The sequence below is a fragment of the Cupriavidus sp. genome (assembly GCF_057315035.1).
On sequence record NZ_DBHKYV010000002.1, the window covers coordinates 257,594 to 371,744 of the forward strand.

Here is a 114,151-nt window from a genome sequence, read left to right on the forward strand (position 1 = left end):
CTTTCAAGCGCGCGATCAGTCGGCCCCTCATTGGCGGCGGGGCGAAGCGCCACCTGCGCACGCAGTCCCAGTTCACTGGAGACGCTGGCCAGTTGCGCGGCCGACCACGCATCAGTGGCGGCATCGGGCCACCCGGCGGCAGCGCTAGCCACCACGCGCCAACGAGAGCTGGTGGGCACGGCCGGATCCGACGGGGTCGCCATCGGCCGGCCCTGAGGGTCCAGGAGCAGCAAGAAGTCCAAGCCGTGCCGGCGCTGTACCTCCTTGAGAATTCCAGCCACGGCGCTGCGATCTGACAGACTGCCCACCAGTACATGCGAGCGGGCCTCTTGGAGGACCTGGTCTTCCATTCCGTCCACCATATGTGCGAAGTACTCGTGCGCGACCAGCAGGTCGCTGTTCACCTTATACGCCAGGAGGGCTTGGAACGCGCGATCACCCCACACCGCCATAAGCACCAGCAACGCGATGAGCGCGACCAGCAGCGGCGCGACCACAATGGACACCAGCTTGGCGCGGAGCGAGGCACGGTAGTGATGCAGCAAGTCAGCCATATTTAAGGACGCAGCCCCCATTGCAGGCACTTGCGATCCAGCGTACGGCGTGAGATACCCAGCCGGCGCGCCGCCTCTGCACGATTGCCGCGTTCGGTCGCTAGTACTTGCAGGATGTGGCGCCGCTCGACGGTCTCCAGCAGGTTGGGGTCGTTGGCAGCAGATGGCAAGTTCGGGTCCATTTCCGGAACGCTCGCCGCCCCGGCCTGCCAGCTATCATCGGTAGCGGTCGCAGCGTCATCCCTGCTCCGACCACCCCCTAGGCCTGCGGTTTGCACCAATGATTCGACGGGATACTCGCCGAGAATCAACGCTCGCTCCACTAAGTTGCGCAGTTCCCTCGCATTCCCCGGCCAGTCATAGCTTTTGAGCAAACGCACGAGAGAAGAAGACAACGCCACCGCCGGCAGTCCGAGCTGCTCGGACAATTGCTCCGTAAAATGTTCGGCCAAGGCGACGATATCTTCCGGACGCTCGCGCAGTGGTGGAATGCCAATCGATACCACGTCGAGCCGGTAAAACAAATCTTGGCGAAATCGTCCGGCAGAGACCTCATTGGACAACTTGCGATTGCCGGCCGCAACGATGCGCACATCCACCGTAATCTCCCGCTCGGTACCGAGCGGGCGGATGCGTCGGTCCTCGATCACGCGCAGAAGCTTGGCCTGCATCGATAGCGGCAGCTCGGCAATTTCGTCCAGGAACAGGGTGCCACCGTCGGCATAGAGGAATAGCCCGTGGCGCGCTCCAGCAGCACCGGTGAAAGCCCCCTTGGCGTGACCGAACAATTCGCTCTCGACGATCTCGGGCGCCATCGCGCTGCAATTTAGCGGCACAAACTGTCCCTGCCGACCGCTTAGCCGGTGCAGTTCGCGCGCCACCACCTCCTTGCCCGTGCCGGACTCGCCAGTCACCAGAACAGTGGAGGGCATCGGTGCCACGCGGGCAACCATTGCCATCACCCTCTTTATGGCATCTGACTCGCCAATAAAGGACTTGTGGATGGTGTATTTTTCCAGCTCGCGGCGCAGGATGTAATTTTCGCGTGCCAGGCGGGTCCGGTCAAAACAGCGTCCTATCGCATTGAGCATCTGGTCAACACGGAACGGCTTGACGATAAAATCCGCCGCACCTGAGCGTAGCGCAGCAATTGCCGTATCCACATCGGCAAAGGCAGTCATCAGGATGACGTCTGCGGGGTTGCCCGCGCTACGCAATGTCTTGAGCCAGTCTAGACCGCTGCAACCAGGCAGTGCGACATCCAGCAGGATCAGGTCAAAACGCTGCTCCTCGAGCAGCGCCGAGCCGGCCTCGGCACTCTCAGCAGTTACCACTCTGGCGACGTTGCCCTCAAGCGCTCGCGAGAGGAACGAACGCATGCCGGCCTCGTCGTCCACCACCAGTATCGTGCGGCGCTGCCAGTGGTCATTGTGACCAACCGCGCGTTGTATATCGTTCATCACTTGGGCTCCCTTGACCGCCGTGGGCCGGCTTGAACCCGCCTCGCTGCCGGGGTGGCTTGGAAGTCTAACGACAGTGACCCTGCGCGATGTATTGGGAGTAAACCGAGCCAGCCGGCGTTCATTGACAGATTGTCGTGCCACGCTGGCCGCATCCGGACATTTTGTCTCCCGCGCGTGCGGCTGATCTGAGGCCGTTGCCTACAAGCCCTTGACGACAAAAGAAATCCTCGTTGGGCATGGCTTTTGCTGAAGGGCACGTTGCAGCCCGTCGCACCAGACGACAACCAAAGGGCACCATTTCCAGCCAGGAGACAACCCATGTCCTATACCACTCAAGCGCAAGATCCATCGCACACGTCGTCCAAGACGTCGGCAATCCCCTCCGTATTCTCCAAGGAGGCGATCATCGCAAAGCCGGATTTCAACCGCTGGATGGTACCGCCTGCCGCCCTCGCCGTTCACCTTTGCATTGGCCAAGCCTATGCGTTTTCAGTATTCAACGAACCGTTGACGAGAATTGTGGGCGTTTCGAGCCCTGCACCTGGCGACTGGCAGCTGACTACCCTCGGCTGGATTTTCTCGCTAGCGATCTTCTTCCTCGGCATCTCCGCCGCGTTCGCCGGAAAGTGGTTGGAAAAGGTCGGCCCTAGGCGCACCATGTTCACCTCCGCCTGCTGCTTCGGTGGTGGCTTCCTGGTATCGGCGCTAGGCATCTGGCTGCACCAGATCTGGTTGCTGTACCTGGGTTACGGCGTGCTGGGTGGCATCGGGCTGGGCCTGGGCTATGTTTCGCCGGTATCCACGCTGATCCGCTGGTTCCCCGACAGGCGCGGGATGGCCACCGGAATGGCAATCATGGGCTTCGGTGGTGGCGCGATGATCGGCGCACCGTTGTCGGTTGCGCTGATGAACCACTTCAAAAGCGCAACCAGTGCCGGCGTAGCCGAAACCTTCCTCGTGATGGGAGGGATGTACTTCCTCTCGATGTCTATTGGCGCGCTGGCCATCCGTATTCCGGCGCCAGGGTGGGCGCCTGCAGGCTACGTTCCCAAGGCCAAGGCAAGCAAGATGGTCACCCACGCCAATGTGCACATTGACCAGGCGCTCAAGACTCCCCAGTTCTATCTGCTATGGCTGATCCTCTTTCTGAACATCACCGCCGGTATCGGCGTGCTCGGCCAGGCGGCAGTAATGATTCAGGAAACCTTCAAGGGCAACATTACCGCCGCCGCGGCAGCCGGCTTTGTCGGGTTGCTTAGCATCGGCAACATGACGGGCCGCTTTCTGTGGAGCTCGGCCAGCGACTATTTCGGACGCAAGGCGACCTATGCAATCTTCTTCGCCTTTGGTGCCGCGCTCTACTTGGCCGTCCCAGCCGTCGGGGCCTCCGGAAATGTCGCCTTGTTCGTTGCTTGCTACTTCCTGATACTGACCATGTACGGCGGCGGCTTCAGCACCATTCCAGCCTATCTAGCCGACATGTTTGGAACCGCCTACGTTGGGGGCATCCACGGCCGCCTGCTCACGGCCTGGGCGGCCGCCGGCATCGCCGGCCCGGCACTAGTGAACTACATCCGCGAATACAAGCTGGCACTGGGCGTGCCCAGGTCTGAGGTCTACGTCGATACCTTGCACATCATGGCAGGGTTGCTCGTGGTCGGCTTCGTCTGCAACCTGATGATCCGGCCCGTCCATGCCCGACACCACCTGCGCGAAGCTACAAGCGCCGCGTAAGCGCCTTATCCAATTTCCAGCCTGTTGTCACCGAGAGGAACCCAATATGCAAAACGAGCGGAGAGTCACCAAGCTAATTATGCTCATCACCTTCTGGGCCTACGCGCTCATTCCACTAGGCGCAGGCATTTGGTCGACCTTGGGCAAGGCGATGAAGCTGTTCGCCTGATTGGCATTTCAAAGGCGAAGTGATTGAGAACAACCGCTAAGGACATCACTATGAATACGCTCCGATACTAGCGGTGTCTCAAGAACACGCCAGCTCAAGAGGTTGGCGCTCATATATCCAGTGAGAAGGCGCCTCATCACCGTACTGTCAAACGCGAACCATGTTTCGTCGCTGGTTTAGCTACTTGGCGTGGCACCGTTCGCTCCTCTGTGCCTCAATCTATCTGACGAGGCGCAGCGTCATTGTAAGGATGAAAATGAAGAACTTCGCTCACAGCGGCACTATCGAAGGGACGGTGCCGCTGCGAGCGGGCTACCGGCCCAGTTCATACAGATTCGACGCTAGACGTCCTAACGTCTGCACTGCAGCGTCGAGTTCCGGCGACCACTCCCAACTGTAGTTAAGCCGGATGCAGTGACTGTAAGTGAATCCCGGCGCGAACATGTGGCCTGGTGCGACGGTGATTCGCGATTCGAGCGCAGCATGGTACAGCTCCATGGCGTCGACACCCTCCGGCATCTGTACCCAGAGCGCGTAGCCACCCGCAGGCCGTGAGGTAGTGGTGCCTTCCGGGAAGAACCGCTGAACGCTGGCGGTCATGATCTTCGCCTGCTGAGCATAGGCCTTGCGGACGCGTCTTAGGTGGTAATCGTATCCATCGTTTTTCAGAAATTCAGCGATTGCAAGTTGCGGCAGCGACGGCGTGGTCAAGGTGTTCAGGAATTTCAGCCTTTCCACGCGATCGTGGTAGCGGCCTGCAAGCGTCCAGCCAATGCGCGATGCATTGGTGAGGGTCTTCGAAAATGAGGAGCAATGCAGAATGATTCCGGCCTTGTCATAAGTCTTCAAGGAACTGGGATGACCTCCCTCATAGTAAAGTTCGCCGTAAACGTCATTCTCAATGGCTGGAATGTCCTTCTCGGTAAGTAGTTCGACAAGCTTCCGCTTCTTTTCGTCCGACATCTGAAAACCCAGCGGATTCTGGAAGTTCGGCATCACCATGCAGGCAACGATCTGCTTCTCGTCAATCAGCTTTGCCAACGCATCCAAGTCGATACCCTCAGTGGGATTGGTCGCAACTTCCACCGCGCGCATGCCCAGCCTTTCGATGGCATGGAGCATAGCGTAGTAGGTGGGCGACTCGACCGCGATTGCATCACCCGGCTTGGCCACCGCCTGCAGACACAGGTTAATCGCTTCGGTTGCACCAATGGTGATGATCATCTCGTTGGGGTCAATGGCGTAGCCATTTTCAAGATAGCGACGAGAGATCTGTCGGATCAGTTGTGGGCTGCCAGGTGGCAGGTCATCGAGCACGTTCCACTTCGTATATCGCCTCGCGATGTTGTTCGAGTACTGGGTGATTCGCTGCCAGGGAAACAGTGATGAATCAGGATACGGCGAGCCCAGCGCTATCGCTTCGTCAGAGCGGATCGACCGGAGAGTGGAAAGCACTAGAGCACTCACGTCTACCGGAGACGGGTGCTCGCTTGGCCTCGAGGCACGAAGCTCCACAACCGGCTCTCCCGAGCGCTTACGCACAAAGTAACCCGACTGCGGCCGGCTTTCGATGACACCCCGACTCTCGAGCTGGGCAAAAGCCCGCATTACGGTCGTCAAACTTAGGCGATGATGCTGACTTGTCTGACGTACTGAAGGAATGCGCTCGCCGGGCAGAAGCACCCCTTGCTGGACCATGCTCTCAATCTGACCAGCAAGCATCTCGTACAGTTTCACTCACACCTCTCCTGCTCGTCTACTTTTAATATTAGGTATGCTCCTCCGATTTCCATCAAGATCGCCTTTGGACTACATATAGATAAACTGCTGGTATAGACCATTCAACTCACGACGAATCTTTTCTACGCGCACCTCGTCACCATCGTCAGAAAACTCGATGAGCTTTTGCTCCTTCGACGTAATCTGCTCGCACAGCTCCGATAAATTCTCACAGAATGCTGCGGAGTGAAAAGTTGGCATTGACGGTTGCATTTGTTCGGACGCGGTCTTTCTTACGGATGAAATTGGCAAAATTCCATTCTCTTCATTAAATTCAATTTGACGTTCCCTGCGCATCCGGGTCTCGTCAATCGCTTGCTCCATAGCGGGAGTTACTACATCCGCATACAAGATCGCTTTTCCATTTTCGTTTCGAGCGACTCGACCAATCATCTGAATGAGTGCAGGAGCCGAACGCAGGAAACCTGAGCGATCGGCGTCGAGGATGGCGACCAAGGAAGCCTCTGGAATATCGAGCCCCTCCCTCAAAAGGCTGATACCAATCAAAACATCAAACTCACCTGCACGAAGGCCATTGATGATTTCAACTCGATCTTCCGCTTTTATATCCGAATGCATGTATCGCACTCGAACTCCTTTATCGGCCAGGAAATCGTGAAGGTCCTCTGCACTAACCTTTGTAAGAGTGGTCACCAGAACACGCTGGTTGCCCTTAACACGCTTCGATATTTCGATGAGCAGATCACTTATGCACCCTTCTGCCTTTCTAACTTCAACCTCAGGATCAAGCAGTCCCGTCGGTCGAATGATTTGATCGACGATCCTGCCTTTTGATATTTTTAATTCATACTCACCAGGAGTTGCAGAAACAAATATAGTTTGAGGTTTTACATTTTCAAACTCGTGAAAGCTCAACGGTCGGTTGCTCTTCGAAGAAGGCAAACGGAATCCGTAATCTATCAATGTCTCTTTTCGACTCTGATCCCCTCGGAACATTGCAGAAATCTGAGGCACCATCACGTGAGATTCGTCAACAAACAGAAGTCCATCTTTTGGCAGGTAATCCAGAAGAGTGGTCGGCGGCAAGTCTGAATCCCGGCCGTTCAAATAGCAAGAATAGTTCTCCATCCCTGAGCAATATCCCTGCTCCCTCATCATCTCCACATCATTTGTAATCCGCTCATACAATCTGTTTGCCTCAACAATTCGACCAGAGCCGTTTAGCTCGCTAACGCGCTCTTCCATTTCAGCAAGTATTTGCTTAGTCGCGAGATCAATTTTGTTCTTCGGCGTCGCAAAAAGTGTTTTCGGTGAAACCAGATAACTATCTATTACACCAATATTCTTCCCGCTTACGGGATCTATCCAATTAAGAGATTCAACTTGGTCATCAAGTATCGTCACCCGAACCGCTCTAGCCTCCGAATCAGCAGGAAAGATATCAATCACGTCACCCTGCACCCGAAACGTTGCGCGTTTAAGTGCGCGCTCAGAGCGATCATATTGCAATAGCACCAAGCGACGAATGATCTCTCTTTGATTAATCTGAATCCCACCAGATAGAGAAATTTGAAGTGCTCGGTATCCATCTGGATCACCCAAACCGTAGATTGAGGATACCGAAGCAACAACAATCACATCGCGGCGCTCAATCAACGATTTAGTTGTAGATAGCCTCAACCGTTCAAGATGATCATTGATCGAAGAATCCTTTTGGATAAATCGATCACTTCCCGGCATATAAACTTCTGGCTGAAAATAATCATAATAGGACACAAAGTACTCGACAGCATTCTCGGGAAAAAAATGCTTCATCTCACCGTAAAGCTGTGCCGTCAATGTCTTATTTGGGGCGAGAATCAAAGTAGGACGCTTTAGTCTATGGATCACATTTGCCATGGTAAATGTCTTACCTGACCCAGTAATTCCTTTGAGCGTCTGATGCGTTGCCCCTTCTTCTATGCCAGATATCAGGCGAGCTACCGCCTCTGGTTGGTCCCCCGCCGGCGTATAGCCCGAATGCAGGATAAAAATACCACTTGACATTAGAGATCCTCCATATTTTCCGATTTCAAGTAGCACCGCTCCGGGCGTCTATAAAGACACTCGAATCAGCCGCCGGCTGACGTGCACATTCGGGCCCTTCAGCCATGCCTTAGGTGGGCATAGTCTTCAATATAGTGGCCTCATCACGCGATGGCGACACCGAACGTTTGCAATCGTGTTATTTTCTATGGGCCGTGATAGCCCAATCTCGTTACGATCAGCCTAGTTTCTCTCTCAAGTCGACCGAGCATCTCCGCCTGGTCAGCATCGCTGAGTGTTTCCCCGTGATTTCATGCAGCTTATCGATTCTTATACTAGTTCACGGAGAACTTGCATATTTCTACGTCTAGCGACGTGTTAGCGATTTTCGGCTCGATAAGGCTGGACGACTCATATTCCAACTTGCATGAGAACATGCAATCCGCAAAACCAGAATGCCCCTCACTATTGGTGTCCGAGACATTCTGATCCTCCGCTCACGAGAATGATTCAATGTTTGACTGAACCGTGTGGATCGATAACGTATTTATATGCAGATCCGGCATCGAATTCCTTGTATGCCTTAGGAGCATCTTCCAGCTTAATGAACTTTATGTTCATCATGGGCGTCAGGTATGGCATACGGTCATTCAATATCGCCCGCATCAATGCATGATTGTAATTTGCTGTGGGTGATTGGCCAGCTGACATTCGAGGTGATTTGATCCAGGCATTTGACCATTCCAAATCCATATGTCCTTTCTTGGCTTTTGGATCCTTGGAAATCGGATTCGCGCAATACACTCCCACAGTACTCGTCATTCCGCCGAAGCGAACATATTTCAACATCGCGTTTGTAACTGCACTCTCCACGATTTTGTCGGAATCTTCACCGAAGCCGCGACAGTCCACTCCAACGTAGTCGATTACGCGATCGACCTCCCGATGGCCGGTAATCCGTTCGAGATGATCCTCGATCGGTACACGGTCGGCGAGATTTATCGTCTCGATGCCATGCGGCTTAAGAAGATCCAATCTCTCCTGAATATAATCAGCAACAATAATAGCGCCAGCACCAAGAAGCTTCGCACAAGCAGCACCAGCCCGACCAACTGGCCCGGCTCCGAAGATCAGAATGTTTTCCCCGACAACGTAAGCCGGCGCCGCAGGCCAATCGGGACCAGCAAAGCCATGGAATGCCGTTGGCAAGACGTCCGAAAGAAGCGTCAGATCGCGGATCTTAGCCATTGCTGCGCTTTTGTCAGGGAAGCGCAGGAGATTGAAATCGGCATAAGGGACGAAGAGATAGTCGCCTTGTCCACCAGCCCAACCGCCAAGATTGAACCCATAAGCCCCACAGTCGATTTCGGGATTTGTGTTCTCACAAACATCCGAACGCATATGCTTGCAGTTATAGCAACGACCGCAACCCACATTAAAAGGGACGGAAACGATATCCCCCTTCCTTATGACCTCTACGTCTGTCCCGATATCGATCACTTCGCCAGTCATTTCGTGTCCCATAGTCATTCCCTTCGGGACAGCAAATGAGCCACGGTAAATATGAAGGTCGCTTCCGCAGATGTTCGTTGTAACTATTTTTAGAATAGCACCGTGCGGAGCACTCTTACCCTGGGGTGTTACGAGCTCTGGAAATTTGAAGGTGTTAACCTTCATTTCCATGGGTTTTTCAAAAGTCACAATTCGGTTGCCAGTAGGAGTCATGTCGTCACCTCTAGTGCGTTAATGCTTCCCTTTTCTGAGCGAAACGGGAGACGAGATTGTCACTGTCATGAAGAACGAGTTCTGCTCTTGCTTACCGCGTCCCCTTTTGCGGTCGTAGAAGGATCGGACCAAGCGATCGAGGGGTCAAACTGGAAAAATCTATGCTTTGATAGATTAAGTCTATCTACGTCAGACGTTAGATCCAATTCATCACATGTTCAGCCATATCTGACTGCGAATTGAATCATCGAATTGGTTGAATGCGGATTGAACTCGGACATGTTCGTGGGAGTCGCCCTCTCTCAGCGTCAAGTTCGCGTGCTCGAGTAACGTTGTACACGCGACGAAATCGGAGGCGCGACGCCCCTGTTCGCGCACAGTGCGCTGTGATGGCCCTGCGCTAGGCGAGATTTCTTGAAAGAAGCGCTTCGCGCGTTTCAGTCTGAGTAGCTTGACGTGGTTTTTTCGAGGACTTGATTGGCCTAGTTGCCGCCGGGCAATCCCCACTGCCTTAGTCAGAATGCTCCGCGTGGAAGATAGCTACATCGCGGGGAAGCGGCAGACGCAGCCTGCATGACCAGGTGCTCGGGATTTGCGAAACGCTGGGCCGTATGGATGATCAGTCTCGCGACGTCGCTCACTCTGACGAGCACAACGCCGTACGAAGATCGTTCCAGCGCGAGGAGTCGCTTTGGACGTTGGGGAGTGCGAATGCTGACGATCAGGCGTCAGCATCATTGGTGTATGGGGTGTGCGGCCGCGCTAGACAGCGGACGTTGACTGCGACGCAGTGCCTATTGCGCCGAGAATCCGCTTGAGGGCACCCGGCCAGCGACCTGCCAGCCGGGTATTCTGCGATCATGATTTATCTGCTGAAGACCGAACGTCAAGCTGCGCCACCCGGCGGGGCAGATACGCCCGTGCGGTCCATGCCGGCAGTCGTGAATGCACGGCTGCCAGCCGACCCATCGGTGAAGATACTGCGCTCGCCGCGGACATCACAGGCGCCATCGCTATTCACACTTCGGCGGTCCACTACGCAACGCGCGCCATCAGTATAGACGCTTCGCTTTTCTTGGACGCTACGAGCCCCATCGGAATAGACGCTTCGCGGCTCGGTGACGGTACGGGCATCAACGGTTTCTGCGTGCAGTGCTGCCAGCGCGCTGGTTGAGAGGATCAAGGCTTGCAGGGCGGTTGCCAAGGTACGGCGTTGCATGATGAACTTCCTATATAAGTCGATGAAGATATACGGAATGGTCAACGCGCCCTGTCAAGTATGTCGGTAGAGGACGTCTCTGAACCATGGCTGTGATAGTAGAAGAGGAATGTCAAGGCTTGCAGATACAGTTCTTCTTGAACCCCAACGTTACAGATCGGAGTATGCAGGCGTCATCACTACTCACGCATTCACGTCGATGGGTCAGCGAGACTTGAGCGCTAAAAGTACTAACGACTCCCCGATGTACGCGCTCGAAAAGTCTCTGTAGATTTAGCCTTCCAACCCACCTCTTCGATAGCGACTAGCAGTCTGTGGATCGACGTTAGCGTCTATGCTCACTTCCCACGGATCTCCACGATCGCAGGATATGCACTCTCTCAACGAGTTGCCGTAGCCCCCAAAAGACCTCATCCCCGTCGCCGGTTCGCAGCAGGATGCCCTGGACATTGCCGACAAGTAACAAGCTTGTCGCTCGGATCTCGCGTTGCAGCATCTATAAGCCGGGGAGTCATCGGCCGCTCTGCTGGCTCCGCCCCTGCGGAAAAGAGATATCGCCATCTGCGGGGGACCGCAGCGCCCCAGCATATCCGTGGCCGCATTCCAGTCTCAGCTGCGCAGCAGGATGTCCGCCCAGATCGCCCGCCACACCTCGCCGGCGGCCCAACCTTCCCTCGTATGTCACGCGTCGGGCCGGGTTCGAATCGCTAGCCGCGACTACATGGTCAACGCATTTGCCTGCACACCAAGTGCCGGCAGCCCCAAGATTGGCCGAGATCGTCCGTCAAGTTGAACTATGTTTGTGTAACGACGCTCGCTTAGGCCGAAAGAAGGGGAACAAATGATCGTAAGAAACTTTGAGTATCTGATTGCGCTCAACCGCGAGGGCCACTTCGGCAGAGCCGCCAAGAGCTGCAACGTCTCTCAACCCACCCTCTCGGCGGGCATCAAGCAGTTGGAGAAAGATCTGGACGCCCAGATTGTGCGCCACGGCAAGCGTTATGACGGACTCACGAAGGAAGGAATCCTGGTGCTGGAGTTGGCACAACAGATGGAAGAAGACTGCAAAAGTCTCAAGCGAGAGCTATCGACGCTTCAGCACGGTTTAGAGGGCCCGTACCGTCTTGGCTTGCTTCCTGGGATGTCAGCGGTTGCTCCGCTGATAAGCGTCGCGCTTGCTGAAAAGATGCCTCTACTAGAACAATCGATTGTTACTGATGACGCCCCAACCCTATTTACGGGCCTTCGGGAGCGAAGGCTTGATATAGCGCTCGCCTATTTTGAAGACCTTAGCGATGAGGACTTTGACACCCATCTTCTTTATCGTGAACGAATGTTTGTGTTTCAGGCCGGCGATGATCCGCAACCGAGAAATATCACGTGGGACGAAATCGCTAAATTTCCGTTGTGTCTGTTAAATTCAGCAATTCCCAGAATTGCTCAAACACAGCTTTCACAGTGCGAGCGCGCCATCTACACGGATTCATTGGATGTCCTCGTGGCGCATCTCGCATCAGGAAAATATTCGTCGGTTCTGCCGCAATCTCTGGCCTCCCGCCTCAAACAGATTTCACACCTTCAGGCCCTTGCGGTCACAGGTCCAGGTTCGCAAGCGAGCGTCGGCTTCGTCGCAACGAAACGTGGATTTGAATCGACCACCTCGAACGCGCTGCTTGAAATGATTCATGCGCCAGAGTTGGCCAGTTCAATCCAGTCGCTTCTAGCCGTTCATCGTGGCCTCCGTCCGAAGATAGCAGATTCAAATCAAGCAGACAAATAGGAAATCTCTCAAAGAAAAAAACTATCGATTCATAGAATTTTCCAGTTTGACCTCCTAGGTAGAAAGAGCGATTTTCATGGAAAGCTTGAGTCTCATCTGGTTAGTTTTGTGTTTGCGCTCTCGCGTCCAACAGAATCGTGGACTAGTCTTGCGAGACAACCCCAAAGCATGATCGGCTTCACTCATGTAGTTCGCAAATCACATCGCGAGAACTGGCAGTGATTTGTGCAGGCAAACGAGGAGTCCATGTGGCCAACACCCATCCCGATGGGACGGCCTATCGCCCCCTACGTTTCTTGTCGTCTAAGTCCAGGTCCAGAACAGATCGCACGATGGGCGCGCTAACAGAACTACGCAGGAGGCGAGGCAGCCCAAAAGCGACTCCTCGGAGTCGAACAAGGGTCAGCATTCAACCGGTTGCCCTGCTGTCCAGCATCCGCACTACATCCTTTACCTTTACTTTTACTATACTCCCCTATAGTATCAAAGCATGGCTGAACCGCACGCTTGAAAGCTACGTCGATCGCCAGTTCCATCCCGCCTGTTGCGATGCGTCGCTCGACCCGAGCATGCGGCTATCTGTCCTCGGATGTTTTGCTCAAGAGCTATGCCTTTAACCATCATCCTCCTCTCCACTCTGGCCGCGGGAATCGGTAGCGTCTGGGTGGCGAACTTTTTGATAGTAAGCACCAGCGCAGGCGACCAAAACGACAGCCAAGCGCAACAGCGATTGCTCAGCCTGGCAACTGGTGCGCTACTGTCGACAGCATTTACACACTTGCTGCCCGAGGCGTTTGAAAGCAAGGCGAGTCCGCAAGGGCTGTTCGCCACATTGCTGGTTGGTCTAGTGTTCTTCTTCCTACTGAGCAAAGTCGAGCTCTGCCATGACGAACAAAGCCACTCCTATCCTCACCTTCATCAGAGGTCCGGTTGGTCACTACTGATTGGCGACAGTGTTCACGGCTTTGGGGATGGCGTTTTGATTGCATCAACCCTGGCTGTGGACATTCGACTAGGCATCATGGCCGCACTTTCCGTCTTCGCACACGAGGTGCCGCATCATATGGGCGATCTGGTCGTTTTGCGCCAGGGAAGACATCCTAGGTCAGCGTTGCTGAAGGTATTCACGGCCGGCGCGATGACAACCCTGGGAGGCGTTGCCGGTTACGTTCTGGTCGACCAACTTCAGAACTGGCACCCGTTTTTTGTCACTGTTGCAGGCAGTAGCTTTATTTATGTGGCGCTTTCCAATTTGATTCCTCAGTTGCGTCAACGCAGGACATCCAAGGAAACGACTACACAGATGGTGTGGCTAGTGCTCGGGGTCATCGTCGTAGCACTCGTGGGAGGGATTGTTCATGAGTGAAGAACTCCTGGGCCGCCGCCTAAGCCTACTCGCCGGCCACCTTCCCCTATTGAACCAATGTTTGCGAGGCATCGAACGCGAGAGCCTGCGCGTTACCACGCTTGGAAGCTTGGCCCATACTCCGCATCCGCGAGCATTGGGTGCGGCTCTTACTCACAAACAGATCACCACCGACTATTCCGAATCGCTGCTTGAGTTCATTACCCCCGCGTTGACGGACCCCGCGGATACGCTCGAAAGCCTTGATGCCCTTCATCGTTTCGCCTATACAAGTCTTGGCGACGAACTCCTTTGGAGCGCATCGATGCCTTGCATGCTTCCGTCTGAAGAGGAGATTCCCATAGCCGAGTATGGATCCTCGCACGTCGGCAGGCTCAAGCATGTCTATCGTAGAGGTCTTGCCCTACGCTACGGCCGCTCCATGCAGTGCATCGCTGGCATCCACTACAACTTTTCCCTACCGCAGGAAATTTGGTCGCTGTGGCGTAAGTCAGAGAGCATCGAGGACGGCGAGCGCGAGCTTCAATCGTCAACCTATATGGGGTTGATTCGAAACTTTCGTCGTTACGGGTGGTTGCTCTTGTATCTGTTCGGCGCCTCTCCGGCATTGAACGCAAACTTTCTTCGCGGCCGTCCGCATCAGCTTGAGCAGTTCGACACCGAAACTCTCTACCTTCCCTCCGCCACCAGCCTCCGCATGAGCGATCTGGGCTACCAGAGCAATGCGCAGGCGGGAATAATGTCTTGCCACAACAGTCTGACGAGCTACGCCGATACTCTGCGTAGAGCCGTAGGCACCCCATATCGGCGGTACGAAGAGATTGGCACTCATCACGGCGAGGAGTGGGTGCAACTCAACACCAACATCCTCCAAATAGAGAACGAGTACTACTCGAGCATCCGACCCAAATGCGTAGCCCGCGCTGGAGAGAGACCCATCGAGGCTCTAATCGCGCGAGGAGTTCAATACGTCGAAGTGCGCGCTCTAGACATCAATCCGCTTTTTCCTTTGGGTATCGACTTGCCCCAGGCGCGTTTTCTCGACGCATTCCTCCTGTTCTGCGCGCTGAGCGAAAGCCCTCCCATGACTGAGGAAGAGCGCGCTGAATGCGACGAGAACCATCTGGCAGTGGCCAAGGAAGGTCGCGACCAGAGATTAAGGCTACGCCGCGGCGGACGATCCATATCCTTGCGCGATTGGTCCAACCGGCTGCTTATGAGCATCGCGCCGGTGGCAGACCTAATGGATCATGCACGGCGAGGCGACAAGCATAGACAGGCACTACAAGATCAATGCGACAAGGTCGATGACCCTTCGCTTACGCCGTCGGCCCAGGTATTGGCGACCATGCGCGAAAGCTCCATGAGCTTTGACCGCTTTGCTCTGCGTCAGAGCCAGCAACATGCTGAGTCTTTTCGTCAGCGGAAGCTTCCCATCGAGACTCTACGTGCCTTTGAATCTATGGCAGACGAGTCGATCCTCGCACAGAAACGACTGGAAGAGCAGGACACAGGCAGCTTCGATCAGTTCCTAAGTGCCTATCAGACTTCCATCCTGCCTTCCAGGGAGCAAAGTACTGAGGCTTTGACATGACACGAGGACGTCTCTCTCGAAGGAGCATTTTTTGGGTTCAAAGTTTCGCTGTTAAGTTGGTTGGTGACGAGCGCCCCCAGATGTCAACCACAAGTTGCTGTTTGAGCCGGCACCGCCCAAAGAAGGAAGTGGCTAGTACAGCGGAATGCTGTAAGCGCTCTTCGCTATTGGGGAGCGCATAGTCGTACGTACGTATCGTACGGGGCTGCGTCGATGCACCAGGGAGTTTTTGTAGAATCGTGAGTTGCGTACTAGGGAGTACTACTTTCTCTCTATCGCACCCCTTTCATACTATGGGGGAGTATAGTATAGTGCCAACAATCGATAGGAAGAACTCAGATGCCATACAGTCCCAAGGAGAAGAAGCAAGCGCTTACCCGCGTTAGACGTATTAGGGGACAAGCGTTAGCTCTTGAGCAGGCGCTTGAAGAAGATGCGGAATGTACCGCGATCCTTCAGCAACTCGCTGCAGTCCGTGGTGCGGTCAACGGTTTGATGGCGGCGGTCCTGGAAAGCTACCTGCGAGAAGAATTTCCCGAGACTGCAACCGCGACTGACTCGCAGAAAAAGTCGATCGAGGACGCTATCTCTATCGTTCGGTCCTATCTCCGCTAGCTGATGCCAAGGTGGCGTTGGCGAGGGAGATTTAACTTTGTTGAGGAATGGAAATCATGAAATCACGTGCAGCCGTCGCCTTCGGGCCTGGAAAGCCGCTGGAGATTGTCGAGATCGACGTCGAACCGCCTCGTAAGGGCGAAGTTCTTGTCAAGATCACGCACACTGGTGTTTGCCACACCGACGCATTTACGCTGTCCGGAGACGATCCGGAAGGTGTTTTCCCGGCCGTCCTTGGTCATGAAGGCGCAGGGATAGTCGTTGAAGTCGGCGAAGGCGTCACCAGTGTGAAACCAGGTGATCACGTCATCCCGCTCTACACGGCAGAGTGCGGTGAGTGTCTGTTCTGCAAGTCTGGAAAGACAAACCTTTGCGTAGCGGTGCGTGCGACGCAGGGCAAGGGACTCATGCCAGACGGCACAACTCGATTCTCTTACAACGGACAACCGCTGTTCCACTACATGGGTTGTTCGACGTTCAGCGAATACACCGTTGTGGCAGAAGTTTCGCTGGCGAAGATCAATCCCCAAGCCAATCCCGAGCACGTATGTCTGCTCGGCTGCGGCGTTACCACGGGCATCGGCGCGGTTCATAACACCGCTAAAGTGCAACCCGGTGACTCAGTGGCGATTTTTGGTCTCGGTGGTATTGGTCTCGCGGCACTTCAAGGTGCACGGCAGGCTAAGGCTGGACGCATCATCGCCATCGATACCAATCCGGACAAGTTCCCCTTGGCTCGCACGTTCGGTGCTACCGATTGCTTGAACCCGCGTGACTTTGACAAGCCGATTCAAGAAGTGCTCGTCGAAATGACCGGCTGGGGTGTCGACCACACCTTCGAGTGCATTGGCAACGTGAATGTCATGCGCTCGGCACTCGAAGCGGCTCATCGTGGTTGGGGCCAATCGATTGTGATCGGCGTCGCTGGTGCCGGAAAGGAAATCTCCACCCGACCGTTCCAGTTGGTCACCGGTCGCGTCTGGAAGGGTTCCGCATTCGGCGGCGTCAAGGGTCGCTCTCAGCTTCCGGGCATGGTCGAGGATGCAATGAAAGGCGAAATCGATCTCGCCCCCTTCGTCACGCACACCATGGGCCTCGACGATATCAACAAGGCGTTTGACCTGATGCACGAGGGCAAATCAATTCGCACGGTTATTCACTATTGAGATCCGTCTGACTGCGCGGCGCTACGCCGCGCAGTCTTGCCTAGCCCAAGGAGAGCTATCGTGCACGCAATCTCTATCCACCCGTCGGTGGACAACGGTGTTTCCCCCGAACAACCTGGCTTTGCCGGCGGCGTACTCCAATGCCTCTGTTCCAGCGATAAAGTAGAAGTAGGAGTCGCTGCCCAGACACTGCACAACCACACCTGCGGTTGTACCAAGTGCTGGAAACCTAAGGGTGCCACTTTTGCACTTATCGCGGTCGTCCCTCGCGACAAGGTCGACGTTCTGGCTCACCCTGAAAAGCTGTACATCGTTGACGAGAAGGCCGCCATCCAGCGACATGCTTGCCGTGAATGCGGAACCCATATGTTTGGGCGCATCGAGAATAAGCAGCACGCGTTCTATGGACTTGACTTCGTCCATACGGAACTATCGCCGCAGAAAGGTTGGTCTGAACCTCGATTTGCAGCATTCGTCTCATCGGTCATCGAAGGTGGCACTCCGCCATCGAGCATGACACAGATTCGCAACCGTCTTCGCGAGCTTAAGTTGGAACCGTATGACTGCCTGTCTCCGACCCTAATGGATGCGCTGGCGACTCACGCGGCTAAACAAAATGGTACTTACCGCGAAGCCTGATTCGCGAAAATGAATGGAGAAGTGAGGTCTTTATGAATGAGCCAATTCCAGCCAATACGGCCAGAACATCGTCCTCAACCGTATATGGCATGCCGGCTCATGAAGATCGGGCGGCAGCCGTTGCCGAGGTGCATGCTCGCCCGCATCTTCTTATCAAGGCGCCCAGAACACTTCTCCAATTCGCCTTCATGACTGAGGGAGACCTGAGCAGGGATCATGCTGTGATGACCGAGCTCTCGGATCGTTTCGGCATCTCCCTGCAGGATGGCGACAGCCCGCTTCACGGTCTTACTTGGAATGAGGGGGACCTACATTGTGAGAAACACACAGAGTTTTCAACATATCTCTGGAGCGCACCCCTCTCCCTGGAATCCATGATGCCAGTGGGGGAAAACCCGTTCAAGCACGGCTTTACCCCACCCGGGCCCATTATTTCTGGAGTACGTCTAGATCTCCTTCCCTGGACAACAGACACGGAGAAGGAGGTTGAGCGTTTTGATCCAATCAGCTTGTGCTATTCAATAGTCGAGGATGGGGCCGCCGCAATCATCACAGACTTTAAGCAAGATGAAAATGGTCTTACTCATGTCCTCATCCTCGATCGCGGATTGACGCAAGCAAGTGCGGGGGCGCTCGCTCAGCTTCTCATTGAAATCGATAACTACCGCACCTTGGCATTGCTTGCACTACCGCTGACACGTTCTCTCACGTCCGAACTACGGCGCATCGAGGACAGACTTGCCGAGATCACCAACATGATGCGATCCGGTGTGCGGCGTAACAATGAAGTTCTCCTCTCAGATTTGGCAGACCTAGCTGCAGAACTTGAGGCCGGTGCTGCGGCGAACCTATATCGATTTGGCGCCAGTCGCGCGTATTACGAGATTGTCGAGGAAAGGCTTGCTTCGCTGTCTGAAGACGCGGTTTCCGGTTATTACACTTGGCGAGATTTTTTGCATCGCCGCATTGCACCAGCGATGCGCACGTGTCGTTCCGTGAAGGCGCGTCAAGCCAAACTTTCTGACAAGCTGACACGATCTATTGCGCTACTTCGCTCGTGGATTGATGTCGAACTGGAACGCCAGAATAGAGATTTGCTGGCTTCGATGAACAACCGCGCAAAGCTGCAATTACGCCTTCAGCAGACTGTCGAAGGTTTATCGGTTGCCGCGATCTCCTACTACGTCGTGAGTTTGCTTGCCTACCTATTGAAAGGTGTACCCGGCATACATGACATCGTGGCGCCTGAACTCGCCATTGCCGTTCTAGTGCCCTTGGTGATATTCGCGATTTGGTGGACGGTGCGAAGGATAAGGAACGCACACAGTGACACGAAACATTAAGCAAGGCTGGTCTAGGCTCGCTCGCCTGGACGGGGCCATCGCTGCACCATCTGTCTAAGTAAAGAGAGGAATCTATGGAAATCGTCGAAAAACATGCCAGCTTCGACGGCTGGCAGGAAGTCTACCAGCACAAGTCCGACACACTAAACTGCACGATGAAGTTTGGTCTGTACCTGCCTCCGCAGGCAGCGCACGGAAAGGTTCCGGCGCTCTACTGGCTTTCCGGCCTCACATGTACAGAGCAGAACTTCATCACAAAGGCTGCAGCGCAACGCTACGCCGCCCAGCACGGAATTGCTATCGTTGCCCCGGATACGAGTCCTCGTGGCGAGGGTGTCGCCGACGACGCTGGCTATGATCTCGGGCAAGGAGCTGGATTCTATGTCAATGCGACACAGGCACCTTGGTCCGCGCACTATCGAATGTACGATTACGTCGTCAACGAGCTTCCGGCGCTGATCGAAGCCAATTTCCCGGTTACAGAAGCCCGAAGTATCAGTGGACATTCCATGGGTGGGCACGGAGCGCTTGTCATTGCGCTGCGAAATCCCGGGCGCTATCAAAGCGTCTCGGCATTCTCCCCAATCGTCGCACCGTCCCAAGTCCCATGGGGTAAAAAAGCCTTTGAGGCGTACCTGGGAAACGATACGGATACATGGAAGCAGTACGACACTGTCGAGCTGATCCGCAATGCGAAGGAACGCCTACCCTTGTTGGTTGACCAGGGACTCGATGATGAATTCCGTGAGAACCAGCTTCGCCCGGAGCTATTGAGTGAAGCATGTGAGGCTGCTCATCATCCGTTGCAGCTTAACCTGCGGCCGGGTCATGACCATAGCTACTACTTCATCGCCAGCTTCATTGGCGAGCATATTGCACACCATGCTCAGGCGCTACAGCCCTGAGCGATAGGAGAGCGAGTCATGTTAAAGGCATCCGGCAAAAGACACCATGTCGTAATCGTTGGTGCGGGCTTCGGTGGACTTGACGTTGTCAACGGCCTAGCCGGTACCGATGTCGACATCACTATTGTTGATCGGCACAATCATCACCTGTTTCAGCCTTTGCTTTATCAGGTCGCAGGTGCTTCCCTTTCGACGTCAGAAATCGCGTGGCCGATTCGTTATCTCTTTCGCAAGCGTCCGGAAGTGCAGACGCTGATGGCGGAAGTGAAAGGGATCGACCATGACGCGCGCGAGGTGATTCTCGATAGCGGGTCACGGCTCTCCTACGACACACTAGTATTAGCCACCGGGGCCCGCCATGCATATTTCGGACACGATGAGTGGGAGGCATTCGCGCCGGGATTGAAAACGCTGGATGACGCCACGACAGTTCGCGGTCGCATACTCGTTGCTTTCGAAGAGGCAGAACGCGAAAGCGACCCGGAGAAACGCGCCGCACTCCAGACATTCGTTATCATCGGAGGAGGCCCTACCGGCGTCGAGCTATCGGGCACTATCGCCGAACTGGCTCGCGACACGCTAGCACGCGATTTTAGATCTATTGACCCTCGTACAGCACGTGTCGTCTTGATTGAAGCGGGTCCGAGGCTATTGCCGGTGTTCCCCGACGACCTCTCCGAGTACACGCGTCGCGCACTTGAAAAACTCGGTGTCAAAGTAGAACTCGGCTCACCGGTCACCGAGTGCTCAGCGGACGGAGTGTTCTATGGAGGGAAATTCCTGCCCGCTAGGACCATTGTTTGGGCAGCCGGGGTACAGGCGTCTCCCGCAGCTCGCTGGTTGGGCGCGGAGGCGGATCGCGCAGGCCGGGTTCTAGTCAATCCCGATCTGACCGTTCCGAACCATCCGGAGATCTTTGTCATCGGTGATACTGCCGCTGTCACGATGCCAGATGGAAAGTTTGTGCCAGGCATCGCTCCCGCTGCGAAGCAGCAAGGCAAGTATGTGGCCAACCTAATTGGTTGCCGGCTGAAAGGGAAATCTGCCATCAAGCCGTTCAGTTACGTGCACCAGGGGAACTTGGCGACTATCGGACGCAGTCTGGCGGTCATCGATATGGGGCGGGTGAAGTTGCGCGGCGCCTTGGCATGGTGGGTCTGGAAGCTCGCACACATCTACTTTCTAATTGGCGTTCAGAATCGCCTCAGTGTTGCTATGAGTTGGGTGTGGAACCACAGCATTGGCTATCGTGGTTCTCGCCTCATTATGCATCGAAGCGCCGAGACTGAAAGCACGCCGACTCACTTGCAGTTAGGTCGATCCAGCGCTCCTGACTAACGCCAGGGAGGCTTCGCAAGTATCGAACTGCCCGGTGTGCTCAGGATAAATTTACGAGGTTCTTTTGGCCGACTTATTCACCACTCAGCCTAAGCCACCGTTGGCAGATCTTTTGCGACCCAAGTCGCTGGATGACTTTGTCGGGCAGCGACATCTGTTGGGGCCAGGCAAGCCGCTGCGCCTCGCGTTCGAGGCGCACAAGCTGCACTCATTTATTCTCTGGGGGCCCCCTGGCGTCGGCAAGACGACCCTCGGTCGCTTGGCTGCCAGCGTGAGCGACAGCCAGTTCATCGCTATCTCCGCGGTACTTGCTGGGGTCAAGGATATTCGGCAAGCAATCGACGACGCCCAGGCTGCGCTTGATGGCCATGGACAGTCGACGGTGCTCTTCATCGATGAGATCCACCGTTTCAACAAGGCACAACAGGATGCCTTACTGCCACATGTTGAATCCGGCCTTTTGATTCTCGTTGGTGGAACTACTGAGCATCCGGGTCTGGCGATCAACAATGCCCTTCTCTCGCGAGCGCAGGTTTACGCACTGGAACCGCTTTCTGACGGCGAACTACAACAAATCTACGACCGTGCGCTCCCTTATCTCCAGAGCGTAGTCTTGGATTCAGACGCGCTCGACTTGCTGAAAGGCTTCGCCGATGGTGACGGCAGAAGATTTCTGAATCTGCTCGAGCAAGTGACAACTGCCGCATTGGGCGCCGGTGAGAAGGTTGTCAGTGGAGAGTTTGCCAGGTTGTCCACTAGCCCATCGCTGCGGAGATTCGACAAAGGCGGTGACGAGTTCTATTGGCAACTCTCTGCCTTCCATAAGTCGCTGCGTGGCTCACAGCCAGACGCCGCTCTATACTGGCTCGCCCGCATTCTTGACGGCAGCGGAGACGTCAGTCAGGTTACACGCCGCATGGTCGTGATGGCGAGTGAGGACATCGGCAACGCTGACCCTAGAGCACTGCAACTGGCGCTTAATGCTGCGGAAGCCTACGACAGGCTCGGTTCTCCAGAAGGCGAGCTTGTGCTTGCCCAAGCAGTTACTTACCTGGCCGTTGCACCAAAGTCGAACGCATCCTACGTCGCATGGGCGCAAGCCAAGGCATTTGTGAAGAACGATGGATCGAGGCCTGTACCTCTACACCTGCGCAATGCTCCTGCCAATCTTATGAAGCAGATGGGGTATGGGATCGGTTACCGGTATGCCCATCAAGAACCTCACGCCTATGCGGCGGGTCAGACCTATTTCCCGGATGGGATGATGCGACACGAGTGGTATCAGCCAACGAATCGAGGAACTGAGCTCAAGATGGGAGAGAGACTTGCATGGTTGCGGTCTCTTGATCACGCGGAAGATGGCACTGCGGATCCCTGATGTCTGGAATTTATGCGTCACCAATGCCACTGCAAACCTGCGGGAAATATAGATGCCAAGCAAACGTCCTAGAGAGCTCTCCAGTTCCGTCGCAACGAATGGCTTCGTGGAAGTTCGCGGAGCGCGTGAGCACAACCTCAAGGACGTAGATGTCTCTATCCCGCGCAATGCACTGGTTGTTTTCTCGGGGGTTTCCGGCTCCGGAAAGTCATCTCTAGCCTTCGGCACCATCTATGCTGAGGCACAAAGGCGCTACTTCGAGTCAGTGGCACCGTACGCGCGGCGGCTGATTGACCAGGCGGGTGTGCCAGATGTCGACGCCATTGATGGCCTTCCCCCTGCAGTAGCGCTGCAACAGCAACGTGGCGCTGCCAATGCGCGTTCTTCGGTGGGAAGTGTGACGACCTTATCCAGCCTTGTGCGGATGATGTACTCACGCGCTGGTGCTTATCCGACCAATCAGGCGATGTTGTATGCCGAGGATTTCTCACCCAACACGCCTCAAGGGGCTTGTCCGACATGCCATGGACTTGGCCACGTATACGAAGTAACCGAAGCCACCATGGTGCCCGACCAGACATTGAGCATACGCGAGCGGGCAATCGCCGCCTGGCCGCCGGCTTGGCACGGGCAGAATCTGCGCGACATTCTAGTTTCCATGGGCTATGACGTCGATAAGCCATGGAAAGATCTGCCAAAGAAGGACCGCGACTGGATACTTTTCACTGAAGAAACGCCAACTGTGCCGGTGTATGCTGGCTTCACCCCTGCCGAAACGCGCGCCGCCCTCAAGCGTAAGCTAGAGCCGAGTTACATGGGGACTTTCACCGGTGCACGACGCTACGTGCTGCATACTTTTGCCAGCACACAAAGCGCGCTAATGAGAAAGCGCGTGTCCCGCTTCATGGAAGGCAGGCTGTGCTCAAGTTGTCATGGCAAACGACTCAAGTCCGAGGCGCTTTCGGTTAGATTCGCCGGTGTAGATATTGGTGAGTTTATGCAAATGTCGCTGGATCGATTGCAGACTTTGCTGGAGCCAATCTCTCAAGGCGATTTCAGCTCCCATACGGCGGGGGCTACCACAGACAAGGAAGCGACCCGGCGTGATAGGGCCGAGCGCGCGGCATCAGGCCGTGCAACTCACACGGTCACACCGGATGTGCGGCGCACTTCTGCGCTTTCGGAGGAGAAGCGTCTTGCAGCTCAACGTCTCGCCGATGGCGTGGTAGCGCGTTTGCACCAACTGCGCGGCCTGGGATTGGGTTATCTGACGTTGGACCGTGCCACTCCTACCCTCTCGGCCGGCGAGCTGCAGCGGCTGCGGCTCGCCACACAACTGAGTTCCATGCTGTTCGGTGTCGTCTATGTACTCGACGAACCATCAGCGGGTCTGCATCCCTCCGACAGTCAGGCTTTGTATGACGCGCTGGACAAGCTGCGAGACGCTGGAAATTCAGTGTTCGTGGTCGAACACGACCTAGAGGTGATGCGGCGTGCGCAATGGTTAGTGGACGTCGGCCCTGACGCCGGAGAGCGTGGGGGACAGGTACTCTACAGCGGCGCCCCTGCAGGCTTGCGCCAGATTGCGCAATCGCGGACCGCCCGCTACCTGTTCGACGAGATTCCCACGCCTACAAGCCGCGGCCGGGAAGCTTCCCGCTGGCTGGAGTTGCAGGGGATTCATAGGCACAATCTGCGTGGCGTGGATGTTCGCATTCCATTGGGTGTGCTCACTGCGGTCACGGGCATTTCTGGCTCCGGAAAATCCAGCCTGGTTGCGCAGGCCCTTCCCGAACTGATGCTGCTGCATCTGGGTCATGAACCTGAGGATGACGCAACCGAAGGAGGAGCAAACGAGGGACCGGCAGTCATTGACGTGACCGGGGGCCATCTCGCAGGTGATGTGGATGCAGTGCAACGTTTGGTGCAGGTAGACCAAAAACCAATTGGCCGCACCCCGCGCTCCAATCTTGCTACGTATACCGGACTGTTCGATCAAGTGCGCAAGCTTTTTGCCGCGACGCCAGATGCGCGTCGCCGCCGGTTCGACGCGGGTCGATTTTCCTTCAACGTGGCCAAAGGGCGCTGCGATACTTGTGAAGGGGAAGGATCTGTCAGTGTCGAACTGTTGTTCATGCCTAGCGTATATGCGCCGTGCCCGACTTGCCACGGCTCGCGCTACAACGAGGCAACACTGAAGGTACTCTGGAACGGTCGTAACATCGCGGACGTGCTGCAGATGACTGTAGATGAAGCGCTTGATTTCTTCGCGAATGAAGAGATAGTGGCGCGCCCGCTTCAATTACTTGGGGAGATCGGACTTGGATATCTCCGCCTTGGGCAGCCTGCCACCGAACTCTCCGGTGGGGAAGCACAACGCATTAAGCTCGCTACAGAATTGCAGCGCAGCCAACGCGGGCGCAATCTCTATGTGCTCGACGAGCCGACAACTGGGCTTCATGCGTCGGATGCCGACCGGCTGCTAGTGCAATTGCAGCGCCTCGTCGACGCCGGCAATACGGTTGTGATGATCGAGCACGACATGCGAGCGGTAGCACAAGCCGATTGGGTGGTGGATATAGGTCCTGGAGCAGGCGACGAAGGAGGACGCGTGGTGGCGGCCGGAACGCCTCGGCAAGTAGCTCAAGCGTCGGATAGCCACACTGCACAATTTCTTGCGCAGGAGCTCTTGATATCCGAGTCATCATCGGAAGCAAAGAGACGCGCGTCATTAGCGCCGTCAGCCGTGCGAAAGTAAGCTCGTGGAAATTTTCGGAAGATAGTTCGCCCGATGGATAATCCCGGGCACTGATTATCCTAATACGAGTAAATCCGATCCGGATGTCATTGAAATAAAAAAGGCCTGAAGACTGGTCTTCAGGCCTTACACGATAAACAGCCAACAGCTTACGATGCTACGCTAATTGGTTGCCAAAGATTTATGCTATCTAGCGGCCACACTGTGTGCGTTGACATCTCTGCCCTTTGGCAGTTTATTCCGCGGTGAAGCTGTAAACAGCCAGCTTGTTGCCATCGGGATCGCGGGTATATGCTGCAAAGGCATTGGGTGCCCAGCCGCGCGGACCCACGGCACCTTCGTCGGGGCGACCCAGCGACAGAGCGGCATCGTGGAATGCCTTGACTGCCGAACGGTTCGAGGCTTCAAAGCTCACCGTAACGCCGTTGCCAACGGAAGCGGGTTGACCGTTTGCCGGCTTCAGGACGAAGAAGGTCGGTTTGCCATCGCCCCAGATCGAGCCAATATCTCCAGGGAGATCGGCAACTCGGGACCAACCCAGCGTCGCGAGAACCTTGTCGTAGAAAGCACGTGCTTCCGGCAGGTTGTTGGTACCAACGGTAACATGGGTAAAGGTGGTCATAATACTATTCCTCAAGGAATGTGGAGAAATAAAACTACCAATTTGGCTGATGCGACTTTCTTAGACGAGAACCGCGACTAGAATGCAAAGCCACCTGTTTGAAAATTAATAACAACCAAGTTTGACGAACATGCGTTCTTGTATTGCCTTAACTCACATCCAGTGAAACCATTCTATTGATCCATCCCGGATGATTTCGGCCAAAAACCATCCTTTAAGTAAAATGTGGAGTATGAAGAATGTCCCTCTTTTTGCATGACGAGCAGGCGAAACTGCGATCCCCTGCCGCGGAGTCGCGAGGCACTCCTGGCCCGTCGTCGATCCATCCAGTTCATCTCGTGATCTATCCGGGCTTCAAGTTGATGGAGGCTGTCGGTCCGGTAAGCGTTCTTAGCTACGCGAACCGTCATTTGGCCGCGCAAGGAGACCCGAGACGCTACGAAATTCGCCTAGTGGCACCGGAGCCTGGGAGCGTCTCATCGGATACGCTCATCTCGCTCGACGTAAGCTCGGGATTGCCTGAGAGTGAAGCACTGGCGACCGTTCTGATCGCCGGCGCATTGGACATTGAAACAGCAGTTGCTCGGGAAACTGCCTTGGTTGATTGGGTTCGACGACGGTCGCTCGCTGCAAAGCGCTTCGCTGCACTCTGCTCCGGAAGTTTTTTTCTTGCGACTGCCGGCGTCTTGAGCGGGCGACGCGCAGCCACTCATTGGAGCGTCGCCACATTGTTGCAACAGCGCTTTCCATCGGTGGAGGTCGATGCCGATGCGATCTTCATCCAGGAAGGAAATATCTGGACATCTGCCGGCGTCACAGCAGCTATAGACCTTACGCTGTCCTTCGTCGAACAGGATTTCGGCCGAAATCTTGCGCTAGCGGTAGCCCGCGATTTGGTTATCTACCTTAAGCGCCCCGGCGGACAATCCCAGTTCAGCGACCTCTTGAATAGTCAAATGACCGCGACGCCAGAAATCCGTGATGTTCAGACTTGGGTAAGCGCAAATTTGAGCAAACCGTTGCAGCTCGAAGATATGGCTGAGAAAGCTGGGATGAGCGTGCGCAACTTCACGCGCCTGTTCAAAGAGGAAGTTGGCATGCCTCCGGCTAACTATTTGGTTCGAGCACGTTGTGAGCGCGCGGCGACGCTCCTGCTCGACAGCGACTTACCGTTGAAAACCATCGCCTCTCGTGTGGGGTTTCCCACCGAGGAACAAATGCGCAAGGTATTTGTTCGCCACTTCTCGCTAACGCCGCGCGCTTACCGCGCTAGGTTTTCTACAACCAGCCTGAAGGCTTCGTAAAGGCTTGATGTGACGAGCCGTGTACAAATATGACCTTCTGACGCGTTGCGGACGGTGGATAGGGGAACGCTCTGATGGTCCGGTCACTGGGACCAGTCTAACCACCGCACCGATGACAGCAGATCAAGGAGCGCGAACAGGACACCATGGCTTGCGCCCCGCGTGCCGCGATGATCAATCCAACTTGACTTAAGCTGAAATCTCGCTCGAGCATCAACTCAGTGAACGCAGTGATCGGCCGCACAACCGCAGGATGGAATAGATGCGCTTTGATCCGGGCTTTCATTAATCGACTCCACGTAAAGGGCAGCTACTGAGGCAACGGTACATACATCGTTGCTGGCTGACGAGTTTGACTACATATATTGTTAGGATGATCATAGTGAGCGAAAGCGGACGATTTCGGACAATATCCCCTGTCCGGGAACCAGTCGGTCTAACGCGATACCTTCGCCGATTTGCTGTACGTCCCATCGTTGCTGACGGACTTCCCACCGCTGCAAAGAGAGACCTTGGTACCTGAACAAGGTTTACGACCCCTGGATCGGCCGATGGCCGTATCCGGAGTAAGCTTCGTAGCTGTGCGCGATTTTGATATTGACGCCTATGTCGCGTACACATTGCCAGGGAGACAGGGTTACGGCGTACCCCTTTTCCCTTTCTGCTAGCTTCAAAGCGCTCTTTTCTCGGGTGTCGCGACTTAGCCATTGGAGACTAAGGCGTCCAGCATCTGTGTTCACGGGTCTACGCCGTGCCTCGGTTCGCGCTGGGTTCGGTGTCAATCAGGCATTTTTGCGACCTTTGCATTCCATCCGACCGTACCAGAGGATGGATCCTCCTCTCCAGGAAGCCCATAGACCGCTCCTATGGAATATATCCGCGGCCCTGACGGCCGCTCAAGTATCTCTACGTCCAGGTTTCAACGATGCGGCCACTTAGCACAACTCCCTTCCTCGATTCACGATCGCTCGTTCTTGCCGCAGCAGCAGAGGGCGGAGCGTCAGAGGCTCAAATCCTCCGAGACCGTGCTGCCGCAGTTCTGTGGATAAAGTCGCAGATAGCGAAGCACGGCATCACTTATGACGGACTTCTGGCGGCGGGCTGCTTTGGTCACAGCGAATCGGACGGCCCATGCCAAGCTGCCGGCGCCATCCGCTACCGCGATGCCACTGGTCATACCTGGGACGGCACTGGCGATCTGCCAAACTGGCTGCAACGCGCAGTGAACGCTGGACAGTCAATAGACCATTTTGAAGTCGTACCGGAGAGCTAACTGCCTGTTAGCAGTCCCCGTAATTCTTCCGCCCGCTTGCCGCGATGGTGTAGGTCTCGCCGAGGCTTCGCCGCGATTAAGCGCACCAGATCATGGTCTCGACGCTACTTCAACCGAGAAAGCCCCCAGGATTTCGCGGCCTTCTTCGTCGTTATAGCTTATACACCGCCCATATACCTCCTGATATTCTGATTCAGAATCAGTCATGGTCGCCTGGCGAACGTATACGGGTATGTCACACGTCGGCCGACCACCATGGCGACCCGGCGGGAGTGCCCTAGCCTTACAAGCGAGAAGGCTTCGGTGGTGACCGCTCACCTGGTCGGCTAAAAGACGGCAGCGCGTGAGGGAGACTGGTTGCTGTGGGGGAAGAGCTGAGACGACCGTAAGCGTGTCCCGAAGACCGTCTGTTCACATAAGGATCGCTTAGGCATTCTGATTCCCACCAGATCTGGTGGGAATCAGAAAAATGGAAGCACGTGCACGCGGGCGGCGCCCGGGTTCGAAGAACTACTCCAGGGCGTTTCGGGAGATGGTTGTCTCCGAGGCCAGCCATCCAGAGCGCTCGATCTCCGAAGTCGCCAAGGAGCATGGGCTAAACGCGAACCTAGTCGCCAAGTGGCGACGTGACCGGGCGAGCCGCGCCCAGCCGGAAGCATTACCGCAAGCCCCAGAGCAATCGTTCCTTCCCGTACAAATCGGGCCGCTGTCTACGCGGCAATCGGCTGTCATAGTTGAATGCGGAGTCCTTCGCGTGCGCCTTGAAGGTCCGACCGACCTCGATGCATTGCGCGTCGTTCTGGCCAGTCTGCGAGACGTGCCATGATGCTGGGATTGCCTGCTGGCACGCGGGTCTGGCTAGCTGCAGGCGTGACGGACATGCGAGCCGGCTTCAATAGCCTTGCCGCAAAGGTTCAGACTGTTCTCGAGCGTGACCCATTCTGCGGACATGTCTTTGTCTTCCGCGGTAGACGCGGCGACCTTCTGAAGGTTCTGTGGTGGAGCGGCGATGGAATGTGCCTGCTCATGAAACGGCTCGAGAAGGGCCGCTTTATCTGGCCACAGGCAACGAGCGGTACGGTGTGCCTGAGTCCCGCACAACTCTCGATGCTTCTTGAAGGTATTGACTGGCGCCAGCCGATACGCGCTGCGTAGACTGGCAATCGACAACTTGCCCGTTAATTGCGCGCGTCGGCATAAGCAGGCGATTCGATCTATTCGCTGATGCCGATTCGGCGGTGCGCGTGCCGCCGCCATCTACACCAAAGTCGGAACGGCCAAGCTCAATAACGTCGATCCCGAAGCGTACCGGCGCTTCATACAGGAACGCATTGCCGACCATGCGATCCACAGAGTGGACGAGTTCAGGCCATGGACCGTTGCTGATCGGCTTCCCTCGCACACATAAACTCACTGGCCGACGTCAAGACGGTCCGGGCGCATCGCTTACGGTGGATCGAGGGTTGAAGCTTTCCAACCACGTCAAAAAATAATTTACATTGCGTTTATGCTCACGAATGTGACCTGTAGATTTAAGGGGTTGCGACTTTTATCAGAAAAAACAATGAGTTATGTGGCTTATCTGATGTATGGCCTACGACTCATTGTCTAAGTCCTTCTCTGAATTACGGTCTTCGGCTGTATTGGATGCCCGAACGACGTGGCGTGGGATAGCGTGGCCTTCCCTACCGATGCTCCAACCAGCGTGGGCACCCACGAAGCGTTACGCAAGGATCTTTTCGAGACCGTCTTCGAGAGGTATTCGCTTTACGCCCGGCCCCGCCCCTCTGTCGCAAGCATAGCTCTGCTGACTATTCAGTTACGTTTTGTTACATTTATACGACAAGGTTGGGGAATAGTAATCCGGACATCTTCAGGCAACATTTCTTGGACTGTTGAGTGCGATATCGGCTAACACCGTAGTTCTAAATTATGACGGATCCAACCCAGCGACTGCGCTTGTGACTTGTCCTTTGGGGGCGTTGGCACGAACGCAGATGTCGTTCGACTTGGCTCCGAACCTGTATGCCGATTGCGCATGCTCCTGCGCGTTGATCCTTGCTCACGGGCTTCCGCCGCGACGTGCCCGGCTGGCGCATGCCTTACCGTCGAGAACCTCGTAGCGGAAAGCGCCTGCTTATTGCCGTACCGGGCCGAAACGGCCAACCTCTATTGAGGTCCAGATCAACGACTATGTTCACCCTGTGTTCTAGAAAGGCCCAGGCACCTCCTAGGTTGGCCCGGCACACGACACCCCTCAGGTGAACCAAGGATTCTGGACGGCAACGCCTAAGGCTTTACAGGCGGCCGGCAGCACCCCCGACTGGCTCCCTACTTGGGAACGTCGTAAAGCAACTAACAAGGGACGTTTGTTCCATAAAGAACGCCGGCAATCGCTGCCATTCTGCGGGCGGCGCTAGGAATACCCCAAGGGCGAAGGAACCTGTTGCTACGCTTTTGGGCACATGACGCGGTGCAATTTCAGTATGAATTGGGCTAACTCGGCGGCGATGATGTTTGATAGCAGGATACGTTCGCACGAAACGATCCGCTAACTGAACCCGCTGAGTGTGGGCAATCGATCCAGTGCAATTGTAGATCACAACGTGTGCGTGTGATCAACCATCCGGCGGGCCAGGGAAGTACCGAGCCAAGCACGGCGTCTCGACTGTGGTGTGCCAACCGTTCTCCGATGGCGTAGATCTACCGCTGCCTCGCTGCCATAAGATTCCTGTTGTCATTGCCGCCATTCGGATGTGCTGCGCCGGCCCTGGTGTCCGTCGGAAATCCCTCCAACCACCCCGATGGACCACCTTCCGCCTAACGGGCCAGCAACAGCCAACATACTCCAGCGCCACCATAAATCTTGCCTCCACCTCCGCGCGCTCGGACCAACAGCGCGACGCCGCAACACGCTCTTCTCGTCGCATTCGGGATTGCACGGTCCAGGCTCGACCAATCGAAGAGGGCGAGAGCTTTTGCGTTGGGCTTCACAGGACAACCACGTGACTTCCGGCGCCCTCTTCTACGTATGGCGGAACATCCTGATGATGCTCGAGCCGGATTGCTTTCCCTGGAAGCTTATTCTGATTGATCTTATTGCCGTCACTCAGCAGGAACGAGCCACCCTTTCAATTAGTTTTTAATCCAGTGCCACCGAAGTCCCGACTTCCCCATTGGTGCTCGCGCACGGTCATTGGAGCCCACACTGCTCCCGCTCCTCGCCGAAGCTTATTTATTAGCGAAAGGGGCCGGGCAAGCCATCTTTACGTGTCTTATCTCGGCCTCGCCCAGCATACAAACACCCTGTCCTAGCCAGATGGCGGGCGATCCTCGCAGGCAATCTGCTACGTGAGACCGGCCGATGGCGGGACGTGCTGGAAGCGCGGACTTTTTGGGGGTGCGTGGACGGCGCGGTGTAGGTGGTGCGAAGCGAGATATGGGAAGTGCGGTGCGCCGCAGGCCGGTGCCCCGCTCCGAACCCACCTTCCCTCATGCGGCGGTTCAATCCGGGGCACACACCGCCGAAGGTGGGAAGGAGTCCCGCGGAGGCCGGTCTTCGCTAGTCACATCTCGACGCAGATGCCATGCTCTGCACGACGGCCGTGCTCAACACTCTGCTGCGAAGCACTTTCAAATAGAAACCCTTATAAATCAATAGGTTGGAAACCTCACTCATACCCCTCGCAGTAGGCCTCCCCCGTTTTGAAAAGCCGGTTAATTCGCAACCCTTTGATTTTATTGGGTTTCTACTAGAAACCCACCCATTCATCCTCATTCAGCCCCATCTCGCTCCTTTCGCCTGTTCTTCGTTTTCATAAACGCGATGCAACTCCCCATGGCAGCACGAGGTTAATCGTCACGGATCACCTAGTGTTGCCGTGCACGTCTATCGACAATTCTCCGCGCCTCGCTCCGGTGTCAACAAACGTCTATCCACGCATCCTCCGACTACGTCATACAGAGATCGTCGTCCACCTAGGCCCTGGAAAACTGCTAGGCCGAAACGCAGAAACAGATGCGACTTCCCAGCTCCCCGTCACGTTTCCATTGCGCAGTACAGCGCCAGCGTAGCCGACGCACCCATTCCCAGCTGCGCCAGGGCTACCGAGAAAAGGTGTCTACGGCACTACCTATCCCAGTACCGACCGACGAATGCACACCTGCCCCTTCTGCACGGCCAGCGCAAAGCGCAGGTTCACTGGGAACGAACCGCCCTGCCCCATGACCACCTGCGCATTCGCGTCGATTCGACCGAGGATCATGCCGTCACGCTTGACGACCGTGAGCCCATGCGCCTTGGCGATGATCGAGTCCAAGAGGTTCTTCGCGCTTTGGGTTTCGGTCGCGGCACGGATAGCGCCTTCCTTGCCGGATGCGATAGCGGCAAAGTCGAGATCTTTTCCGGCCAACGATCGGATGTAGGCATATGCCTCGCGGCTAGAGAGCGACGACAGGCGCTCGCGGAATGCTGTAGCAATGTCTTCCAGTCGCTTGCCGTGGCGCTTGGCGATGCCCATGAGAGAAAACACGGCACGACTACTCAAGCCGAGTTTGAGCAGCCATACCAGCGGAAGCGGGACCTTGGAAGTCGGGTCGATATCTCCGGGCGGCTTGCTTGCGAATGAATTCTGTAAAGACTTTGGCTTGTTGGTATGTTCCTTATATTGGCCGTCTTCCACTGTGACAGACGGTTCCTTGTGGATAACTTTTCGGCGCTTATCTTCTTTTGATGATCTGCCGATGAGACCGAGGAGAATTTGCGCCTTCTCCGTGAGTCGAACGGGAGAGACGTGAAAACGCCCAGAGCGCGCAATGCGGATCTGCTCACGGACGACGTAGCCGTGCCGTTGCAGATCGGCCAGGCCACGATAGAGAGACGACTCACTGTTGAGAAGAGACTCAGCGCGCAGCAGATCTCGCCGAGGCCAAATGGACGATGAGGGACGAGACAGATTGAAGAATCGCAGAATGCCAAAAAGGACCCGACGGGCGGTAATCCCGAGGTCCAGGCAGTTTAGCGGGTCAAAAACGGCAGCTCGGGCTTCGATCAGCGCGAGTGGTAGAGGAGAAGGGCGAGCAATAGCCTCGCCCGGCGCGTAGCGTTGCGCAATAGTCATATCTACTCCGATTTCTAAGGACGAACGCCCTCCGGAGCTTGACTAGGCAAAATCTCTCGCTACACTGAACACTCGTTGTGGCTCGTGTTCACGGTTCCCGCCGTAGATACGTGTAGGTTGAGCTTTGGTGCTTATCAAACTCCACCAGTAGTCGAGGTCCGGATTCCCGTCCGAATCTCAGCAGAGGCCTGGGTTCCCGCCCAGGCCTTTGTCTTTATGGTGAGGGTTGCGTATCAAAGCGTTCTTTAGATCATTCGCTTCACTCTCTCGTGTCTTGTATGTGGTGTAAAAGGCAGAGTTTCTGTCTTTAGCTGTTCGCCTGTGCGTTGGACTCGATAAACTCCAGCACCAGCTTCTCCCAGGCTTGAGCGTCTTCGGCCTTCTTGAACTTCAGTGTGACCGTCCCGTTCCGAGTCGTTACAGCACACAGTTCACGCGTTCCAATCTTGATTCGATGCGTTTGAGCAGCAACTGGCGCGGCAGCTTTTTGCCGCACGCGCGCATGCAGCAGCGCAATTGCCTGTTTCTGCGTGACGTTCACATCTCTCAGCAGCTTTTCCACGACCTCAGTGACAGCTGCTTCTTGATCTGGGTGCTCCCCCAAAAACGTCGCCATCTCGTAGGCCGCGTTCACACCAAGCCGCCCACGATCGCTTGCAGCCTCCAGCGCCGCGATCGCGGATACGGGTAAACGCGCATAAGCGAACAATTTGCTCAGGTGGCCGGCAGAAATCCCCGCGGCAGCTGCAATGTCCTGCTGCGACTGGCCAGTCCGATCGACGTGCCGTTGGAAGCCCAAGTACTTTTCGAAGTCGGGCAGGGAAGGGGAGAGCAGGTTCGAATAGAACGCCGCTTCCTCGATCTGCTCAACATCAGCCAGATCTGCAAACACCGCCGGGATCGCGTCGTGGCCGAGCTCCTTGAAGACGTAGAACCGGTTGTGGCCTGCGACGAGTTCCTTCTTGCCATCGGGTCGCACGACGAGCGTGATGGGGTGAACCAGCTTGTTGTTACGCAGGTTCTCTCGCAGCTCTGCGTACTGTTCGGGCGTGAGCTTGCGTCGGCGTCCAGGGACTTCGGTAATCTCGTCCAGCGCGACCTCGACGGCCTTGCCGACGCTCGCTTCCAGTTCGGCAACCCGACGTTCCGCCGCTGCCACCGCGGACTGCGCGGCCAGCATCCGGCCAGGCGATGTCTTGGGCTCGTTTGCTTGGGGTTGCGGCGTATTGGCCTTTACTGCGATGTTGGCGGTCTTCGCCAACAACTTATCACCGATTCTCATGCTTGTTTCCTTTCTGTCCACGCCCGCACGAACTGGTCGTCGACATGCAGGGCAAGCTTGTCCAGCGGATCGCGGAAGCGCTGATACGCTTCGACACTGCCGTCCGGCTTGGAGAGGTCATAGACGGTCGCCAATTGTGCAGAGGCGCCTTTGGGAACCGATGACTCGGGGATCTCGATGCTCAGTACACGACTACCGTAGGCCTTGACCATCCACTCGCGCACGACCCGTGACACCGCATCCTGTTTCACTTTGGTGAGCACGATGTTGATGAAGTCGTAGCGCTTGGACTCCAGCACGCCAGGCAGTTTCTTGGCAATATCCGAGAACAGGTGCCAGAACTGCGTCGAGCTGGCAAAGTCCAGGCCGTCAGGCGGGCAGGGCATCAGAATGCCGTCCGAGGCGATCAGCGCGTTGATGGTGATGTAGCTGAGCGCAGGCGGGGTATCGATGATGATCACGTCATACTGCTCGGACAACGGCACGAGGCCCTTGCGCAGGATGTCCCAGAACTCGAAGCCGGATTCGGAGAGCACCTTCGACGGGATTTCGAATTCCGCGTCGAAGAGCGCTGAGGACGCCGGAATGAGATCTAGGTTGTGCCAATAGGTCGTCTGGACGGCATAGTCCAGCGTCGTCTGGTCACCGTAAATCAACGGCAGCAGCGTCTGCTCCTCGGCAATCTCGGCGTCCGGCGCCCAGCCGCAAAGCTGGGTCGTCGTACCCTGCGGGTCGCAGTCGACGATCAGAACCCTTCGGCCGAGCAGCGTGAGCGCCTGCGCGAGGCAGACCGCCGTCGTTGTCTTGGCGACGCCGCCCTTGAAGTTGCCGACCGTTACGATGCGCCCACGCTCGCCTTCGGGCCGCTTAGCCCGGCCGTTTGCATGCTGCACCCAGGTAATCGCGTCTTCCAGACTGAAGACCTTTGCCCGGCCGTTGCCCTGCGAGGTACCCGCCGGCAATCCGCCTTTGGTGGCAAGATAGTGGAAGCGCGCCTTGTCGACGCCGCAGAGCGAGGCAATTTGGCTGCTGGTGAACGTGGGCGGGATCTTACGAGGGTAAGGCTCCAGCATGGCATCCCGAATCTGCCCAAAGACGTCGTTGGCCTGCGCCGCAACGGCCGCCAGCCCGTCGATTGACAGGCCATGGTCGTCTGAAAAGTCTGGGCGCGGGAGTTCTGCCTTGAGTAAGCTCGTGCGTGCCATAACAGTTGTAAATCCGTTGGAAAGGTCTCTAAGCGCTGAACGGCGCTGAACCGAAGACTTAGACGCTTTCCGTCAATTAAATGGTTCGGCGTAGAATAGCCGCCGTATACGTAAACCGCAAGAAGTTTACGTCACATCGTCGCGTATACATCTCGCCAGGCGGACTTTGGAAATAGCTTGCCCCACGTAGCAGTTGCCTTGCCTTCTTAAAGTACTTTGCCAACTTCTAGTAAAAGTGCTCGTTTAGGCATGTGAAATGGCCGGACTTGGATCGGAATGACCAGGCGTTAAAGCTGGCAGCACATAGTCCTAGGGAGCTACGCGAGCCCCGCCTCAACAATGAACCTAGAGGTCGGGTTCTTCTTTGAGGTTGATATCGACAAGAAGTCTCGAGCTCGGGTCACAGCGACATAGAACAAACGCCGTTCTTCGCTCTCGGGGCTATCACTATCGGGTACGACAGTTTCTTCGGCCCTGACTATTGCCACACTGTGCCATTCGCGCCCCTTTGCGGCGTGCATCGTGGTCAAGACGAGCGCATCCGAGGCAGGCTCGTTGTTTTTTCTTCGAAGAAACTCCAGCCGCTCCGCGAAAGAGCCATTGAGTTGGCCCAACACGTCATAGCAAGTGTTGATAGCTCGCGTGCCGGCATCCTCCGCTGCGTACTTGAGCATCCATTCGCGGACACCATCCAATATCAAGGCATAGAATTCACGGTCGCAAAGCGCACGCCATTCAGTAAGGCGCTTAACGAAGTCCCGGTACTTGTCGGCCGTCTGCTCGGCGACTCCCAGTTCGACTAGATCCTTTTTCCTGGAGACCGGCCTCTTGCCGCCTATAACTTCCTGAGCATGAAGCTGCTGAAGCTCGTTGGAGCCAATCCCGGAAAAGCGAAGCAGAGCATCAAGCCCCGAGGTCTTTGACTGCTGCACAAGCTCTAGCATCTCACCCATCAATGCGGCCTCAGGACGATCCAGGATCGATCGGCCAGCCGCGCGGTAGTACTTCACACCATGCGATCGACATACGGCCTCAATAGGATCAAGGATGCGATTGGTTCGCGCGAGTACCGCCGCAGTCTTTCCGGCAAGCAGAGTTGGTGTAAGCGCTTCTACCGCCGCAACAGCTTCCTTGTACTCGTCATCGAACCGTTTGAATTCGACTGAGCCGCCAGGGCCCCGATGCGCGAGCAGTTCCTTCGAGATCCGCTGCGAGTTGTTTCGAATGATCTTGTCGGCAGCACCCAATATCTCGGAACGGGAGCGGTAGTTCTTCCCGAGCACGATTGCGCGAGCATCGAACTCCTTAATGAATGCTTCCATGCCTTGATAGCCAAGAGCGTCGCGAAAGCCAAAGATGGTTTGATCGTCGTCACCTACAACGCAAACGACAGATCCGGCCGCGGCATGTAATGAGGTCCAACGCGACTGAAGGCTGTCGCAATCCTGATACTCATCAACAAGCAGATGATTGACCGAGTAAGGCCGGAGTTCACCCTTTAGCATTCCCGCCACGGCCATACGAAGCATGTCCTGAAAGTCGATCTTTCCATTTCGCGCCAACGCTGCCTGGTACGCGCCGAAAATCTGCGCATCTACCGTGCCAGGCCTAGGGTCACCCAATTGAAGCTTTGAACGTTCAATAGAGGCGAGCGCGTCTTCCACCTTCCATTCAATGCCACACTCCTGCAGGATCTGGCCAACGATAGCCGCACGAACACCATCAGTAACGATATCCGTCAACTTACCTCCGTTCTTCCCCAGTTGCTTGTAGGCGAGGGAGTGAAATGTGCCAGCGACCAAGCGCTTCTTCGCCGATATTCCGGCCAAGGCGAGAATTCGATCGCGCAACTCGATTGCCGCATCCTTGCTAAACGTGACTGCGCCGACAGTAACAGTTGGGTCAGCCAAGAGAACCGCTGCCTTAGCGGCAATGGTGGCTGTTTTCCCAGCGCCTGGTACCGCCACGGCGACGCAGTGCCCAGTGCAGTCAACGACTTCGCGTTGAGACGGATTCAGACTGGCGAGTACATCTGCGAGTGACATGGGATAGGGCTTGGATGTGTTGGAAGAATCTGCCTGCATCTGACAGATTGGGCGACTTAGCACCCTCAAAGGGGAGCGTGTGGAACCGTCAGGCAGTGCGATCCGAGATAAGAAGTGGAACTTACTGTTAGATGGGCGTCTTTACCGGCCCCCAAGCACAGCAAGTTCCACTTCGGGTGACTCCCTGTTAGACACCCCTCACGGTTTCCATCAGTTTCAGATGCGTGGTGAAGCTGCGCAGGCCCAGCGGCTGGAACTTGCGAAGAAAGCGTGTGACCTCATCGTTCACGTCGGTCATGTCCCGTATGCCGTTCCACACCAAGAAGTCGAACTCATCCATCGTCTTGTCGAACTTGATGAGCACTTGAAGCGCGCGCACAGCAAAGCGGGAATACGCCTGGACGTCCAGTTCGATGGCGGGTCGCACGATCTCGGGGCGGAAAACGAAGTCGCCTTTTTCCTGCATATCCTTCTCACGCTGCTCACGATAGGCGATGGCAACGCGCAGTTGCTCGTCCACGTACCCTTCCAGCTTTACCATTTCGCCTTCAAGGTACCGCTCGACGGTCGCCAATTCAGCGCGCGAGAACGTTGTCTGCCCGAACCTCTGCAGGTTCAGCGACATGCGGTTCATGTAGGGCCACCACTGCTCGAACAGGGGACGCAGCCGGGTGTGGTTGATTTTCAATCCAACCGTCACAACAGCAGCACCGGCAAGTTGGCGGTTGAGGATCTGCATGCCCAGTTCGCGACGACGGCGCACGATGGCCTGCCGGTCCTCAGGCGAGAGCTCCCGAAAGCGCTTGCGCGTACTTTCGACCTGCGCCTTCTTCTGCTCGGCGTCCGCAGAGGTGATGATCCCCTCCTGATGCAGAGCGTCCGCCGACGCAGACATCTGGCTCAGTTCGGCCTCGACGTCTTCCGGCGCTGCAACCGTAAGGTTGCTGGCGTCGAAGCCAGTGGCGCCTGTGTCTTCGGTGAGCAGACCTTCGGGCATGCCACCGACGGGGTTGGCAAGTTCAGCGGTCTTGGTCATTCGTGGATCTCCGGATGGCGGCCAGCGACGGCCGGAAAATTGCGTTGGCTGTAGTTGGGGCGCAGTTCAACGCCCCACATGGAAAGCAGAAGCCAGGCGCCAACTAAGGAAGCCGACGATGGCCACGCCGGCCGTCCACCAATAGGCGACGATCGGGAACGGAAGCAGCAGCGCAGATGCGCCGAATCCAAAGCAGACGAGAAGCCCGTGAGCGGCCACATGGAACATCACGGGGTTGGCGAAGCCGGCCGACGCTGCACGAATTCTTCGTGACACCGCGCCATCATTGAGCAGCGCGATGAACAAGACTGCGCCGCCGAATAGCCAATACTGCGCGACGGATGCACGGTAGATGGCGCGGTAAATCATCAGCCAGAAATTGCGCATCCAATTGCGGCCGAAAGTAGCGGCTCCACCGTCTGAAAGCATCGTTTTGGTGTCCGAGCCAGAGAACGAGGCCTTGACAGCGCCCGTGGCGACGAACCAGCGCACAAAGCACTCGTTGGCCGTACTGATAGCCTTGTCCGACCGCGCGTCGCCCAACACGCGAGCAACTGAAGACAGCTCGATGTCGCTCACCTCAAACTCGCTGTCGTTCGGCAGGAACGGAGCGGTTGCGCAGATCATTAGAGGCGCAATCAGGAGCCAAAGACGGACATGCGATACAAATCGGCTTGCCATGATCAGAGGATTCTCAGGAGAAGCAGCGCCGGCAGCGCCGTGAACGCGGCAATCGCGCCGATGACAACGTGCGGTCTGCGCGCCGCAACGCCAATGAAAGCGAAGGCAGGCGCTCCGCTTGATGCGACGAAGTCAGGTGGCGGCGCAGCGTCGCCGCGCTGGGTGTCGGTATGCCATGCGAGCATGGCGTGGGCCGTGGCAGGCGCTGTCTTGAAGACGTGCACAGCAGTAGCCTTCGCCGTAAACGCCGCCAACTGCCGTGGGTAGGCACGTACCGCCGCAAGACGCCTGTGCGCGTCAGTGTGCAAAGCTGCCAGCGACATCGTAGTCCTCGAAGTAGCGGGAGAAGCTGTAGCCGGTCAGCACGCGTGCGGCGAGCTGGAATGCGGCACATCGCTGAGAAACGTTGCCTGGTGTGGGCTCGTCGACCATCTGGCACACATAGCCAGATGGCTGGCGTTGCTCGAATGCGGGGATTGACTCTTGGTAGGGATACCAGACGTTGTAGCGCTCGCCCTTGAATGCCGCGTAGCGCTGCATATACAGGTCGTGGGCGCGACCAAACAGCCCCTTCATAAAGGCGACGTTCGCATCGCCATGCTTACGAGCCTGGCGCCATGCTTGAATGGCGTCGCCAAGCATTTCAGCAACCAGCGGCTCCTCGCGTACGCGGAAGTTGACGCCAATATAGTCGACCACGCGCCTGCACACGTCATCGAGGTCCGGCGAAAGGATGAAGATTGGCGTCAGCTTGGCCGACATCCGATGCTGCTTGACGATCTGCCGGAACAGGGAAGGGGAGCGCATTGGCAATTAACCTTGAATAATGGGAACCCGGCCCTGATAGACAGAGCCGCCGGAGATGCGCAGGAAGTACTGCAGGTTAGGAAGTTGCATGATCAGGTCGGGAGGAACAAGCGGCGCCTTCTCCAGCTGGGTCGATCGAGAGACCGAGCCGCTGAATTCGCCCACGTGGGCCTCGGTACCGGTGCTGGTGCTGCTGGACACGACGATGTTCTGAATAGCGGTGGTGCCGGCTTTCTCGGAGAACCAGTTCGCTGTGTCAACATCTTCCAAGCGTAAAACGAACTGGTTGTTCAGATTTCCCAGAACCTGGTTCATTTTGGCCACGTTTCCGAGTTTGGCGGTCACATCCGAACGCGTCTGAAAGGCTACGAAGGCTTTGAAGCCCGCACCGCGGCCTTTGTTAAGCACCTGGATGACCTGTTCGTTGATCGCCTCCGCGACCTCATCGATGATGAGGACCACCTCGGGCGGCTTCTCATAGAAGTTGTAGATCGCCCCTGCGACCGAAGCGATGTCAGCCAGCAACATGGACATGATGGCTTGTGCGACCAGCGCATTGGAGAGTGAGTCTGCGCCGACATAGAGCACGGCCTTTTGCTTGATGACCTTGTCGATATCCCAGATCTCTCGGTCGTCATCGAAGTCATCGGCCTTTGGCGCCAGCATGAGGCCTGTCTCGCCGGTGGCCAGCATCTGCAGCAAGGGGAGGGCGGACGCAATGATCCGGCCGTAGTGGTCGCGGTCATGGTGAAACGTCGCCACCAGTCCGTCGATGGCCTCGTGACCGAGATCCTTGTTGGCAAAGCGTGCCATGTACAACTGCACCATGCCATCGAGCAGCGTACCGCCCGGGCGTTGGGCCGCCTTCTGCATATAGGTGCTCGCCTCTTCCTCCCAGTCCGGCATGCCAGCTTCCGGGAAGAACCGCCGCAGTGCCCGGTCCAGCAGCTTGTTGATGCCGTTCTGGGCGTACTGGAGGATGGAGCGCAGATTCGGCTTGTCACCGACGTAAAGCTCACCCTTTACCGCGCGGTCGATAAACAGGAAGGCGAACTGACGAAAGGGCCCTTCCTCCATCAGCTGTGCAATACGGCTCGGAATTTCCGAAGGCTGCGACCAGTTCTCAATCGGATTCAGGCGGATCGATTGGGAGGGGGCGGCCTGTTTCCAATACAGGAACTTACGGCCCGCTCGATCGCATTCCTTCTTGACACGTTTGACCCAATCGCTATCGTTCTTCGGATCAATAATGATCAGAATGTCGTCGGGATTGTGGATGACCTGAGTCGAAATGACCTCGTAGGTCCGGGTTTTTCCAGAACCCGTCGTGCCGCTGACCGAAGTATGGCCGGGCATTGCCTTGTAGTGAAAAGGCACCCAAGTCTTCTTGGGCTCCATGCCGTGAATCCAGGATCGGCCCTGAGGCATGGTGTCGGCGAGGCTATCCGCCGGCGCAAAAGCTCTCTCGACACGTTCGACGATAGGTTGCGGCAACCATTTCGGCAAACCGGGAATGTCGCTCGACGGCATCCGAAGAATATCGTGTGCAATCTGGCAGTGGCGCTGCGTCCATTCGTAGCCTAACCCCACATACATGGCATTCTGCTTCTTGCGCATGTCAGCGCTAATTACGAGCAGACGATCGATCTGGATGATGCTCAACCATTTTGTGGAAATGGCCATCCGAAACTTAAGCGCACGCCAAACCTGCGTCGCGCGGAATAGCAGCATGACGGCGGCGAACAGGGCGAAGTAGCCGGCACTCGGCATCCCGCTCGCCAGCAGCAGCACAACAGCGAGGGTCCAGCCGACAACAGCGCGGAACTCGAAGATTGGGCGGAAGTGGTTGATGTAGTTGCGCATCACGATCCCTGCGAATCTGTGGGCCGCTCAGCAATCAACGCGGCGACCTTGTCGACCAGCAGGATGTCCTGGCCAACGACCTTGTAGAGCAGGTTGAACTTGCGCAGGTTCTCCAGCAGCGATTCCGATGCCATCCCGTAGTTGCCGATCATGCGCTTGCTGATAGCGAGCTTGTTGTCGACCCATGTCACCTTTGCCTTGCCGGCCGCAACGTCCTGCGAGACGGCGCGGAAGAAGTCACGCATCAGGTTGGACGTGCCTGCAAGTACCTCAGCAAACGGGTCCGCCTTCTTGTCGGTACCGGTCGGCCGGACTGCATCCATGGGAAGCGCCGCGGCCGGCGAGCCTGACGCCGTTGGCTCGGGAGCCTTAGGAGCTGTGGACTGTGGCGTTGGTGTGGACGCTACTGCGACCTCCCCGGTTTCCGCTGTCGGTGCCGCCGTTGCTTCGGTGGCAGGAGCAGAAGCCGGTTTGGACTTCTCGGGCGCCGCCGGCGCAGGAGTTCCCGACGCCGCCAGATCGCCAGCGGTGGGGGCAGGCGTAGCATCGGGCGCAAAGGCGGCGCGCCGAGCCTTCACCTCGAAGCTGGTCGCGGTTTCAATGGCTTGACGCGCGACCTTGTGCAGCAGGGTCTCGATGCCGGTGGGACGGGGCTCCGGATTAATGGCGCCGAACAGGTCGGACAGCACCGTAGGGTCGAATAGAGCGAGGCACTCCGCACCGAGGATCTCCCGGGCCAGCAAGGCGGTTCTCATGCGTTCGACGGGAGCGGCCTCGTCCCTGCGCGTGACCTTGTACGTACCGTCTCCAAGCCAGGTGCCGAACGCGCCGTGTGCCGCCGGGATCCATTCGGCGCCATCGCTCTCGCGGTGGAAAAGGAAATGCCGGCAGGGCTCGTCCAGGCGCGAGCAGCACGCCGCCAGGAACAATGCATAGAGATATTGCGGCTCAAGCAAGCGACGCCGCTCGGATGGCTGGTCGGCACCAAATTTTTGCGCGCCCGAGAGTCGCATGGCGAAGTAGGCTGCCTCCACCGTCGCCCGCATGGCACCGCCAGGCTCCGCATGCTCCGTCGGGCGCAATGGCATGGAGGCGAACCAGTGCGCACAGCCTTCGAGCACCGCTAGCCACTTCGCATTGAAGACCGCTGGTTCCGACTCGTTGGCATACTGCCGGATCAGGTCGATACGCTTCGCATGACCCAGCATCAGCTCGGCGGGGCCCATGAACTTATGAATCGTTTGCGTCATCAGTCACTTTCCTGCGAGCTTCTTGCCCAGATTCGCCGCGCCGCGGCCGAGCATCTTGAATCCGCCGGTGCCGCTGATGCCGCCACCTGTACCAAACAAGGAACCCGAGATTTTCGGGATCTCCATGGCGATGAAGATCAGAACAATCGAAATCGAAAGGGCGTAGGACGCGGCCAGTGTTGTGTCGGTACCCACATTCGAAACGCCGCTCACGATGTCTTGGATGGGCGAGGAAACAAGCTGAGCCATGATGGCCGCGACCACCATATATAGAGAGCCGGTCACCATGTAGTCGAGCCATGCAGCGAAGTACTTGCGCGAAATGTCAAGCATCCCGAATGCAACGGCAAGTGGTCCCACCACAATGCCAACGGCTACCATAAGATGGCCGACGAGGATGAACCAGGAATAGATAATGGCTGCAGCCAGTACGCTGAGGAGAGCGAACGTGAAGGCCACGGCGGCGACGATTGCGTCGACCAGCTTGAGTGGGTTGTTAAGCCCAGCAATAAGAGTCCGAACAATCGAGTCGTAGAACTTCCCTGCGGTACCCGCCAGCGTCATCGGTAAGTTGTAGATGTCGACGCCGCTGTTTATTGCCGTAGCGATCTTGTCGAACCAAACAAAGATTGCCGGTCCGAAGCTGGTATAGCTCACATACAGGGCGGAGAAGATTCCAAGAAAGAGAATCGCTTCGAGGAAGTCCGTCCACGCCGTCACGGCGTCGCTGGTGCTCGCCCAGCGAAGCCCGGCCAGTACCAGAGCGATAGTGCCCAGACCAAACGCAACCTTGTCCGATTCACTTCGTACACGGTCGCTAAGCGACGTTGCGCTGCTGATGAGGCTGCTACGCATGCCGTCCATTTTGGACAGTGCTTTCTTGATGCCGTCGCCGAGCTCACCCGGTTGCGAAGCGGAGACTGTTTGTTGTGGCGCGCTAGTGTTGCCGCCAGCCGACTCCTCAGCGTAGGATGCCGATCCGAGGATTGTCAGCAAGAATACGAGCGAGGCCATAGCCGAACGTAAGGCAGTGCGTACGTAGCGGCTTGTCATTTCAGGTTTAGGAGCTTTTGGCGTTGCGCGTCACGATCGGCCTGGAGTTTGCGCGCGGCTTCCGTCGTCTCGGCATCAATGGCCAATGTCTTCTGGTCCTTGTCGGCGTCAGACTGTGTCTTGGCGCTCATCAGTTGCAGCAGATCCGCGTTCTGGCCCGCCAGTACGTCGAGCATCTGGTTGGTGGATTGCGCCGTCGCCTGCGCGGTTGGCGAGAGCTTCATTTGTTTCTGGATCCTCTCCCGGCGCTTGGCCGTCGCCTGGGTGTTCTTGAACACGGTGGAGCCGAGGTTGAACAGGTTCTTGGCCGTTTTGTCGCCGTTGTTGAGCAGGGTGGATTGATCCTCGAACCACTGGCTTGGACTCTTGCCAGAGGAAACGATCATGCTCTGCACGCGATTAAGATAGTCCGTGTTGCCTGACAACCCGCCGTAGAGATCCTTGAGCACGTTGCCGTAGCTATCGTTGTTGCTGATTTCATCGTTGAGAGCGCCCAGCTGCTGTTCCAGTGCTGCCGCGTCCAGCCCGGTGGACTGCAGCAACTGGTTGGCCATCATCTTGTACTGGTACGCGATGTTGGTGTTTTGATAGACCTCGTCCTTGACTGACTGCAACGCCGTCATAGTGTTCTGGATGAGGTTCGTCACATCAATGACGGGGAAACCGCCGGCGTGCGCGAGCGAACTCAGCGTTAAGGAGGCCGCGGCGGCGGACTTGATGAACCACTTCTTCATGGACTTGCTCCTTAGGAGTTGCGCGCGAGCATTTCGCGCACGTAGTGTTGTTGCCAGTTGATATCCCCAGACGCGTGGTGGCGGTCGAGGATCGATTGCGCGACGCCGTCGGACCGCAGCATCGCTACCATTTCTTCCGAGAACGTGCTTTGGAGCATTCGAGTCTGTGACCGGGTAATCCAGAGATAGTCGCGGTTCGGAATCGCGTCGTTGATCATCTGGATCTGGTCGTCGGTCAGGCCGAACTTGCCCTTGTAGAGGTCCTTGCTCGAATTCGCCTGGCTGTTGGGTAGGTAGATCAGGTTGCCGACGTTGTCCTTGAGGATCTCGAAGTCCGGAATGCGGTCGAGCTGGCGCAGCGACTGTGTGGCCATCCAGATGGCGCCGTTCAGCTTCCGGATGGTGGTAATCCACGTCTCCAGACGCTTGTAGAAGCGTGGTTGCTGGAAGAAGAAACCGGCCTCCTCGACTTCGATGATGGTGTACCGCAAGCCGTCCATGGACTGGCTGATGCGATAGAACGCATAGTCGACGAAGAGGGCCGCCGCACGCGGGTACTTCTCGAACAGATCGCCCATCTCGATGGACAGGTTGTCGCTAACGGCAAAAGCATCTTCGGCGTGGTCGAAGAAGTGCCCGTATTGACCGCCCTTAAGCCAGATTTGAAGACGTTCGCGCAACGAGTCATGCAACTGGGTCGAGAGGTTGCTGAGCGTCCAGCGTTCCGGGTCGTAGGTCGCAAGAATCTTTACCGCCTCGTACACATCCGTCGATTGCTGCGGCGTCAGCGAGAAGTTGTCGTCTTCGAGCGCCAATGACACCCACTGGGCGACATACGTGAAGTTCTCCGGGTCGCTAAGCAGCGACAGGGGATTCGCATGCGTCGCAGTCTGGAACTTGCCGGTAACGTCGACAAACGTGCCGCCGCTCAGCAGCGTAGGGATGCGGGTGGATCGATCCTTGTCGAAGCGGATCCGACGTGCACCATGGCGGCCTGCCTGGGACACCAGAAAGTTAAGGAACACCGACTTGCCAGCACCGATCGGACCGATGACCAGCACATGGCCGTTGCCTCCCGGCTGGTGGAAGTCCACGCGCTGTGCGGTCTTGTGGCGAGTGGGCAGGCAGGTGAGCGGCGCAACCTCTCGGCCGGCCTTGTCCGACAGCCAGCTATTTCGCGTCGGGCCGGGGACCACCGAGCAAACCGGTGCAATGTCCGACACTGCCGGCGTTTCTACAAACTGGAGGCGGCGTTGCTTGTCCCAGCGGCCGGGTAGGGTGCTGTTCCACGCCGGCATCAGGTTCGCCTTCTCGCGAATGGCTCCGAAACCCGCATTGGTCAGGGCGCCAATCACTTCACTGATGGAGTCTTCGCAGTCTTCTTCGGTTTCGCCGTAGACGATGATGGAGATGTTCGCGAAGCCGTGCTGCGTGCCTTCGGCCGTGAGTCGTTTGAGCGCGATACCGGCTTCCTTCGCCAGTTCCTCGCGCCCCTCGTCGTTCTCAGCTTCTTCCTTGCCGAAGTATTGCTTGAGGATGGCCCGGACATTGAGCGCCGCCATCTTATAAAAGCGGCGTACCTTCTCGATGTAGGCGGACGCGCGCGCGGTATCGAGGAACCGGAACATGATGCACACGTCGAGCTCGGCGTCGATCTGCATCAGCCCGTCCAGTGCTGCTTCCTGGAATCCTAGCCACTCCTTGACTGACACAATGGCGGCATACCGCTTGCCGTGCGCGGATTCAAATAGGAGTTTATCTGCGCCGACGGTTACCTCCGATTCTGTCAGATGGGTGTCCAGCAGCGTAACGGGATAGCGAATGCGCCTTGGCGGAGCGCTTGGATTGGCCGCCTGGTGCAGCGCCGCGTAACTGTCCTGCATGATGAGGCGATTGAGCTTGAGCCGCGGCACGCCGCCACCAAAGGCGTCGAGCATCGCTTCAAACCGGCGCGTATCGGCCTGCAGCTTCTCCATGTCGAACGCGAAGGCGCTGCGTGCGAACACCGTGTCTTTCGTTGCTTCGAAGATGGAGGCGTAGACCGATCGCCCACCGACGGTCATGTGGTGGCCGACCTTGTCGAAGAACTTGGCCAAGCCGGTCTCGGGCGTGTAGGCGAGGGCGAGGGAATGCGCGTTCCGGAAATACTTGCCGGACGTAAGATGAGCCTTGTTCAGGGCGTCCAGCTGCGCGTCGGCCGCTTCCGAGAACTCTCCGCCCACGTAGCCGTGCGCGCGCCGATGGCTCAGTTTCCACCACGCGGTGATCCGGTTGTCGAAGGATTTGCAGGCCTGGTCCAGCTGGTTTCGCGCCGATTCGATATCGGCGGTGATCGGGCTGTCGGCATCGACCCCCTGAAACTCGAAGTTGGCCAGCAGCGAGCCGTCCTTGTTCAGGATCAGTTCGGGCGTGATAGAGGTGAGCCACGGCGCCACTTCGTAGAGCGGGCGGCGGTTGATCTTCAGCATGGGAGGTCGCTGTCAAAGCCGTACGGTCGGCGGAAGAGCGAATGCAGCTTGCCGTGCCAGGGGCGCGATTCGTACACGTCACCGTAGGTGTTGTAGACGCTCAGGATCTGGTTCCACCACGGGTCACGCGAGGTCAACCAGCGCAGCAATGCGTGAAAGGCCATGCCCATCAGCACGACGCAGACGGGGATTTTCCAGCCGCTGCGGAACGTGACGTAGACCAGCAGGGCAACGATCGTGCCGTTGGCAATGGCGAGGCCGCGTACTGCGCCGCCAATCTGACGGGGCCGGGAAAGACCGATGCCGACGTGGTGCTCGCGCATGGTCAGATGCCCGTGCAGGCCTTCGCCACACCCAGCACCGTCATGATCGATGGGGCTGCTGCTGCCAGACCCACGCCGATACAGATGACGGAGACGAACTTCATGATGGTCGATTCGGAGTTCGCGATGCCGATCGCGCCCAGGACAATCAAGATCAAACCAGCCACGAACAGATACTTGGTGTTGATGAAGGTGGCGATGCCGCAGATGAAGTCGCCCAGTGCGGCGAAGGCGGCAATCTCGGCGGCGCCGGCCGTGGTAGCCACCGCCATCAGGCCGAGGAGGGTGATTGCTTTGGGCGCTTGCTTGCGCGACATGGCGGCGCGTAGTGCGGCGGGCAGCAAATGCATGGGTGAAGCTCCTTTGTTAGAAGACGCGTTGAACGACGTACTCGTTATTGCGCACGCCTTTCACTTCAATGATTTCGGATATGTGCCGCATCTCGCCTGTCCGCTTCATGTGGACCACATAGTGGATGCAGTCAGCAACAAGCTTGCGCATGTCCTCGACCCTCCATCCCGAGCCGGGGGGAATGCCGAGCAATGCCATGCTTTCGAGTCGGGAGAGGGCAGCGCGCGCATTGGGCGCGTGCAGGGAACCCATGCCGCCGTCGTGGCCGGTATTGAATGCCTGGACCATGTCGTAGGCCTCGCCCGCGCGAACTTCGCCAACTAGAATCCGGTCAGGCCGGAAGCGCAATGACAACGCCACCAGCTGTTGGGTGCTGACGCCCTTGTCGGCATTGGAGAGAAGCCGCACGAGGTTGGGGACCCGGGGTTTCAGTTCCATCGTGTCCTCGATGGTCAGCACCCGCTCGTCGTGTGGGATCACTTCGACCAACGCATTGAGTAGCGTTGTCTTGCCCGACGACGTTCCGCCAGCCACCAGAATGTTCTTGCGCTGTTGGACAAGCTGCTGGAGCGCCTCCATCAGCGCTTCATCCTCGACGGGGCCGGTGAAGATAGCGCGGTCGTCTTCCACGCTACGCGCGTGTTTGGCGGAAAAGGCACCAGCCTTGACATAGTCGTGCAGCGACAGATTCCGCTCCTGGTGCCGGCGGATACTGAGGGCGTGACCGCCGATCGCCGTAGGCTGCATCACGGCGGCAATACGCAGACCCTTGTGGCCGGCGTTGATGATCCCTTGTGAAGTACCGCGCACCGCGGACTTCTGCACGGAGGAGGCGAGGGACCGGATTGCACCTTCCAGCTTGGCGGGCTTAATCGCACTCTCCAGCCGCGACATGACTCCGCGCCGCTCGACCCAGACGTTGTCGTAGCGATTGATCATGACTTCGGCCACATCCGGGGCGTCCATGAATTCCCGGATGGGTGCGAGCGACTCGAAGAACATGCCGACGGCACTTTCTTCAAGCTGGCTCAATTGCAGGAGGGGATGATTGGCGGTGGAATCCATGCCCGCTATTGTTGGCGGGCGCGGGCCATCGTGGCGGGCAGAAAGCCATACGATTTTGCGTAGCTTTCTGGGGAATTGCCGTGTTGAGAAGCAGGTCTTAACGCGCGCGGTGGACGAGCTATCCTCCGATCCAACGGTGGTTGCAGAACTTGCGCGGCAGGTCAGGCTCCCGAAAGCGTAAGCATGCTCAACCTATTTCCCCGATAAGCGCACATAAAAATGTGAGCTTACTGGGTTAGGACGTCGATAAACCGGCCGTTGAGCATTTCTCAAGGGTGGCAGTTGAGGGTTACCCTGGTGTTGGCCACGGTCTGCCGTGTGGCTGACCGCTGGTTCGTCTCCATCACTTTGGACACCGCCAACAGTTCGCACCTTTCCCAAGCCGAAGAACAAGGCACGTGCGCGGCATGCTGCGCAACCGGTAACTATCGCTCAGCGACGCTGCCGTGTATTCCAGTTGCCTCCGGCACGCAAGGGAGCTCTTGTCGGCGATGCAACCGACGCGGTCGGAAATGAGGCAAACGCAGAAAGCTGGGCAATATCGCATAGCTTTTCCCTCTCTATGACAGTCGGTTAGCTGTTTCAATTGGCGGCATCCAACAGGAAAGCCGCATGCGTCTTTTTCCCAAGAAATCCGAGAAGGCCAATCCCCTGAGCGTCGCGCCAGGGATGTACGCTAATGAGAAGCCCGAGCAGGTGATCTTCGATCGCACGACACGTCTGGCCGTGGAGCGCAACCACTGGAAGATCGCGACGCTCGGTATCGGGTTCATCGCGCTGGTGGCCATCATGACGCGCGAATCGCCACCGTCCGTTGTCAAGGCGGTTGGTGTATCGGCGGATGCCACAGGCAAGCCCTATGTGCGCGAGCTGGTGGACTACCGCCCCGATGACATGGCGCTCAAATGGGCGTTCAAGGATCTGGTCACACGCTGGTTCACGATCGAGCCGATTTTGAGCGCCGATGTCGAACGCTCGCGCATCGCACAGAACCTGCGCTCGGTGCGTGAGCAGATGGTGGGGTCCGGCCGCACGCAGTTCCAGGAATGGGTCGACGAAGACCAGCCAATCCGTCAGGTGATCTCTTCGCCCACGCTGGTGCGTGAGCCCAAGATTCTCAATATCGCCATCCTGCCGGACAACACCGTGGCCGTGGAGTTCGTGACCTCCACCAGCGAGGACGGATATCAGCCGCGCAAGCAGCGTTACGCGGTCACGTTCCGGTACCAGGTCAAGCCGCCGACCAGCGACGCCATTCTCGGGACTAACCCGTTCGGCATTTATCCCGTTTTCTTCAGCATCCAAAAGTCGCAGGCTTAACGCCGCGCCCAGTGCCCATGGAAGCCAGCAAGCCCTCCCGAATTCTCCCGCTAGCCATCGCCGCCGCGCTGGCTCTGATCCTTTCCGCCCCCCAAAGCCACGCCGCAGACAAAGCACCCCTGCGCCTCGGCGCTGGCCTCGCGAACCTGGGCTTCGGCGAATTGAGTGACGCCATGAACCCGGGGAATCCCTTCAATGGTGGAGTTGACCCTGTGGCACTGCCCGGGGATTCGCGTCTGGTGGTCTTCACCTACAGCCGTGACCAGATCTTCCGTGTGCTCAGCGCCCCCCTGAAGATGACGACCATCGAGTTTCCGGACGATGAACAGATCGTGGGTGAACCGGCGTGGGGCGAAAGCGTGCGCTGGGACTATGAGACGGACGGCGCCAATCACCTGTACGTCAAGCCGCAGGCTCCCGGTCTAGTGAACACGCTGTCGGTGAACACGAACAAGCGGAGCTACGAATTTACGCTGGTGTCCTCCCCACTCGGCGGGATCTTCTACCAGAAAGTTCGCTTCCGCATTCCGACCTCGATTGCGGCGAAGGTGAAGGCGCGCAACGAAGCGAAGGCGGACGCCGGCGAAGATCAACGTGCGACGGAAGCGGAGAGCCGTGGCGCGGATGCCGTGGGCGTTTCGCCCGAGAAGCTTAACTTTGAGTACTCCATCTCGGGCAGTGGCGGCTTCAAGCCAGAGACGGCATTTGATGACGGTAAGTCACTGTGGCTTCGCTTGCCGGCTAGCGCGTCGCAGAACTGGCCTGTGGCGTTGATCAAGGACGGTAGTGATTTTGTGGTCGTCAACGCTATCCGCCGTGGCGGTTATCTTGTCGTGCAACGCTTGGCTGACACAATTGTCCTCCGCTCCGGCAAGGATGAAGTGCGTATTGAGCGTGGCCGCGGCCGCATCTTGGGGCTCTTCTGATGCGCGGCACGAAGACGGACCCCAATGTGACTGACGTGACCGAGGCGCAGCAGCGCACGGTCAAGGGCAAGCTGCCGCGCAACATCGTCGTGGCACTCGGCAGCATCGCCGCCGTGCTCGTTGGCGCGCTCGGTTACTACTTCCAGTCGATCAGCGAAGCGCAGCACGACGAGAGGGCGGAACAGGAGCGTGCCGAGCAAATCCGTGCGCGCTCGGGTTCGTCCGAAGGGGCCCAGAACCTGGAGCAGACGATCCGCGACCAGGCTGAGAAAGCGCGGCAGGAAGCGGAGCGCCAGCGCAAGCAGGCTGCTCCGGCCGATACGGGCAAAGCGCCGCTGATGACGGCGAGTGACCTGACCACCGGTGGCAAGGCAACACCAGCACCCGATGCGAAGCAAAACGAGAAGGATTCGATCTTTACCGCGCCGATCTACAAGAGCGGGGTGCGAAAGTCCCAGCTCGAAGGCAAGGGCGGTCCTGGCGCTGATGTAACCGATCCCGCGCAGATGCGCGTGCTCCAGCAGCAGGCGGCGGCGCGCGCTAGTGCAGCGGCGGCTGCCGCTTCGCAAGGCCAGGATGCGGCCGCACCGGCGGTCTCGGCGGACAAGCAGTTCCTCCGGGAGGCGGGCGCCATGACAACGCAGCGCACGAGCTTCGACGGAAAGCTACCGCGGTGCACGCTGAGCCGTGGGTTCGTCATCCCTGCGACGTTCGCGGGCGGGCTCAACTCGGACAAGCCGGGCGAGTTTCGGGCAAGCGTCGCGCAGGATGTGTACGACACGGTCAAGGGCGACTGCAAGATGATCCCAGCCGGTACCACGCTGGTGGGCATGTACAGCGCGGACATTGCCGTGGGCCAGGAGCGCCTCCTGACCGCATTCGTGCGGATGCAGTTGCCCAACGGCAAGACGGTACCGCTGCTGGGCATGCAGGGCGCCGATCCGGACGGTACCGCAGGCAATACCGGTGACGTCAACAACCATTTCCTCAAGATCTTCGGTGGCGCGCTGGTGATCGGCGCGCTGTCGCTGCGCTTTAACGACAACCCGACGACCACCACGGTTGGACCGGCGGGATTGGTTGCCTACGGGAATGCGGCAGGGCAGGTGGCCACGCAGACGGCGCAAACGATCCTGAGCCGTAACCAGAACATTCGCCCGACCATCTCGACCGAGCCAGGCCAGAACATGATGGTGCAGGTCAAGCATGACATCGTGCTGGAGCCCTATCGTGATTAAGCGGCTTGCGACTCTCGCACTCTGCCTGGTGGCGTCGACTGGCTCGCAAGCGGCGACGATCGAGGCGGTTGTCAGCCCCAATGCCATCGTGGTGCGGGCAGAAGGTCAGGCACGTGTGCACACCATCGACGGCAAGCCCGTCCTGTACTGCGGACTGGATGTGTTCCTCGGCTGGTCGGCTCGCCTGCTCGGCGCGCAGATCGCGCCGGGCGCGCAAGCGGGACCGGTTGTCACGCTGGATGGGAAAGACGTGACCATCGCCGCACTGCTGGTGCGCGAAGGATGGTTGCGCCCGGCCGTGCTGGATGACGCCGCACAGGAAGCGTTGGCCGAACGTCGCGGTGGATGGAAGTGCGCGCCCAAGACAGAGCCCTTTGCCCAGATGGGTAGCCGCGTGGATCCCAGGATCACAGCGGGTATCGCAATGAACGAATCATCGTACCGCGGCCGTCCCTGGCCGTGGACGCTCAATGTTGCGGGGCGAGGCATGTTCTTCTCCTCGCGCGAGGAAGCCTACGCGGCGGTCAAGCGTCTCTTGGCGAGCGATCGTTGCGACTTTGATGTGGGTCTGATGCAGGTGAACTGGTGCTACCACGGCAAGCGCTTCGCCTCGCCGTGGGAAGCCCTCGCACCCGCGACCAACATCCGCGTGGCCGAAGACATCCTTGCCGAGAACCTGCAGCGCAGCGGCTCGCCGATGAAGGCGGTGGCCTGGTACCACAGCGCGAATCCCGAGCGCGGTGGTCCCTATTTCTCCCGATTCATGAAACACGTCGCACAATTCCAATGATCCGGCCGCTCATTCTCTCTGCACTGGCGCTGCTTGCGGCGCCCGCTTTCGCGGCCGATACTGACCCGCTCGACTTCGACTACCAGGTTGTGGCCCGCGCCTCGGAACGGCCCGCGATGGTGTTCAACGATGGCCAGTCGACATACATCCAGCCGCGCCATGGCCAGCTCGTGCTGGCAGACGGCGCCATTCAAAACGGTCCCTACTGGGTGATCGACGGTGTGCCGGAGGTGGTTCGGTATTCCGTGAATGGCCAGCAGGTGGTCGCGCGCTGGAAGCGTGCGAACGGCTTTACGTCCGAGCCGGCCAATCCGGGTGGCGACATGCCGCGCTCGCTTGCCGCCATTACCGGCCGCCTTGCGCTGATCGGTAGCTATGCGGATGTCGCGCTGGTGCGCCCGGGTCGGTCGTCGCTGCCCCTCGCGCAAATGGTCAAGTCCATCGCCCCAACGGGGTGGAGCGGCACCGCGCAAAAGGACATCCCACTGACCGACGAAGTGTCGCTGGACGCGCGCGGCGGAGAGAACTGGCTGCAGGCGCTTGCCCGCGTGCTCGAACAGCGTGACCTCTACGCCGAAGTGGACTTCGCGCGTCGGAACATCGCTTTGCGAGGCACGCCGCCTAAAGCGTTCGGCGTCGAGACCGCACGGCTGTCGACGCCCGGCGGGATGCTGCGCGTGTCCGCACCCGCCATCGCGTCTCCAACGGAGGCCGCAAGCGCACCGTCTGGCACACCGCGGCCGGAAGGTCCGACGCTTGCCTCCGCGTTCAATGCGCTCGCCATACGCGACGCTAAGAATGGCCGCATTGAGGTGCGCTTCGATGCAGAGCCGAAGGACCTGGAAGTGCGCGACGCAGGTGGCGACAAGCTTCGTACCCGGTGGGATGACACCAAAAAGGTGCTGTCCTTTGCGACGGTCGATAACTTCACGGCGTCTGGCGCCGGTAAGCGCGTGGAAGTGGCGCGTGTGCCGGGCATCAACTTCTTGTTCCCGCGCGAGAACGATGCCGGACTTGAACGCGTCTTCGAGAAGGATGGTGTCACGTACCTCAGTTTTGCGAAGTCGATGGCAAGCATCTCTGTCTTCGGAGACAACCATCAGGGTGGGGGCGAGCAGAAGGACCGCTACTACAAGTTCAATGGGGTATCGGACCACCTGACCGTTATAGCGGATGGCAACGTCGTACGCGTGGATAGGCTGCCCGAGGTGAGGTTCTACGAGCGGGCCGTCCAATGATCGCACTGCGTATCGCTCTCATGCTCGCCGGCGCTGCACTAAGCAGTGTTGTGCGCGCCGACTGTCTTGACGACGCTGCGGCCTTCCACAGGGTAAGCCCGACGCTGGCGCGTGGTATTGCACAGGTCGAGTCTGGCATGCGTTCGTGGGTGACCAACACCAACACGAACGGGAGCGAGGACATTGGACTCATGCAGATCAACTCGGCACATCTGCCGCGCCTCGCGAAGTTTGGCATCACACGGCAGAGCCTGTTTGACCCGTGCACGAACGCCTACGTAGGCACGTGGATTCTCTCGGATTGCTTGAGCCGCTACGGCGAAACGTGGACCGCGGTGGGTTGCTACAACGCCGGCTCACCGGACAAGCGGCTGCGCTACGCGACCCGCGTGTACCAGAAGCTGCAATCCACCAAATAACCCATTCGAATTGAAACGGAAATCCGCCATGTACCAGTCTCGATCGTTGTCCCGGGTGTGCCGGGCTCTCCTTGCCGGCATCGCCGCTGCAGCCGCATGCGCGCATGCTGCCGTGCCCGCTTCGTCGCCGTTCGGCGCGGATACGTCGGGCAACTTCGAGCCGACGAAGCCGCTGGCTGGCGGCGGATGGCAGCTGTTGTCGGATCGTCGCACCGTCGCGTCGCGGTCCGCAGAGGCGTCGACAGTTGCGCCCGTTCAGGTGGCGGCGCTTGCGCCAGCAACCCCTGCCGTCGCGCCGGCCGCTCAAGTCGTTGCCGTCTCTTCGCCAGTTGCCATTGGCACGGCGCCGGTGCCTGCATCGCCGAACGCCCCGCGCGACTGGTCTGTTTCGCCTGCTGATGGCAACTACCGCGTGCTGATCGAGAAGTGGGCCCGCGATGCGGGTTGGACCACCGCACCGTGGGAGCCGGACCAGGACGTCCAGATTGAAGGGGCCGACGCCTACTCGGGCGATTTCAAGACGGCGGTCCGCCGCGTCCTGTCGGCCACCGAGATGACCGACTACAGCCTGAAGCCGTGCTTCTACTCCAACAACCTCGTTCGCGTGGTGAAGCTCACCACGAAGTGCGACCCGACGAAGTGAGCAATCTGCCATGAAGCTGAACCAAATTCTTCGCCCCGCGACCGGCGCTGCCCTGGTGTGCACGACGCTCGCCGGCTGCGTGTCGCCGACGCTGCTCAAGGACGTCCGTCAGACCACTGACGTGACCACGATGCAGATCACGCAGACCACCGAAGAGCTGTACGCACGCATCCGGCGTGACCGCGCGGCTGTCGAAGCCGAACAGGAAGTCGACCGGCCGTTTCTCGCTGGCAAGCGTGTGCCGGTAGCCCGCAACGTGACGCTGCCGGTGGCCCTGCGCAACAACGTCGATACGCTGGTGGTGTTTCCCGAACGCTCAATGTCACTCGCGGTCGCCGCGCAGCGCGTGCAGATGGCCACGGGCATCCCCGTCAAGATCGAGTCTGATGTGTACCTGCCGCCGAACCTGCTGCTGCCGCGCGCGTTGGCCGCGCAGGCACAGCAGCAGTTGCGCACGCAGCAACAAGGGCAGGGCGGTGCGATGAACCCGCTGGCCCAAGGATTGGGACCGGCTCCCGCGCTGAATTCGCCGCTGCCGGCGGCTTTGACCGCGGCCGGTGGTATCGGCATGTCGCAAAGCACTGCGCTGCTGGAGACGCCGTTGAGTGTCGAGTTCAAGAACAGCGAGAAGATGCCGCTGGCGAACATGCTCGACCTGATTGCGACGCGTCTGGGCATCAACTGGGAGTACAACGCCGAGAAGGGCGTTGTGCGCTTCTACCGCCTGGTGACCAAGACCTGGCAACTCCCGATGGCTGGTGGCACGAACTCGTTCACGACAGAGTTCAAGCAGTCGGCTGAGGGCAACTCGTCGGGCAGCGCCGGAGGGGCGGGCGCGTCGACTCAGATCGACGCGGCAGCGAAGGCGGAAATCAAGGAGCAGAACGATCTCGACGGTATCAAGACGAGCATCTTGCCGGCCATGACCCTGGTCGGTAGCTCCGAATTGAACGCTGGCACCGGCGTCCTCACGCTACGCGACACCAAGGAAGCGGTCGATGCGGCTGACGAGATCATCCGCAAGCAGATCGCCATCTACTCCCGCATGGTGACGCTCAAGTTCCAGATGATCGACCTGACCGTGTCGGACGCCGGCGAGGCGGGCATTGACTGGAACGTGGTGCTGACGAAGGCCCTGCAGAACATCCCCGGCTTTACGGTGAACGCCCTGTCGCCGGCGACGCTGGTGTCGTCGACGGCCGGTAGCGTGGGCCTTGGCATCACCTCGGGTGGCTTCAACGGGACACAGGCCATCGTCAACGCGCTGAAGCAGTATGGCACGGTGACGTCTGGCCTCACGATCCCCGTCTCGATGCGCAATCGGCACGGCTTCCAGTACAACAACCGGCGAACGTTCTCGTACGCCTCTGGCTCGACACCCGCGACGACGACCGCGGGCGGTACAGGCGGCATTCCGGGGATCGTCACCTCGACCGCAACCGTCGGCTTCAAACTGGCCGCCTACGCCGATGCGACGTCGCGCGATGACGTGAACCTGACGATTGCGTTGGATCAGTCCAAGCAGGACGGTCCGCTGGAAAAATTCACGTCCGGCGCGGGGACCAACCAGCAGTCCGTGCAGACGATCAACATCGTCGGTAAGGGCATTCCGAAGCAAGACATCATCGTCCGCAACGGCCAGACCGTACTGATGGCAGCACTGGATCAGGACGACACCGCGAACACGCGTCGCACGCTTGGCGAGTCGTTGCCGATGCTTCTCGGCGGCTCGCAGACCGTGTCGAAGACCCGCACTTTCACGCTGCTGCTGGCAACGGTCATGGTGCAGGATCACGGGGAGGGCAAGTAAGCCATGCAGGCACTTCGAATCCTTCTCTCTGACGTCGTGGGCCTCTACCGACGTTACCTGGTTGTGGCGTCCCTCACATGGCTGCCGTGTCTATGTCTCGTTGCTTTGCCAGTCTTGGGCAATCGGGTCGAGGTAGCAGTCATTACAGGGGTACTGACGCTGGTGTTCCAGGGACTGCTGTCGATCTACGGTTTGTCACTCGAACACCGGATGGCGACCGCTGGAGACCGTACTTGGTCAGTCGAGGTTTGCGGCGCAGAGCTCGGCGCCATCGCGGACGCTGAATGCGCGGCGATGCGCCATCGCGCGGCGTTCTATGCTGCCAACTATCTGCGCCAAGTCGTTAATGCGGCACAGATGGTCGTGAACGTTCTTCAGCGAATGACTGCTGTCGTACCGTTCGTGCTGTTCTGGCTGGTCGTCGCCGGCTTGCTCATGGACGCGGCGACCACCGTGTCGATGGCACGTAAGCTCTGGGTTTTCGCTCAGACCTACCCGGAAGCCTCCGCGAGGCATGTCGCCGAATGGCTGGCGGTCACCATGACCTCGGGCGCGTTCCTCTTCGGTGCGTTGCGACCGAGCGCCTTCGGCTTCTGCAACCAGTTCCGCGCCGACTGGGAACACGCGCTTCGCCGCCGACTGAATCTGCCTTCGAGCGAGACACCTACGCTTTACGGGCTGGATGGCAATGACCGGTCTGCGGCAGACGAGATGGGTGAGTACAAGGCGTTCCTGCAGGCCCGACTGGGTCTCAAGGCCGCTCGTACAGATGCCGCGGCCGGAGCTGCCCGATGATCATCGAGATCCACGGCAAGGCGATTGCCTTCGGGATGCAATGGCGAACGCTGACGGGCAATGCGCCAGCACCGGACCTGGCTGCGAAAGTCGCCAAGGAAGTGAAGGCCGCCCGGATCTGGCACGACGGCGCCGCACTGCATACCGGATATCTCACGCCCGAGGATGCGCAGACCAAGGTGAAGGACAAGGTCTACTCGGCCGCGATCGCCATTGCCAGGATGCCGGACCTCATGCCGAATGTGCTTTTCGCCTACCGGCTGGAGAACGCGGGAGCCCACGTGGGCTATTTCGTGTGCGGCATCCTCAAAGGTCGGCCGCGCGTCGGCTTTGACCGTGTCATCGCAGACGAAGCCACGCTCTCGGAGGTGATCAAGGACTTCGCGGAGAAGGCAGGCGGCGCTTTCCGGCTGGCGGGCAATTTGCCCGAGCTTGCGCGGTTGCTGGGGGCGACGGCTCCCATCAGTTATGTGGAGTTGCACCTCGATGCCGTGGCCGCTGCGGCCGATTCGCACGCGGCCCTGCGCAAACCGAGCGCCGCTGCGACGAAGAAGCGTCTGGCGCTATTGGCGATGGTGGCAGTTATCGGCGCGTTGGGTGGCAAGTTTGGCGTTGCCGAGTATCGCGCGTATCAGCTGCGAATGAACCCGCCACCGCCGCAGAAGTCGCCGGCCGAACGCTATGCCGAGGACATTTTTGCGCGGTCTGCCGCACCGGCGGCCCAGGCGCGCGCAGCTATCCCACGCTTTGCGAAATGGTTCGGGGAGACAGTGCCCGTCGTGGTCGGCGGCTGGAAGCTCTCTACGCTCACGTGCAAGTCGGTTGGCGTTCCTAAGGCGACGTGTGAAGCGATCTATGAGCTTGACCAGAAAGAAGGCGATGGTGGTACGCGTGGGGCGACCAACACAACGTTTATCGCCGCGCTCCCGGACAGCTTCTCCAATCCGGTATTCGGGCGGGAGGACAAAGAGATCACGGTGACGGTGAACGCTTCGTTTGGCGACATGGTGTCACTGGGAACGGTACTCGATGGCCTGCCAAGCGCCATGGCGTTGCGTACTGACTATGGGTCGGTTCTGCAGCTTCTGCGTCCCGCGGCGAGCAAGGCAGTCCTCAATGATCTCGTTCCGTTCGGCGCGATTCCGCCCGAGGGGCTGGGTTCCGTACCGCATGTCTACAAGGTCGCCAATTGGGAACTAGACGGTCCGCTGCGCAATGCCGGAATGGTTGCCTCTTTTCCGCCCAACGTGTCGGTGAACGAACTGGTTTTGACTGTGAAGCTGGACACCGATCCCACTATCAAAGAATCGAAATTCATGCTCAGCGTCAAGGGCGACGCCTACGCGAGGGACTAATAAATGAAACGGATTACGGCACCCATTCTCGTGCTTCTCATGGCTGGCGCCGCCCATGCCGAAGAGGTGAAGACGGTCACCCAGTTGTTGCTGGAAAAAGATGCGCAGCTCGCTTTGCAAAAGCTCGATAAGGACATCGCGACTACTGCGCCGGCACCGGCGTCGGTGAACGCGGTACCAGCGGCACAGCAATCGCGCGGGCGCAGCGAGGCACCGAAGACGATTGCGGTCTACGGGATGGACGGGCGCGCCGCAGGCTTGCCTCTCACGCTGCGCAGCTATGTCAAATGGGATGACCAGGTCTACGCAGCCAAGGTCGGGGGCACTCTGAAGGGTTACAAGGTCATCTCGATCACAGAGGGCGGAACGCGCCTTGCGCGCGGCAAGCATGTCATTGATGCTGACCGGGTTGATGATGACGCTGTGATTCTTGTGGGGAATGAGCAGGGCAGCGCACGGCCCTCGCCGTCGCCGACGCCGGCAGGTACAACGCCGGCCGCCGCGGCCCCCGGAGTGCCAACTCCGGGGGCGATGCCGATTCCGGTGCCCACACCGGGGGCGCTGCCACTGATGCCTGTGCCTGCAGCTGTCGGCGCAGCACCGATCGCACCAACGATGCCAACCAAGGGTTGAGGGCGCCATGCTATTCGGCAAAAGAAAAACTCTGGTGCCTGAGTCGGGCGGCGGGATCACTGTATTGTCGGGCGCAGGCTCGGTTGTGAAGCCGTCGCAGCCGATTGAGCCAACTCTGACCACATCGGACTACGGCGCGGCGCAAGCGAGCGAAATCCGCACCACTGACGATCTGCCAACCGTCGCGCGCGTGCTCTACGACGAGCTCGGTCTGGCGCAGTCGCTGCGCCATCAGCTTTGCCCGGTGCTCATTGAGGAGGCTGCGGAAGGCGGCCGCGGGAAGTTCGCATTGATCTTGCTCGCCGACATGCGTCATTCCGATGTCACGGAGGAGATCCTTCGGCAATGTCGCATGCGGCATGAAGCTGCGTCGCCGCTCATTTACACGGCCGCCCCGCAGGTCATGACCGCGCTCTCACGCGGCGTCGAGATGCGGGCCCGTCGTGCCGCCAGCACGATGCCCGGCGCACGTAACGCCAGCGCGCTGTGGCAGACGTTCCTTGCCGCCTCCCAGTTTGCTTTGCGCGAACAGGCCTCGGATATCCACTTCGAGGCCAAGGACAATAGCGAGCTCTCGCAGATCCGTTTTGCGATCGATGGCCATCTCGTGGCGCCGCCCGAGTTCCAGATCCGTACCGGCGACCTCCTAGATATGCTGGGCTACGTCTGGCAAAAGGGGAAGGGGGGCTCGCAGGGCCTCTTTAGCCGCATCCTGCCGCAACAGACGAGCGTTCGCGCCGAAGTCGACAGCGTGCCGCTGGTATTCCGCTGGGCGTCCATGCAAAGCGCGGACGGCCACGTCACCGTCATGCGGGTGAATCGAGAGAAGGCGGCGACCACGGACGTCGACTTTGTGAATGACCTGGGGTTCTTCCAGCAGCAGGCCGACGTGATCGACCGCTGCACCATGCAGATGGGCGGCGGCACGGTGCTGGTCGGCACGGTGGGTTCGGGCAAGACGACGACGGCCCATGCCGTGATGCAGCGACTGCCGGACTGGATGAACAAGATGTCGATCGAGGACCCGGTCGAACTCATGGCACGGGGAACGCACCACTTTTCCGTTGCGCGCCAGCTGGATGGCGCGAATCGCGAGGATGACCCCTTCATCGTTGCGAAGCGCCAGTTGAAGCGGATGAATCCCCATTTCGTCATGATAGGGGAAGTGCGGGACTTCGAATCCGCTGGTCTCTTCCGCGACGTGGCGGGCGCAGGCCTGCGTGCGCTCACGACAGTGCACGCCCCATCAGCGACGGCTGCAACAGATCGACTGGCCGACAGCGAATTGCAGATTCCGCGCAGCGTGCTGGCGACTCCGGGGTTCGTGAATCTGTATGTCTATCAAGCGCTCCTGCCGAAGACATGCACGTGTGGCCACGTGGGTGCCGAAGCGAAGCAAATCCTGGGCGCGGCGAAGCTGCGGCAGATCGAGCGTCTCTTCGCCTTTGACGTGGATGGCATTCGCCTGCGTCGGCAGGAGGGATGCGACCACTGCCGGCGGGCGAACCTGCCTGACCTCAACGGCATCCGTGGGCGTGTGATGGCCGCGGAGATGTTCGAGCCGGACGAGCTGGACCTGATGTACATCCGGGACGCGCGGGCGATCGAGCTTCAGGCCCACCAGCGTTCAAAGCGCGAGACGGGCTTCGATGTCCCGGACTGTACGGGGAAGTCGGTACTCGAGGTGGCGATGTATCACGTCCATGCGGGCACTGTGGATCCCCGTGAGGCCGAGCGCATTCTGTCGCTGGACGGCTATGAACAACGCCTGAAGCGCATGCTGTCGCACGTAAAGGGAGCAAACGCATGATCCAGCGTCTCAAGAAACTGCTGAGCCGCCGTCAGGCGTCCGCGTCCGTCAGTAAGCCTGCCAGTGGCTCGGTGGGACGTTTCCCAGACAAACTGTGGCAGGCGCGTTTCGAGTTCGCGGCCAAGCGAGCGGACTACTACTACGACCTCGCGATGCGCATCGAGAAGATGCCGGGCGAGCCAATCTCCAACCACTTTGCGAAGGATGCGGCCCGACGCGCGGGGAAGCCGCTGGGAATTCTGGCGGCGCTATGGCTGGCTCGGAGCGAAGGCCTCGATGGCGAAATGCAGGAGGCGCGCTTGGCTGACATCCTGCGCGGAACGGTGCCAGACGAAGACCTCGCCATCATCGCCGTGGCCGAGCAGGGCGGTGACCTGAAGCAGGGGCTGTTCAAGCTGGCCGAGAACCTGCGCACCATGAGCGACGCGAAGGCGAACATCGTGATCATGCTGGCAAGCGTGGGGCTCACACTCATCATCCTGCACGTCTATTTGGGTGCGATGGCGTTTCTGGTGGCACCGATGCTGGATCGCAGCTTCGCGAGCCTGCTACCGGTGGAGGCTTATGGGCCGATCGCCAAGACGTTCCACTATTCCGCGCAGTTCCTGCGCAACTGGGGATGGTTGGTGCTGATTGGTGAACTCGCCGTCGCCTACTGGGTGGCTCGCGCCTTGAAGAACTACACCGGCAAGTACCGGCAGTGGCTGGACAACAAGGTCATTCTGTTCGACTTCTTCCGACGCTTCCAGGGCGCTCAGTTTCTGTCGGCGATGGCATCTGTGACGCAGAGCTTTGGCGGTGATGCCAAGAACCTGTCGGCCGCACTGGAATTGATGCGCAGCCACGCGTACCCCTATCTCGCGCTGCACATCGATCGCATTCAGGTCACGCTCGACGAAAGCCCGAATGCCGGCGGAAAGATCTTCGACACCGGATTGTTCGACCAAGACACCTCTTTCCGCATTCAGGACATCGCCGAGTATCAGGACAACCTGTCGGAGATGCTGCAGACCGTTTCCAACACGCTCTTGCAGACCGCGCCGCGCGAGCTTGAGCAACGTGCGTCCGGCTTCAATCGCAAGGCGTCGATCTTGCTCATCGTCCTGATCACGAGCCTGGCCTTCATGCCGGCATTCATGGCACGCGAGCTGAAGTCCAGTATGCAGACAAACAGCATTCGTACGCATCAGAAAAGCATCCATCCCTCCACTCTCCCATCCAACTGACGAGGAATATCCCATGCAAACCAACCTGCAAGCGCTGACCCCGGCCGACGACGACAAGGCTAATGACACGCCGATGCCTCTTGCCCAACTGACCCGCGCCGAACAGTACAAGCGCATTCGCTCAAATCCACGCCTGCGTGGCCAGCACGGCGGCATCTTGGACGAGTATGGCTTTTACCTGCTGCTCGCGGCGTTGACCCTCGTTGCCATCCTGGTGCTCTTCTCGCACAACTCGGTCGACACGCAAGTGCAGCAGTTGACGACCGAACTCAACAACGTGATGGGAAAGGTGAAGACGAACTACCGCGGTCAGTACAGCAAGGTGTCGGTGAGCTCGCTGATCGACAACGGCATTTTCCGCGACCTCACGACGATGACCGACACGGGTGGCACCATCTCGATTCAACCGGGTGGCGGTACGCTCGACGTGGCGCCGGCGCGTCTGCTGAGCAACAACGATAGCGTCCAGTACACCGTGCCGAACCAGCCAGATGCCGCGTGTCCGGCGATCGTTGCCGCGTTCCAGAGCAGCGCTGGCCGTATCACCGTGAACGGCACCACTATCAAGGACGTGGGCGGTTCGGTGGATCCCAGCAAGGTGAAGTGCTCGGGTGACAGCAACACGATCAACCTGTTCATGTCCTGATCGCTCAGGCGTCTGAAGGACGAGATGCCCCGGCCGACGGCCGGGCTTTGGCTTAGGAGAGCGTAATGCTGTTGAGCAACTATTCGATGGGTCTGCTGGTGAGCAGCATTGCCTTGGTCGGGTCTGTCGCGTGGGCGTATGCCGATCAGGAGGAAAATCTCGCCGTCGGCACTGGCAACTATATGGCCAACATTGCACAGGCCGTGAACACGTACACATTCGAGGCGTTCACGGATCTTGCGAAGAGTCCGACCGGACCGACCAACCTCACAGTTAGCGGCAAGATGATTGGCGTGGCGAACCCGCTGCACCCGACTGTGCAGGACCTGATCAACTTTGGGCTGCTGCCGATTGGGTACTCCGACGTGAGCCCGCTCGGTCTGTCATTCCGCGTGGATCTGACGCCCACCAACTGCGCGGGGGACATCACGGCATGCTCGATCCCCGGCCTCGTCTACTCGACAGCGGGGTATCGGGACGGCATCGGCCGTGTACGCACCGACCTGATGGGGGCTGCTGTGGTGAAGGCAGGCCAAGATGCCGGCGTGTCGTTTGCGGAAACGCCGGCGACGATCACTGGCATGGCTGCGACCTGGCAGGCGCCCAACCCCGTATCGGGTCAGCCTACGGGTGTTCTGGCGATGCGTGTGGGAAGTAGTTCGCTGCTGGCGCAGTCCATGAACCAGTATTACAAGCGGGATGGGTCGCTGAGTTTGACTGGCGCTATGGACGCCAACAACCAGGCGATGAATCGGGTGGGGAATTTCCAGTCTAACGGGTCCGTGTCGGCAGCTGGAAACGTCGCAGCCAGTGGGAATGTAACTGGCAACGGGGTCTACGGGAACGCCGTTCAGTCATATGGAAACGTTACCGCCGCAGCGAATGTTAGCGGAAACGGTGTGTATGGCAACTACGTGCAATCGAATGGGGGCGCGTATGTGGCGGGTGCGCTAACGGCAAATACTATCGCCGGTAATGGCATCACTTCGTACGGAAGTGTGGCGGCGTCCGGATATGTCACCGCAGCAGGAGCGCTTGTACCATCAACGGGGCCACTGCAACAGGTATATGACGGTCAATCTTGTGGAGATCCACAAGGATCAATTCGAAGCGATACCTCCGGAAAGATCTTGTCATGCCAATCGGGGGTATGGCGTAGCGCCGGCGGTGGCGTCGCTAAGGCGGTCGCTCAAGTCTATATGACGAACTGCAGTGACCTTATGGTCCGGTACACGGACGGCACGGAGGGGATGGTCACGCGGTTTGGCTTCAGTTGCTAGTGAAAGGCGCATTAACGACAACGAGCCAGCAGATGCTGGCCCGTTGTCGTTATTTCAGCTTGATATCACTGGCACCTGAGCGCCACCACGCCGGTCACGTCGCCACTGCTCGGGGTTGGCATGGCATAGCCAACAGCTAGTACAGGGTGTGCCGCATCGGATCCCATCACTTGAATGTGGGCTAGTACGCCATTAACGATAGCGATACCGGAAATCGTGGTGCCGGTCACGCTGGCGGTCGCCGCGGTGTCGCTGCCGACTGCCACGGAAATGTTAAAGCTCTCCAGCAGCGGGCCGTTCAGATCGATGACTGCGGTTGCGCTGTTGACCTTGCCAGGCGCAAAGTTGCCCGAAATTGCGGTGGGGCTGGTACTTGCCGCGAATGAGCAGTTGAGCTTGGCGGTCGGGCCGGGCGTCCTGGTGAGCGACAGCGGCTTGCCGGCCACATAGTGATCTCCTTGATTCACGCTGACGGCCCCCAGGCTAGACGTACCATTAGTCCAGCGACCGATGGCGAAATTGCCGTCGCCCGTAACGTCAGCGACGACACCCGTACTTAGTGACACTGAACTAACAGAATCGGCTGCGAAGGTCGTGTATGCGCCCGTTGCAGTGACCTTTTGAAGCGTGGCAGGCAGGTTGTTCGTGGCTACCGAGAAGCTCGTTGGCCGCGTTGACGTTTCGTTATGGGGGACGAACACAAGCGCTAGCGGGTCGACAGCAACGGCTGCCGCAGTACCTTGAACTGTAATGGTCGGAGCCGGCGTCGTCGGGGTGCTAGGTTGCTGAGCCTGCGTGCTGCTGTCACCTCCACCGCCGCCGCAGGCGGCAAGGGCCAGCAGGGCAGCAGTAGAAGCGATGGAGAGAGCGAGTTTTGTCTTTTGCATTTTTTTCTTCCTCTGATGTTCAGAATGGACCGCGATTTGATTCGAACCGCTTGATTCCACTCTACCGACTCAATCCGCGAGTCAAGTCGGTGCAAGAACTATCGGCCGCGATTGTTCAGCGCGGCCTGAATTTTCTTGTCCGTTTTGTACTGGCTCAGAGCGTACGTCGACCAGATCGCTGCCGGAATCCAGCCGATGATGGTGATCTGAAGGATCAAGCAGATGATCCCGGCAAAGGGCCGGCCGATCGTGAAGAACTGAAACCAGGGCAGCAGGATGGCGAGGGGTAGGCGCATTATATTAAAAATGTGTCAAATACGATAAAGGCAGCAAGAATACAAGAGTCGGGGCCGCTATTACAACGGCATTCCGGTTCTCGCACTGCACCCCCAATGCGAGGGGGCGCTACATTGAGCGGTACGGCGTCGTTCCGCAGTGGTTGCAAATGTGCCTTGCTGCACGCGAAGAATGGCTGGTGCCGCCATAGACGGATGCTGCGCGATCCGCATACGTTGCAAGCTATTCCGTTCTTGCCTGCGTGAGGCGGGTTCGCTCTCGCTCTCGCGTATTGCTCGACGCTAGGCAACCGACTCCAATTGCGTAACAGTGCAAAAAGAGCCAGTCCGATGTACGAGAACAAGAAGCGGACGAGCGCCCACTTCCAAGGATTCTTGCCGAGCCGGTTGGCCGGCCCACTTGAAGCCGAGATAGGAAGGGACGACGTAGAGCAGAACGACCTGCAGGCACTTGATGGCGAATAGCACTAGCGGTTTCCTTACACCTTGCGACGCCGACCGAGCTGCACATTTCCGAGCGTGCCGCTGCATCCGGGGCAGGAGAACGTATTGCTCAACTCAATCTTCGGTGCAGTGTTGGCGATGAGGTAAGGCGTGCGGCAACTGCGGCAAGGTGCGAGATCGAGTTGCGCATCCGTCGACATGGACCGGCAGATGTGACAGGCGCGATCTGCACTGATTCGAGAGTCAGGCCCAAAGAACTTTTCGAACAGGTCGTACGTGGCGATGAAGGCCTCAGGCACGTTTGCGCCGAATGCCAGGCCGACGCGATAAAGCGTCACCATCATCGTTGCCTGCAAGCGATGCAAGGGCTGGTCGAAGTACCACACCATCGACGTAGGCAACTGGCCGGTGGGCGACGACGAGCCGTGAATCGCCTGAAATAGCTGGCGAGTCTTGGCAGAGTTGATGCCAAGCAGTGATGTCACCGTGGACGCGCGGCAGTACTGCCTGATCATCATCTCGCTGTAGACCTTCTTCTTGAGTGGATCGAGGCGGAGATTCGACCAGCTATGCTTCACATTGATGCGGTCTGCGCGCATGGGGACCGTAGCCAGGAAATGGTGGCCAATGACATCGGGCGACACGCGCGCGGTCTCGAATTCGAGCCAAAACCGCTTGCTGTCCAAACGCCAGCGGAACATCGGGAAGTCAACCTTGGAGATGGCCAGGTCGAGCACATGCTGCGGCAGCGATCGCAGGTACAGCGCCAGTTCTTTGCTGATGCCCAGCAACGGCGCTGCGAGAATGCTCACGTGCAGCAGCTCCACCATCAACCAGATGTAGTGCCGGTTGTTGTAGAAAAGGCGCAGCTTGTCGTCGCCGCTCCATGCTGGCAGCTGCGAGCGCAGCTTGTCCACCGCAACCGTGGTGGTGGTGCTTTCGGTGAGGCACTTCCAGTCGTGGACATCCATGAGTGTTGGGACCACAACAAGGAAGGGCGTACCCATCAGGTCGCGCTGCGTGGCGACTGCCTTGCGCATCTTGTCGATCTGGGCGCGATCAATATGCAGGACGGCGTCAAGTTGGGGATGCGCTCCCAAGGCTTCGGCGAGATGGTCCGTCAGGTGGTAGTTGGCCGAACGGATTCGGTCGCACGTCATGCGTGTCAGTTGCAGGCGCTCGAATTCCGCGGTAAGGGATTGTTGTTGCATGGCTGCAGGCCTCAGCGAGTTTGGAGGGCGGCACGGATGTCGGCGTGCAGGCGCGCGACGATGCTGTCAAGGACGGCAAGGGTCGACTTGAACTGCTCGATGCTGCCGTCCATCTGTACGGCCATTTGCGTCGTTGCAAAGGAGGCCACAGTCTTCTCGAACTGATCAACGAGTGTCGAGAGGGCGTCGCTTGCCTTCGTACGGCGGTCGAGCAACGTCGTGCGCTCCTCAATCTCCTGTTCGATGGTGGCGCGCCGGCCCTCGATGCTGGCGAGATTGGTCCTTGCGGCTTCCAACTCCTCATTCTTGGCGGCCAGTGCATCTTCCAGCGTGGCGTAGCCTGACGGCACCACCGGCACTTCGACTTTCTCGGAGCGGGCATTGGCGCGCGCATCTGCAACGCGCTCGTTAAGTTCACGGGATTCGCGCTCGAGGTCCTGGATGCGCATTTGCTGCATGCTTTGCGCATGGTTGTGCCGCGTCAATTCCTCGCGGACGTGGCTCAGCGCCGCACGATCGGCATCGCGTTCTGTGCTGAGCTTCGACACTTCTTCGGTGAGCCGCCGGATCTCGATGTCCTTGTCGGCGTTGTCCTGAACGGTGTTGGCCAACTCGGAAGTAGCCATGTCGAGGCGAGCGCTGACGTCAATCACTTGTTCTTGCTTCTTGCGAAGCTGAGCAATGTAGTCGCGGATGTTGCTGCGACGGAAATCCGGATCGTTCTCCTTGTACTCGATGACGGCGTCGATCTCTTCGTCGGTGTAGTGACTGCTGCGCAGAATCATCAGCTCGCCGATGTTCAGCTTGGAGAGTGCACCGTTATGGCTCAGGAAACGGCGATAGAGGCCGAGGTAGAGCTTGGCCTGGTTGGGATGCAGTCCGAGCTGCTCTTCGGCGATGGCGTTGAAGATCTCCCAGCCGCGCATGCGCGCGCCGCGCGTATCGCCGAACTCGTTGATTGAGGACTCCATGGAGGCGTCGTGGACGTGCTGCAAGTCCGAGCCCATCTCGAGCAACAATCGCTCGATCTTCTCGCGCGTGCGCTGGATGTTGCGAATGCTTTCGCACAAGCGATTGAACACTTCATCGCTGATGCTGGACCCGAGCGCTTCGCGCAGCCGTGCCTTCCACATATTGGGGTCAACGATGTAACCATTGGGCTGTGCCTCCGCGTTCGGCACCAATGCGTTAGATGATTTCTTTTTCTTTTCAGGCATGTTTCTCTCAAATAAAGGACACGACAACCAGCGCAGCGACCCATTCGTGTCGTCAAGTCTCATGCAGCGAGAGTACGAAACGCTTGCCCATCCATGCGGGCAGAAAGCTACGTTTTTTGGGATGCGTTTTTCCGGTCGCCCCGGAAAGCTGGTTGCTTGTAAGCGTGTTATCGGGGCAAGGGCTGCCCGATTTAGGTATTTACCCCTACGCTACGGGGTCCATTTAAGTTGGGCGAAAGGCAGAAATTAATAAAAATAACATCAGAGATATATTTCGCAATATGGGATGGCGTGAGCATGCTCACAGTATTTCCCCGCAAAGACGCATGTTTTTGGTGAGCTTTCCGGTCCCAATGCCGTGATTTCCTCAGCTACGATCTACTCAACCCCGCGTCCAGGACGCATCGACCAGCGAAGCACGCCCCTGAGTGGCGTTGCCTTCCGCCCATCTCATTTCCCATCGGCCAGCGTGCTTGCGCCATGCATCGGCATGCCGCAAGCGCGTTCGCGCGCGCCATCCACGGGTTTCCTTGCTCGTCCGAGCATCGAAAAATCGCCTGGCATCCGCCAGGAAATCCCTTGCAATGTTTCTGGAGAGAAACCGTGGAGTTCCTTACCAATCTCGTCAAACGTCCCCTGCAGTTGCTGCTTCTCTGCATGGTGTTGTATCTCGCGAGCAAGTCCTTTGTCGTGGGCCTATTTGTGGCAATCGTTGGCGTTTCATTTCTGTACAGCAAGGCTGTCTCGTTCAATCGCAGCGTGCCTGCAGCGCCTAAGGTCTCGATGCCGGACTACCCGTCCAAATCGAAGCCCCAGACACCTCAGCCGGAAGAGCAACCCGAGCAGCAGTACGAACGCTCTGCGGTTGTGACGCCGATTCGTCGAACAGGAACGCACGATCATTCCTGACTACCGCCGCCCGATTTTCGGGCGGCTCCTTCCACCTGCCGCGGGTACCCGATACCCGCCAACTGGTCGGTCTTCGGGCGCCCGTTCGGAGATCATCATGGAAACAAGTACAGCAGGATGCCAGCTGGACTTCTTTGGGGATGCGGCGACCATCGTTGCGTCACGCTCCAAGGTACGTCCTCCGCCAGATCCCACCCTTCAGGACGAATCGGTCCGCGAGCGGATGGTTGATGCGCTCATTAGCTTCGCCTGCGGAAGCCGTCACGGCGTCAACATGCCCGAGTCGCTGTTGGACTGTGCAAAGCTGCTGCGCAATCGCATCCAGAATGAGACGGTCGATCGGAAAGAACTCTCGATGACGATCGGCTGGATCTTTGGATACTGGGACGGCGCCATTCCGTACACATACGTCTGCGAGATCAGCGGTGTGAGTCCTGAAGTCCTGCAGGACGTGATCCTTACTAATGTTCGCTTGAAAGCCGACTACGACGAGGTCAAGCGTTTGTGCTACGGCGCTCTTCTTTGAAATCCCATGTCACTGCTCAACATCATCAAGCAGGCAACAGCCATCCTCAGCGGTGCGCGGTCTAAGTCAGATCCTAAAGTAGCCGTGTCAGTGGGAACTGGCGCCGAGAACGAGTTCGAGATCCTGATCAATGGCATCCCGAACCTGTTCCGAGACGAAGGCAGTTGTGTCGTCCATTTCGTAGCTCAGTTCGACCGCTGTATCCAACACACCGAGTTCGGCAACAAATTGCTCCCGGAAGTCATTCCACGCTGGAGCAAAGTGCAGACGTACGACCAAGCAGGGGTAACGCCCCAGTCGGTTGCCGAAGCGGTGATGCGCGAGTCCAAGCAGGAATCCGCTGGTGCAAAGCGCAAGGACTCGAAGCCCGATCGCGACGCCGTGGACATTGAATCGACGGGCCGGGCCATGTCGGAGCCGCGGCATCATGTGCCGAAAGCGGAAGCTTCGTCATCTAGCTACACCGTAGGCAAGCTTGTGGAATGGGGCGAGATGGAATTTCCCAACCGAAAGCCTGGCGGCAAGCCAACTTATACGTCGTTCGCTGTGAAGCTTGACACCAGCAATGGTGTCAAGACGCTTCAGGGCGAAGGTCTCAAGGACGTCCTGGCGGATGCACACTGCAAAGTTGGGGAGAGGGTCGGCATTAAACGTCTCTATAAGGAGAAGGTTCCTGCGTTTGACCACGCAACGGGGCGTCCCATCTTTGAACGGGGCACGCAAAAGCAGAAACTTTGGGACCGTTGGGTCTGGTCCATTAACCGAATTCATTGACAAGGAAACAACATGGCATCCGTAAATAAAGTCATCCTCGTGGGCAACCTCGGGGCTGATCCTGAAACCCGTTATCTGCCGAGCGGTGACGCCGTTACCAATATTCGCATCGCAACCACTGATCGCTACAAGGACAAACAGTCCGGCGAGTTCAAGGAAGCGACGGAATGGCATCGTATTGCCTTCTTCGGAAAGCTGGCGGAGATTGCCGGCCAGTATCTGAAGAAGGGCTCCTCCGTCTACATCGAGGGCCGTATCCGTACCCGCAAATGGCAGGACCAGTCCGGCCAGGACAAGTACAGCACCGAGATCGTCGCCGATCAGATGCAGATGCTTGCTGGCCGCGGAGGTTCATCAAATGAAGATGGTGATGGCGGTTATGGGCAGCAGTCGCACGGTAGCCAGGCTAGCGGAAGCGACGGCAACTACGGCGGCGGTCAACGCAGCCAAGGTCGTCGTCAGCAGCAGCCAGCCCAGTCAAATGGATTTGAAGACCTAGACGAAGATTCGATTCCATTCTAGCCAATGCAGTAGTCACATTCGATTGACATCCGCCCCTCCCTCGGCCTTCGGCCGCCGCCTGGTGGCGGAAAGGGAGGGGATTCCTTCTGCGCTATGCCGCGATGGCAGAGTCGCTTCGGTGGGTTCCTGCTGCTGACGGCCTGACAGCGCCGTTCACTTCACAGGCTATCCGGGCTGTGCTTGCGCACCCGAGCGAAGCGACGCTCGTGTCCTGCCCTTCGATCATTTCCAGACCTCTTGCGAGGATATTCATTGCGCCGACCACGTCGGCGTTGTTCTCGTAGCCGCATCCGACGCACCTGAACAGCGCCTGCGCCTTGCGATTGTCGGCCGAAATGTGGCCGCAGCATGGACAGGTGCGGCTCGTGTTCCGCGGCGGCACCGCGACGAAGTAGCCGCCGCGCCATGCCGTTTTGTACTCAAGCTGGCGACGGAATTCGCCCCAGCCCTGGTCCAGAATGGCCTTATTGAGCCCACTCTTTGCGCGGACGTTGCGCCCCGGCGCGTCGACCGTACCGCTGGCCGATCGCGTCATGTTGCGAACCTGAAGGTCTTCGACGGCGATCATTGCGTGGTTTTTGCTGATCGTGTTCGATGCCTTGTGGAGAAAGTCAGAACGCACGTCTGCGATGCGCGCGTGGATGCGTTGGATTCTGGCTTTCGCCTTCTTCCAGTTCGCTGAGCCCTTCACCTTGCGGGCCATGCGGCGCTGATACTTCGCGAGCCGCTGCTCGTGCTTCTTGAAGCTCGCGAGCGGCTCCACGAACGAGCCGTCGCTCGCCGTCGCGAAGCGGGCCACGCCCACGTCGATACCGACTGACGCGCCGTGCGGAACCGGTTGCTCGACCTCGCGCAGCGTGAGGATAGAGACGTACCACTTGCCAGCACGATGCGATACTGTGGCGCTGCGAACCTCGCCGAGCACCATCCGGCTGTTGCGGTAGCGTAGCCAGCCAAGCTTGGGCAGCGAAATGCGGCCGTTCTCGCGTTCGAGCTTAATTCCTTGCGGAAAGCGGAACCCGTCGCGTTCACCCTTGCGCTTGAAGCGTGGGAAGGCCGCACGCTTCTCGAAGAAGTTCGCATAGGCGCGTTCGAGATCCTTTAGGGTCTGCTGGGCGACCTGAGCGTGCAGTTCGGACAGCCACGGCGTTTCAGCGCTGTTGCGCCATTCCGTTAGCTGCTTGCACAGCCCCCCGTAGCCGAGCTTCTTCTCCCCACGCTCGTAGCGCTCCTTCTGCATCGCCAGTGCCTTGTTGTAGACGAAGCGGCATGCGCCGGCGAACTGACGCATCTTGAGCATCTGTTCGCCGGACGGCATGAGTTCGAACTTGAAGGCCTGGAGTCTTTGCATGAACCAATCCTATCAGGATTTCAGCGCCTGCAAGGACGCCTGTGGCGTCCGCGCTCTACATCCCCGCCAGGAATGACGGGGCTTTCCGCGCGTCCCGGTAAGCCTCCCGCAGTCGCGGAGGCTGCTCTCCCTCTTCGGCCTCGCGCCACTCTCTGCCTTTCCCAGTACTTCGCCGTGCTCAAAAGACCTTCTGGCCACAGGCCGGGATGTCCTTTGAGCAAGCGTTCCTTCGCCTGTCTCAGGCACCGACCGACAACTCCCGAAAGGAGTCATCCCATGAAACTGAAAGATCTAAGTGAGATTGTTAAGAGCTGGGCGCCCGATCAATGGGATGCCTTCGTTGCGCAGTACCTGCCAGTTGGTGTCCTGACGGACGCGTTCTGGCGAGGTCGGCCTTGTCCCTGCCCGATATGCGGCGGCAATGATCGTTTTACCTATACCCGAAACCGCGGGCGCGGCGACTGGGTATGTCGCAAGTGCAATGACGGTAGTCCGGCAGGAGGCGATGGCCTTGAGCTCGTCCGCCGCTACACCGATATGTCGTACGCCGAACTGAAGCGGATTCTGAACGGTGCACCCATTGAGTCTCGCGCATCCAATGCGAATCGAGCGGCCCCATGCCGCTCGCTCGACTCGGCGGCCAAGCTGCGCAGGATTGAGAAACAGTGGGCAAGCGCGTCATGCTTGTCCGCTGGCGACCATGCTATGCGCTACCTCGCTGCGAGAATTCCGGGCCTGCGAGCTCCAAAGCCCCGGGTTTTAAGGCTGGCAGTTCAGGAGTACTGGCATGAGAAGCAGTTGATAGGACGGTTTCCAACGATCGTTGCGCAGTTCACGCTGCCTGACGGGCGCATGGCGACCGTGCACCGAACCTCACTGGAGCCCGGCAAGCCGGAGAAGGCCACTATCGTGACGTGTGACGGAGAGATTCTTCCGGCCAAGCGCAACGATGTCTCGGCGCTTCCGCCGGCAGGCGGCGCAGTGCGCCTGATGGCACCGCGCAATGGCGAGTTGGGCATTGCCGAGGGGCTGGAAACAGCCTATGCCGCTTACATGCAGTTTGGCGTGCCCACGTGGTACTGCCTGAACCGTGTGCTGCTCAGTCAGTTCGTTGTGCCCGATGGGCTCGGTATCGAGACGGTCCACATCTTTGCGGACTTCGATGCGGCTGACAGGAAGACGGGCAAGTCGCCCGGTGTATCCGATGCGCTGGCGCTTCAGAAGCGCCTCCGTCAGGCCGGTTTCAAGGTGGTGCTTCACCGGCCCAAGGTCCGAGGGACTGATTTCTGCGATGAATGGCGCACTGTCCACCAACTGCGCCAGATGTCTAACCAGGCGGTAACCGCCTAACTTTGCGCTGCCTTTCGAGGCGGCGATATCTTTAACTTCTGCCCTGTGGGTCCGTCCCACTGGGCGGAACTCCCATGTGGCAGGCTCTCAGGAGAATGCAAATGCCGCAAAGGGGATTCACCGCAATCGTCAACAAGCTGCACATCCAAGCTATGCGGAGCACGCCGACGCGAGATATTCACGCGATCCAGTCGGAGGCGCAGTTCTTCCATGTCTACCGAAAGGAGACTTCGGGCGATCTGACGTTGCTCGAAGGGAATCTCTCGTTCGATTCGGCGGCGGACTTCTGCCTTGCACATGGCACGCTACACTGAGCGCGCCAATCCATTAAACAAAAAGCCCAGCTCTCAAGCTGGGCTTTTTGCTTTTGGGCGACCGGTGTCAGCGCGGTGTGCGATGGGCTCTGTAGACTTCGATGGCCGCCTGCAGCACGCAGAATCCGATTGCGACGAAATAAACGAAGCGGCTCACGTCTTCGCTGGTGGACAAGTAATCGAACATGGTGGCTCCTCAGGTGGTGATAAGTCAGTTTGCCAAGAACAGTAGCGAGTCAAGTCGTTGTCGCGCTACGAAAACTGCGCCGTTGCCGCGTTCAGTGCCTCCAGATCCAAAAACTCAAAGCCGGCTCCAACTTCCACCGCAGGTGCTGGAGTCAATTCCTGGTCGGTGGAAGGTGGCACCTGCGCGACCGCCGGCGCCGCCGTGTTCGCCGGCGGTGCGAACGGCACAGCGACGGACGGCGCAGCGGGAAATGGAGCCCTTGCGACCGGCGCAAGCTCTGGCTGCCGCGGCGGCGAAAGGGGATCCGCGGCCGGGGCACTTGGCGACGGCTGCGACGCCAGCAATACCGCGTCAATGCCTGCGGCGCCTCCGTTGACGGTGGCCAAGCCGACCGTCGCAAGCCGCTTAAGGATAAATGCCCGATCCCGCGCGCCGGGAATACCGCGCAGGTAGCGCAGCAATTCCGGCGTGGAATCCGGCGTCAACGTGAGCTTGATCTCCAGCTTTTCCATGGCGACCCCGATCAGGCAGCGGCCTTAGTGGCGTTGCGGGCGGCGCCGATCGTGTAGAAGCCACGGACGTTTGCGAAACAGGGCGAATCCATGATGTGAATGTCGTTCAACGGGAAGGCGGCACGGATCGTGGGCGCGTAGAGCGCGGCACCCCCGCCGGTGAGAATGATCGCGCGGATGTCATCGGTACGCCCCACGCGCGACTGCAACTCCTTGATCGACGGCTGCGTGACAGCCATGGCTTCAGGCAGGTACTGGTTCCTCAGGTCGATCTCTGTCCGATAGAACAAAAGAGAGCCGGTGCTGCGCAGCGACTCGTCTACGCGCTCAATGGCGTCGAACGGCTGGCCGGATTGCGAGGAGATGAGGCTGGCGATCTGTTGATAGACGCGGGCGGCTCCGCCCGGGACGCCGCCGCTACGCGTGTCATCCATCGTGTATCCCTTGGCGACGATCCAGTCGGTAGTAAAGTAACCGACGTCGATAACAAGGTACGAATTGTGGGGATCGTACTGCTTGCCGCACTGCTGCATGTATGTGAGCAGGGTGCCGAGCGGCTGAGGCAGGGGTAGCACCGATTTTACTTCGATGGCGCCCCAGCCGAAGTCGTGCCGGCCGACGAATCGCTCACGCAAGTAGCCCGCATACTTCTGCGTGTTGTGCACGGGCAGACCGAGCACCAGGCGATCGATCTCGGTCGCGCCCGAGTAGAAGAGGGCTCCTGCCAGCAGCGCCGCATAGTTGGGCGTCGTGACGTAGTCCTCCGAGAGCGCGCGGCCGGTGGTGTAAGCACCACTGATGGAGACGCCTGGGCCGACCTCGTAACGCGCACCGTCGACCACGACATTGATCACCTGCCGTGCCTGGAACGGACCACTCGCGGGTGTCAGGCTCGTCGTGGCCGCTTGCGGCGCGAGAGACGGAAACATCGCGGTCCGGATCTCAGACCCGACGGCGAACGCCGATTTCGTGTTCCCGTATCCGACGTCGACCGCAAGAGTCGCTGCCTTGACCAATTTCGATTTGCCGATTTGCTGTTGCACGGTTTGCTCCCGATGTTGTTGCGATGGTTGTTAGAAGGGTCGGACTGTCGCTGAGAAGTGCCTGAATCTGTCAGTTCGGGGGACATTCGTCCTGCATCTGACAGAGGACTGGCGCTTCGCGTGGTGACTTTCGGTGAGCAAGTGACAGATAGTCTCCGAACGGTCCTCGAACTGCCTCCCTACGCATCCAACTCTACCGACGCAAATCGCAAGTCAAGTCTTCGAAACCTTGCAAATTTGAGCGTGTTTCTGTTGTTCATCGAGACCGCGATCGGCTATCCTGTGGGCTCTTACCGCGTCCCCGACGCATCGACATCGCCGCCTTAGCGCGGCAAATCTGCACCCTGATTCCGTTCTGAATACGGGCTTAGGGTCGCCTCTGTCCAAGCCGCACAATATCGCGGCATTTTTTTCAATCGGCTCAAGTAGATACTGGCCCACACTGAGGACCCCGGACACCGCGATACCAATTGGCTTTGCGGGCGGTTTTGGGAAATTGGCTGAAATGAGGACATGTGCAAACCGGACACTCGGACACATGCAAAGCCTTGATCTCTTCCACTAGCCCAGCGGCGAAAGCGGGGTTTGCGAACGGTGAACCCGATACACGGCGGTTCAGATGTCGCCACCTGACGGGCAGGACGTAGGTTGAACTCCATCAACCTGACGCTCCAACTACATTCGAACGGCGTGCGCGGCCGTCACCAAGAACAGCGCAACAAGAGTTACACGGGCGGCGTAGTGCGGTGCTTGCACCTGACTGCGTTCATGTTGGAGAGCGGTTCCTCCAGCAACCGGGTAGCCCGACGAGTCTATTGCGCCAAGCGCGATAGGTTCAGTCGGGACAGTCATGCACGCTTCTTCGACGTGAGGGCTGATCAGCCATTGGAATCGCTAAAGGACCTGGAAGGGCAGGGCCACGACCGGTGGATAAACGGCAAAGTAGGGCGTAGATACGACGCGCAGTGTTACGGGGAACACTACGGGAATGTGGAACGCCAGATTCGGGAGATAGGAGGGAACGATGCGCCAGATGGCGGTATTCAACGTACGCGGACTGTTAGCAAAGTACGATCTGCCGACGCGAATGACGTCGGAGTTAGAGGTGGTGTTGACCGACAATCTGAGGAAGATCCTCAGTCAGACGAGAGTGAGTCTGAAGAGCGCGTCGCTGAAGACGCAGGAAAGGCGAATGTACACAGTGTGCCGCTCGTTTGTGGAGTTGCGTGAGCGAGGCTTCATGCTTGAGAGCCCATACTCGCTGCGGCACAAGCACGTTCAGGCATTGGTAGATCGGTGGGTGGAACAAGGGCAGACTGGGGGGACGATCGAGAACAAGCTCAGTCACCTCAAGGCCTTCTGCCAATGGCTTGGAAAGCACGATCTGATTCGCTCCCTGGGAGACTACAAGGACAGGGAAGCGCATGGGCTCGTCCGTTCCTATGTGACGACGAAGGACAAGTCATGGGAAGGGAACGGCGTGGACGCTAAGGCGGTGATCGCCGACATTGAGAAGGACGACCCACGAGTCGCTATCCAGCTGAAGCTGCAGTCCGCATTCGGACTACGTGTTGAGGAAAGCTGGTCGCTCAAGATTGCTACTGCACTGAAGAATCTGGACACGCTAAGGGTGGTCGACGGTACGAAAGGGGGGCGCAAGCGAGAGGTTCCCATTCGGCTTCAACTTCTGGTACTTGAGAGGGCCGCAAGGCTTGTAGATCCGTTGAGCGGTTCGACAACGCCATCGTCGTACAACATCAAACGATGGAGAAGCCATTACAACGCCGTGCTGCGCAAGCATGGCGTGTACAAGAAGGGTTTGGGCGTGACCAGTCATGGCTTGCGTCATGGGTGGATCCACCAAATGTATGAGGAGTTGACCGGCATCCCGGCGCCTATCAAGGGCGGCGAGGCACCTGAACTGGAGGCCCATAGACAGGCAATTCAGGCGATCGTACTCGCCGCCGGCCATAGCAAGCCGTCTAAAAGTGGCGCCTATCTTTCAACGTTCGCAGCCATGGCAGCGGTCGATAAGCCACAAGTTTCGAAGGATGAGGTCATGGCGGCCTTAGGTCGGCACGATGGGAACAAGAGCAAGGCAGCGGCTGAGTTGGGAATCACGCGCCAACGTCTATACCGCATTTCTGACAAATAGCGAGCAGCGCCATGTACACGGACAAGGAATACCACAAGGGGAAGTAGCGATAATTCTGAGGGACGGTATCTCGCCAGACGCCGTGGAGCGTTGGCCGTTGATCCGATCCCCGCTATTCCCGTGCTGGGTGTCGCGCTGATTTTGTCCGTCGATAAGCTAATGGGATTCTTTCGCGTCGCGCTCAACTTGATCGGCAACTGCGTTGGGGCGGTGGCCATCGCGGCGTGGGAGGGACACCTGGACCTTGCTAAGGCGCGCAAGGTACTCTCGGGAGAGGACGCGTTCGTATCAATCGAAACTCAAGATACGTCTGCACTAAGTAAAGTCTCTTAGCAAATGCAGCGGTATTCAACGGGAAGGCCGTGCTGAGGGAAAATCGATCGCCTTCCCGTTCCCCGCTTTGAGCGCCGCATCGACACGCACGTGGCGTTGCTAACCCTTGCTTGCGCTGTCATCTGCGCTCCCGATTTGTCGAGGGACAGTGTTGGAGACCATATCAGCTGGTTAGCTCATTTTCGATATCAAGGTCGCCAGTGATCCGGCGCACCATCGATCGCTTTGCCAATGAACGCCTGCAGGTCCAGCAGCGGTCAAGAAGCATCTGGATGATTTGGGGTACGAGGTGGTCGCCGGAAGTAGCGACGATTTCGGCAAAACAATCGCTTCCGAAACAGCTCGCTGGAAAGCAGTGATCACCACTTCCAACATTCGGTTGGAGTAATTCGTCTCATCTTCCTGCGATCAGGAGATCCTCCGCGCCTGCCCCCATCGGCTGGGCTGGAGTCGACCCGATCCGGCCATTGGCACCCACGTCGTTGAGCGACTGAACGCCGCCCCAAATCAGACGGATGGTCACACCGCCGCCAGCGGGCTGCGATTCAGACAGTCGGTGCGCCCTGCGGGCACTTGATAAGAAACGTTTTCGGAACATTTCGCGTTATGTATTGAATTTTCCTCCTCGTGGTACTATTTTCGAACGAAATCGTTTTCGAATATCTTTTGGAAAGCGATTTTTCACCACTACAGGAGCCATAACATGAGCTTTCGTACCATCAACCCGGCAACGGGCGAGTTTGTTAAGGAATTTCCGTTGCAGTCGGACGCCGAGGTCTTTGCGGCGCTGGATACGGCGGACAAGCGCTATCGCGAGGACTGGAGGCTCCGGTCGGTAGCCGAGCGGGCAGGGATTGTGGCGCGTGCCGCGCAGATCCTGCGAGAGAAGCGAGACGAGTACGTCGGCTACGCTACCGAGGAAATGGGCAAGGTGACCCGCTTCGGCCACATGGAAGTGGATCTCGTCGCCGATATCCTCGACTACTACGCGAGGAACGCCGAAGAATTCCTTGCCCCGCGGGCGCTGCCTGACGAGCCCGGCGCTACCCTGGTGTCCGAGCCGATTGGCGTCCTCCTTGCCATCGAGCCGTGGAATTTCCCCTACTACCAACTGGCCCGCGTGGCCGCGCCGCAGTTGATTGCCGGCAACGTGGTGCTGATGAAGCATGCCGAGAGCGTGCCGCAATGCGCGCTGGCGTTCGCGCGGCTGTTCGAGGAAGCTGGCGCGCCCAAGGGCGTCTACACCAACCTGTTCTGCAGCATCGACCAGATTGGCAAGCTGATCGACGATTTTCGCGTGCGCGGCGTTGCGCTGACCGGCAGCGAGCGGGCCGGGATGTCGGTTGGCGAGCGCGCCGGCCGCAATCTCAAGAAAGCCATTCTCGAACTTGGCGGCAGCGATCCGGCGCTGATCCTGGAAGGCGCGTCGCTCGAACACGCCATCGAGCAGACGGTGATGGGCCGCACGTTCAATTCCGGGCAAGGCTGCGTCAATATCAAGCGCGTGATCGTGGTGGGCAAGGATCGTGGCGCGAAGGTGCTCGCCGCGCTGAAGGAGCGTTTTGCCGCGATCAAGGTGGGCGACCCCACGGATGAGTCAACCCTGCTTGGCCCGCTTTCGAGCGAGCGCGCGCTGGAGGGGCTGCTCAAGCAGATCAGCGATGCCCGGACGGCAGGCGCGCAGATCGTTCACGGCGGTAACCCCGTCGACCGTCCCGGGTTTTATCTCGAGCCCACGATCATCACCGGCATCACAAAGGATAACCCGCTCTATTACCAGGAAGCTTTCGGCCCGGTGCTGTCCTTCTATGTCGTGGATAGCGAGGAAGAAGCCATTCAGCTCGCGAACGACAGCAACTACGGTCTCGGCGCGTTCGTCTTTGATGTCGATACCAATCATGCCAAGGAAGTCGCCGGGCGGATCGAAGCCGGCATGGTCTATATCAACTCGTGCTTTGCCGACTCACCGGCGCTGCCGTTCGGCGGTGTCAAGAACTCCGGCTTCGGGCGTGAGCTGGCCGAACTGGGTATCGGCGAATTCCTCAATCGCAAGCTGATTCGCGTCGCCTGAGGAGGTCGACCATGCACACCATGCATGCGGCACAGGTAACGAGCGCGGGCGGCAGAAGCGTATGACCGTATGAAGAGCGGGAAGGCCCGCTTCAAGATCGTCCTGAGACAGGATCGCTAAACATCAAGCAGGAAAAATATCATGCAGGAAAGAAAAGGTGGCTGCCTGTGCGGGGCAGTCCGATATGTGCTGAAGGGCGAGCCGCTGGCTGCGGCGATCTGTCATTGCAGGCATTGCCAGAAGCAGAGCGGCAGCCTGTTTTCCATCAACCTCTTCGTGGCCGACGCTGACTACACGCAGCAGGGCGAGACGAAGTTCTTTGAGGACTTTGGCGATAGCGGGCAGCCTTCCTATCGGCATTTCTGCGGCAACTGCGGATCGGCCGTCTTTACGAAGGTGTCGATGATGCCAGGTGTGGTGCTGGTGAAGGCGGGCACGCTCGATAGCCTGGACGGTGTGCAGCCGCCGCAAACCGAGATCTACACGGCGCGGTCGGTGTCGTGGGTTGCGCCGGTCGAGGGGGCCAACAGATTCCCGCTGAGCCCCTGATTCCGCCTCTTCAGCTACCGGTATAGATGGCCTCGCGGCGCTCGGAAAAGGCCGCGATGCCCTCGTGCGAGTCGCGCGTCAGCAGCAGTTGCCGCTGAAGCGCGGCTTCTTCATGCAGCGAGTCTTCCAGCCCTGTGTCGTAGCCGGCGAGTACTGCGCGGCGCGTCGCGACGACAGCAAGCGGGCCATTGGCGGCGATCTGGCGCGCAATTGCCAGCGCCGCCAGTTCCAGTGAATCGGCTGGCACGAGTTCCGTGACCAGCCCGTGATTCAGGGCGAAGTTCGCGTCAAAGGTGTCGCCAGTCAGGATCATCCGCATGGCCACGCCCAGCCCGGCAACCTTGGTCAGCCGTTGGGTGCCGCCGCCACCGGGCAGGATGCCCAGGCGTACCTCGGGCAACCCGAAGCGGACGTTTGGCGTCGCGATGCGGATATCGCAGGCCAGCGCCAGTTCAAGGCCTCCGGCCACACAATATCCGTCGATGGCGGCAATCGTCGGCTTGACAATGTCGTGGGCTCCGGTCATTCCACCGAAACTGATGACCGATGTGGGCGTCTCGCTGGCTGCGATCTCGCGCCGGTACGGCAGGTAGTCGCCGATATCCGCGCCGGTGCAGAAGGCGCGTCCTCCCATGCCGGACAGAATGGCTACCCGTAGCTGGGGATCTTCGTTATAGCGTTGCCAGGCGCTGGCTAACGCCTGGTCGTGTGCGACATCCAGCGCGTTGTGGCGATCGGGACGGTTGATGGCGATATGGGCGATGGTGTTGTCGATGACTTGGAAGTCGATGGACATGGCTCGGGTTCCGCAGAAAGCATGGTTGAGGTGGAAGGGTCCGCTCAGCGCGGCCCGCCTGGAATGGGTTTGAGAACGCTGCGTTCGATCCATGCGAGCAGCACGTTCAACACGACGCCAAGCACGGCAACGACACACAGCAACGCGAACACGGCTGGAGCGTCGAAGTCGCGTTGGGCGGACAGCAGCGTGCGCCCGATGCCCGGTTGCGTGGCCAGCATCTCCACGAGCATGGTGACGATGATCGCCAACGGCACCGCAACGCGCAGTCCGGCAATCATGGCCGGCATGAGGGATGGCGCGTAGATGTTTCTCAGCCGGCTCCAGCGTGAAAGCCGCAGGGTACGGCCGGTGTTGACGAGTGTGGGATGCATGGTCCGCGTCGCTTGCTGGACATTGAGCAGTACCGGCCAGAGGGTCGCGAGTGCCACGACCGATACGGCCATGCCTGCGCTGCTGCCCACCAGCAGCATCGCGACGGGCACGATGGTCGGGGGCGGGATCGATCGCAGGAATTCAAGTGTGGGTGCCACGGTGTCCGAGGCGGCTCGCCGAACGCCGAGTGTCGCGCCGATGGCGGTGCCGGTCACACCGGCCACCAGCACCGAGAGCAGCACGGTCGTCAGCGTGGCCAGCACGACGGATGGCAATTCGCCCGTCGCCATCATCGCGGCACCCTGTGCCAGCCAGGCTTGTGGCGGCGGCGCGACCAGTGAATCCGGATCGCCGAGCGCTGCCCACGCACACAATAGCACCGCCGGCACGGCAAGACCCGCCAACGTTTGATACAACTTGTTCATGGGATGGCTCCTTCAGGGTATTTGGGCCAGGCCCGGCACCAGGCGCCGGATAGCCAGGTCGAGGGCCTGGTTGACGCTCACGCCAAGCAGGCCGATTGCCACCAGATAGGCGAAGGTCTCGCTGGCGCGCATGGCTTCCTGCGCGCTGACCAGCCCCCATCCGAGGCCAGCCGGGTTGCCTACCATTTCCGCCACGACACTGACAACGAGGCACAGGCTGAAGCTGAGCCTGGCGCCGACGACGATGTGCCGGAACGCCGCCGGCGTGACCACGCAACGCCATGCGTGCCATCGGCGGAGATGCAGGGTGGCCGTTACCTCGAAGATCCGCGGGTGCAGGCGTTCGATGCCGGCACGACTGTTCAGGATCAGCGGCCAGATGCTGGCGAACACCGTTACCGTGATTTCTGTCTTCCACGAAAACCCGAAAACCAGCACGGCTAGCGGAATGAGCGCGATGGCCGGCAGGGGCCTGAGCAGTTCAATCGACAGCGACAGCACGGTGCGCAGCGCAGGGCTGTAGCCGAGTGCGACGCCAAGCGGTATGCCGACCAGCAGGCACACGGCCCAGCTTGCCAGCGCGGCCGCAAAGGTGTGGGCGGCATCGGCTGGCAGCCGGCCGTCGGCGACGGCATCGAGCAGGCCGCGCGCGATCTGCCCGGGGGTCGGCAGGAGGTCCACCCCCGGGTGCGCCACGGCGGCCCATTGCCAGGTTGCAACCAGCGCAAGCGGCAATAGCCATGCAAGCGATCGGGACAGCAAAGTTGTCATCGGGCAGCTCCGTGCAGGCGTTCCAGCAAGGTGTGCCGTGCATGCAGGTAAGCGGGCATTTCCTTGGTGGCGATCTGGTCGCGCGTGGCGGGAAGGTCGGGACGGATCTCGGAGGCGATCCGTCCGGGCGAGCCGGCAAGCAGCACCACGCGGTCGGCCAGGTAGATGGCTTCGTCCACGTCGTGGGTGATGAAGACGATGGTGGCGCCCGTGCTGGCCTGTATGTTGCGCAATTCGTCCTGCAACTTTGACTTGGTCATGGCATCGAGCGCGCCAAAGGGCTCGTCCATCAGGAGGACTTTGGGCTCCAGCGCCAGCGCGCGGGCGATCTGCAAGCGTTGCTGCATGCCGCCAGAGAGCTTCGCGGGGTACTCGTGCTCCACGTGTTTGAGGCCGACAAGCTTGAGCGCGGTGTCGATGCGTGTCTCGCGCTCCGCGCCGGACAGTGTGGCCTCGATGCCAAGCGCAACGTTGCCCCGCACGGTGCGCCACGGCAACAGCGCATTGCCATAGTCCTGGAAAACGGTGACGACGCCTGCCGGCGGGCCCGCGAACGGCTTGCCTTCGTAAAGGATGGCGCCTTCGGTGGGCGCGCAAAAGCCGCCCAGCGCGCGCAACAGCGTGGTCTTGCCCGTGCCGGACCCGCCCACCATGCATAGGAACTCCTGCCGGCCGATCTCCAGGTCGATGCCCTGCAGTACTACCTTGTCACCATTGGCGGCGGCGAGCCGGATTTCCGCGGCTGCGCAGTGAAATACGGATGTGTTCATGGCTGGGTGTTGGAAAGGGTGGAACCGGTGGCACTAGGGGTCTGGCGGATTGCGCCTACGGAGGCGGAGGCCTTCGTCCAGGTGTCGATGTCGCTGTCGCTGATTCGCGTCGTGTAGGCGGGCAGGCGAACCTTGCCGGCGACCGCCTCGGGCAGCCGTGTCCATTTCATCAACACGGCGCGGGCGGCGTTGTCTTCCTTGCCGATGTACGCAATCGCGTCATCGAGCGCGGCACGCCACGCGCCGACGGCGTCGCGGTGCTTCCTCGCCCACGGGCCGTCCGCCATCCAGCAGGTAAGAATCACGGGATCGCCGACCGACAGCATGGGATTGCCCAGGCTTTTGACGGGGGCCTTCATCGGCGCGGACGCGAAGGGCTCGACGATCTCTGCGGCAGCAACGCGACCTGCAGCCAGTTGGTCGCCCATGTTGGCGAAGGCCATCTCCTGGAACGCGACGTCCTTGGGATCGATGCCGTGCTGGCGCAACGCGTTCAAGGTGGCGACGTGGATCACACCGTTGAGCGAAGGCGTGGCCACGACCTGGCCCTTCAGATCCGCAATGCTGCGCACAGGGCCGTTGGCATTGGCGACCAGGCGCATTTGCGGGTTTTGCGACAGTTCCTGTGTGTTGCCCGCGATGCCCACGACGTCGAGCTTGCGCAGCCGCGCCTTGATGATGTCGATGGGCGTGCAACCCGATACGTCGAACTGGCGGCCGAGCGCGCCCAGCACTGTCGAAACGTTCTGAACAGTCGTAATCTCGACATCGAGTCCATGTGCCTCGAACAGGCCCTTGTCCTTGGCGATCCACAATGGCAGCCATGCGGCCGACACGACAGAAGCCACCGTCACACGCGTGGGGGGAGCCTGATCGGCGCGCACCATGTGTGGGGCGGCTGTCGCCGCCAATATCAGCCCGCAGGCAAACAATCGAATGGGGGATGGCATGGCAGTCTCCTTGATCAGGCATCGAAGTCGGAACTGTACCGAAAACGTTATCGTAAACGGGAGTCCGTACTTTCCCTGATCGGTGGAGGCTTTGTGTTGACGTTCTCCATCTAACGACCTACTGTAGCATCAATTAACCGAAAACGTTTTCGAACAGAGAGAAGGGGAAGATGATGAGACGTATGAATCTGGTATGTGCGGTTGCAATGTGCCTGACCGGAAGTGCCGGCGCGCAGACGGTGTGGCCGACCAAACCGGTGCGCCTGGTTGTGCCGTATGCGGCAGGCGGCCCCGTGGATAACTTGGCCCGCGCCTTGTCCGTGCAACTATCCACGCTTTGGGGGCAGCCGGTGGTCGTCGACAATCGGCCTGGTGGCAACGAAGTGATTGGCGCGGCGGCAGTGGCCAAGGCCGCGGGCGACGGCTACACACTGTTATTGGCTACCGATGCGGCGGCGACGCTGAATCCCTACGTGTTCACGAAGCTGCCTTACGACCCCGTCAAGGAGCTGGCGCCAATCACGCGCGTGGCCATGGCTAACATGGCGGTGGCCGTCTCGAACTCGCTACCCGTGACAGACTTGCGCGGTTTCGTAGCCTATGCAAAGGCCCATCCGGGGCAGATCAGCTACGGCTCTGCCGGCATCGGCAATGTCACCCATTTGTCTCTGGCCTGGTTCGCAAAGGAAAACGGCATCGAGATGGTTCATGTCCCGTACAAGGGGCTGGCCCCGGCGCTGCAGGATGTGATGGCCGGCACGATCCAAGTGACCATCGGCGCAGGATCGGTGGTGGGGCCCTTTGCCCAGAGCGGCAAGGTCAAGGCACTCGCCATCAGCGGAAAACACCGTGCCTCCATCCTGCCCAACGTGCCGACGTTCGCCGAGGCTGGCTTCCCGAAGTTCGATGCGAGCTTCCCGTTCAGCCTGCTGGCGCCTGGCAACACGCCCGAGTCACTGCGGCAGAAGATCTATGCGGACGTGAAGAAAGTGGTCATGACCGATCAGTTCCGGACCGAGAATCTGGAAAAATACGCGCTGGACCCGGTGCTCGACTCGCCCCAGGATTTTGCCAAGGCGATGATCAAGGACCGCGCGGTCGCTGCTGAAAAGGTGAAGGCTTCGGGTGCGCAACTCGAATAGAGGGCAGGGCCAAACGACCGATACGTATTCACTGCGGCGCACGTCTCCAGAACCTGGAGGCAGGCGCCGTTTCGACACTTGCAACACAGACATACCCATGGAAGACGACGTCTACTTCTTTCGCCCCGAGGCCGGCCACGGCCTGCCGCACGATCCGTTCAAGGCCATTGTCGCGCCACGCATCATCGGCTGGATATCGAGCCTCGACGGCGCGGGGAATCCCAATCTCGCGCCCTACAGCTTTTGCTCGGCCGTGTGTTCCAATCCGTATGTCATCGCGTTTTCAAGCGAAGGCTACAAGGACAGCGTGCGAAACATCGAGGCCACGCGCGAATTCGCCTGGAATTTCGTCAGCCGGGAACTGGCCGAGCAGATGAATGCTACGTCTGAACCGGTGGCGCATGGCGTGGACGAGTTCCGGTTGGCGGACATCGCGTCGGCGCCGGGGCGCGCGATCCCGGTGCCTCACGTGGCGGCGTCGCCTGCCGTGATGGAATGCCGGTTGCTGAGCGTGACGGAGCTCAAGGACCTGAACGGCGTATCCACCGACCACTGGGTCGTTTTCGGCCAGGTCGTGGGTGTCCATATCCGGCGGCAATACCTACGCGATGGCATGTTCGATACGTTTCTTGCCGACCCAGTGCTGCGCGCAGGATATCGGGCGGACTATATGCACGGCGGCAAGCGTCTCGAACTCTATCGACCCTACTGAGCGCAATCCGGCAGGTAGAAGTGCGAAGGCTCACCGTTTTACGACGGTGAGCCTTTTTGTATCGAGGCGAGGCAAATGGGCGGGCTGGCCGCCTCAGTGGCAGCGCTCAGCGTGCGCGTCTTAACTGCGCCATATGTCGGGTATGACGATGGCGGACGGTCCATACCAGGGCCCGCAGCACCGAGACGCGCGATGTGCGCAACGCCTCGGTACATCCTTCCAGCACCGAGGCTTCGGGAAATATGCGCAGTTCCGCCGCGCTTCCCAGTGCGACGGCGATCTCGGACAACGATTGCGAGGCGATTGCATTGCGGAGCAGGCGGTCGAGACGCTGCTGGACCGCCTGCTCTAGATTGTCTTCGCGACGCGCCTGTGTGGTGACATCCTTCACGCAGGCGCGTATCCGATGCAGCAGTTCGCTGGTAGACAGCACGTCTCCTGTGTGTGGGTGAGGGTCCTTGTGCATGAGGATACCTCCGGCCCGGGGAGAGGGAAGCGGGTCCTGGCGTTCAGTTTTCGCCCGTCGGCCGCAGGTGCTCACCGGCTTCGTGCTCGATCCGCAGGTATAGCGTTTCAGCCATTGGCTGGCGCATCTCCTCCAGGATATGACCGACCAGGCCCACCGAGCGGGCTGCTACCGCCAACCCGCGGCAGATCTTCCATGAGATTCCCATCTCGGATGCCACGGCAGCCATGGCGCCGGTGACGTTGACGGGGAGGGCACGGTTGGCCTGCCGTTCGGCTTCGCTGCCCAGTGCCTGCATCAGGCGGATGTAAGGGCCGTCGAATCCGGTCTCCCTGGCTACCTTGAAAAGCGCCGGTGTACGGGGGTCGATCGGTTTGTGGAACGGATGGCCGATGCCAGGAATGATTTCCTTGCGGCTACGATAGCCGGCGACGATGTTGCCGGCCAGTGCGTCGATGTTGACGCCTTCGTCGTTGCCGTCGAGCAGCGATTCCTGCAGCAGGCGGGCGGCATTGTCGAGTGACCCCACGAACACCGAGCCGAGCCCGAGCAGGCCTGCCGCGACGGCGGCCTGAACCGACTCAGGCGCGCCGCAGTACGTCATGCGGGTGGCGAGGGAGGACGGGGTGATGCCGTGTTCAACCAGAATCACCATCATGGCGTTGAACATGCGCAATTCATTGTTCTCGGGCAGGCGCCCGAAAATCTGGAGAAACGCCATCTGCCCGAAATCGAGCTTTCCCACGATGTCCTCGCAGAGATCGAGGCCGTGGATGACCACGCGTTTCGGCGTGGCCCAGGCGATGTCGGAGCGGATTTCTTTCTGTCTCATGGTGTCTTCCTCCTGGAGTCCTGCTGGGATAGTTGGGTTTGAAGGTGGTCCTTGGCGAGATCGCGTAGCACGTGCTTGAGGATCTTGACGCCGTTCGGGCCGTCGACATGCGGGAAGCTCTCCAGCGCGACGATGCGCCGTGGCATCTTGAAGCCGGCGATGCCGCGCTTGCAGAAGTCGAGCAGCTCGGCTTCGCTGGCGTGGCCGTCACCTGCGCGGATAAAGGCCACGGCTACGTCGCCTTCGCCTTCCTGGTGCACTCCCACCACCTGTGCGGCAGCCACGGCAGGGTGGGTGACCAGGAATTCCTCGATCTCGGCGGGGTCGACAAGGTAGCCGCGCAGACGCAGCGTGTCCTTGAGCCGCGAGAGGTACTGGAACGCGTTGCCGTCGGCGCGCGCCAGATCGCCGGTACGCAGCCAGCCATCGGCGGTGAATGCCGCGGCCGTGGCCGTTGGATTGTTCAGGTATCCAGTCGTGATGTTGTAGCCGCGCAGTTGCAGTTCGCCTTGTTCGCCTTCGGCGACCTCTTCGCCAGTGGCCGGGTCGGCAATGCGAAACGCAATGTCCGGTGAAACGGGGCAGCCGCCGGCCATGCGCCTTTCTTCGGCATCCGCTTCGGCGTTGCGCATCGCAGCCAGGGCGAAACACTCCGACATGCCATAGAGCGCCGTGAGCGGTACGCGCCATCCATCCCACGCCTTGCGGATAATGCTGCCCCCGAGGCCGGCGAACTCGGCGAAGCCGCCACGACGCCATCGGCCCAGGTTGCAGGCGGGCACGTCGAGGACCATGTTGAGCATGGCGTCCGAACCGTAGAAGTGCGTGACATGGTGCCGAGCGATGGCATCGGCCGCAGCCTGTGGCTTGAATACCGGCAGGAAAACGCAGGCAGCGCCGGCGGCAAGCGATGCCAGGGCAACGGTGAATCCCATGACTCCATACAGCGGCAGCGCGCAGAGCGTGGCATCGCCGGGGCGCATATCCGTCGCCTTCGCTACGTTGAAGGCATGGGTCACGATGCCGCATTGCGTATGCATGGCGAGCTTTGGCTTTCCTGTGGTGCCTGACGTGCTGAAAGTGCACCAGGGGTCGGCTCCGGCTCCGTCGACGGCTTCGAGAGGCGTGAAACCTTGCCACATGAATTGGTCGCTGTTTGGTACGTCGACCACATGCTTCACGGAGCTGACGGACTGCTGGATGGCAGACGCCGCCTCGATATAGTCGAAATCGAGAAACCGCGTTGGCACCACCAGCATTCGTGCCTGTGCCGTATTCACGACGTGCAGAGCTTCAGCCGTGCGCAGCCGCGTGCTGACTGGGACCACGAGCACGCCCAGTTGCGCGGCGCCGAAAAGCAATTGCAGCCAAACGGCGCCATCGGGCAGCCAGACCGCCAAGGTGTCGCCCCGGCGCAGTCCCATCTCGTGGAGAAAGCCGGCCGCACGTTGCGATGCGACCTTGAACTCAAGTCGGCTGACGGACTTGTCGCCCTGGTGAAATGCCGGAAGCTGAGGTGCGTGGCCGTCAAGGATATGCTGAGGCATGTCGACGTCCCTCACTGCGCCAGCGCGGCACGCGCGATCTGCAGGCGCTGCATCTCGGACGTGCCCTCGCCAATGCGGAACGCTCGCGCATCGCGATAGAAGCGCTCGACCGGAAGCTCGCACATATAGCCCATCCCCCCGAAGATCTGCAGCACTCGGTCACTGACGCGGCAGCCCATCTCGCTGGCAAACAACTTGGCGCGCGATGCGGCGATTCGCGCGGTGGGATCGCCCGCATCGACCAACTCGGCCGCATGACCGATCAACAAGCGTGCGGCTTCGATATCGACATCGTTGTCGGCAATCATGAACTGTATGCCCTGGTGCTGGCCGAGCGGGCTGCCGAATGCCTTCCGTTCGTTGGCGTATTCGCACGCCATGGCGTGCGCGCGCGATGCCAGGCCCAGCGAGCGGCTGGCCGATAGCAGCCGGTCCTGGTTGATGGAACTCATCATGCCGAGGAAGCCTGTGTTTGGCGCGCCAAGCACGTCGGCATCGGGCACGAAGCAGTCTTCGAGCGTAAAGCCGTTCAGGTGGTAGCCTCGCCATCCCATCTTCTTGTACCGAGTCATACCAACCACGCCCGGATTGCCCTGACGCACGATGAAAGTACCGAAGCGGTCCTTGAGCGACGCCGTCGGGTCCGTAACGGCGAGGACGATGATGTAGTCGGCAGTTTCTGCATGCGAGATGAAATGCTTGCTGCCGTTGATTTGCCATCCGCCAGGCACCTTGGTGGCCCGGGTCTTCAACCCGCCAAGGTCGGAGCCGGAATTTGGCTCGGTCAACGCATAGGTGATGGTCTTCCTGCCTGCGAGGACGTCGGGTAAAAACGTCTCGCGTTGCGTGGCATCGACTTGCGTCAGTTGCAGCGGAAGGTGCCCGAAGACCTCGCTCAACGGCACGGAGGTATAGGTCAGTTCTTCCAGAATCGCCACCTTGGCCGCCGCCGGAAGACCCGGTCCACCGGCAGATTCGGGAAGGTTGAATCCATAGAGGCCGAGTTCGGCCACTTCGGCGCGCAGGCGTGCCAGCAGCGCGGCATCGACGTCGTCGTCGGCCTCGATCTGCTGTTCGAGCGGCACCAGCCGCTGGCGCACGAAACGGCGGGCTGTCTCGCGGATCATCGACAGTTCAGTGTCTTGGGAAGAGTAATGCATGAGTTGCTCCTCGCTGAGTTTGTGTGAAATTTCCGGTTTTTACCGAAAACGTTTTCGGAAGAGTAGGGGTTGGCCGAGAGCAAGTCAAGAGAAAGGCGGAGAATCAGAGTGAAAACGGTTTCGGACCTGGTAGGCGCGGGCGCATCGGTGAGCGATAATGTCGCGCAAAGCACCCAAGGGAATGCAATTGGACATCAAGGAATTTGCCGCTCATCTGAAACTGTCGGTGAGCACCGTCTCCAAGGCCATCAACGGGCGCGCGGATGTGAGCCGCGACACGCGCGAGCGGGTGTTGAAGGCTGCGGCCGAGCTTGGATTCAGCCCCGATCCCGCCGGCCGGCGCTTGCGCCGGCAGTCATCTGACACGATTGGCTTCGTCATCTCTGCGCCGCAGACCCAGTTCGCGCATCCGTTCTTCCTGAACATGCTCGCCGGCATTGACGAGGCGCTGGATGGCACAAACTTCCAGGTCATCATCGCTTCGGGGCGAACCGTGGAGACCGAGATCAATGTCTTCAGGCGCCTGGTCGAAAGGCAACGTGTGGATGCGCTGCTCTTCGGCCGTACCCGTCGCCGGGACGAACGCATTGAATACCTGCTCGAGAGGGACGTTCCGTTTGTAGCCTACGGACGCAGCGACAGTTCGCAGGACTTCCCGTTTGTGGACATTGACCATACGGTCGTCGGCCGCGACGGGTGCGCGCGCTTTATCGCTTTGGGTCACCGACGCATTGCGCTCATCCATTCGCCCGAATATTTGATGTTCAGCCACTATGAGCGGCTCGGTTATGAGCAGGCGCTGCGCGCCGCGGGCATCGAAGCCGATCCGGCACTGTGTGTGGAAGAAGCCATGACCGAAGAGGGTGGCCTGCGAGCGGCGCGTCAACTCCTGGCGCTGCCAAATCCGCCTACGGCTTTCGTCTGCGGGCATGACATGGTGGCCGTGGGCGCCATGCGAGCCATCGCGGAAGCCGGCAAGGTGGCTGGCCAGGACATAGGGGTGATTGGCGGTGACGACCATCCCGTGGGCAGGTTGATCACACCGGCGCTGACCACGTTCTCGGCGGAAACCCACCGCGTCGGCAGGCGCATGGTCGAGATGCTCTTGGCCCGCCTGGAGGGTGCAGATCCCCGGACGTTGCAGGAAGTCTGGACCCCGGAATTGATACTGCGCTCATCTGACGGGCCTCCGAGAGCACGTTGATGCGTTAAGTCACCGTTCTGCGCGCAAGCGTCAGCTTGCGCTTTCCAGACCTGCATGCTAACTTATTTCGAAAACGTTTTCGAAATAAGTTCACTATCGAAAGGGGGATGGCGAAGTGATGAAAAAAGCAAGCAACGTCGAGGCCCTGGTTGGACGGTTTTCCAGTCGCCTGAAGCTTCGTAATGCAGATACCGACCAGTTCCGGCATGTCAACAATGCGGCCGTTGCGACGCTGCTGGAAGAGGCGCGAATGGCCATCTTTACGGACGATGGGTTGAGCAACTGCATGCACGACAAGCATGTCGTCGTTGTGCATCTCGCGATCGACTTCATCGCCGAGATCTTCTACCCAGGGGAGATCGAAGTACGCACCATGCCCGTGAGCGCGGGCAATACGTCTTTCGAGCTGACGCAAGCGCTGTATGCAGGCGAAAAGCTGTGTGCGCGGGCCAGCGCAACATGCGTGCTGATGGATTCGAATCAGAGCCGTCCGACGCCCCTCCCTCAGCGCCTTCGCCAGCATCTGGCGCCGCCCGCGCCGGTGACGTGCGGCGACATAGCAAGATCACCAACTGGAGAGCCGATGTGAAAGTCTTTCAGACCTTGGAACTGGAAATCCGCGACAGCATAGCGCTGATCACGTTGAACGACGTGTCGCGTCGCAATGCGCTGTCGCGCCGAATGGTCAGCGAGATGCTGGACGCCATTGACCTGAGCCGGACCGGCGGCGCGCGTGCGCTTGTCATTGCCGCGCATGGCCCGACTTTCTGTGCCGGCGCTAATATCGACGATCTTCGCGACGGCTGGATGGAGCGTGCCGATCCGAAAAGTGATCCGGCCCTGCTGTTTCAGCAACTCGTGCAGGAAGACCGCATTGTCGTCGCGGCCGTGCAAGGCCCCGCAGTTGGCGGAGGCTTCGAACTGACGCTCGCCTGCGATCTCGTGGTTGCGGAGGAGAGTGCGTGGTTCGCGCTGCCAGAAGTGTCGCGGGGCGTTATCCCTAACACCGGGCTGGCACTGCTTCCCGCCATCGTCGGTACGCGGCAGGCGCTGCACCTCGTGCTGACCGGAAAGCGGTTGCCTGCTGCCGAAGCCGTGCAGTGCGGGGTCGTCAATGAACTAGCCGGCAGTGGCAGGGCAGTGGAGCAGGCGGTCGAGCTTGCAAAACGCATCGTAACCAATGCCCCTCCGGGGGCCCTGCGCGCAGCAAAGCGTCACCTGCACGCGCATGCGGCCTATGACTGGGAGCGTGTCATCGGTTCGGTTACCGACGTGCCTCGGGCCGAATGGCAGGAAGGCCTGGATGCCTTCACGGAGAAACGCCCGACGGAATTCAGTCGTCTATGGCAAGCCCATCACGGAGGTTGAGAATCATGCTGGAATACGTCAATGACCCGCGTGCACCCCTGCCCCGTGGCTACTATTCGCAGGCCGTAAAGGCGATCGGCTTCGTGTTCGTCTCGGGTCAGCTACCGGTTCTGCCGGGCGACGACCTGAAAATTCCGTCGGGCCTGGATGCTCAGATCATGCAGGTGTTCGAGAACCTGAAGAACGTGTTGCTGGCATCCGGCAGTTCCTTGCAGCAACTGGTCAGCGTGCAGATCTTCATTGCCGACATTGGCAACTGGCCGCGCGTGAATGAACTCTATGCCCACATTCTCGGCGCCGGCCCGGCGCCGGCCAGAACCGTCGTGCCATGTCAGCAACTTCACTATGGGGCGGAACTGGAAGTGAACGCCATAGCTTTGGTGAAATGAGATGCGAGTCAGCTAGAAATGGTGCTCCGTAACAGGAGCTTTGGCTGTCCTTCGTCGAAGGACAGCCTTTTTTGTATGCTTGATGGCCTAGTGTACCGAATGGCTGAGCAGCGGGCTTGTAGTGAGGGCATGTGCTCGCCGCATTTGCGTTGGTCGTGATTCTCTTCGCAGCGCTGTTCTTCAGCGTCAGGGACGCCGAGCCTCGCGCTGCTGTCCTTCCATTGACCATCCTCGTCACGGCCGACATGGTGGTCGCCGTAGTCTGGATGCTCGCCAAGTTATCTCATCTCTCGGGCCAATCAGCCTGAGCATCGCCGCGCTTAGCCCTTAGCCTAGGGCAGCCGTCAGCCGTTCGTAGAGCAGGACTCATCCTGATGCAAGATTGGGTCCTGCGCGGGCGAAACGAAAGTTCCTCGAGGAGCTTCCGCCCGCACCGCCTGTCTTCAGCATCGACAGGCCAACGATGGCAATGGCGAGAAGACGCGCCAGCCCGAGTATCGCTTTCACTTGACCCTCCCTCGTCTATTGCTGTCTCGCGCGAGACTACGGCCTCCGAGCTAACGGCATCCCCCGGTGATGGGGGTTCAGTAAGTGAGCGACTGCCTGCTACGAAGCGGTGACAAGACCGGCAGCGTACTCGACGCAGCCAACGTGACCGGCGCGGTGAATGTGTCGTCGGGACCGAATCCGGTCATGTTTCGGCTCGGCCTGCGGCACTCCTTTCGCCGCAGGCCGAGCCAGGCCCGGCTCAGGACACGCGGACGGTGTGGCAGCGCGCTTATTCGGCTGGCCGAGGCGGTGCGCCTGGGGGCGCCTTGTAGCGGTTGTAGCTCCAAAGGTATTGTTCGGGAAACCGCCGAATCAGCGTTTCCATCGCGCCGTTGAGCAGGGCGGCCTGGGCTGCGGGTTCATCCGGCATCTCGCCGGGCAGGCGCACCAGGTGCAGGTGCCATCCGCGCCCGCGTGGCAGGCGCTCGCCCGACGCGAGGATCACCGCCACTTTAGCCTGCGCCGCCAGCTTGCCCGGCAGCGTCATGGTGAATGCCTGCCGGCCGAAGAAGGGTACCCACACGCCCTCGCCAATGCTCGGTGCCTGGTCGGGCAGCAAGCCTACCGCTCCGCCTTGACGCAGCGCTCGCATGAAGGCGCGTACGCCCTGCGAAGAGGCTGGTACGGCGGTCAGATCAGAGGTGGAGCGAGCGCTGTCCATCAGCGCTCGCAGGTATTCCTTGTGGGGCGTGCGGAACATCACGGTGAGCGGCATCCGCTTGGCAGCGTAGCGTGCCGTGATCTCGAAGCTGCCCAGGTGTGGGGTCAGGAACAGGATGCCCTTGCCCTCGGCGCGGGCGGTGTCGACCACGTGCCAGTCGTCGCAGATCACGCGCGAGATACTGTCGTCATTACGGAACCAGATGCGACAGGTCTCGAGGATCATGGCGCCAGCTTCTCCGGCCGAGCGGCGCGCGAAGCTGGCATCCGGATAGCCGGCCTGCGTGGCATTTTCCTGCAGGCGCTGCCGATATCGGCCGGGTAAGGCGTAGATGAGACGGCCTAGCGCGCGGCCGGTGGCGTGCAGCACCGGCAGGGGCAGCACTGCCAGCGTGCGGCAAAGAGTTGGCAGCCAATGAGGGCGAGTTGTGGCGTCCAAGACCGGAGCGAAAACGGTGTTGTCTCTTGCGAGTACGGGATGGTGGTTTTACCGCAGCCGGCTGCGCGGATAAAGTCCTGCGTTGGAAAAGACTGTTGCGCGGCATGGACTCTGTGAGCATGCCGGAACATCGCGTAAGGGGCGAGAGGTGTGCGGGGCACCGCTTAACGGGCGTTTCCCGGACTATTCCTTGACTAAAATGCCCTTCACATCCTCATCCTTTCGTTGCGGCAACCCCGCTGCGTACCCATTTCTGCGTAGGCGCAATGACCCGGGCGGCCAAGCGCAAGTTAGCGGTTGGTGGGAGGGGAATGGCCAAATAAGCGCCCGCTTCATGCAAGGCATCCTGCGCTATTGCCGAGCGCCCTCAGTCAGGCGGCCGAGCACGAGCGCTATAGCGGCGGAGAGCCCGAAGGCGTCGCGTAGCGTTAACTGGCGGATATTCCGCGTCCGGCAGGCAGGCCGCGACCGGACTGTTTCGCGAGGGTCCTCCCCCTCGATGGCGAGGTCTTGGCATTAGGCTCGGGGCTTTGTGAATTCGCGATTGACCTCTGTGACCTGCGGCCGCCCAAGAGTTCTTCTGAGCTCCTCCAAATCCCGGGTGCAACGCTAATACGGGACCGTCGAGAGGCGCCTCACCACCGATCTGGCCGGCGCACGCTTGTCCAGATCGATCGACCAGTACCGTTCCGGCGCGCCAATATCGGCGAGCTGATAGGCATCAAACAGGGGCAACAGGCTTTCATATGCTGCTACCGCATGCATCTTATTCGCCTGCCCAGAGGTCGAAGGAAGATGGACCGGCGATGCCCGTATGCCGTCCTGCCACCAGCCGAAAAGCCGAGTCTGGAGCACGCCGGAAAGCGGCGATGTCGAAAAGAGTAGTCGACGCGAATGGAAAGCCGCGAGCGGCTATCACCGGCGCTCACTGGCCGAGACTCTGATGTACCGCCTGAAGACGCTGACTGGACAAAGTCTGTGGGCACGCATAATCGGGTCGCAGGCCACCGAAGTGGCCATCCGTGCGGGCGTTCTCAACCGCATAGTCGCGCTCGCTCGCTCTGCGCGTGCACCGTCAATTAATGGCAGGTTTCCTGAGCGACCGATTGCTTTTCGGCCGCGCCTTTGGCCTTCTTTACGGCGCGATGGTCATCCATCAGTAAGCCAATGGCTGCGCGTTGTTCAACGGGCATTTTCGACTTGTCCATGATGATCTCCGAGGGAAAGTTTGCACTGCACGTGGTGCGAGCCCCGTGATACCGCTGGAAACAACAGCAAGCGTGCCACCCGTCGCGCAGCAACATGCTCATAGCAAATTCAGTGCCGCGCATACCCGGTTCGGACAAGAGATCGATTTTCGAGCGCGATCCGCCTGCAATTGAATAGCCGTGGCCATGCTCGATTGCTGGCGAGACCTCGGTGTGCTTTATATTCATCTTGAAAAAGTTATCGTCGTTTACTATTTTTGTTTTCGCTCAGGCAGTCGCGACGTCGCGCTGCGTGTTTCTGTTTGTTTGCCAGCAGTGGGGCAGGTGAATGGGAGCGCGTGATGCCCCCTCCCTCCTTGCTGCGCCGACAGGAGGATACGACCATGACTGACGCATTCTTTGGAACCGACCTCTTCAATGAGCTGGATCGCCTGCAAAGGCAGATGACGAGCTTGTTTGGCGGCTTCCCCTCCAGCATTCGTGCCGGGCGGTCCGGCGCATTTCCTGCGATAAACATCGGGGCAACTGACGGCTCCATCGAGATCGTGGCGTTTGCGCCCGGGGTCAAGCAGGAGAACCTTGAGGTCTCTATCGACAGAGGATTACTGACGCTCAGCGGCGAGCGGCAATCCTTGTGGCCGGATGACGTTCCAGAGTCACGATGCTACGCCCAGGAGCGATTCGTAGGCGCGTTCCGAAGGGTCATTGAACTCCCCGAGGGCGCCGATCCCGATAAGGTGCAAGCGCGTTACGCCAGCGGTTGCCTTTCCGTGAGCGTGGGCAAACGAGAGGCATCGAAGCCGCATGTCATCACCGTCCAATAGTGCGAAGGAGACTGCCATGAACGACACAACCCAAGTTGCCGAACGCAACGACAGCGCACTGGCCCAACGTCAACAGGACAGGGCAGCGGGCGCTGAGACCGTCCTCCCTGCTGTGGACATCGTGGAGGACACGAGCGGCGTGACCCTATGGGCTGACCTCCCAGGCGTGAGTCGCGAAACGCTGCAAGTGAGCGTACACGACGCCAACCTACACATTGAGGCAGAAGCCGTCGTGCCGATGCCTTCCGGTTTGCGGGTACAACACGCCGAAATCCGCCAGCCCCATTTCGCGCGCTCCTTCTCCTTAAGTCCAGACCTGGATGCTACGAAGATCGGCGCAGAGTTGCAGGACGGTGTTTTAAAGCTCACCATCCCGCGCCGTGAGGAAGCGCGCCCACGGAGAATTACGATCAACGTAACGTAACGAGTAACAGTTTGGGCCACGGCCGCCGGCCTGAGTGGCCTTGGCCGAGCCGAAGATCTCTCGTGTTTTTACAATGGCAAGCAGGAGTGCGAGATGAAAACGGAACTTGGCAAGTGGAACCCTTTTAAGTTCCTTCGTAGAAACGTGGATGAAAAGGGCAGCGTCGACGAACCGACGGACGAAGGCTCCCGCCATCGGATGCCAGACTGGCCCACGAGCCGGTTCTTTTCGGCTAATCCTTGGCGTGCGATGGGTGAACTATTACATGAGCCTCTCCCTCACTTCGGCGGGCTAGACCGCTGGTTTGGCGACTTCAGTTCATCACGCTTCCAGCCCCGCATCGACGTCGTGGACGACGGAAACGCGATACGGGTCACAGCCGAATTGCCGGGCATGGAACGTGACGAAGTGCAGACCACTATCGAGGATGGCACTCTGGTCCTCAGGGGCGAGAAAAGGCAGGATGCCGAAACCGAGGAGAACGGATGCTACCGGCTTGAGCGCGCATACGGAGCTTTTATGCGGAGCATTCCGTTACCAGAGGGACTTGACCTGGATCAAGCGGACGCAAGATTCGCACGCGGCGTCCTGACGCTGCGCTTTCCTAAAACCGGCGGAGCACCGTCGTCGGTTCGAAAGATAGATATCCAGTAATGATTAATCCCAAGAAGAGCTAGGAGCGTCGTCATGGAGTTCGATTCCGACTGGATCACGTTAGGGCCGCATCGCGTGCGCCTGCGGTGCGTGCGGGGATTTCCGACTGACAAGATGCGGAATTTGGCGGAACTCGCACGCATCGCCGTCGAGCACAATATGAGCGCCGCGGCTCGTCTACTGGAAGTCGTAGCGGACCGCGCAAACGCATACACCATCAGTGTCGGGACGACGTTTCCAAAGGATAAAGACGTTGCACCGCATCTTGAGGTGGCACTTGCGACCTTGATTGGCCTGAAGCCCGATCAAATTACCATCGAAGTCACGGTGGTCAGCCAGGCTGAGGTGGATCTGCACTTTGGCGTCTACGAGCGGATGCTGGCAGAGCGGATCGGAATCATTCCGCGAATTCAGTGATGCTATCCGCCGACTGCCCCCCGCCTTCGAGAGTGACAAATGTACTGCCGTGACATATGTATGCGGCCCAGGACAGTCACAGCAAGGCGCGCTTAGCGTTTGTACAGACCGACCAGCGAGGCCGTGGCAAGGGTGCTCCGGTTAATCACAAAACGCACCACGCGTTGGTCGGGTTGGGGGGCAGCTCAAGCTTCGACACGGCCAGCGCGTGCACGGTGAAAATGTAGCGGTGCGCGGGCAAGCCCTTGGGCGGGCAGGGTCCGCCGTAGCCGATGGCGCCGTAGTCGTTGACGGCCTGTGTGCCGCTGGCGCCCAACTCGGTGGCGTCGGCGGAGCCTAAGCCCGCGGCGAGTTCAGTGACGGAAAAATCGATGTCGAACAGGATCCGGTGCCAGAATCCGCTACCGTTGGGCGAGTCTGGGTCGTACAGCGTGAGCGCAAAGCCCTTGGTGTGTTCCGGCGCGCCCTGCCATTGCAGCGCGGGCGAACGGTTCTGACCCGCGCCGTCAAAACCATTGAACTCATGCACCAGTTGAAGCGGACCCTGATCCTTGAACTCAGGCGATGTTACTGTGAAGTTGCCGATACCATTTCGCTTCATTTCATGTAAACCCTTCCCGTGTCCGGACGTTCGATGCCAAACTCCGCATCGTGGCCCTGGCGGCTTGGCGTGGCGCGCATTGCGTCCAGCGTAGTGCTGAACTCTTTGAGCGCTGACGGCAGGTCCATCTTTTCCTTAAACTCTTGCATGCCCGATGAAGTCATTTCGGCCCGATGCCGGCGGCTTTGATCACCTTTTCCCATTTTGCTGTCTCGCCGCGTACGAACCCTGCCAGTTCATTTGGCGTCGATGGGGTAGGTTGGCCTCCCGTCCGGCTAAAGTGTTGGGTGGCCGCCCGACCCGTCAGCACAGCGCGGCCTATGACTTTCACGACGTGATGCAATGACTTGAACCGGGAAATCCCTCGGTTTATATTTTTTATGGCTCTCGACGAGCCTCATGCAGTAAAGCGTTTCCTGTGCTGAGGTCGCCATGTTCATTACTATCCTTCGAAACGGATCACGTGCGTTGCTCGTTTCCGCCGACACCCCTCTCACCAATATTCCGCAGGACGTACGGCACTGGCTGGGCGGCGTCGAGGCATCGGCGGACGCAGAACTTGATGCGAAGACTCCCATGCTCGGATTAAGCGCAGCCGCGATCCTTAACGACATTACCGTATCATGGATACTGCGCGCTGGATGCCCCCAATCCTGACGTTGTTGCGTCCCCTGCTCTCTCTAACGACTAGGGTTCCCCCTGTAAGACGGGCACTTACCTCGCGAGGGTGATTCCAGGCCTACCCGGGATCGAAGAGTATTGCCTTCGCTGGAAACAGCGACCCTAAATCGTTCGCCGCGGCGCCCTGCGCGCCGCGGCATTTTTTTGGGGCCGTGACTTCCCCACCTAACCTTCTGTAGGACCGAGGCGGATACCGAATCGCGGAAAGCCGGCGCAAGACTGTGCATATACCTAGACAAGGAGACGCATCATGGCCAATAGTGACATCCACGTGATTCCTGCCGGTGAAGGATGGGCTGTAGATTCTCCGAGCAGCGGAAAGCGAACAATGTTTGCCACCCAAGATGAAGCGATCGCCGCAGGCACCGAGCGCGCTAAGAAAGACAAAGTCGAGCTGCTCATCCACGGACGTGACGGAAAGATCCGCGAGCGAAATTCCTTCGGCCATGACCCGCGCAACGTTAAGGGCTAAAGCCCATGCCGCGCGCTTCGGCCGCAAGACTATCCACGGTGCGATCGCAGTAATAAAGCGCTCACTGAATTACCCCACCTTTGTGGGATGTTGGGGTTGGGATTGGCTCTTACTGGGTTAAAGATGAACAGCGGCCACGTAGCGACGCGCGCCTGGTTCTGTGGGTGCCTACCGGACAGGGGCAATGGTTTCGTCGGACCGCCTGAGTATGTGGACCCTTGCCCGGATGACGTTGAGCCGTTGAAGGTTCGAGTGCTCCAGAGCGATGCCGCCGAATCTGAAGTGCACCGCTTGATTGCCACTGGCGTCTGCCAGAAGGCGGCGATCGAAAATGTCGCGAAGGGATGGAAGACATCCTACGACCCCAACTACGGCAGTTGGTGGGAGCGCTTGTTCCGTTGAAGCTTGAGAAGGCCCGAGCAATCGACTTGGGCAACAAACATAAAAGATGCGCACGGCCGATTGGCTAGCTGCAGCACAGAGGGGGAGAAGGATGGGGGTCAAGCACTGGCTCCCGTGGGAACCAGTGCAGCTAGATGCTCTCATGCGCGTTGGGCAACTAGGTCCCAGTCATCGAATGGGCGCCCTACATGCTGCCGCGCAGGACTGAGCACACCATCAATCAGAAGTGCTTTCGCTTGGGCCTGCCCAGCCGTGCCGACATGCGCCGAGGGGTGGAGTATTGCCTCTGGCGCCCACGAATGACTGCTAAGGTGTGAGCAGAGCAACTTTACGCAGTCAATATAGGCACTCGGCCGGGCACTGCCCCGCTTCCCCGGCCACGACCAACCCGCCCGTGGCGTCTTTTCTTGGGGCTAGCGCCGCTTCGCCGGCAAATCGGCGCCAACGAGCCGCACCGATGCAATGCTGCGGCCTATTTAAGGCACGCGCGCGACAGCTTGACTCGCGGTTCGTTGCGAACGGCATGGAATTTGCGCCGTTTGATCATTTCGTTCATCGTTCGAGGAGCTGACCATGTTCGACTTCTTTCGGCGCAGACTGCATGCCCAACCGGCGACGGATCGCCCCCAGGCCGTCCCCCAGGACGACAGGGGATATGAGCCAGCGCCACCTGACACTGCGCAGCCCGTTGCGGAGCCGGCCTATGGCGGCAGCGGCTATTACGGCAGCAGCGATGCCGGTGGGCAAGCGTTCAACGGCGCACAGCGGCTTTACCCGGGCGATCCGGGCTACCGTGAACACCCCACCCGCGACATCGCCTCGACACGCATCGGCGCCGGCGGCAGGCTGACGCGAAATGGCCCGAAGAATTACGCTCGCGCGGACGACCGGATTCGCGATGATCTGTGCGACCGGCTGGCCATGAACGATGCGCTCGAAGTCTCCGAAATTACCGTCGACGTGGAGCAAGGCATCGTCAAGCTAGGCGGCACAGTGGGTGACCGCTATACCAAGCGCCAGATCGAAGAAATCGCCGCCAATACGTTCGGCGTCGACGACGTGGAGAATGACATTCACGTGGCTTCACGTGAGGATGCATTACGCCTGGCGCCATCCGAGCGCGTGTTGAATCGCAGCTGAGCGCAGGCTGTAACGCGCGCTCACCCATCTCCGGGGCTCACTTTGAACGCGGTCGGAGTGAGGTCACGGTCCGGAGCCTGGAGCTGGCCGGTGCGGCGCAGTCTGTCGGCCGCCGCGATCGCGCTCGCCACATTCTGGATCGCGCGGAGGGACGGCTGATCGCAATCCATTGGGACATGGTTCGTGGCATACGGTTGCCAATAGCCAATGTACCGATCGAGCCCATCCAGTCGAGTCAGTCGGATAATGCGCGGCGCACGCCATCGATGCCTGCGACGTCGTACGGATCCCAAGCAATCGACTCCAGGCGTGGGATGGTGACGCAGTGGCGTCGGACGTGCCCGTAGTTTGCGGTCCCGGTTGCCGGATCGCGGTTCTTCTGCATCCGAAATCCTGCACCAGGCGAAACAATTACAGGTGCGATGCATCTCCGCCATGTAATTTCTTCTCGATCGAACGAGACGGTGGCGCACCCTCAACCATCGAGGCGATGCATCAGGGAGCGCTCGACCGTGCCAGCATGGCCCACGCCATGGTGACAGACGAAGACTTGCGCGCGAATTTCCGGGCGACGTTTCATGACGATTCCATGCGCGACGTCGATCGCGTAGTGCTGGAGCGCAATGGGCGGCTCACGTTCGTGCGCGAAAGCGACAGGCGCCGGCCCATTGAGGCTGCCTCACGCGAGCGGCAGTCGGCAACATGACCTCTGCCGCCGACGTTGCCGCGTACATTCAGCAGCATGCGCTGGCGCTGGCTCTGAGCACCGCTGACAGGCGCGAAACTCGCCATCACGAATACGGGCGTAGCGGGCGGCTTCTGGATAATCGGTGCAGTGGATCGACTGCATCCTACCGCCGCCGGAAGGCCTGCTCGAGCAGTCGCGTCCGTTGCACCTCGTCATCATGCAGAAAGACCGAAGTCGTGTTGATGGAGGCCTACCGCAGGTTGACACGCGCTTCGTCAGCGTCGCGCACGCCACGCCACGGCACCAGTGGCATGTGTGTGGCACCACCAGTGGGGCGCGCCGCAACTTGTCCGCGAGGACAGGATGATCGCCCTCGATGGCTTCTGCCGCCACACGTGCGCGGTGGCGTGATCGCCCCGCGGCCTTCCAGATTGGCAAGCAGCGGCGTGTCCGGCTTCCCGTGCGTGGGCGTGACGAAGGCCCGGGGCGACAATGACCGCGATTGATCTCTTTGACCTGCCCGCCCCGCCCCGGTTGCGGGCATTTCTTTGTGCGATTGCTGTTACACGCCTCATAGCTGACATGGCACAACGGTTGATCTCCTCCCGCTAACGGGTGCATCGCTACGGCGGGGTCGTCGGAAGATGACTCACCATCTATCTGTGCGGCGCACGCCTGTCCATATCGATCGACCAGTACCGTTCTGGCGCGCCAATATCGGTGAGCTGATGGGCATCAAACAGGGGAAGCTGGCTTTCATATGCTGCTACCGCATGCATCTTCTTCGCCTGCGCTGAGGTCGAAGGAAGATGGACCGGGGACGCCCGCATGCCCTCCTGCCACCAGTCGAACAGCCGAGTCTGGAGCACGCCGGGAAGGCGGCGGTAGATGGCATCCTCATAAAACAGCCAGTGTATAGGCGCAGCGGGCTCCACAGCATCTACGGTGACGGGATGCCCGGCCATCGTCGTCGCCTGCATCAGCAGGCATGCGCGCCCCACGAGAATGTGGTCGCTGTGGAATAGCCCCATCGGCGCCACGATGGTTCCCCCGCGATGGAGCGCCGACGCCGAGGCGAGCGATACCATCAGTTGCTCCGGCGTGTAGCGCCGGCCGTACTGGCCGTCGAGCAGATCGAGCCATTCGGGCCGTGCGCCAAGACGGGCCAGAGCGCGTGCATCCTCGTGCCGTCGATGCAGCACGGCTTGGGGAGCCCTTTCAAAGCCGGCGGCGCGGTCCCAGGGCGGCGCCGCCATGCCCGCCTCGGGTACACCTGCAAACACCGTGACGACGACGGGGTCGAGAGCTGCCGCGATGAGGTCCCCGCAACTGAAAACCGCATCGTCAAGATGTGGAGAGATGACCGTGAGGGGTGCGTGGATTTGCGTCGACATGATGGTCCTTGGGATGGCACGGTGTCTGGTAGGCATGGCGCCGGAAAGACGTTTTTCCTAGCCTGTGTCCTAGGTTTCTGTTGCCTCCCCGGAAAGCCTGGCCAACATCGACAAATGTCCGGCGAAGCCATCCGGTGCCCTTCCCCGGGCGCGCGCGCTGGTGATGACCTGTGGGCCAGCGCTCCAGGCGATTCGGGCGCCGATGGCCATCAGTCGATGCACCAGCGCCACGTCCTCGCTGCTGGTGGTCGGTGGAAAGCCGCCCGCGCGCCGATAGGCGACTGCGCAGATGCCGAGGTTGGCGCCGTGCACGTGCCGGTGATCGTCTTCGCGCCGGTATCGCGCGGCAAAGCGGGCGGGCACGTGGGGCGGCTGCTCGCTCCAGTCATCCACGGTCACGAGGCCGCACACGGCATCGGCCCGCAGCGCCAATTGGGCCACGAGCCAGTCGGGTGCCACTCGGGTGTCGGCGTCGGTAAACGCCAGCCAACGGGCATCAAGGGCCAGCAGATGCTCGGCACCGGCGTGGCGGGCCTTGCCGACGTTGCGAGCGGCGATGGTCAGGCATGTGAACTGCCCGGATGCGTGGTTTTGGGCGATGGTCGGCGACTCGTCGCTGCAATCGTCGAGCACCACGACCAGCATCACCGGCTCCTGTTGCAGTCCCGGATGCAGCGCCGCCACGCTGAGCGCCATCAGGCATGCCTCAAGGCAGACTTCCTCGTTGTGGACGGGCACAACGACGCCGATCATCGCGACGCCTCCCGCATGCGCAGCGGTCGCGCATCGCGCGACCAGACTTCCAGCAGGAAGTCCGGCTCAATGTGGCGGACATGACGATGAAGGCCCGGCTGGCGCGCGATGGCCGCGTGTACATGGCGCGTCGACATCCGGCGTTCCACAAACGGCCGCTGCCAGTGGCACGCAACGATGGTGCCCAGCGGCTCGAGCGCCGCCACGGCCAGCCGGACCGTCTGTTGCCACGCATCGGGTTCGAAAAAGTAGCCGAGTTCGCCCAGTACGATCAGGTCGAACGTACCACAAGGCCAGTCGTGCGGCAGCGTGGCCTGCAACACTGTCACGTGCTTGCGGGCGGTGACGCGTGCACGGGTGCGCTCGATCGCGCGTGCCGCCAAGTCGACGGCGAGCAGCGCATCGCAGCGCCCGGCGAGTCGGAGCGTGAGCATGCCCGTGGCACAGCCGGCCTCCAGCGCGCGTGCATAGCGGCGTTCCGGCAGCGCGGCCATTACGAGATCGCGCTTGCGGGCTTCGTACCACAATGATTCGAGTCCCCACGGGTCCGCCTGTTCCAAGATGGCATCAAAATCGGTGGCCACGGTCATAGCGCATAGCCCGTAGCGGCGTTCGCGAGCTTGTTACCGAGTGCGGCCAGGTCGCGCTCGGCATGGCTCTGGCGCAGGAACACCGGCAGATCCGCATACAGCGCAGCCAGCCGCGAATTGCGACAGAGTGGCCCCGCGCCCAGCACACTGCCGACGCGGGCCAGCACGCGCAGAACTGTGGCTTCCACGACGGTTCGCACGCGCATGGCGGGCACGAAGGCGTCGGTATTGGGATGGGCGTCGATCCACGCAGCGGTCTCGCGCAAGAGCGTGGCGGCCGCGTGGAGGTCGCCGTCGATGGCACCCAAATGCGCGGCCGCGTGCGGATCACCGTGCTTGCCTGCCACGTCGCGCGTGGCCTGGGCCAGCGGCAGTACCGCCCCATACCAGCACGCGGCGATGCCCGCGCCTCCATGCCAGAAACCTGGACGGTCGAGATAGGCGCGGTGACCGCCGATCAGCAGCGCCGGGCAGCGGTCCAGCATCACGTCGACGCTACGCGTATTGGCCATGCCGATCGCATGCCATTCCTGCATTGTCATTTTGATGCCGGGGCCGCGCATATCGATGATCGCCAGCAGTGCATGGCCTTCGTCATCGTGGCAGGTCAGCAACGCGTGGGTCACCTGATCGGCACCGGAACACCACGCCTTGCGGCCGGAGAGTACGGCCGCCTGCAACGGAGTGGGGCCAGGCAGGCCAGCCGCCGCAGCTAGATGCGCAACCTCGGTTTGCGTGGAGGACTCCGCGCGGACACGCGCATGGGGTGGCTCTGCCGCCCAGACTGCCCAGCGTGTATTCGTGGTCGGTGTGGCCTGAACGCGCTCGGCCAGGATGGCCAGCGCGTCGGCATGGGCTTCAAATAGCTTGATGGCCACCGCGCCGTGCGTGGACGCGATCTTGGCGAACAATTGCCAGCGCGCCAGCGTCTGCCCACGCGTGGGCAGCGGAATCCCGCCGCCCGCGTAGGCGGCGATCAGCGATGCGAGCGAGCGAGGCGCGGCATGGGCATCCATTGGGACCGTCGTTCATTCCAGTAGCGGATACAAGGCCGCTCCGCAAGTTCCCTGCCAGCGGCGGGCGATCGCAGCGGATACCGCATTGGGCGGGAAAGCAGGGCGTGGATTTGGACGAAGAGCCGGGGAAGCTCGGCGCCGTCCCGACGATAGGGGCAGCAATCTTTACCGGGTCCGTGTAAATCGGCGGTGCGTCGCCGCATCGACACGATCGGAAGTCGTCGCCGAGGGCGCATCCCCAGCAAAGCGACAATCTCGAATTGCGAGGGTCCGTTGGTCAGGCTGGAACGGACATCCGAATGGCTGAGTGTTCGCGCCGGCGAATGGCGCTTCATGGCCGGTGGACTGAACCGCTCGCGCGGTAGGGGCTACGGCCATACGGTGGCGGTCAGGGAGAGGCCGGTCACGCGGTTTTACCGGGGAATACCTTCGCTTTCGTGCATGATTTGCGCGACCCCGTTGCATGCTGAAAGGCCTAGCGTGCAGCCTTCCCAGTCCGCCTGTAGGTTTCGGCGTAAGCCAAGCTGGCAAGAATCACCCCTTTCGCGGCGGGGAGGTATGTTGGGCGCTGTGCGGCAGTCCCTAGTACTTCGCAAAGCTTGTCTAGTGACGAGGTGAAGTCTGTGTCCGTGGTCGCCGTTGCGCGAAAGTGTGCGATTGCCTTATCAATCAACCTCGCGACGTCGCTTGCGTGAGGTGCACCATTTTGCACCGCTATGGCCACCGCCAAGATCTGGTCGACATACAGGTTGATAACTGCATGAGAGGCCATATGGGTATCACGTCACTGACCGTGCTCCAGTTCAATTGCCAAACACTTGCCGTGTACTTGTCGCCGGCGAATTCGTCTATCTCGCCCGCCCCGTTCTCAACCGCTCCTTTTGCCGACGCGTGACATGGTCGTAGCCCATCTCTCGCGGATGAGGACTTACGCTTTGGGTCCGCCCCGCTCACAAGCGGCCCAGCAACTCCGCTTTCTTGGTGACGAACTCCTCATCGCTAAGAATCCCTTTCGCGTGCAATGCGGCGAGTTTCTCTATGGAGGCGAAAACATCTGTCTCGCGGGTGTCCGCCTGAGCATTGGCGAATGCGGCGCGCAGTGGCGACGACGCGGGCGTCAGAACCCCAGGCACCGAGACAACCGGCAGGCTGGCGATGGCAACCAAGCCGTGCTGGCTTGCAAATGTGATGGACGTACCGCGCGACTGTTGTTGCGAGAATCCACTGATCTCGTGATCGAGCGTATCGTAGAGGGTCACCTTGCCGTTCACTTCAATCGCGAGGCGCCGGGGCCGAGCGAAGTAGGCATAGCGCACGTCATTTTGCGCTCCGATGCTGTCGGGCTGCCCCAAATCGGCTGGCCACCACCCTCCAGAGGTACCTGCCAAGGGCGGAACAAACAGACTCACCGGATCGACCGGGCCGACCGCAGTCTGCATTTGGCTGCTGCTACCGTACCCCGCACTCGGGTGTTGTGGCTCGCTGCGATCTTGGCGGCCCTGCTGCAGGCTACCTTGGCTCTGCGACTGGAAGCTGCCGCTGCGAACAAGGTCGGGCTCGCTTGCGATCAGGCGGGAAAGCTCGGAGCAGAGGGCATCGACTTGGCCCTTCAGGTGGTGGTTGAACATGTCGGAGACCATGGTCAAACCCCCCGCCATCCATTGTCCGGAGCCCCCGAATTCGGGATGATCGAACTGGGCCATGGTGCCATTGCCGCGAATCACAGCCTCCAGCATGCGCTTCACTGCATCCGTGCTGAAGCCATGTCGCTGGGCGATGTCCTTGATGATTTGGTGTCCAGCGGGACTAAGTTCTCGCATGATAGTGTTCTCGCGAAAAAGATCGTTGAAGAAATATAAGCCTTTGGCGTCTTGGAAGGGCCGACACGCAATATGTGTTCCTGTATTGGGCAGGGACCTTCGCGCATGGGTGTGGGGGACGTATGAGCGTTGGGGCATGTGAATCCTGACCGCAGTGGAGGAGCTGGCTGCTGGTCGGTATCGTCGGCGTTCTGACTATTAAGACGGCGGTGGGCCAGTGGCGCTACCACTGTCGAAAATTCCACAACGGCCACTCGAGGGGCGGGCGCGCGAAGCCCCGAATCCCTCGGCTTGTGATGATTCACAGACTTGGTGGCCGATTCCAAATAAACTTTGGCGTCGTTCATCGGCCTATCCGGACTATCGCAACGCGCTGGCTGACGACGGGCTACTTGCCCGTCCCTCCGCAAGCAACTGCAGAGACTGGATCGCGGCGCCCCCCACGCCATTATTGACCGGGACGGCAATCCTGCGCCCCGTAATGTCTCCGTTGGGCTGCGCGTCGCGGCTCAGCGCTGGCGGTGTCGGCGTCTGCGTCGCTACGCCCCTCCCAGAATTCCTCCGGATGCGCATGCGCTCCAATAGCTCGGCAGGCCGCATCCACCTGGGGGTTCAGGTCCTTCAGACAACAGGTAATCGAAAGCCGCGGTCATGACGTACCTGGAGAGCGCATGGTCATTCCGTCAGCAGCGCATGTGTGACAAAACTAGTCTGCTGACGGCGCAAGGGGGTATCGCACGACCCCAAGCCGCGGGCGCCGCTGTTACTTCCGGCGGGGTGGCGTCAGATTGTCACCAATGTTCGGCAGTTTGCCTTGCCGCCGTAGTATCACCGCTTGGGCGACTGCCGCCCCAGCGTTTTCTACTTCCCTTTGCACATTAACGTCCGCGTCCAGCGCGCGGTGCGAAGTGGCATAGGGCGAGTAGTAGCCGATAAACCGGTCGAGCTGCGACTGGGGGCCAGCCTCCACGAGACCCATCCAGCCCAGCCAGTCTCCGAGAGAACGGCGCAGGCTTTCGATGCCGGCAACATCACCATGCACGAACACGCCATAGATGCGACCCGCGAGATGCTTGGGATAGTTCCATCCCTGTAGTTCCAGCGCTTTGGCCTCCGGCACCTGCTTGCCGTGCGTACTACTGGGATCGGGATTGCCGCCATCGGCGCAAACTAGCCGGTCCATCATTAACTTGAGCGGACTTGTTGCCTGATACCAGTAGGTCGGCGTCACGATGAGCACCCCATGGGCGCGCACCCAGCGCGGATAGATCTCGGCCATCCAGTCGTTGACTTGGCCGAGCGAATGGTTCGGATAGCAACTGCATGGCCAGTGACAGAGCGGCATGGCCGTCGAAACACACGCCTTGCACGGATGGATTTGCCGTTCTGGCTCGGACACCAGCAAGCTCAGGTCAAGCGTGTCGACAAGCATTCCCAGCGCTTCCATGCGCGCTCGGGCCACTGCAGCCAAGCGCCAGGATTTCGAAACTTCACCGGGGCATGTGTAGTCGTTGCGGGCGGCACCGATGACCAGCAGCACTCGCGGGGGGGCACCAGCATCGTCATGTTCGAGTTGGGCATTGCGCACGGCGTTGCGCGCCTCGCGCCATTCGACGGAAAGATCGTAGTCTGGATCGAAGGCACCAGGACCGGCTTTTTCGGTCACTGGCGCCTTGCGCCCCTCACTGTAAGCATTCCAGGCGATTGCCTCGAGCCGATCAATGGCGGCGTCCTCAACGCGGAAGGTGGGGTCGAAAAAGCGCGCGTAAAAGCGCCGGCGGAACACGTCGCGGGGCACAGGCTCTGTCACCTGTCCTTTGCGCACGTCTTGTGCGGTTTCGGCGCTGGTACCAGAAGGTTGTTTGTCTTCCATCGTGTCACTAACCTATCGCAACAGACGACCGCTCGATTCGCGGAGGCCACCGGTGAAGCGCACAAACTCGCTGACCAACAAAGAAAAGATTGCTGTCAGTCTGATTTCGCAACGGAAATCGGGTTGTTAGGGACATGACTTCTGCTACAAAATTGCCGCTGAATAATTAGTGCGCCTCGATGGATAAATTTGATGCCTGCGGAGCCATCGATTTGTCATCAATGCCAACAGATCCCTCCCTCTGGCTAGCTTATGTCGCACACGCGCTCCCCTCTGTAGGCATCTGTCTGATAGCAGCAGAATCGACTGCGTTCCCGAGTTCCGCGCACGCGCACTTGGCTTGTTGGTAGACGCCCTTTTGCAAGCGCGAATCGCCTGGATCTGGGGTAGGCGGTGAGGCCAGTGCTTGGCCCTGGGTCGGCTTCAAATCTTCGTCGATCCGGCAATCTGGGTTGCAACACTGGTGATCGAACACGCGTCGTTGAAGCGAAATGCTGTCGGTAGCACTTTCTTTCCCATCCTGTCAGACCAAAACTGATAGCGCGCTCAGTTATGTGGGCAGAGAGTGTTTGTATTACAGAAATCAATGGAGACAGATATGGCTTCGAACATCCATGTGGTGCCCGCCGGTGACGGCTGGGCGGTGGAGGCGGCAGGCGGCGGACGTCGCACGATGTATGCGACTCAGGAGGAAGCGATTGAGGCCGGTACCGAGCGCGCGCAACACGACAAGGTCGAACTGTTGATCCATGGTCGCGATGGCCAGATTCGGGAGCGCAACTCCTTCGGCCACGATCCCCGCAATATTCCGGGCTAGGCCTGAACGCCGTGCCACCCCATAACGCACCCACATGACGTTCGATCCAATGCAACTCGCGGCGTGGTTTGGCGAGGGCGAGCCTCTGGCGTGGTGGCAAATGTCGCTGCGAGCCGCAGTGATTTTTTGCGCGGCGTGGGCACTGCTGCGGGGAGCAGGGCGTCGTGCTTTCTCGCAGCAGACTGCGTTTGACCTATGCATCATGTTGTTGCTAGGAGCGGTTCTATCGCGCGCGGTGGTGGGCGCGAGCCCGCTCATCGGCACGCTGGCAGCGGCGGCGGTGCTGGTCGGGCTGCACCGGATGATCGGACGGCTGGCCAGTCGCCATGTGCGCATCGATCAGGTCGTGGGCGGGACGAGGATCGATCTGCTCGATGCGGGACAGCTCGACCCGGTGGCCATGCGGCGCGCCATGCTTAGCGAGGAGGATCTCAAGGCCAACCTGCGCGCGACCCTGCAAAGCGAATCATTGGTCGACATCGATCGCATCGTGGTGGAGCGCAACGGCAAGGTGACATTCGTCAAGCGGCATGTGGGGCGAGCCGTAGGCGCGATGCAGGTGCCGCACCGACGGGGACGAAGCAGGGCAAGAAGCCGCTGACCGCGACAGGCAGCGCAAAGCGAGGGCATGCATGGATGACGCGCGAGAAGTAGCTACCTTTCTGGTGAGGCATGGATTGATACTGGCCACTGCCGAATCATGCACGGCGGGGCTGATGGCGTCGCGCATTGCGGAGGTATCCGGGTCCGGCAAGAGCCTGTGCCTGGCAATCGTGACCTATGCGCCAGAGGCCAAGACCGATGTATTGGGTGTAGCCCAGGACGTCATCGACCGGCATGGATTAACCAGTGAACCGGTATCGCTCGCCATGGCACGGGGTGTACTGCGCCTGTGCAGGGCTGATCTTGCCGTAGCCAATACGGGTGTTGCCGACGACGGCGCACAGGACGATACGCCACCCGGCACGCAGTGCTTTGCGTGGATATTCCGCATGCCCGGCAATGCGGAGACCTTGGTTGAATTCAGCGACACCCAACGCTTTGAGGGC

109 protein-coding genes and 3 pseudogenes (2 of these 112 cut by a window edge) are annotated in these 114,151 nt (G+C 59.5%); 61 read left to right on the forward strand and 51 right to left on the reverse strand.

Annotated features, from left to right (window positions below; translation table 11 throughout):
• Together ACO550_RS04745 and ACO550_RS04750 are read right to left on the reverse strand one after the other, a co-directional pair.
• Positions 1-554, reverse strand: the beginning of a protein-coding gene (locus tag ACO550_RS04745; protein ID WP_315591774.1) for a cache domain-containing protein. 1,480 nt of this gene lie to the left of the window's left edge; the window shows 554 of its 2,034 coding nt (coding positions 1-554); its start codon is at positions 552-554; the stop codon falls past the left edge of the window.
• A 2-nt stretch (positions 555-556) separates the two neighbouring features.
• On the reverse strand, positions 557-2,014 hold the full coding sequence (locus ACO550_RS04750; protein ID WP_315591775.1) for a sigma-54 dependent transcriptional regulator: 1,458 nt from the start codon (positions 2,012-2,014) through the stop codon (positions 557-559).
• A 321-nt stretch (positions 2,015-2,335) separates the two neighbouring features.
• On the opposite strand from ACO550_RS04750, the gene ACO550_RS04755 reads away from it, so the two are divergent.
• Both ACO550_RS04755 and ACO550_RS04760 read left to right on the forward strand, forming a co-directional pair.
• Positions 2,336-3,751: an L-lactate MFS transporter gene (locus ACO550_RS04755; RefSeq protein WP_315591776.1), complete on the forward strand. Its 1,416-nt coding sequence runs from the start codon at positions 2,336-2,338 to the stop codon at positions 3,749-3,751.
• A 79-nt stretch (positions 3,752-3,830) separates the two neighbouring features.
• Positions 3,831-3,920 (forward strand): MFS transporter small subunit, encoded by a 90-nt coding sequence (locus ACO550_RS04760; protein ID WP_485994423.1) that lies wholly within the window; start codon positions 3,831-3,833, stop codon positions 3,918-3,920.
• A 312-nt stretch (positions 3,921-4,232) separates the two neighbouring features.
• Here the strand turns inward: ACO550_RS04760 and ACO550_RS04765 are convergent, their stop codons facing one another.
• The 4 genes from ACO550_RS04765 to ACO550_RS04780 form a co-directional block, all read right to left on the reverse strand.
• Entirely contained in the window at positions 4,233-5,657 is a 1,425-nt protein-coding gene (locus ACO550_RS04765; RefSeq protein WP_315591777.1) for an aminotransferase class I/II-fold pyridoxal phosphate-dependent enzyme, read from the reverse strand.
• A 72-nt stretch (positions 5,658-5,729) separates the two neighbouring features.
• Complete coding sequence (gene uvrB / locus ACO550_RS04770) at positions 5,730-7,706, reverse strand: excinuclease ABC subunit UvrB (protein WP_315591778.1); 1,977 nt, start codon at positions 7,704-7,706, stop codon at positions 5,730-5,732.
• Between the two features lie 489 nt (positions 7,707-8,195).
• A complete protein-coding gene (locus ACO550_RS04775; RefSeq protein WP_315591779.1) occupies positions 8,196-9,410 on the reverse strand; it encodes an alcohol dehydrogenase catalytic domain-containing protein in 1,215 nt (404 codons plus the stop codon).
• An 886-nt stretch (positions 9,411-10,296) separates the two neighbouring features.
• Complete coding sequence (locus ACO550_RS04780) at positions 10,297-10,629, reverse strand: hydroxyquinol 1,2-dioxygenase (RefSeq protein WP_315591780.1); 333 nt, start codon at positions 10,627-10,629, stop codon at positions 10,297-10,299.
• Between the two features lie 841 nt (positions 10,630-11,470).
• Between ACO550_RS04780 and ACO550_RS04785 the strand changes: the two genes are divergently transcribed.
• The 11 genes from ACO550_RS04785 (at position 11,471) to ACO550_RS04835 (ending at position 25,511) form a co-directional block, all read left to right on the forward strand.
• Entirely contained in the window at positions 11,471-12,409 is a 939-nt protein-coding gene (locus tag ACO550_RS04785) for a LysR substrate-binding domain-containing protein (RefSeq protein WP_315591781.1), read from the forward strand.
• A 607-nt stretch (positions 12,410-13,016) separates the two neighbouring features.
• A complete protein-coding gene (locus tag ACO550_RS04790) occupies positions 13,017-13,775 on the forward strand; it encodes a ZIP family metal transporter (protein ID WP_315591782.1) in 759 nt (252 codons plus the stop codon).
• Complete coding sequence (gene gshA / locus ACO550_RS04795) at positions 13,768-15,369, forward strand: glutamate--cysteine ligase (RefSeq protein WP_315591783.1); 1,602 nt, start codon at positions 13,768-13,770, stop codon at positions 15,367-15,369. The genes ACO550_RS04790 and gshA overlap by 8 nt, the downstream gene beginning before the upstream one ends.
• A 339-nt stretch (positions 15,370-15,708) precedes the next feature.
• Positions 15,709-15,984, forward strand: coding sequence for a formaldehyde-responsive transcriptional repressor FrmR (gene frmR / locus ACO550_RS04800; RefSeq protein WP_315591784.1), 276 nt, complete (start codon positions 15,709-15,711; stop codon positions 15,982-15,984).
• Positions 15,985-16,040: 56 nt separating this feature from the next.
• A complete protein-coding gene (locus ACO550_RS04805) occupies positions 16,041-17,150 on the forward strand; it encodes an S-(hydroxymethyl)glutathione dehydrogenase/class III alcohol dehydrogenase (protein WP_315591785.1) in 1,110 nt (369 codons plus the stop codon).
• 60 nt (positions 17,151-17,210) lie between these two features.
• Positions 17,211-17,789: an S-(hydroxymethyl)glutathione synthase gene (gene gfa / locus ACO550_RS04810; RefSeq protein WP_315591786.1), complete on the forward strand. Its 579-nt coding sequence runs from the start codon at positions 17,211-17,213 to the stop codon at positions 17,787-17,789.
• A gap of 32 nt (positions 17,790-17,821) precedes the next feature.
• The gene (locus ACO550_RS04815) at positions 17,822-19,132 is read left to right on the forward strand and encodes a DUF3422 family protein (RefSeq protein ID WP_315591787.1); all 1,311 of its coding nucleotides are present in this window, start codon (positions 17,822-17,824) and stop codon (positions 19,130-19,132) included.
• Between the two features lie 74 nt (positions 19,133-19,206).
• Positions 19,207-20,037 carry an S-formylglutathione hydrolase gene (gene fghA, locus ACO550_RS04820; RefSeq protein WP_315591788.1) on the forward strand — a complete coding sequence of 277 codons (831 nt, stop codon included), beginning with the start codon at positions 19,207-19,209 and terminating at the stop codon, positions 20,035-20,037.
• A gap of 18 nt (positions 20,038-20,055) precedes the next feature.
• A complete protein-coding gene (locus tag ACO550_RS04825; RefSeq protein ID WP_315591789.1) occupies positions 20,056-21,375 on the forward strand; it encodes an FAD-dependent oxidoreductase in 1,320 nt (439 codons plus the stop codon).
• 64 nt (positions 21,376-21,439) lie between these two features.
• Positions 21,440-22,753 carry an AAA family ATPase gene (locus ACO550_RS04830; protein WP_315591790.1) on the forward strand — a complete coding sequence of 438 codons (1,314 nt, stop codon included), beginning with the start codon at positions 21,440-21,442 and terminating at the stop codon, positions 22,751-22,753.
• Between the two features lie 52 nt (positions 22,754-22,805).
• The gene (locus ACO550_RS04835; protein WP_315591791.1) at positions 22,806-25,511 is read left to right on the forward strand and encodes an excinuclease ABC subunit UvrA; all 2,706 of its coding nucleotides are present in this window, start codon (positions 22,806-22,808) and stop codon (positions 25,509-25,511) included.
• 235 nt (positions 25,512-25,746) lie between these two features.
• On the opposite strand, the gene ACO550_RS04840 is transcribed toward ACO550_RS04835, so the two are convergent.
• The gene (locus ACO550_RS04840; RefSeq protein WP_315591792.1) at positions 25,747-26,133 is read right to left on the reverse strand and encodes a VOC family protein; all 387 of its coding nucleotides are present in this window, start codon (positions 26,131-26,133) and stop codon (positions 25,747-25,749) included.
• Between the two features lie 239 nt (positions 26,134-26,372).
• Between ACO550_RS04840 and ACO550_RS04845 the strand changes: the two genes are divergently transcribed.
• On the forward strand, positions 26,373-27,437 hold the full coding sequence (locus ACO550_RS04845) for a helix-turn-helix domain-containing protein (protein ID WP_315591793.1): 1,065 nt from the start codon (positions 26,373-26,375) through the stop codon (positions 27,435-27,437).
• Between the two features lie 97 nt (positions 27,438-27,534).
• On the opposite strand, the gene ACO550_RS04850 is transcribed toward ACO550_RS04845, so the two are convergent.
• A complete protein-coding gene (locus ACO550_RS04850; protein WP_315591794.1) occupies positions 27,535-27,723 on the reverse strand; it encodes a hypothetical protein in 189 nt (62 codons plus the stop codon).
• A 639-nt stretch (positions 27,724-28,362) separates the two neighbouring features.
• On the opposite strand from ACO550_RS04850, the gene ACO550_RS04855 reads away from it, so the two are divergent.
• From ACO550_RS04855 to ACO550_RS04870, 4 genes and pseudogenes are all read left to right on the forward strand, one after another.
• The gene (locus ACO550_RS04855) at positions 28,363-28,710 is read left to right on the forward strand and encodes an H-NS family nucleoid-associated regulatory protein (protein WP_315591795.1); all 348 of its coding nucleotides are present in this window, start codon (positions 28,363-28,365) and stop codon (positions 28,708-28,710) included.
• A 469-nt stretch (positions 28,711-29,179) separates the two neighbouring features.
• A complete protein-coding gene (locus tag ACO550_RS04860; protein ID WP_315591796.1) occupies positions 29,180-29,536 on the forward strand; it encodes a transposase in 357 nt (118 codons plus the stop codon).
• The gene (gene tnpB, locus ACO550_RS04865) at positions 29,536-29,865 is read left to right on the forward strand and encodes an IS66 family insertion sequence element accessory protein TnpB (RefSeq protein WP_315591932.1); all 330 of its coding nucleotides are present in this window, start codon (positions 29,536-29,538) and stop codon (positions 29,863-29,865) included. The genes ACO550_RS04860 and tnpB overlap by 1 nt, the downstream gene beginning before the upstream one ends.
• A pseudogene (locus ACO550_RS04870) lies at positions 29,864-30,118 on the forward strand (transposase domain-containing protein); the annotation flags it as partial. The gene tnpB and the pseudogene ACO550_RS04870, both read left to right, overlap by 2 nt.
• A 2,725-nt stretch (positions 30,119-32,843) precedes the next feature.
• Here ACO550_RS04870 and ACO550_RS04875 read toward each other — a convergent pair.
• From ACO550_RS04875 to ACO550_RS04945, 15 genes are all read right to left on the reverse strand, one after another.
• On the reverse strand, positions 32,844-33,830 hold the full coding sequence (locus ACO550_RS04875; RefSeq protein WP_315591797.1) for a hypothetical protein: 987 nt from the start codon (positions 33,828-33,830) through the stop codon (positions 32,844-32,846).
• Between the two features lie 307 nt (positions 33,831-34,137).
• Positions 34,138-35,112, reverse strand: a complete 975-nt coding sequence (locus ACO550_RS04880; RefSeq protein ID WP_315591798.1) for a ParB/RepB/Spo0J family partition protein — start codon at positions 35,110-35,112, stop codon at positions 34,138-34,140.
• Positions 35,109-36,317 carry a ParA family protein gene (locus ACO550_RS04885; protein ID WP_315591799.1) on the reverse strand — a complete coding sequence of 403 codons (1,209 nt, stop codon included), beginning with the start codon at positions 36,315-36,317 and terminating at the stop codon, positions 35,109-35,111. The genes ACO550_RS04880 and ACO550_RS04885 overlap by 4 nt, the downstream gene beginning before the upstream one ends.
• Positions 36,318-36,634: 317 nt before the next feature.
• Positions 36,635-38,362, reverse strand: a complete 1,728-nt coding sequence (locus ACO550_RS04890; protein ID WP_315591800.1) for a UvrD-helicase domain-containing protein — start codon at positions 38,360-38,362, stop codon at positions 36,635-36,637.
• Between the two features lie 187 nt (positions 38,363-38,549).
• Positions 38,550-39,398: an ATPase gene (locus tag ACO550_RS04895; RefSeq protein ID WP_315591801.1), complete on the reverse strand. Its 849-nt coding sequence runs from the start codon at positions 39,396-39,398 to the stop codon at positions 38,550-38,552.
• Positions 39,399-39,464: 66 nt separating this feature from the next.
• On the reverse strand, positions 39,465-40,025 hold the full coding sequence (locus ACO550_RS04900) for an IncC plasmid conjugative DNA transfer DtrJ family protein (RefSeq protein WP_315591802.1): 561 nt from the start codon (positions 40,023-40,025) through the stop codon (positions 39,465-39,467).
• A gap of 351 nt (positions 40,026-40,376) precedes the next feature.
• Positions 40,377-40,886, reverse strand: a complete 510-nt coding sequence (locus tag ACO550_RS04905; RefSeq protein ID WP_315591803.1) for a hypothetical protein — start codon at positions 40,884-40,886, stop codon at positions 40,377-40,379.
• 6 nt (positions 40,887-40,892) lie between these two features.
• A complete protein-coding gene (gene traD / locus ACO550_RS04910) occupies positions 40,893-42,749 on the reverse strand; it encodes a conjugative transfer system coupling protein TraD (RefSeq protein WP_315591804.1) in 1,857 nt (618 codons plus the stop codon).
• On the reverse strand, positions 42,749-43,999 hold the full coding sequence (locus ACO550_RS04915) for a TraI domain-containing protein (RefSeq protein WP_315591805.1): 1,251 nt from the start codon (positions 43,997-43,999) through the stop codon (positions 42,749-42,751). Before ACO550_RS04915 ends, traD begins: the two co-directional genes overlap by 1 nt.
• Before the next feature lie 3 nt (positions 44,000-44,002).
• Positions 44,003-45,013, reverse strand: coding sequence for a type IV secretion system protein (locus tag ACO550_RS04920; RefSeq protein ID WP_315591806.1), 1,011 nt, complete (start codon positions 45,011-45,013; stop codon positions 44,003-44,005).
• Between the two features lie 35 nt (positions 45,014-45,048).
• A complete protein-coding gene (locus tag ACO550_RS04925) occupies positions 45,049-45,786 on the reverse strand; it encodes a conjugal transfer protein TrbJ (RefSeq protein ID WP_315591807.1) in 738 nt (245 codons plus the stop codon).
• Between the two features lie 11 nt (positions 45,787-45,797).
• Positions 45,798-48,254 (reverse strand): VirB4 family type IV secretion/conjugal transfer ATPase, encoded by a 2,457-nt coding sequence (locus tag ACO550_RS04930; RefSeq protein ID WP_315591808.1) that lies wholly within the window; start codon positions 48,252-48,254, stop codon positions 45,798-45,800.
• The gene (locus tag ACO550_RS04935; protein ID WP_315591809.1) at positions 48,248-48,577 is read right to left on the reverse strand and encodes a VirB3 family type IV secretion system protein; all 330 of its coding nucleotides are present in this window, start codon (positions 48,575-48,577) and stop codon (positions 48,248-48,250) included. The genes ACO550_RS04930 and ACO550_RS04935 overlap by 7 nt, the downstream gene beginning before the upstream one ends.
• A gap of 2 nt (positions 48,578-48,579) precedes the next feature.
• Entirely contained in the window at positions 48,580-48,927 is a 348-nt protein-coding gene (locus ACO550_RS04940) for a prepilin (protein WP_315591810.1), read from the reverse strand.
• Between the two features lie 16 nt (positions 48,928-48,943).
• A complete protein-coding gene (locus ACO550_RS04945) occupies positions 48,944-49,993 on the reverse strand; it encodes a TadA family conjugal transfer-associated ATPase (protein ID WP_315591811.1) in 1,050 nt (349 codons plus the stop codon).
• Between the two features lie 612 nt (positions 49,994-50,605).
• On the opposite strand from ACO550_RS04945, the gene ACO550_RS04950 reads away from it, so the two are divergent.
• The 15 genes from ACO550_RS04950 (at position 50,606) to ACO550_RS05020 (ending at position 66,122) form a co-directional block, all read left to right on the forward strand.
• Positions 50,606-51,313, forward strand: coding sequence for a VirB8/TrbF family protein (locus ACO550_RS04950; protein WP_315591812.1), 708 nt, complete (start codon positions 50,606-50,608; stop codon positions 51,311-51,313).
• Positions 51,314-51,330: 17 nt separating this feature from the next.
• Complete coding sequence (locus tag ACO550_RS04955; protein WP_315591813.1) at positions 51,331-52,239, forward strand: TrbG/VirB9 family P-type conjugative transfer protein; 909 nt, start codon at positions 51,331-51,333, stop codon at positions 52,237-52,239.
• Entirely contained in the window at positions 52,239-53,477 is a 1,239-nt protein-coding gene (locus ACO550_RS04960; protein WP_315591814.1) for a TrbI/VirB10 family protein, read from the forward strand. The genes ACO550_RS04955 and ACO550_RS04960 overlap by 1 nt, the downstream gene beginning before the upstream one ends.
• Complete coding sequence (locus ACO550_RS04965; protein ID WP_315591815.1) at positions 53,470-54,267, forward strand: transglycosylase SLT domain-containing protein; 798 nt, start codon at positions 53,470-53,472, stop codon at positions 54,265-54,267. Before ACO550_RS04960 ends, ACO550_RS04965 begins: the two co-directional genes overlap by 8 nt.
• Complete coding sequence (locus ACO550_RS04970; protein WP_315591816.1) at positions 54,264-55,505, forward strand: TrbG/VirB9 family P-type conjugative transfer protein; 1,242 nt, start codon at positions 54,264-54,266, stop codon at positions 55,503-55,505. Before ACO550_RS04965 ends, ACO550_RS04970 begins: the two co-directional genes overlap by 4 nt.
• Positions 55,502-55,924: a lytic transglycosylase domain-containing protein gene (locus ACO550_RS04975; RefSeq protein ID WP_315591817.1), complete on the forward strand. Its 423-nt coding sequence runs from the start codon at positions 55,502-55,504 to the stop codon at positions 55,922-55,924. The genes ACO550_RS04970 and ACO550_RS04975 overlap by 4 nt, the downstream gene beginning before the upstream one ends.
• Before the next feature lie 28 nt (positions 55,925-55,952).
• The gene (locus ACO550_RS04980; RefSeq protein ID WP_315591818.1) at positions 55,953-56,567 is read left to right on the forward strand and encodes a TcpQ domain-containing protein; all 615 of its coding nucleotides are present in this window, start codon (positions 55,953-55,955) and stop codon (positions 56,565-56,567) included.
• A 10-nt stretch (positions 56,568-56,577) separates the two neighbouring features.
• On the forward strand, positions 56,578-58,377 hold the full coding sequence (locus tag ACO550_RS04985; protein ID WP_315591819.1) for a protein PilN: 1,800 nt from the start codon (positions 56,578-56,580) through the stop codon (positions 58,375-58,377).
• A gap of 162 nt (positions 58,378-58,539) precedes the next feature.
• Positions 58,540-59,172, forward strand: a complete 633-nt coding sequence (locus ACO550_RS04990; protein ID WP_315591820.1) for a hypothetical protein — start codon at positions 58,540-58,542, stop codon at positions 59,170-59,172.
• Positions 59,169-60,527, forward strand: a complete 1,359-nt coding sequence (locus tag ACO550_RS04995; protein WP_315591821.1) for a type 4b pilus protein PilO2 — start codon at positions 59,169-59,171, stop codon at positions 60,525-60,527. Before ACO550_RS04990 ends, ACO550_RS04995 begins: the two co-directional genes overlap by 4 nt.
• Positions 60,528-60,530: 3 nt before the next feature.
• A complete protein-coding gene (locus ACO550_RS05000; RefSeq protein ID WP_315591822.1) occupies positions 60,531-61,160 on the forward strand; it encodes a hypothetical protein in 630 nt (209 codons plus the stop codon).
• A gap of 7 nt (positions 61,161-61,167) precedes the next feature.
• Positions 61,168-62,970: an ATPase, T2SS/T4P/T4SS family gene (locus ACO550_RS05005; protein ID WP_315591823.1), complete on the forward strand. Its 1,803-nt coding sequence runs from the start codon at positions 61,168-61,170 to the stop codon at positions 62,968-62,970.
• On the forward strand, positions 62,967-64,196 hold the full coding sequence (locus ACO550_RS05010; RefSeq protein ID WP_315591824.1) for a pilus assembly protein TadE: 1,230 nt from the start codon (positions 62,967-62,969) through the stop codon (positions 64,194-64,196). The genes ACO550_RS05005 and ACO550_RS05010 overlap by 4 nt, the downstream gene beginning before the upstream one ends.
• 13 nt (positions 64,197-64,209) lie before the next feature.
• Complete coding sequence (locus ACO550_RS05015; protein ID WP_315591825.1) at positions 64,210-64,842, forward strand: type 4 pilus major pilin; 633 nt, start codon at positions 64,210-64,212, stop codon at positions 64,840-64,842.
• A gap of 65 nt (positions 64,843-64,907) precedes the next feature.
• Positions 64,908-66,122, forward strand: coding sequence for an adhesin (locus ACO550_RS05020; RefSeq protein ID WP_315591826.1), 1,215 nt, complete (start codon positions 64,908-64,910; stop codon positions 66,120-66,122).
• Between the two features lie 65 nt (positions 66,123-66,187).
• Here the strand turns inward: ACO550_RS05020 and ACO550_RS05025 are convergent, their stop codons facing one another.
• The 4 genes from ACO550_RS05025 to ACO550_RS05040 all read right to left on the reverse strand — a co-directional run bounded on the left by ACO550_RS05025 (position 66,188) and on the right by ACO550_RS05040 (position 70,177).
• Positions 66,188-67,009, reverse strand: coding sequence for a hypothetical protein (locus ACO550_RS05025; protein WP_315591827.1), 822 nt, complete (start codon positions 67,007-67,009; stop codon positions 66,188-66,190).
• Positions 67,010-67,107: 98 nt separating this feature from the next.
• A complete protein-coding gene (locus tag ACO550_RS05030) occupies positions 67,108-67,305 on the reverse strand; it encodes a YqaE/Pmp3 family membrane protein (protein WP_315591828.1) in 198 nt (65 codons plus the stop codon).
• Between the two features lie 479 nt (positions 67,306-67,784).
• A complete protein-coding gene (locus ACO550_RS05035; protein ID WP_315591829.1) occupies positions 67,785-68,960 on the reverse strand; it encodes a FlhC family transcriptional regulator in 1,176 nt (391 codons plus the stop codon).
• Positions 68,961-68,971: 11 nt separating this feature from the next.
• The gene (locus tag ACO550_RS05040) at positions 68,972-70,177 is read right to left on the reverse strand and encodes a hypothetical protein (protein WP_315591830.1); all 1,206 of its coding nucleotides are present in this window, start codon (positions 70,175-70,177) and stop codon (positions 68,972-68,974) included.
• A gap of 603 nt (positions 70,178-70,780) precedes the next feature.
• On the opposite strand from ACO550_RS05040, the gene ACO550_RS05045 reads away from it, so the two are divergent.
• The 4 genes from ACO550_RS05045 (at position 70,781) to ACO550_RS05060 (ending at position 72,908) form a co-directional block, all read left to right on the forward strand.
• On the forward strand, positions 70,781-71,086 hold the full coding sequence (locus ACO550_RS05045) for a hypothetical protein (protein ID WP_315591831.1): 306 nt from the start codon (positions 70,781-70,783) through the stop codon (positions 71,084-71,086).
• 97 nt (positions 71,087-71,183) lie between these two features.
• Positions 71,184-71,612 (forward strand): hypothetical protein, encoded by a 429-nt coding sequence (locus ACO550_RS05050; protein WP_315591832.1) that lies wholly within the window; start codon positions 71,184-71,186, stop codon positions 71,610-71,612.
• A gap of 6 nt (positions 71,613-71,618) precedes the next feature.
• Complete coding sequence (locus ACO550_RS05055) at positions 71,619-72,386, forward strand: hypothetical protein (protein ID WP_315591833.1); 768 nt, start codon at positions 71,619-71,621, stop codon at positions 72,384-72,386.
• Between the two features lie 12 nt (positions 72,387-72,398).
• Entirely contained in the window at positions 72,399-72,908 is a 510-nt protein-coding gene (locus tag ACO550_RS05060; RefSeq protein ID WP_315591834.1) for a single-stranded DNA-binding protein, read from the forward strand.
• A gap of 91 nt (positions 72,909-72,999) precedes the next feature.
• Here the strand turns inward: ACO550_RS05060 and ACO550_RS05065 are convergent, their stop codons facing one another.
• Positions 73,000-74,259, reverse strand: a complete 1,260-nt coding sequence (locus ACO550_RS05065; RefSeq protein ID WP_485994299.1) for an RNA-guided endonuclease InsQ/TnpB family protein — start codon at positions 74,257-74,259, stop codon at positions 73,000-73,002.
• Between the two features lie 282 nt (positions 74,260-74,541).
• Here ACO550_RS05065 and ACO550_RS05070 point away from each other — a divergent pair, with 282 nt between their 5' ends.
• Positions 74,542-75,609 carry a primase-helicase zinc-binding domain-containing protein gene (locus ACO550_RS05070; RefSeq protein ID WP_485994425.1) on the forward strand — a complete coding sequence of 356 codons (1,068 nt, stop codon included), beginning with the start codon at positions 74,542-74,544 and terminating at the stop codon, positions 75,607-75,609.
• Positions 75,610-75,683: 74 nt separating this feature from the next.
• Positions 75,684-75,923, forward strand: a complete 240-nt coding sequence (locus ACO550_RS05075; protein WP_485994301.1) for a hypothetical protein — start codon at positions 75,684-75,686, stop codon at positions 75,921-75,923.
• Positions 75,924-76,175: 252 nt separating this feature from the next.
• Here ACO550_RS05075 and ACO550_RS05080 read toward each other — a convergent pair whose 3' ends face one another.
• Positions 76,176-76,622, reverse strand: a complete 447-nt coding sequence (locus ACO550_RS05080) for a hypothetical protein (RefSeq protein ID WP_315591838.1) — start codon at positions 76,620-76,622, stop codon at positions 76,176-76,178.
• Positions 76,623-76,633: 11 nt separating this feature from the next.
• The gene (locus ACO550_RS05085; protein WP_315591839.1) at positions 76,634-77,665 is read right to left on the reverse strand and encodes a PRTRC system protein D; all 1,032 of its coding nucleotides are present in this window, start codon (positions 77,663-77,665) and stop codon (positions 76,634-76,636) included.
• 1,024 nt (positions 77,666-78,689) lie between these two features.
• On the opposite strand from ACO550_RS05085, the gene ACO550_RS05090 reads away from it, so the two are divergent.
• From ACO550_RS05090 to ACO550_RS05105, 4 genes and pseudogenes are all read left to right on the forward strand, one after another.
• Entirely contained in the window at positions 78,690-79,820 is a 1,131-nt protein-coding gene (locus ACO550_RS05090) for an integrase domain-containing protein (protein WP_315591840.1), read from the forward strand.
• A gap of 396 nt (positions 79,821-80,216) precedes the next feature.
• Positions 80,217-80,305, forward strand: a pseudogene (locus tag ACO550_RS05095) (IS5/IS1182 family transposase); the annotation flags it as partial.
• Positions 80,306-80,856: 551 nt separating this feature from the next.
• Positions 80,857-82,224 (forward strand): aldehyde dehydrogenase family protein, encoded by a 1,368-nt coding sequence (locus tag ACO550_RS05100; RefSeq protein WP_315591841.1) that lies wholly within the window; start codon positions 80,857-80,859, stop codon positions 82,222-82,224.
• A 141-nt stretch (positions 82,225-82,365) separates the two neighbouring features.
• On the forward strand, positions 82,366-82,773 hold the full coding sequence (locus tag ACO550_RS05105) for a GFA family protein (RefSeq protein ID WP_315591842.1): 408 nt from the start codon (positions 82,366-82,368) through the stop codon (positions 82,771-82,773).
• Between the two features lie 10 nt (positions 82,774-82,783).
• On the opposite strand, the gene ACO550_RS05110 is transcribed toward ACO550_RS05105, so the two are convergent.
• From ACO550_RS05110 to ACO550_RS05130, 5 genes are read right to left on the reverse strand one after another with little or no spacing between them, the layout of a single operon-like run.
• Positions 82,784-83,569: an enoyl-CoA hydratase/isomerase family protein gene (locus ACO550_RS05110; RefSeq protein ID WP_315591843.1), complete on the reverse strand. Its 786-nt coding sequence runs from the start codon at positions 83,567-83,569 to the stop codon at positions 82,784-82,786.
• A gap of 44 nt (positions 83,570-83,613) precedes the next feature.
• Positions 83,614-84,369, reverse strand: coding sequence for an ABC transporter permease (locus ACO550_RS05115; protein WP_315591844.1), 756 nt, complete (start codon positions 84,367-84,369; stop codon positions 83,614-83,616).
• Between the two features lie 12 nt (positions 84,370-84,381).
• The gene (locus ACO550_RS05120; RefSeq protein ID WP_315591845.1) at positions 84,382-85,140 is read right to left on the reverse strand and encodes an ABC transporter permease; all 759 of its coding nucleotides are present in this window, start codon (positions 85,138-85,140) and stop codon (positions 84,382-84,384) included.
• On the reverse strand, positions 85,137-85,910 hold the full coding sequence (locus tag ACO550_RS05125) for an ATP-binding cassette domain-containing protein (RefSeq protein ID WP_315591846.1): 774 nt from the start codon (positions 85,908-85,910) through the stop codon (positions 85,137-85,139). The genes ACO550_RS05120 and ACO550_RS05125 overlap by 4 nt, the downstream gene beginning before the upstream one ends.
• On the reverse strand, positions 85,907-86,797 hold the full coding sequence (locus ACO550_RS05130; RefSeq protein WP_485994306.1) for an ABC transporter substrate-binding protein: 891 nt from the start codon (positions 86,795-86,797) through the stop codon (positions 85,907-85,909). The genes ACO550_RS05125 and ACO550_RS05130 overlap by 4 nt, the downstream gene beginning before the upstream one ends.
• A gap of 233 nt (positions 86,798-87,030) precedes the next feature.
• Between ACO550_RS05130 and ACO550_RS05135 the strand changes: the two genes are divergently transcribed.
• Positions 87,031-88,002: a tripartite tricarboxylate transporter substrate-binding protein gene (locus ACO550_RS05135; RefSeq protein WP_315591848.1), complete on the forward strand. Its 972-nt coding sequence runs from the start codon at positions 87,031-87,033 to the stop codon at positions 88,000-88,002.
• A gap of 97 nt (positions 88,003-88,099) precedes the next feature.
• Positions 88,100-88,714: a flavin reductase gene (locus ACO550_RS05140; RefSeq protein WP_315591849.1), complete on the forward strand. Its 615-nt coding sequence runs from the start codon at positions 88,100-88,102 to the stop codon at positions 88,712-88,714.
• 106 nt (positions 88,715-88,820) lie between these two features.
• Here ACO550_RS05140 and ACO550_RS05145 read toward each other — a convergent pair whose 3' ends face one another.
• Genes ACO550_RS05145 through ACO550_RS05160 form a run of 4 tightly spaced genes read right to left on the reverse strand, consistent with a single transcriptional unit; the run spans position 88,821 to position 92,719 of the window.
• Positions 88,821-89,180 carry a hypothetical protein gene (locus tag ACO550_RS05145; RefSeq protein WP_315591850.1) on the reverse strand — a complete coding sequence of 120 codons (360 nt, stop codon included), beginning with the start codon at positions 89,178-89,180 and terminating at the stop codon, positions 88,821-88,823.
• A 43-nt stretch (positions 89,181-89,223) separates the two neighbouring features.
• Entirely contained in the window at positions 89,224-90,012 is a 789-nt protein-coding gene (locus ACO550_RS05150; RefSeq protein ID WP_315591851.1) for a citryl-CoA lyase, read from the reverse strand.
• Positions 90,009-91,559 carry an AMP-binding protein gene (locus ACO550_RS05155; protein WP_315591852.1) on the reverse strand — a complete coding sequence of 517 codons (1,551 nt, stop codon included), beginning with the start codon at positions 91,557-91,559 and terminating at the stop codon, positions 90,009-90,011. Before ACO550_RS05155 ends, ACO550_RS05150 begins: the two co-directional genes overlap by 4 nt.
• Positions 91,560-91,570: 11 nt before the next feature.
• Entirely contained in the window at positions 91,571-92,719 is a 1,149-nt protein-coding gene (locus ACO550_RS05160) for an acyl-CoA dehydrogenase family protein (RefSeq protein WP_315591853.1), read from the reverse strand.
• Positions 92,720-92,876: 157 nt separating this feature from the next.
• Between ACO550_RS05160 and ACO550_RS05165 the strand changes: the two genes are divergently transcribed.
• The 4 genes from ACO550_RS05165 (at position 92,877) to ACO550_RS05180 (ending at position 95,680) form a co-directional block, all read left to right on the forward strand.
• Positions 92,877-93,923, forward strand: coding sequence for a LacI family DNA-binding transcriptional regulator (locus ACO550_RS05165; protein WP_315591854.1), 1,047 nt, complete (start codon positions 92,877-92,879; stop codon positions 93,921-93,923).
• 118 nt (positions 93,924-94,041) lie between these two features.
• A complete protein-coding gene (locus ACO550_RS05170) occupies positions 94,042-94,512 on the forward strand; it encodes a thioesterase family protein (protein WP_315591855.1) in 471 nt (156 codons plus the stop codon).
• Positions 94,513-94,526: 14 nt separating this feature from the next.
• Complete coding sequence (locus ACO550_RS05175; RefSeq protein ID WP_315591856.1) at positions 94,527-95,291, forward strand: enoyl-CoA hydratase/isomerase family protein; 765 nt, start codon at positions 94,527-94,529, stop codon at positions 95,289-95,291.
• 5 nt (positions 95,292-95,296) lie between these two features.
• Positions 95,297-95,680, forward strand: a complete 384-nt coding sequence (locus ACO550_RS05180; RefSeq protein ID WP_315591857.1) for a Rid family hydrolase — start codon at positions 95,297-95,299, stop codon at positions 95,678-95,680.
• Between the two features lie 778 nt (positions 95,681-96,458).
• Here ACO550_RS05180 and ACO550_RS05185 read toward each other — a convergent pair.
• Positions 96,459-97,301 (reverse strand): lysophospholipid acyltransferase family protein, encoded by an 843-nt coding sequence (locus ACO550_RS05185; RefSeq protein WP_315591933.1) that lies wholly within the window; start codon positions 97,299-97,301, stop codon positions 96,459-96,461.
• A gap of 636 nt (positions 97,302-97,937) precedes the next feature.
• Positions 97,938-98,093, reverse strand: coding sequence for a hypothetical protein (locus ACO550_RS05190; protein WP_315591858.1), 156 nt, complete (start codon positions 98,091-98,093; stop codon positions 97,938-97,940).
• Positions 98,094-98,202: 109 nt separating this feature from the next.
• Here ACO550_RS05190 and ACO550_RS05195 point away from each other — a divergent pair.
• A pseudogene (locus ACO550_RS05195) lies at positions 98,203-98,388 on the forward strand (IS5/IS1182 family transposase); the annotation flags it as partial.
• 19 nt (positions 98,389-98,407) lie between these two features.
• On the opposite strand, the gene ACO550_RS05200 reads toward ACO550_RS05195, so the two are convergent.
• Positions 98,408-98,536 (reverse strand): hypothetical protein, encoded by a 129-nt coding sequence (locus tag ACO550_RS05200; protein WP_315591938.1) that lies wholly within the window; start codon positions 98,534-98,536, stop codon positions 98,408-98,410.
• A 383-nt stretch (positions 98,537-98,919) separates the two neighbouring features.
• Between ACO550_RS05200 and ACO550_RS05205 the strand changes: the two genes are divergently transcribed.
• The 4 genes from ACO550_RS05205 to ACO550_RS05220 all read left to right on the forward strand — a co-directional run bounded on the left by ACO550_RS05205 (position 98,920) and on the right by ACO550_RS05220 (position 100,855).
• A complete protein-coding gene (locus tag ACO550_RS05205; RefSeq protein WP_315591859.1) occupies positions 98,920-99,360 on the forward strand; it encodes an Hsp20/alpha crystallin family protein in 441 nt (146 codons plus the stop codon).
• 16 nt (positions 99,361-99,376) lie between these two features.
• On the forward strand, positions 99,377-99,784 hold the full coding sequence (locus tag ACO550_RS05210; RefSeq protein WP_315591860.1) for an Hsp20 family protein: 408 nt from the start codon (positions 99,377-99,379) through the stop codon (positions 99,782-99,784).
• A 93-nt stretch (positions 99,785-99,877) separates the two neighbouring features.
• Entirely contained in the window at positions 99,878-100,438 is a 561-nt protein-coding gene (locus ACO550_RS05215; protein ID WP_315591861.1) for an Hsp20 family protein, read from the forward strand.
• Positions 100,439-100,471: 33 nt separating this feature from the next.
• Positions 100,472-100,855, forward strand: a complete 384-nt coding sequence (locus tag ACO550_RS05220) for a hypothetical protein (RefSeq protein ID WP_315591862.1) — start codon at positions 100,472-100,474, stop codon at positions 100,853-100,855.
• A 145-nt stretch (positions 100,856-101,000) separates the two neighbouring features.
• Here ACO550_RS05220 and ACO550_RS05225 read toward each other — a convergent pair whose 3' ends face one another.
• Together ACO550_RS05225 and ACO550_RS05230 are read right to left on the reverse strand one after the other, a co-directional pair.
• Positions 101,001-101,456, reverse strand: a complete 456-nt coding sequence (locus ACO550_RS05225; RefSeq protein WP_315591863.1) for a YbhB/YbcL family Raf kinase inhibitor-like protein — start codon at positions 101,454-101,456, stop codon at positions 101,001-101,003.
• Entirely contained in the window at positions 101,453-101,659 is a 207-nt protein-coding gene (locus ACO550_RS05230) for a hypothetical protein (protein WP_315591864.1), read from the reverse strand. The genes ACO550_RS05225 and ACO550_RS05230 overlap by 4 nt, the downstream gene beginning before the upstream one ends.
• Before the next feature lie 229 nt (positions 101,660-101,888).
• Between ACO550_RS05230 and ACO550_RS05235 the strand changes: the two genes are divergently transcribed.
• The 3 genes from ACO550_RS05235 to ACO550_RS05245 all read left to right on the forward strand — a co-directional run bounded on the left by ACO550_RS05235 (position 101,889) and on the right by ACO550_RS05245 (position 104,151).
• A complete protein-coding gene (locus ACO550_RS05235; RefSeq protein WP_485994311.1) occupies positions 101,889-102,113 on the forward strand; it encodes a hypothetical protein in 225 nt (74 codons plus the stop codon).
• Positions 102,114-102,387: 274 nt separating this feature from the next.
• A complete protein-coding gene (locus ACO550_RS05240) occupies positions 102,388-102,609 on the forward strand; it encodes a DUF2188 domain-containing protein (RefSeq protein ID WP_315591865.1) in 222 nt (73 codons plus the stop codon).
• Positions 102,610-103,584: 975 nt separating this feature from the next.
• On the forward strand, positions 103,585-104,151 hold the full coding sequence (locus ACO550_RS05245; RefSeq protein ID WP_315591866.1) for a BON domain-containing protein: 567 nt from the start codon (positions 103,585-103,587) through the stop codon (positions 104,149-104,151).
• Positions 104,152-104,386: 235 nt separating this feature from the next.
• Here the strand turns inward: ACO550_RS05245 and ACO550_RS05250 are convergent, their stop codons facing one another.
• Positions 104,387-104,536, reverse strand: a complete 150-nt coding sequence (locus tag ACO550_RS05250; protein ID WP_315591867.1) for a hypothetical protein — start codon at positions 104,534-104,536, stop codon at positions 104,387-104,389.
• 105 nt (positions 104,537-104,641) lie between these two features.
• On the opposite strand from ACO550_RS05250, the gene ACO550_RS05255 reads away from it, so the two are divergent.
• Positions 104,642-104,857, forward strand: coding sequence for a YetF domain-containing protein (locus ACO550_RS05255; protein ID WP_315591868.1), 216 nt, complete (start codon positions 104,642-104,644; stop codon positions 104,855-104,857).
• Between the two features lie 638 nt (positions 104,858-105,495).
• Here the strand turns inward: ACO550_RS05255 and ACO550_RS05260 are convergent.
• The 6 genes from ACO550_RS05260 to ACO550_RS05285 form a co-directional block, all read right to left on the reverse strand.
• Complete coding sequence (locus tag ACO550_RS05260) at positions 105,496-106,233, reverse strand: PIG-L deacetylase family protein (RefSeq protein ID WP_315591869.1); 738 nt, start codon at positions 106,231-106,233, stop codon at positions 105,496-105,498.
• Positions 106,234-106,302: 69 nt separating this feature from the next.
• A complete protein-coding gene (locus ACO550_RS05265) occupies positions 106,303-106,986 on the reverse strand; it encodes a glycosyltransferase family 2 protein (RefSeq protein WP_315591870.1) in 684 nt (227 codons plus the stop codon).
• Positions 106,983-107,576 (reverse strand): class I SAM-dependent DNA methyltransferase, encoded by a 594-nt coding sequence (locus ACO550_RS05270; protein ID WP_315591871.1) that lies wholly within the window; start codon positions 107,574-107,576, stop codon positions 106,983-106,985. The genes ACO550_RS05265 and ACO550_RS05270 overlap by 4 nt, the downstream gene beginning before the upstream one ends.
• Entirely contained in the window at positions 107,573-108,592 is a 1,020-nt protein-coding gene (locus ACO550_RS05275) for an acyl-CoA dehydrogenase (protein ID WP_315591872.1), read from the reverse strand. The genes ACO550_RS05270 and ACO550_RS05275 overlap by 4 nt, the downstream gene beginning before the upstream one ends.
• A 950-nt stretch (positions 108,593-109,542) precedes the next feature.
• Positions 109,543-110,412, reverse strand: a complete 870-nt coding sequence (locus ACO550_RS05280) for an SHOCT domain-containing protein (protein WP_315591873.1) — start codon at positions 110,410-110,412, stop codon at positions 109,543-109,545.
• Positions 110,413-111,175: 763 nt separating this feature from the next.
• Complete coding sequence (locus ACO550_RS05285) at positions 111,176-112,285, reverse strand: flavodoxin family protein (protein ID WP_315591874.1); 1,110 nt, start codon at positions 112,283-112,285, stop codon at positions 111,176-111,178.
• 598 nt (positions 112,286-112,883) lie between these two features.
• Between ACO550_RS05285 and ACO550_RS05290 the strand changes: the two genes are divergently transcribed.
• The 3 genes in view from ACO550_RS05290 to ACO550_RS05300 are tightly spaced (at most 34 nt apart) and all read left to right on the forward strand, a layout consistent with a single transcriptional unit that may run on beyond the window.
• The gene (locus ACO550_RS05290; RefSeq protein ID WP_315591875.1) at positions 112,884-113,102 is read left to right on the forward strand and encodes a DUF2188 domain-containing protein; all 219 of its coding nucleotides are present in this window, start codon (positions 112,884-112,886) and stop codon (positions 113,100-113,102) included.
• A 34-nt stretch (positions 113,103-113,136) separates the two neighbouring features.
• The gene (locus tag ACO550_RS05295; protein ID WP_485994317.1) at positions 113,137-113,703 is read left to right on the forward strand and encodes a DUF421 domain-containing protein; all 567 of its coding nucleotides are present in this window, start codon (positions 113,137-113,139) and stop codon (positions 113,701-113,703) included.
• A 31-nt stretch (positions 113,704-113,734) separates the two neighbouring features.
• Positions 113,735-114,151 carry the 5' portion of a nicotinamide-nucleotide amidohydrolase family protein gene (locus ACO550_RS05300; protein ID WP_315591877.1) on the forward strand. 114 nt of this gene lie beyond the right edge of the window, so only the first 417 of its 531 coding nucleotides appear in the window; the start codon lies at positions 113,735-113,737; its stop codon lies beyond the right edge, outside the window.

Coding starts and splice junctions, on each gene's coding strand:
- ACO550_RS05075 (WP_485994301.1), top strand. CDS start 75,684: ATGTGGCAGGCTCTCAGGAGAATGCAAATGCCGCAAAGGGGATTCACC.
- fghA (WP_315591788.1), top strand. CDS start 19,207: ATGGAAATCGTCGAAAAACATGCCAGCTTCGACGGCTGGCAGGAAGTC.
- ACO550_RS05270 (WP_315591871.1), bottom strand. CDS start 107,576: ATGACCGTGGCCACCGATTTTGATGCCATCTTGGAACAGGCGGACCCG.
- ACO550_RS04780 (WP_315591780.1), bottom strand. CDS start 10,629: ATGCAACGCCGTACCTTGGCAACCGCCCTGCAAGCCTTGATCCTCTCA.
- ACO550_RS04975 (WP_315591817.1), top strand. CDS start 55,502: ATGATCGCACTGCGTATCGCTCTCATGCTCGCCGGCGCTGCACTAAGC.
- ACO550_RS05035 (WP_315591829.1), bottom strand. CDS start 68,960: ATGCAACAACAATCCCTTACCGCGGAATTCGAGCGCCTGCAACTGACA.
- ACO550_RS04920 (WP_315591806.1), bottom strand. CDS start 45,013: ATGGCCTCGCTCGTATTCTTGCTGACAATCCTCGGATCGGCATCCTAC.
- ACO550_RS04925 (WP_315591807.1), bottom strand. CDS start 45,786: ATGAAGAAGTGGTTCATCAAGTCCGCCGCCGCGGCCTCCTTAACGCTG.
- ACO550_RS05100 (WP_315591841.1), top strand. CDS start 80,857: ATGAGCTTTCGTACCATCAACCCGGCAACGGGCGAGTTTGTTAAGGAA.
- gshA (WP_315591783.1), top strand. CDS start 13,768: ATGAGTGAAGAACTCCTGGGCCGCCGCCTAAGCCTACTCGCCGGCCAC.
- frmR (WP_315591784.1), top strand. CDS start 15,709: ATGCCATACAGTCCCAAGGAGAAGAAGCAAGCGCTTACCCGCGTTAGA.
- ACO550_RS05000 (WP_315591822.1), top strand. CDS start 60,531: ATGAAACGGATTACGGCACCCATTCTCGTGCTTCTCATGGCTGGCGCC.
- ACO550_RS04855 (WP_315591795.1), top strand. CDS start 28,363: ATGCGGCCACTTAGCACAACTCCCTTCCTCGATTCACGATCGCTCGTT.
- ACO550_RS05205 (WP_315591859.1), top strand. CDS start 98,920: ATGACTGACGCATTCTTTGGAACCGACCTCTTCAATGAGCTGGATCGC.
- ACO550_RS04900 (WP_315591802.1), bottom strand. CDS start 40,025: ATGATCTGCGCAACCGCTCCGTTCCTGCCGAACGACAGCGAGTTTGAG.
- ACO550_RS04930 (WP_315591808.1), bottom strand. CDS start 48,254: ATGCTGAAGATCAACCGCCGCCCGCTCTACGAAGTGGCGCCGTGGCTC.
- ACO550_RS04890 (WP_315591800.1), bottom strand. CDS start 38,362: ATGTCACTCGCAGATGTACTCGCCAGTCTGAATCCGTCTCAACGCGAA.
- ACO550_RS04915 (WP_315591805.1), bottom strand. CDS start 43,999: ATGACGCAAACGATTCATAAGTTCATGGGCCCCGCCGAGCTGATGCTG.
- ACO550_RS05255 (WP_315591868.1), top strand. CDS start 104,642: ATGCATCAGGGAGCGCTCGACCGTGCCAGCATGGCCCACGCCATGGTG.
- ACO550_RS05155 (WP_315591852.1), bottom strand. CDS start 91,559: ATGCCTCAGCATATCCTTGACGGCCACGCACCTCAGCTTCCGGCATTT.
- ACO550_RS05165 (WP_315591854.1), top strand. CDS start 92,877: ATGTCGCGCAAAGCACCCAAGGGAATGCAATTGGACATCAAGGAATTT.
- ACO550_RS04885 (WP_315591799.1), bottom strand. CDS start 36,317: ATGGCACGCACGAGCTTACTCAAGGCAGAACTCCCGCGCCCAGACTTT.
- ACO550_RS04960 (WP_315591814.1), top strand. CDS start 52,239: ATGCGCGGCACGAAGACGGACCCCAATGTGACTGACGTGACCGAGGCG.
- ACO550_RS05285 (WP_315591874.1), bottom strand. CDS start 112,285: ATGGAAGACAAACAACCTTCTGGTACCAGCGCCGAAACCGCACAAGAC.
- ACO550_RS05290 (WP_315591875.1), top strand. CDS start 112,884: ATGGCTTCGAACATCCATGTGGTGCCCGCCGGTGACGGCTGGGCGGTG.
- ACO550_RS04935 (WP_315591809.1), bottom strand. CDS start 48,577: ATGCGCGAGCACCACGTCGGCATCGGTCTTTCCCGGCCCCGTCAGATT.
- ACO550_RS05080 (WP_315591838.1), bottom strand. CDS start 76,622: ATGGAAAAGCTGGAGATCAAGCTCACGTTGACGCCGGATTCCACGCCG.
- ACO550_RS05055 (WP_315591833.1), top strand. CDS start 71,619: ATGTCACTGCTCAACATCATCAAGCAGGCAACAGCCATCCTCAGCGGT.
- uvrB (WP_315591778.1), bottom strand. CDS start 7,706: ATGTCAAGTGGTATTTTTATCCTGCATTCGGGCTATACGCCGGCGGGG.
- ACO550_RS04815 (WP_315591787.1), top strand. CDS start 17,822: ATGAATGAGCCAATTCCAGCCAATACGGCCAGAACATCGTCCTCAACC.
- ACO550_RS05060 (WP_315591834.1), top strand. CDS start 72,399: ATGGCATCCGTAAATAAAGTCATCCTCGTGGGCAACCTCGGGGCTGAT.
- ACO550_RS05225 (WP_315591863.1), bottom strand. CDS start 101,456: ATGAAGCGAAATGGTATCGGCAACTTCACAGTAACATCGCCTGAGTTC.
- ACO550_RS05025 (WP_315591827.1), bottom strand. CDS start 67,009: ATGCAAAAGACAAAACTCGCTCTCTCCATCGCTTCTACTGCTGCCCTG.
- ACO550_RS05245 (WP_315591866.1), top strand. CDS start 103,585: ATGTTCGACTTCTTTCGGCGCAGACTGCATGCCCAACCGGCGACGGAT.
- ACO550_RS04995 (WP_315591821.1), top strand. CDS start 59,169: ATGATCATCGAGATCCACGGCAAGGCGATTGCCTTCGGGATGCAATGG.
- ACO550_RS05220 (WP_315591862.1), top strand. CDS start 100,472: ATGGAGTTCGATTCCGACTGGATCACGTTAGGGCCGCATCGCGTGCGC.
- ACO550_RS04845 (WP_315591793.1), top strand. CDS start 26,373: ATGTCCCTCTTTTTGCATGACGAGCAGGCGAAACTGCGATCCCCTGCC.
- ACO550_RS05260 (WP_315591869.1), bottom strand. CDS start 106,233: ATGTCGACGCAAATCCACGCACCCCTCACGGTCATCTCTCCACATCTT.
- ACO550_RS05150 (WP_315591851.1), bottom strand. CDS start 90,012: ATGAGACAGAAAGAAATCCGCTCCGACATCGCCTGGGCCACGCCGAAA.
- ACO550_RS04955 (WP_315591813.1), top strand. CDS start 51,331: ATGGAAGCCAGCAAGCCCTCCCGAATTCTCCCGCTAGCCATCGCCGCC.
- ACO550_RS05115 (WP_315591844.1), bottom strand. CDS start 84,369: ATGAACAAGTTGTATCAAACGTTGGCGGGTCTTGCCGTGCCGGCGGTG.
- ACO550_RS05170 (WP_315591855.1), top strand. CDS start 94,042: ATGAAAAAAGCAAGCAACGTCGAGGCCCTGGTTGGACGGTTTTCCAGT.
- ACO550_RS05250 (WP_315591867.1), bottom strand. CDS start 104,536: ATGCAGAAGAACCGCGATCCGGCAACCGGGACCGCAAACTACGGGCAC.
- ACO550_RS05120 (WP_315591845.1), bottom strand. CDS start 85,140: ATGACAACTTTGCTGTCCCGATCGCTTGCATGGCTATTGCCGCTTGCG.
- ACO550_RS05160 (WP_315591853.1), bottom strand. CDS start 92,719: ATGCATTACTCTTCCCAAGACACTGAACTGTCGATGATCCGCGAGACA.
- ACO550_RS05265 (WP_315591870.1), bottom strand. CDS start 106,986: ATGATCGGCGTCGTTGTGCCCGTCCACAACGAGGAAGTCTGCCTTGAG.
- ACO550_RS05125 (WP_315591846.1), bottom strand. CDS start 85,910: ATGAACACATCCGTATTTCACTGCGCAGCCGCGGAAATCCGGCTCGCC.
- ACO550_RS05030 (WP_315591828.1), bottom strand. CDS start 67,305: ATGCGCCTACCCCTCGCCATCCTGCTGCCCTGGTTTCAGTTCTTCACG.
- ACO550_RS05240 (WP_315591865.1), top strand. CDS start 102,388: ATGGCCAATAGTGACATCCACGTGATTCCTGCCGGTGAAGGATGGGCT.
- ACO550_RS05180 (WP_315591857.1), top strand. CDS start 95,297: ATGCTGGAATACGTCAATGACCCGCGTGCACCCCTGCCCCGTGGCTAC.
- ACO550_RS04905 (WP_315591803.1), bottom strand. CDS start 40,886: ATGCGCTCCCCTTCCCTGTTCCGGCAGATCGTCAAGCAGCATCGGATG.
- ACO550_RS05015 (WP_315591825.1), top strand. CDS start 64,210: ATGCAAACCAACCTGCAAGCGCTGACCCCGGCCGACGACGACAAGGCT.
- tnpB (WP_315591932.1), top strand. CDS start 29,536: ATGCTGGGATTGCCTGCTGGCACGCGGGTCTGGCTAGCTGCAGGCGTG.
- ACO550_RS04970 (WP_315591816.1), top strand. CDS start 54,264: ATGATCCGGCCGCTCATTCTCTCTGCACTGGCGCTGCTTGCGGCGCCC.
- ACO550_RS04825 (WP_315591789.1), top strand. CDS start 20,056: ATGTTAAAGGCATCCGGCAAAAGACACCATGTCGTAATCGTTGGTGCG.
- ACO550_RS04895 (WP_315591801.1), bottom strand. CDS start 39,398: ATGACCAAGACCGCTGAACTTGCCAACCCCGTCGGTGGCATGCCCGAA.
- ACO550_RS04755 (WP_315591776.1), top strand. CDS start 2,336: ATGTCCTATACCACTCAAGCGCAAGATCCATCGCACACGTCGTCCAAG.
- ACO550_RS04850 (WP_315591794.1), bottom strand. CDS start 27,723: ATGAAAGCCCGGATCAAAGCGCATCTATTCCATCCTGCGGTTGTGCGG.
- ACO550_RS04950 (WP_315591812.1), top strand. CDS start 50,606: ATGCGTCTTTTTCCCAAGAAATCCGAGAAGGCCAATCCCCTGAGCGTC.
- ACO550_RS04875 (WP_315591797.1), bottom strand. CDS start 33,830: ATGACTATTGCGCAACGCTACGCGCCGGGCGAGGCTATTGCTCGCCCT.
- ACO550_RS04785 (WP_315591781.1), top strand. CDS start 11,471: ATGATCGTAAGAAACTTTGAGTATCTGATTGCGCTCAACCGCGAGGGC.
- ACO550_RS05235 (WP_485994311.1), top strand. CDS start 101,889: ATGTTCATTACTATCCTTCGAAACGGATCACGTGCGTTGCTCGTTTCC.
- ACO550_RS04760 (WP_485994423.1), top strand. CDS start 3,831: ATGCTCATCACCTTCTGGGCCTACGCGCTCATTCCACTAGGCGCAGGC.
- ACO550_RS05065 (WP_485994299.1), bottom strand. CDS start 74,259: ATGCAAAGACTCCAGGCCTTCAAGTTCGAACTCATGCCGTCCGGCGAA.
- ACO550_RS04775 (WP_315591779.1), bottom strand. CDS start 9,410: ATGACTCCTACTGGCAACCGAATTGTGACTTTTGAAAAACCCATGGAA.
- ACO550_RS05295 (WP_485994317.1), top strand. CDS start 113,137: ATGACGTTCGATCCAATGCAACTCGCGGCGTGGTTTGGCGAGGGCGAG.
- ACO550_RS05110 (WP_315591843.1), bottom strand. CDS start 83,569: ATGTCCATCGACTTCCAAGTCATCGACAACACCATCGCCCATATCGCC.
- ACO550_RS05130 (WP_485994306.1), bottom strand. CDS start 86,797: ATGGTGCGCGCCGATCAGGCTCCCCCCACGCGTGTGACGGTGGCTTCT.
- ACO550_RS05105 (WP_315591842.1), top strand. CDS start 82,366: ATGCAGGAAAGAAAAGGTGGCTGCCTGTGCGGGGCAGTCCGATATGTG.
- ACO550_RS04985 (WP_315591819.1), top strand. CDS start 56,578: ATGAAGCTGAACCAAATTCTTCGCCCCGCGACCGGCGCTGCCCTGGTG.
- ACO550_RS05210 (WP_315591860.1), top strand. CDS start 99,377: ATGAACGACACAACCCAAGTTGCCGAACGCAACGACAGCGCACTGGCC.
- ACO550_RS04860 (WP_315591796.1), top strand. CDS start 29,180: ATGGAAGCACGTGCACGCGGGCGGCGCCCGGGTTCGAAGAACTACTCC.
- ACO550_RS04790 (WP_315591782.1), top strand. CDS start 13,017: ATGCCTTTAACCATCATCCTCCTCTCCACTCTGGCCGCGGGAATCGGT.
- ACO550_RS05050 (WP_315591832.1), top strand. CDS start 71,184: ATGGAAACAAGTACAGCAGGATGCCAGCTGGACTTCTTTGGGGATGCG.
- ACO550_RS05275 (WP_315591872.1), bottom strand. CDS start 108,592: ATGGATGCCCATGCCGCGCCTCGCTCGCTCGCATCGCTGATCGCCGCC.
- ACO550_RS05145 (WP_315591850.1), bottom strand. CDS start 89,180: ATGCACAAGGACCCTCACCCACACACAGGAGACGTGCTGTCTACCAGC.
- ACO550_RS05010 (WP_315591824.1), top strand. CDS start 62,967: ATGATCCAGCGTCTCAAGAAACTGCTGAGCCGCCGTCAGGCGTCCGCG.
- ACO550_RS05200 (WP_315591938.1), bottom strand. CDS start 98,536: ATGGACAAGTCGAAAATGCCCGTTGAACAACGCGCAGCCATTGGCTTA.
- ACO550_RS05135 (WP_315591848.1), top strand. CDS start 87,031: ATGATGAGACGTATGAATCTGGTATGTGCGGTTGCAATGTGCCTGACC.
- ACO550_RS04750 (WP_315591775.1), bottom strand. CDS start 2,014: ATGAACGATATACAACGCGCGGTTGGTCACAATGACCACTGGCAGCGC.
- ACO550_RS05020 (WP_315591826.1), top strand. CDS start 64,908: ATGCTGTTGAGCAACTATTCGATGGGTCTGCTGGTGAGCAGCATTGCC.
- ACO550_RS05005 (WP_315591823.1), top strand. CDS start 61,168: ATGCTATTCGGCAAAAGAAAAACTCTGGTGCCTGAGTCGGGCGGCGGG.
- ACO550_RS04805 (WP_315591785.1), top strand. CDS start 16,041: ATGAAATCACGTGCAGCCGTCGCCTTCGGGCCTGGAAAGCCGCTGGAG.
- ACO550_RS04835 (WP_315591791.1), top strand. CDS start 22,806: ATGCCAAGCAAACGTCCTAGAGAGCTCTCCAGTTCCGTCGCAACGAAT.
- ACO550_RS05190 (WP_315591858.1), bottom strand. CDS start 98,093: ATGCATGCGGTAGCAGCATATGAAAGCCTGTTGCCCCTGTTTGATGCC.
- ACO550_RS05230 (WP_315591864.1), bottom strand. CDS start 101,659: ATGGGAAAAGGTGATCAAAGCCGCCGGCATCGGGCCGAAATGACTTCA.
- ACO550_RS05215 (WP_315591861.1), top strand. CDS start 99,878: ATGAAAACGGAACTTGGCAAGTGGAACCCTTTTAAGTTCCTTCGTAGA.
- ACO550_RS05090 (WP_315591840.1), top strand. CDS start 78,690: ATGCGCCAGATGGCGGTATTCAACGTACGCGGACTGTTAGCAAAGTAC.
- ACO550_RS05140 (WP_315591849.1), top strand. CDS start 88,100: ATGGAAGACGACGTCTACTTCTTTCGCCCCGAGGCCGGCCACGGCCTG.
- ACO550_RS05280 (WP_315591873.1), bottom strand. CDS start 110,412: ATGCGAGAACTTAGTCCCGCTGGACACCAAATCATCAAGGACATCGCC.
- ACO550_RS04940 (WP_315591810.1), bottom strand. CDS start 48,927: ATGCATTTGCTGCCCGCCGCACTACGCGCCGCCATGTCGCGCAAGCAA.
- traD (WP_315591804.1), bottom strand. CDS start 42,749: ATGCGCAACTACATCAACCACTTCCGCCCAATCTTCGAGTTCCGCGCT.
- ACO550_RS05040 (WP_315591830.1), bottom strand. CDS start 70,177: ATGCCTGAAAAGAAAAAGAAATCATCTAACGCATTGGTGCCGAACGCG.
- ACO550_RS04980 (WP_315591818.1), top strand. CDS start 55,953: ATGTACCAGTCTCGATCGTTGTCCCGGGTGTGCCGGGCTCTCCTTGCC.
- ACO550_RS04880 (WP_315591798.1), bottom strand. CDS start 35,112: ATGAGAATCGGTGATAAGTTGTTGGCGAAGACCGCCAACATCGCAGTA.
- ACO550_RS04945 (WP_315591811.1), bottom strand. CDS start 49,993: ATGGATTCCACCGCCAATCATCCCCTCCTGCAATTGAGCCAGCTTGAA.
- ACO550_RS04840 (WP_315591792.1), bottom strand. CDS start 26,133: ATGACCACCTTTACCCATGTTACCGTTGGTACCAACAACCTGCCGGAA.